This window comes from Nocardioides sp. SLBN-35 (assembly GCF_006715725.1).
Classification (GTDB): Bacteria; Actinomycetota; Actinomycetes; order Propionibacteriales; family Nocardioidaceae; genus Nocardioides.
The window spans coordinates 4049798-4163349 of sequence record NZ_VFNU01000001.1; the positions used below are offsets into that span (position 1 = coordinate 4049798).

General features: G+C 72.3%; 105 protein-coding genes and 1 riboswitch (1 of these 106 cut by a window edge). Of the genes, 37 read left to right on the plus strand and 68 right to left on the minus strand.

Annotation, left to right across the window (positions count from 1 at the left end; translation table 11 throughout):
• The first annotated feature begins 51 nt into the window (after positions 1 to 51).
• The 7 genes from FBY23_RS19565 to bioD all read left to right on the plus strand — a co-directional run bounded on the left by FBY23_RS19565 (position 52) and on the right by bioD (position 6280).
• Complete coding sequence (locus FBY23_RS19565; RefSeq protein ID WP_141799667.1) at positions 52 to 642, plus strand: biotin transporter BioY; 591 nt, start codon at positions 52 to 54, stop codon at positions 640 to 642.
• Positions 639 to 1340 (plus strand): energy-coupling factor ABC transporter ATP-binding protein, encoded by a 702-nt coding sequence (locus FBY23_RS19570; protein ID WP_141799668.1) that lies wholly within the window; start codon positions 639 to 641, stop codon positions 1338 to 1340. The genes FBY23_RS19565 and FBY23_RS19570 overlap by 4 nt, the downstream gene beginning before the upstream one ends.
• Positions 1337 to 1948 carry an energy-coupling factor transporter transmembrane protein EcfT gene (locus FBY23_RS19575; protein ID WP_141799669.1) on the plus strand — a complete coding sequence of 204 codons (612 nt, stop codon included), beginning with the start codon at positions 1337 to 1339 and terminating at the stop codon, positions 1946 to 1948. The genes FBY23_RS19570 and FBY23_RS19575 overlap by 4 nt, the downstream gene beginning before the upstream one ends.
• A gap of 107 nt (positions 1949 to 2055) precedes the next feature.
• The gene (bioB, locus tag FBY23_RS19580) at positions 2056 to 3189 is read left to right on the plus strand and encodes a biotin synthase BioB (RefSeq protein WP_141799670.1); all 1134 of its coding nucleotides are present in this window, start codon (positions 2056 to 2058) and stop codon (positions 3187 to 3189) included.
• Positions 3190 to 3192: 3 nt separating this feature from the next.
• Positions 3193 to 4488 (plus strand): adenosylmethionine--8-amino-7-oxononanoate transaminase, encoded by a 1296-nt coding sequence (locus FBY23_RS19585; protein ID WP_141799671.1) that lies wholly within the window; start codon positions 3193 to 3195, stop codon positions 4486 to 4488.
• Positions 4485 to 5624, plus strand: a complete 1140-nt coding sequence (locus FBY23_RS19590; RefSeq protein ID WP_141799672.1) for an 8-amino-7-oxononanoate synthase — start codon at positions 4485 to 4487, stop codon at positions 5622 to 5624. Before FBY23_RS19585 ends, FBY23_RS19590 begins: the two co-directional genes overlap by 4 nt.
• Positions 5621 to 6280, plus strand: a complete 660-nt coding sequence (gene bioD / locus FBY23_RS19595) for a dethiobiotin synthase (RefSeq protein WP_260806093.1) — start codon at positions 5621 to 5623, stop codon at positions 6278 to 6280. The genes FBY23_RS19590 and bioD overlap by 4 nt, the downstream gene beginning before the upstream one ends.
• A gap of 14 nt (positions 6281 to 6294) precedes the next feature.
• Here bioD and FBY23_RS19600 read toward each other — a convergent pair whose 3' ends face one another.
• From FBY23_RS19600 to FBY23_RS19620, 5 genes are all read right to left on the minus strand, one after another.
• The gene (locus FBY23_RS19600) at positions 6295 to 7719 is read right to left on the minus strand and encodes an amidase (protein ID WP_141799674.1); all 1425 of its coding nucleotides are present in this window, start codon (positions 7717 to 7719) and stop codon (positions 6295 to 6297) included.
• Positions 7720 to 7741: 22 nt separating this feature from the next.
• Entirely contained in the window at positions 7742 to 8584 is an 843-nt protein-coding gene (locus FBY23_RS19605) for a hypothetical protein (protein WP_141799675.1), read from the minus strand.
• Between the two features lie 188 nt (positions 8585 to 8772).
• Positions 8773 to 9330 (minus strand): NAD(P)H-dependent oxidoreductase, encoded by a 558-nt coding sequence (locus tag FBY23_RS19610; protein WP_141799676.1) that lies wholly within the window; start codon positions 9328 to 9330, stop codon positions 8773 to 8775.
• A 54-nt stretch (positions 9331 to 9384) separates the two neighbouring features.
• The gene (locus FBY23_RS19615; RefSeq protein WP_141799677.1) at positions 9385 to 9576 is read right to left on the minus strand and encodes a hypothetical protein; all 192 of its coding nucleotides are present in this window, start codon (positions 9574 to 9576) and stop codon (positions 9385 to 9387) included.
• Between the two features lie 60 nt (positions 9577 to 9636).
• On the minus strand, positions 9637 to 9876 hold the full coding sequence (locus FBY23_RS19620; protein WP_141799678.1) for a hypothetical protein: 240 nt from the start codon (positions 9874 to 9876) through the stop codon (positions 9637 to 9639).
• Between the two features lie 49 nt (positions 9877 to 9925).
• Between FBY23_RS19620 and FBY23_RS19625 the strand changes: the two genes are divergently transcribed.
• The gene (locus tag FBY23_RS19625) at positions 9926 to 10537 is read left to right on the plus strand and encodes a TetR/AcrR family transcriptional regulator (RefSeq protein WP_141799679.1); all 612 of its coding nucleotides are present in this window, start codon (positions 9926 to 9928) and stop codon (positions 10535 to 10537) included.
• Here the strand turns inward: FBY23_RS19625 and FBY23_RS19630 are convergent.
• The 8 genes from FBY23_RS19630 to FBY23_RS26045 form a co-directional block, all read right to left on the minus strand.
• On the minus strand, positions 10510 to 11331 hold the full coding sequence (locus FBY23_RS19630; RefSeq protein WP_141799680.1) for an SMP-30/gluconolactonase/LRE family protein: 822 nt from the start codon (positions 11329 to 11331) through the stop codon (positions 10510 to 10512). The genes FBY23_RS19625 and FBY23_RS19630 overlap by 28 nt on opposite strands.
• Positions 11332 to 11382: 51 nt before the next feature.
• Positions 11383 to 12990, minus strand: a complete 1608-nt coding sequence (gene cimA / locus FBY23_RS19635; RefSeq protein ID WP_141799681.1) for a citramalate synthase — start codon at positions 12988 to 12990, stop codon at positions 11383 to 11385.
• Positions 12991 to 13198: 208 nt separating this feature from the next.
• Positions 13199 to 14923 (minus strand): serine/threonine-protein kinase, encoded by a 1725-nt coding sequence (locus FBY23_RS19640; protein WP_141799682.1) that lies wholly within the window; start codon positions 14921 to 14923, stop codon positions 13199 to 13201.
• Between the two features lie 156 nt (positions 14924 to 15079).
• Entirely contained in the window at positions 15080 to 15496 is a 417-nt protein-coding gene (locus FBY23_RS19645) for an MmcQ/YjbR family DNA-binding protein (RefSeq protein WP_141799683.1), read from the minus strand.
• Between the two features lie 10 nt (positions 15497 to 15506).
• Complete coding sequence (locus FBY23_RS19650) at positions 15507 to 15977, minus strand: DUF3592 domain-containing protein (RefSeq protein ID WP_141799684.1); 471 nt, start codon at positions 15975 to 15977, stop codon at positions 15507 to 15509.
• A gap of 93 nt (positions 15978 to 16070) precedes the next feature.
• Complete coding sequence (locus tag FBY23_RS19655; protein ID WP_260806594.1) at positions 16071 to 17150, minus strand: branched-chain amino acid aminotransferase; 1080 nt, start codon at positions 17148 to 17150, stop codon at positions 16071 to 16073.
• 80 nt (positions 17151 to 17230) lie between these two features.
• Positions 17231 to 18328, minus strand: coding sequence for a 3-isopropylmalate dehydrogenase (locus FBY23_RS19660; protein WP_141799686.1), 1098 nt, complete (start codon positions 18326 to 18328; stop codon positions 17231 to 17233).
• Positions 18329 to 18338: 10 nt separating this feature from the next.
• Positions 18339 to 18503, minus strand: coding sequence for a hypothetical protein (locus FBY23_RS26045; protein ID WP_160158296.1), 165 nt, complete (start codon positions 18501 to 18503; stop codon positions 18339 to 18341).
• A 556-nt stretch (positions 18504 to 19059) separates the two neighbouring features.
• Here FBY23_RS26045 and FBY23_RS19665 point away from each other — a divergent pair.
• Complete coding sequence (locus FBY23_RS19665) at positions 19060 to 19629, plus strand: O-methyltransferase (RefSeq protein ID WP_141799687.1); 570 nt, start codon at positions 19060 to 19062, stop codon at positions 19627 to 19629.
• Positions 19630 to 19632: 3 nt separating this feature from the next.
• Here FBY23_RS19665 and FBY23_RS19670 read toward each other — a convergent pair whose 3' ends face one another.
• From FBY23_RS19670 to FBY23_RS19725, 12 genes are all read right to left on the minus strand, one after another.
• Positions 19633 to 20520, minus strand: a complete 888-nt coding sequence (locus FBY23_RS19670; RefSeq protein ID WP_141799688.1) for an SDR family oxidoreductase — start codon at positions 20518 to 20520, stop codon at positions 19633 to 19635.
• Positions 20521 to 21136: 616 nt separating this feature from the next.
• On the minus strand, positions 21137 to 21955 hold the full coding sequence (locus FBY23_RS19680; RefSeq protein ID WP_141799689.1) for an FHA domain-containing protein: 819 nt from the start codon (positions 21953 to 21955) through the stop codon (positions 21137 to 21139).
• The gene (locus FBY23_RS19685; RefSeq protein ID WP_141799690.1) at positions 21952 to 23241 is read right to left on the minus strand and encodes a VWA domain-containing protein; all 1290 of its coding nucleotides are present in this window, start codon (positions 23239 to 23241) and stop codon (positions 21952 to 21954) included. Before FBY23_RS19685 ends, FBY23_RS19680 begins: the two co-directional genes overlap by 4 nt.
• Positions 23234 to 24379, minus strand: coding sequence for a PP2C family serine/threonine-protein phosphatase (locus tag FBY23_RS19690; protein ID WP_141799691.1), 1146 nt, complete (start codon positions 24377 to 24379; stop codon positions 23234 to 23236). Before FBY23_RS19690 ends, FBY23_RS19685 begins: the two co-directional genes overlap by 8 nt.
• Positions 24376 to 26802 carry a serine/threonine-protein kinase gene (locus FBY23_RS19695; protein WP_141799692.1) on the minus strand — a complete coding sequence of 809 codons (2427 nt, stop codon included), beginning with the start codon at positions 26800 to 26802 and terminating at the stop codon, positions 24376 to 24378. The genes FBY23_RS19690 and FBY23_RS19695 overlap by 4 nt, the downstream gene beginning before the upstream one ends.
• Positions 26799 to 27911 carry a hypothetical protein gene (locus FBY23_RS19700; RefSeq protein WP_141801164.1) on the minus strand — a complete coding sequence of 371 codons (1113 nt, stop codon included), beginning with the start codon at positions 27909 to 27911 and terminating at the stop codon, positions 26799 to 26801. Before FBY23_RS19700 ends, FBY23_RS19695 begins: the two co-directional genes overlap by 4 nt.
• A gap of 14 nt (positions 27912 to 27925) precedes the next feature.
• Entirely contained in the window at positions 27926 to 28861 is a 936-nt protein-coding gene (locus FBY23_RS19705; RefSeq protein ID WP_141799693.1) for a glutamate ABC transporter substrate-binding protein, read from the minus strand.
• Positions 28858 to 30144 (minus strand): hypothetical protein, encoded by a 1287-nt coding sequence (locus tag FBY23_RS26050; protein WP_160158297.1) that lies wholly within the window; start codon positions 30142 to 30144, stop codon positions 28858 to 28860. The genes FBY23_RS19705 and FBY23_RS26050 overlap by 4 nt, the downstream gene beginning before the upstream one ends.
• On the minus strand, positions 30141 to 31739 hold the full coding sequence (locus tag FBY23_RS19710; RefSeq protein ID WP_186348238.1) for an AAA family ATPase: 1599 nt from the start codon (positions 31737 to 31739) through the stop codon (positions 30141 to 30143). The genes FBY23_RS26050 and FBY23_RS19710 overlap by 4 nt, the downstream gene beginning before the upstream one ends.
• Positions 31736 to 32251, minus strand: coding sequence for a hypothetical protein (locus tag FBY23_RS19715; RefSeq protein WP_141799694.1), 516 nt, complete (start codon positions 32249 to 32251; stop codon positions 31736 to 31738). Before FBY23_RS19715 ends, FBY23_RS19710 begins: the two co-directional genes overlap by 4 nt.
• Before the next feature lie 32 nt (positions 32252 to 32283).
• On the minus strand, positions 32284 to 33513 hold the full coding sequence (locus FBY23_RS19720; RefSeq protein WP_141799695.1) for a toxic anion resistance protein: 1230 nt from the start codon (positions 33511 to 33513) through the stop codon (positions 32284 to 32286).
• Between the two features lie 104 nt (positions 33514 to 33617).
• Positions 33618 to 34280 carry a YitT family protein gene (locus tag FBY23_RS19725; protein ID WP_141799696.1) on the minus strand — a complete coding sequence of 221 codons (663 nt, stop codon included), beginning with the start codon at positions 34278 to 34280 and terminating at the stop codon, positions 33618 to 33620.
• A gap of 61 nt (positions 34281 to 34341) precedes the next feature.
• Between FBY23_RS19725 and FBY23_RS19730 the strand changes: the two genes are divergently transcribed.
• On the plus strand, positions 34342 to 35799 hold the full coding sequence (locus FBY23_RS19730; RefSeq protein WP_141799697.1) for a PLP-dependent aminotransferase family protein: 1458 nt from the start codon (positions 34342 to 34344) through the stop codon (positions 35797 to 35799).
• A 175-nt stretch (positions 35800 to 35974) separates the two neighbouring features.
• Here the strand turns inward: FBY23_RS19730 and serA are convergent, their stop codons facing one another.
• The 4 genes from serA to efeU form a co-directional block, all read right to left on the minus strand.
• Entirely contained in the window at positions 35975 to 37564 is a 1590-nt protein-coding gene (gene serA, locus FBY23_RS19735) for a phosphoglycerate dehydrogenase (RefSeq protein ID WP_141799698.1), read from the minus strand.
• A 77-nt stretch (positions 37565 to 37641) separates the two neighbouring features.
• A complete protein-coding gene (gene efeB, locus FBY23_RS19740) occupies positions 37642 to 38907 on the minus strand; it encodes an iron uptake transporter deferrochelatase/peroxidase subunit (RefSeq protein WP_141801165.1) in 1266 nt (421 codons plus the stop codon).
• Positions 38904 to 40115 (minus strand): iron uptake system protein EfeO, encoded by a 1212-nt coding sequence (gene efeO / locus FBY23_RS19745; protein ID WP_141799699.1) that lies wholly within the window; start codon positions 40113 to 40115, stop codon positions 38904 to 38906. Before efeO ends, efeB begins: the two co-directional genes overlap by 4 nt.
• A gap of 2 nt (positions 40116 to 40117) precedes the next feature.
• On the minus strand, positions 40118 to 40981 hold the full coding sequence (gene efeU / locus FBY23_RS19750) for an iron uptake transporter permease EfeU (protein ID WP_141799700.1): 864 nt from the start codon (positions 40979 to 40981) through the stop codon (positions 40118 to 40120).
• A gap of 179 nt (positions 40982 to 41160) precedes the next feature.
• Between efeU and FBY23_RS19755 the strand changes: the two genes are divergently transcribed.
• On the plus strand, positions 41161 to 41613 hold the full coding sequence (locus FBY23_RS19755; RefSeq protein WP_141799701.1) for a MaoC family dehydratase: 453 nt from the start codon (positions 41161 to 41163) through the stop codon (positions 41611 to 41613).
• 4 nt (positions 41614 to 41617) lie between these two features.
• Here FBY23_RS19755 and FBY23_RS19760 read toward each other — a convergent pair whose 3' ends face one another.
• Entirely contained in the window at positions 41618 to 42262 is a 645-nt protein-coding gene (locus FBY23_RS19760) for a DsbA family oxidoreductase (RefSeq protein WP_141799702.1), read from the minus strand.
• Between the two features lie 210 nt (positions 42263 to 42472).
• Here FBY23_RS19760 and FBY23_RS19765 point away from each other — a divergent pair, with 210 nt between their 5' ends.
• The 4 genes from FBY23_RS19765 (at position 42473) to FBY23_RS19780 (ending at position 47813) form a co-directional block, all read left to right on the plus strand.
• Positions 42473 to 43408, plus strand: a complete 936-nt coding sequence (locus FBY23_RS19765) for an ABC transporter ATP-binding protein (protein ID WP_141799703.1) — start codon at positions 42473 to 42475, stop codon at positions 43406 to 43408.
• The gene (locus tag FBY23_RS19770; RefSeq protein ID WP_141799704.1) at positions 43405 to 44223 is read left to right on the plus strand and encodes an ABC transporter permease; all 819 of its coding nucleotides are present in this window, start codon (positions 43405 to 43407) and stop codon (positions 44221 to 44223) included. Before FBY23_RS19765 ends, FBY23_RS19770 begins: the two co-directional genes overlap by 4 nt.
• Positions 44224 to 44430: 207 nt before the next feature.
• A complete protein-coding gene (locus FBY23_RS19775; RefSeq protein ID WP_141799705.1) occupies positions 44431 to 47307 on the plus strand; it encodes a PKD domain-containing protein in 2877 nt (958 codons plus the stop codon).
• Positions 47308 to 47378: 71 nt separating this feature from the next.
• On the plus strand, positions 47379 to 47813 hold the full coding sequence (locus tag FBY23_RS19780) for an EamA family transporter (RefSeq protein WP_141799706.1): 435 nt from the start codon (positions 47379 to 47381) through the stop codon (positions 47811 to 47813).
• Here the strand turns inward: FBY23_RS19780 and FBY23_RS19785 are convergent, their stop codons facing one another.
• Both FBY23_RS19785 and FBY23_RS19790 read right to left on the minus strand, forming a co-directional pair.
• Positions 47814 to 48206, minus strand: coding sequence for a VOC family protein (locus tag FBY23_RS19785; RefSeq protein ID WP_141799707.1), 393 nt, complete (start codon positions 48204 to 48206; stop codon positions 47814 to 47816).
• Between the two features lie 70 nt (positions 48207 to 48276).
• Positions 48277 to 48558, minus strand: a complete 282-nt coding sequence (locus FBY23_RS19790; protein WP_260806094.1) for a helix-turn-helix domain-containing protein — start codon at positions 48556 to 48558, stop codon at positions 48277 to 48279.
• Positions 48559 to 48721: 163 nt separating this feature from the next.
• Between FBY23_RS19790 and FBY23_RS19795 the strand changes: the two genes are divergently transcribed.
• Positions 48722 to 49096, plus strand: coding sequence for a DUF6907 domain-containing protein (locus FBY23_RS19795; protein ID WP_141799709.1), 375 nt, complete (start codon positions 48722 to 48724; stop codon positions 49094 to 49096).
• 67 nt (positions 49097 to 49163) lie between these two features.
• On the opposite strand, the gene ilvC is transcribed toward FBY23_RS19795, so the two are convergent.
• The 6 genes from ilvC to FBY23_RS19825 form a co-directional block, all read right to left on the minus strand.
• Positions 49164 to 50189: a ketol-acid reductoisomerase gene (gene ilvC / locus FBY23_RS19800; RefSeq protein ID WP_141799710.1), complete on the minus strand. Its 1026-nt coding sequence runs from the start codon at positions 50187 to 50189 to the stop codon at positions 49164 to 49166.
• Positions 50190 to 50274: 85 nt separating this feature from the next.
• Positions 50275 to 50817: an acetolactate synthase small subunit gene (gene ilvN, locus FBY23_RS19805; RefSeq protein WP_141799711.1), complete on the minus strand. Its 543-nt coding sequence runs from the start codon at positions 50815 to 50817 to the stop codon at positions 50275 to 50277.
• On the minus strand, positions 50817 to 52592 hold the full coding sequence (locus tag FBY23_RS19810; protein WP_141799712.1) for an acetolactate synthase large subunit: 1776 nt from the start codon (positions 52590 to 52592) through the stop codon (positions 50817 to 50819). Before FBY23_RS19810 ends, ilvN begins: the two co-directional genes overlap by 1 nt.
• Before the next feature lie 243 nt (positions 52593 to 52835).
• Positions 52836 to 53633 (minus strand): CHAD domain-containing protein, encoded by a 798-nt coding sequence (locus FBY23_RS19815; RefSeq protein WP_160158298.1) that lies wholly within the window; start codon positions 53631 to 53633, stop codon positions 52836 to 52838.
• 55 nt (positions 53634 to 53688) lie between these two features.
• Entirely contained in the window at positions 53689 to 54006 is a 318-nt protein-coding gene (locus tag FBY23_RS19820; protein WP_141799714.1) for a hypothetical protein, read from the minus strand.
• 65 nt (positions 54007 to 54071) lie between these two features.
• Positions 54072 to 54488, minus strand: a complete 417-nt coding sequence (locus FBY23_RS19825) for a VOC family protein (protein WP_141799715.1) — start codon at positions 54486 to 54488, stop codon at positions 54072 to 54074.
• Between the two features lie 62 nt (positions 54489 to 54550).
• Here FBY23_RS19825 and FBY23_RS19830 point away from each other — a divergent pair, with 62 nt between their 5' ends.
• Positions 54551 to 55534, plus strand: a complete 984-nt coding sequence (locus FBY23_RS19830; RefSeq protein ID WP_260806595.1) for an SGNH/GDSL hydrolase family protein — start codon at positions 54551 to 54553, stop codon at positions 55532 to 55534.
• 7 nt (positions 55535 to 55541) lie between these two features.
• Here FBY23_RS19830 and FBY23_RS19835 read toward each other — a convergent pair whose 3' ends face one another.
• From FBY23_RS19835 to FBY23_RS19860, 6 genes are all read right to left on the minus strand, one after another.
• On the minus strand, positions 55542 to 56243 hold the full coding sequence (locus FBY23_RS19835) for a GNAT family N-acetyltransferase (protein ID WP_141799717.1): 702 nt from the start codon (positions 56241 to 56243) through the stop codon (positions 55542 to 55544).
• Between the two features lie 14 nt (positions 56244 to 56257).
• On the minus strand, positions 56258 to 57223 hold the full coding sequence (locus FBY23_RS19840; protein WP_141799718.1) for a hypothetical protein: 966 nt from the start codon (positions 57221 to 57223) through the stop codon (positions 56258 to 56260).
• Positions 57220 to 58185 carry a pyridoxamine 5'-phosphate oxidase family protein gene (locus FBY23_RS26745; RefSeq protein ID WP_260806095.1) on the minus strand — a complete coding sequence of 322 codons (966 nt, stop codon included), beginning with the start codon at positions 58183 to 58185 and terminating at the stop codon, positions 57220 to 57222. The genes FBY23_RS19840 and FBY23_RS26745 overlap by 4 nt, the downstream gene beginning before the upstream one ends.
• A gap of 14 nt (positions 58186 to 58199) precedes the next feature.
• The gene (gene ilvD / locus FBY23_RS19850) at positions 58200 to 60047 is read right to left on the minus strand and encodes a dihydroxy-acid dehydratase (RefSeq protein ID WP_141799719.1); all 1848 of its coding nucleotides are present in this window, start codon (positions 60045 to 60047) and stop codon (positions 58200 to 58202) included.
• Between the two features lie 140 nt (positions 60048 to 60187).
• Positions 60188 to 60637, minus strand: a complete 450-nt coding sequence (locus tag FBY23_RS19855; protein ID WP_141799720.1) for an SRPBCC family protein — start codon at positions 60635 to 60637, stop codon at positions 60188 to 60190.
• Positions 60638 to 60646: 9 nt separating this feature from the next.
• The gene (locus FBY23_RS19860; protein WP_141799721.1) at positions 60647 to 61726 is read right to left on the minus strand and encodes an exo-alpha-sialidase; all 1080 of its coding nucleotides are present in this window, start codon (positions 61724 to 61726) and stop codon (positions 60647 to 60649) included.
• A 145-nt stretch (positions 61727 to 61871) separates the two neighbouring features.
• Here FBY23_RS19860 and FBY23_RS19865 point away from each other — a divergent pair, with 145 nt between their 5' ends.
• Positions 61872 to 62177: a hypothetical protein gene (locus FBY23_RS19865; RefSeq protein WP_141799722.1), complete on the plus strand. Its 306-nt coding sequence runs from the start codon at positions 61872 to 61874 to the stop codon at positions 62175 to 62177.
• Here FBY23_RS19865 and FBY23_RS19870 read toward each other — a convergent pair.
• The gene (locus tag FBY23_RS19870; RefSeq protein WP_160158299.1) at positions 62167 to 64980 is read right to left on the minus strand and encodes an AAA family ATPase; all 2814 of its coding nucleotides are present in this window, start codon (positions 64978 to 64980) and stop codon (positions 62167 to 62169) included. The two genes, FBY23_RS19865 and FBY23_RS19870, sit on opposite strands and share 11 nt — an antisense overlap.
• A 350-nt stretch (positions 64981 to 65330) precedes the next feature.
• On the opposite strand from FBY23_RS19870, the gene FBY23_RS19875 reads away from it, so the two are divergent.
• From FBY23_RS19875 to FBY23_RS19900, 6 genes are all read left to right on the plus strand, one after another.
• The gene (locus tag FBY23_RS19875) at positions 65331 to 67232 is read left to right on the plus strand and encodes a hypothetical protein (protein WP_141799724.1); all 1902 of its coding nucleotides are present in this window, start codon (positions 65331 to 65333) and stop codon (positions 67230 to 67232) included.
• Between the two features lie 185 nt (positions 67233 to 67417).
• Positions 67418 to 69358, plus strand: coding sequence for a hypothetical protein (locus FBY23_RS19880; protein WP_141799725.1), 1941 nt, complete (start codon positions 67418 to 67420; stop codon positions 69356 to 69358).
• Between the two features lie 116 nt (positions 69359 to 69474).
• Positions 69475 to 70353, plus strand: a complete 879-nt coding sequence (locus FBY23_RS19885) for a DMT family transporter (RefSeq protein ID WP_260806096.1) — start codon at positions 69475 to 69477, stop codon at positions 70351 to 70353.
• A gap of 84 nt (positions 70354 to 70437) precedes the next feature.
• On the plus strand, positions 70438 to 70623 hold the full coding sequence (locus tag FBY23_RS19890) for a hypothetical protein (protein ID WP_141799726.1): 186 nt from the start codon (positions 70438 to 70440) through the stop codon (positions 70621 to 70623).
• Between the two features lie 41 nt (positions 70624 to 70664).
• On the plus strand, positions 70665 to 71600 hold the full coding sequence (locus tag FBY23_RS19895; protein ID WP_141799727.1) for an alpha/beta fold hydrolase: 936 nt from the start codon (positions 70665 to 70667) through the stop codon (positions 71598 to 71600).
• Positions 71597 to 72775, plus strand: a complete 1179-nt coding sequence (locus FBY23_RS19900) for a sorbosone dehydrogenase family protein (RefSeq protein ID WP_260806097.1) — start codon at positions 71597 to 71599, stop codon at positions 72773 to 72775. The genes FBY23_RS19895 and FBY23_RS19900 overlap by 4 nt, the downstream gene beginning before the upstream one ends.
• 90 nt (positions 72776 to 72865) lie before the next feature.
• On the opposite strand, the gene FBY23_RS19905 is transcribed toward FBY23_RS19900, so the two are convergent.
• The 9 genes from FBY23_RS19905 to gatC form a co-directional block, all read right to left on the minus strand.
• On the minus strand, positions 72866 to 73672 hold the full coding sequence (locus FBY23_RS19905; protein ID WP_396954500.1) for an ECF transporter S component: 807 nt from the start codon (positions 73670 to 73672) through the stop codon (positions 72866 to 72868).
• Positions 73669 to 75297 carry an ABC transporter ATP-binding protein gene (locus tag FBY23_RS19910; protein ID WP_141799728.1) on the minus strand — a complete coding sequence of 543 codons (1629 nt, stop codon included), beginning with the start codon at positions 75295 to 75297 and terminating at the stop codon, positions 73669 to 73671. The genes FBY23_RS19905 and FBY23_RS19910 overlap by 4 nt, the downstream gene beginning before the upstream one ends.
• Positions 75297 to 76403, minus strand: coding sequence for an energy-coupling factor transporter transmembrane protein EcfT (locus tag FBY23_RS19915; RefSeq protein WP_141799729.1), 1107 nt, complete (start codon positions 76401 to 76403; stop codon positions 75297 to 75299). The genes FBY23_RS19910 and FBY23_RS19915 overlap by 1 nt, the downstream gene beginning before the upstream one ends.
• A gap of 6 nt (positions 76404 to 76409) precedes the next feature.
• Positions 76410 to 77276 carry a hypothetical protein gene (locus tag FBY23_RS19920; protein WP_141799730.1) on the minus strand — a complete coding sequence of 289 codons (867 nt, stop codon included), beginning with the start codon at positions 77274 to 77276 and terminating at the stop codon, positions 76410 to 76412.
• On the minus strand, positions 77277 to 78758 hold the full coding sequence (locus tag FBY23_RS19925) for a hypothetical protein (protein ID WP_141799731.1): 1482 nt from the start codon (positions 78756 to 78758) through the stop codon (positions 77277 to 77279). It lies immediately after the preceding gene.
• A gap of 78 nt (positions 78759 to 78836) precedes the next feature.
• Positions 78837 to 78965, minus strand: a riboswitch (cobalamin riboswitch).
• Positions 78966 to 78976: 11 nt separating this feature from the next.
• Positions 78977 to 79387, minus strand: a complete 411-nt coding sequence (locus tag FBY23_RS19930; protein ID WP_160158300.1) for a type II toxin-antitoxin system VapC family toxin — start codon at positions 79385 to 79387, stop codon at positions 78977 to 78979.
• A gap of 317 nt (positions 79388 to 79704) precedes the next feature.
• Positions 79705 to 81195 (minus strand): Asp-tRNA(Asn)/Glu-tRNA(Gln) amidotransferase subunit GatB, encoded by a 1491-nt coding sequence (gene gatB / locus FBY23_RS19935; protein WP_141799733.1) that lies wholly within the window; start codon positions 81193 to 81195, stop codon positions 79705 to 79707.
• On the minus strand, positions 81195 to 82712 hold the full coding sequence (gene gatA / locus FBY23_RS19940) for an Asp-tRNA(Asn)/Glu-tRNA(Gln) amidotransferase subunit GatA (RefSeq protein WP_141799734.1): 1518 nt from the start codon (positions 82710 to 82712) through the stop codon (positions 81195 to 81197). The genes gatB and gatA overlap by 1 nt, the downstream gene beginning before the upstream one ends.
• Positions 82709 to 83008 carry an Asp-tRNA(Asn)/Glu-tRNA(Gln) amidotransferase subunit GatC gene (gatC, locus tag FBY23_RS19945; protein ID WP_141799735.1) on the minus strand — a complete coding sequence of 100 codons (300 nt, stop codon included), beginning with the start codon at positions 83006 to 83008 and terminating at the stop codon, positions 82709 to 82711. The genes gatA and gatC overlap by 4 nt, the downstream gene beginning before the upstream one ends.
• Positions 83009 to 83212: 204 nt before the next feature.
• Between gatC and FBY23_RS19950 the strand changes: the two genes are divergently transcribed.
• On the plus strand, positions 83213 to 83650 hold the full coding sequence (locus FBY23_RS19950; protein WP_141799736.1) for a hypothetical protein: 438 nt from the start codon (positions 83213 to 83215) through the stop codon (positions 83648 to 83650).
• An 81-nt stretch (positions 83651 to 83731) separates the two neighbouring features.
• Positions 83732 to 83920, plus strand: coding sequence for a hypothetical protein (locus FBY23_RS19955; RefSeq protein ID WP_141799737.1), 189 nt, complete (start codon positions 83732 to 83734; stop codon positions 83918 to 83920).
• A 9-nt stretch (positions 83921 to 83929) separates the two neighbouring features.
• On the opposite strand, the gene FBY23_RS19960 is transcribed toward FBY23_RS19955, so the two are convergent.
• Positions 83930 to 84952: a S9 family peptidase gene (locus FBY23_RS19960; RefSeq protein ID WP_260806098.1), complete on the minus strand. Its 1023-nt coding sequence runs from the start codon at positions 84950 to 84952 to the stop codon at positions 83930 to 83932.
• Positions 84953 to 85022: 70 nt separating this feature from the next.
• Between FBY23_RS19960 and FBY23_RS19965 the strand changes: the two genes are divergently transcribed.
• Together FBY23_RS19965 and FBY23_RS19970 are read left to right on the plus strand one after the other, a co-directional pair.
• Entirely contained in the window at positions 85023 to 85538 is a 516-nt protein-coding gene (locus FBY23_RS19965) for a SigE family RNA polymerase sigma factor (protein WP_141799739.1), read from the plus strand.
• On the plus strand, positions 85531 to 86694 hold the full coding sequence (locus FBY23_RS19970) for a hypothetical protein (RefSeq protein ID WP_141799740.1): 1164 nt from the start codon (positions 85531 to 85533) through the stop codon (positions 86692 to 86694). The genes FBY23_RS19965 and FBY23_RS19970 overlap by 8 nt, the downstream gene beginning before the upstream one ends.
• Here FBY23_RS19970 and ligA read toward each other — a convergent pair.
• Complete coding sequence (ligA, locus tag FBY23_RS19975; RefSeq protein WP_141799741.1) at positions 86682 to 88778, minus strand: NAD-dependent DNA ligase LigA; 2097 nt, start codon at positions 88776 to 88778, stop codon at positions 86682 to 86684. The two genes, FBY23_RS19970 and ligA, sit on opposite strands and share 13 nt — an antisense overlap.
• Before the next feature lie 191 nt (positions 88779 to 88969).
• Here ligA and FBY23_RS19980 point away from each other — a divergent pair, with 191 nt between their 5' ends.
• Together FBY23_RS19980 and FBY23_RS19985 are read left to right on the plus strand one after the other, a co-directional pair.
• On the plus strand, positions 88970 to 89575 hold the full coding sequence (locus FBY23_RS19980; protein WP_141799742.1) for a TetR/AcrR family transcriptional regulator: 606 nt from the start codon (positions 88970 to 88972) through the stop codon (positions 89573 to 89575).
• A gap of 42 nt (positions 89576 to 89617) precedes the next feature.
• The gene (locus FBY23_RS19985; RefSeq protein WP_141799743.1) at positions 89618 to 91270 is read left to right on the plus strand and encodes an MFS transporter; all 1653 of its coding nucleotides are present in this window, start codon (positions 89618 to 89620) and stop codon (positions 91268 to 91270) included.
• Between the two features lie 113 nt (positions 91271 to 91383).
• Here the strand turns inward: FBY23_RS19985 and FBY23_RS19990 are convergent, their stop codons facing one another.
• Genes FBY23_RS19990 through FBY23_RS20005 form a run of 4 tightly spaced genes read right to left on the minus strand, consistent with a single transcriptional unit; the run spans position 91384 to position 95795 of the window.
• Positions 91384 to 92451, minus strand: a complete 1068-nt coding sequence (locus FBY23_RS19990) for a hypothetical protein (protein ID WP_141799744.1) — start codon at positions 92449 to 92451, stop codon at positions 91384 to 91386.
• A gap of 4 nt (positions 92452 to 92455) precedes the next feature.
• Positions 92456 to 93487: a methionine synthase gene (locus FBY23_RS19995; protein WP_260806099.1), complete on the minus strand. Its 1032-nt coding sequence runs from the start codon at positions 93485 to 93487 to the stop codon at positions 92456 to 92458.
• On the minus strand, positions 93484 to 94599 hold the full coding sequence (mnmA, locus tag FBY23_RS20000; protein ID WP_141799746.1) for a tRNA 2-thiouridine(34) synthase MnmA: 1116 nt from the start codon (positions 94597 to 94599) through the stop codon (positions 93484 to 93486). Before mnmA ends, FBY23_RS19995 begins: the two co-directional genes overlap by 4 nt.
• Before the next feature lie 20 nt (positions 94600 to 94619).
• Positions 94620 to 95795 (minus strand): cysteine desulfurase family protein, encoded by a 1176-nt coding sequence (locus FBY23_RS20005; RefSeq protein WP_141799747.1) that lies wholly within the window; start codon positions 95793 to 95795, stop codon positions 94620 to 94622.
• A gap of 67 nt (positions 95796 to 95862) precedes the next feature.
• On the opposite strand from FBY23_RS20005, the gene FBY23_RS20010 reads away from it, so the two are divergent.
• Positions 95863 to 96939: an FAD-dependent monooxygenase gene (locus FBY23_RS20010; RefSeq protein WP_160158301.1), complete on the plus strand. Its 1077-nt coding sequence runs from the start codon at positions 95863 to 95865 to the stop codon at positions 96937 to 96939.
• On the opposite strand, the gene proB is transcribed toward FBY23_RS20010, so the two are convergent.
• From proB to FBY23_RS20045, 7 genes are all read right to left on the minus strand, one after another.
• Positions 96929 to 98044 carry a glutamate 5-kinase gene (proB, locus tag FBY23_RS20015; protein WP_174245233.1) on the minus strand — a complete coding sequence of 372 codons (1116 nt, stop codon included), beginning with the start codon at positions 98042 to 98044 and terminating at the stop codon, positions 96929 to 96931. The two genes, FBY23_RS20010 and proB, sit on opposite strands and share 11 nt — an antisense overlap.
• Entirely contained in the window at positions 98037 to 99599 is a 1563-nt protein-coding gene (gene obgE, locus FBY23_RS20020; RefSeq protein ID WP_141799749.1) for a GTPase ObgE, read from the minus strand. Before obgE ends, proB begins: the two co-directional genes overlap by 8 nt.
• Before the next feature lie 120 nt (positions 99600 to 99719).
• Complete coding sequence (gene rpmA, locus FBY23_RS20025) at positions 99720 to 99974, minus strand: 50S ribosomal protein L27 (protein WP_038680592.1); 255 nt, start codon at positions 99972 to 99974, stop codon at positions 99720 to 99722.
• Positions 99975 to 100008: 34 nt separating this feature from the next.
• On the minus strand, positions 100009 to 100311 hold the full coding sequence (gene rplU, locus FBY23_RS20030) for a 50S ribosomal protein L21 (protein ID WP_141799750.1): 303 nt from the start codon (positions 100309 to 100311) through the stop codon (positions 100009 to 100011).
• Positions 100312 to 100494: 183 nt separating this feature from the next.
• A complete protein-coding gene (locus tag FBY23_RS20035; RefSeq protein ID WP_141799751.1) occupies positions 100495 to 103401 on the minus strand; it encodes an Rne/Rng family ribonuclease in 2907 nt (968 codons plus the stop codon).
• Positions 103402 to 103713: 312 nt separating this feature from the next.
• Positions 103714 to 104433 carry a TIGR03936 family radical SAM-associated protein gene (locus FBY23_RS20040; protein WP_141799752.1) on the minus strand — a complete coding sequence of 240 codons (720 nt, stop codon included), beginning with the start codon at positions 104431 to 104433 and terminating at the stop codon, positions 103714 to 103716.
• Positions 104434 to 104456: 23 nt separating this feature from the next.
• Entirely contained in the window at positions 104457 to 105536 is a 1080-nt protein-coding gene (locus tag FBY23_RS20045) for a methyltransferase domain-containing protein (RefSeq protein ID WP_160158302.1), read from the minus strand.
• A gap of 100 nt (positions 105537 to 105636) precedes the next feature.
• Between FBY23_RS20045 and FBY23_RS20050 the strand changes: the two genes are divergently transcribed.
• The 3 genes from FBY23_RS20050 to FBY23_RS20060 are packed head-to-tail and all read left to right on the plus strand — an operon-like array spanning position 105637 to position 108588.
• Positions 105637 to 106773, plus strand: a complete 1137-nt coding sequence (locus tag FBY23_RS20050; protein ID WP_141799754.1) for a DegT/DnrJ/EryC1/StrS aminotransferase family protein — start codon at positions 105637 to 105639, stop codon at positions 106771 to 106773.
• The gene (locus tag FBY23_RS20055) at positions 106770 to 107465 is read left to right on the plus strand and encodes a UDP-N-acetylglucosamine acyltransferase (protein WP_141799755.1); all 696 of its coding nucleotides are present in this window, start codon (positions 106770 to 106772) and stop codon (positions 107463 to 107465) included. Before FBY23_RS20050 ends, FBY23_RS20055 begins: the two co-directional genes overlap by 4 nt.
• 19 nt (positions 107466 to 107484) lie before the next feature.
• The gene (locus FBY23_RS20060) at positions 107485 to 108588 is read left to right on the plus strand and encodes a DegT/DnrJ/EryC1/StrS aminotransferase family protein (protein WP_141799756.1); all 1104 of its coding nucleotides are present in this window, start codon (positions 107485 to 107487) and stop codon (positions 108586 to 108588) included.
• Positions 108589 to 108606: 18 nt separating this feature from the next.
• Here the strand turns inward: FBY23_RS20060 and FBY23_RS20065 are convergent, their stop codons facing one another.
• Positions 108607 to 110526: a hypothetical protein gene (locus FBY23_RS20065; protein ID WP_141799757.1), complete on the minus strand. Its 1920-nt coding sequence runs from the start codon at positions 110524 to 110526 to the stop codon at positions 108607 to 108609.
• Between the two features lie 303 nt (positions 110527 to 110829).
• On the opposite strand from FBY23_RS20065, the gene FBY23_RS20070 reads away from it, so the two are divergent.
• The 3 genes in view from FBY23_RS20070 to FBY23_RS20080 are tightly spaced (at most 4 nt apart) and all read left to right on the plus strand, a layout consistent with a single transcriptional unit that may run on beyond the window.
• Positions 110830 to 112089: a glycosyltransferase family 4 protein gene (locus FBY23_RS20070; RefSeq protein WP_160158303.1), complete on the plus strand. Its 1260-nt coding sequence runs from the start codon at positions 110830 to 110832 to the stop codon at positions 112087 to 112089.
• Positions 112086 to 113009 (plus strand): NAD-dependent epimerase/dehydratase family protein, encoded by a 924-nt coding sequence (locus tag FBY23_RS20075; RefSeq protein ID WP_141799759.1) that lies wholly within the window; start codon positions 112086 to 112088, stop codon positions 113007 to 113009. The genes FBY23_RS20070 and FBY23_RS20075 overlap by 4 nt, the downstream gene beginning before the upstream one ends.
• A 4-nt stretch (positions 113010 to 113013) precedes the next feature.
• On the plus strand, positions 113014 to 113552 hold the 5' end (the start) of the coding sequence (locus tag FBY23_RS20080; protein WP_141799760.1) for a DUF2142 domain-containing protein. The gene runs 1048 nt beyond the window's last position; only the first 539 of its 1587 coding nucleotides appear in the window; its start codon is at positions 113014 to 113016; its stop codon lies off the right edge, out of view.

Here is a 113552-nt window from a genome sequence, read left to right on the forward strand (position 1 = left end):
ACACCGTTCAACTGCGCGCTGCCGCGCTCCCCCGGAACCGAGAGTGACCCGATGAATCGCCGTACCCCCACCACCGACGTCGCCCTGATCGCCGGCTTCGCCGCGCTCATCGCGGTGTGTGCCATCCTGCCGGACATCAAGACCGGCATCGGCGTGCCGTACTCGCTGCAGACCTTCGGCGTGCTGCTCGCGGGCGCCGTCCTCGGGCCGGTGCGCGGATTCCTGTGCGTGGTGCTCTACCTGGTCGCCGGCCTGGTGCTGCCGATCTACTCCGGCGGCGCGTCCGGCATCTCGCACTACAGCGGCGTGACCGCCGGCTACCTCGTCGCGTTCCCGATCGCGGCCGCACTGTGCGGCTTCCTCGTCTACCGCAACCGCAACAACGCCACGCAGTTCGCGTTCGTGTTCACCTGCGGCCTGCTCAGCAGCTTCCTCGTCGTGCACACCCTCGGGCCGCTCAACCTCGCCTGGCGTGCGGACCTCAGCCTCAAGGAGGCGTTCAGCTTCGACGCCGCCTACTTCCCCGGCGACATCGCCAAGAACGTCGTGATGGCGCTGGTCGCGACCGCCGTGCACAAGGCGTTCCCCGACCTCGCCGCCCGCAGGCGCCCCGCCGAGGTCGAGGAGGCCTCCGCGGCGTGAGCCGGGTCGAGCTCGACCGGGTCGTGGTCCGGGCCGCGACGCCCGGTGGCCCGGTCCCCGAGGTCACCGTCGTGCGGGAGACCTCGCTCGACCTCACCGAGCAGCGGATCGCGCTGATCGGCCCCAACGGCTCGGGCAAGTCGACCCTCGCCCGGCTGGTCAACGGACTGGTCGAGCCCACCTCCGGCCGCGTCACCGTCGACGGGCTCGATGTCGCGAAGAAGGGCCGGGAGGTACGACGCCGGGTCGGGTTCGTGTTCACCGACCCCAGCGCCCAGCTGGTCATGCCGACCGTCGTGGAGGACGTCGCGCTGTCGTTGCGCCACCAGGTGCGCGGGCGCGAGGAGCGGGCCGTCGCCGCGCGGGCGGTGCTGGCGTCGTACGGGCTCGAGGAGCTGGCCGACCGCAGTGTGCACACCCTCTCCGGCGGACAGCGGCAGCTGCTCGCGCTGGCCGGCGTGCTCGCCACCGACCCCGCGATCCTGGTCGCCGACGAGCCGACCACGCTGCTCGACCTGCGCAACGCCCGGCTGATCGGCGACCTACTGTTCGGCCTCCCCCAGCAGCTGGTGCTCGCGACCCACGACCTCGACCTGGCGCTGCGCTGCGACCGGGCGCTGCTGGTCGAGGACGGCACCGTCGTCGCGGACGGTGCGCCCGCCGAGGTCGTCGCCCACTACCGCGCGAGCGCCGGGTGACCGCCGGCCCGCTCGGCGACTACCAGCCGGGCAGGTCCGTCTTCCACCGGCTGCCGGTCGGCGCGAAGCTGCTCGGCCTGCTGGTGCTCAGCGTGGTCGCGGTGGCGTTCCGGGGTGTCCCGACGACGGCCGGGCTGCTCGTGCTGGCGGCGCTGTGCTGCGTGGTCGCCGGCGTCCGGCTGGGCCGGGCGGTGCGCGCGCTGCGTGGCGTCGTGGTCGCGATGACCCTGCTGGCGGCGTACCAGACCTGGCAGAGGGGTGCCGAGCACGCCTTCGTCGTCGTGGGCGCCCTGGTGGCACTCCTGCTGCTCGCGACCGTGTTCACCACGACCACCTCCGTCGAGCGGATGGTCGATGCGATCACCCGCTGGCTGGGGCCGTTCCGCCGCTTCGGGGTCAACCCGGAGCTGGTCGCGCTCGCGTTCTCGCTGATGATCCGCGGCATCCCGCTCACCCTCGCCATCGCCGGCGAGACCCGCGACGCCGCGCGGGCGCGGGGACTCGAGCGGAACCCTCGCGCCTATCTCACGCCGCTCGTGATCCGCGTCGTCGCGCACGCCCGGGCCACCGGGGACGCGCTGCACGCGCGCGGCCTCGGCGACGAGTGATCTCGACCGGCCAGCTTGGTCGCCTCTCCACAAAGCCGCGGATCCCGGCTATCCTGAGCAACCTGAACACCGTTCAGTTCGGCACCCAGGACCGCACGAGGAGCACCATGACCACGAACTTCGACGAGCTCGCCACCCGCATCCTCGGCGGGGGCGCGGCCACCGAGGCCGACGCGCTCGCCGTACTCCAGGCGCCCGACAGCAACCTGATGGACGTCGTGGCCGCCGGCGGGCGGCTGCGGCGCGCGCACTTCGGCAACACGGTCAAGGTCAACTACCTGGTCAACCTCAAGTCCGGCCTGTGCCCCGAGAACTGCAACTACTGCTCGCAGGCGATGGGCTCGGAGGCGCCGATCCTCAAGTACTCCTGGCTCTCCAAGGAGGAGACCCTCAAGCAGGCCGGCGCCGGGCTGCGCGGCGGCGCGACCCGGGTCTGCATGGTGTCCTCGGGCCGCGGTCCGTCCGAGCGCGACATCGACAAGGTCGTCGAGATGACCGAGGCCCTCAAGGACGAGTACGACGGCGTCGAGGTCTGCGCCTGCCTCGGCCTGCTCAAGGACGGGCAGGCCGCGCGGCTGAAGGCGGCGGGCGTCGACGCCTACAACCACAACATCAACACCGCCGAGTCGCACCACGACAACATCGTCCAGACGCACACGTACGACGACCGCGTGGACACCATCGGCAAGGCCAAGGACGCCGGCCTGTCACCGTGCTCGGGCCTGATCGCGGGTCTCGGCGAGACCGACGAGCAGCTGGTCGAGGCGCTGTTCGCGCTGAAGGCACTGGACACCGACTCGATCCCGGTGAACTTCCTGATGCCGTTCGACGGAACGCCGTACGAGAACACCTGGGAGCTCTCCCCCCTCCGCTGCGTGAAGATCCTGGCCATGGCGCGCTTCGTGTGCCCCGACAAGGAGATCCGCATCGCCGGCGGGCGCGAGATGCACCTGCGCACCCTGCAGGCCACGGCGCTGCAGGTCGCGAACTCGATCTTCCTCGGCGACTACCTCACCTCCGAGGGCCAGGACGCCAAGGCCGACCTGGAGATGCTGCGCGACAACGGCTTCACGATCCTCGGCCTCGACGCCGACGCGTTCGACGAGCTGATCGCGGCCCACGACCGCCCGGTCGCGGCGCACGGCTGCGGCGACGCGTGCGGCGGGTGTGCGTCCGGCGGTGCCTGCGGGCCGCAGATCCGCACCCGTGGTGCGGGCACCGAGGTCCCGGCCAACGCCTGAGCGATGACCGTCTCCGAGGCCGTCGACCTGCTCGCCTTCGACCGCGAGCACCTCTGGCACCCCTACACGTCGATGACCGAGCCGACCCCGGTCCGGCTGGTCACGGCCGCCCGCGGCTGCGAGCTCGAGGTCGACGGCCGCTGGGTGGTCGACGCGATGTCGTCGTGGTGGTCGGCGATCCACGGCTACCGGCACCCCGTGCTCGACGCCGCCGTCGCCGAGCAGGCCGGTCGGTTCAGTCACGTCATGTTCGGCGGCCTCACCCACGAGCCCGCGGTGGAGCTGGGCCGGCGCCTCGTCGAGATCACCCCCGAGCCGCTGGAGCGGGTCTTCCTGGCCGACTCGGGCTCGGTGAGCGTCGAGGTCGCGATGAAGATGGTGCTGCAGTACCAGCGCGGTGCCGGCCGCACTGATCACCCCTCTGGGCGCACCCGGATGCTCACCGTCCTCGGCGGCTACCACGGCGACACCTTCGACTGCATGAGCGTCACCGACCCGGTCGGCGGGATGCACTCGCTGTGGGCGGGGCTGCTGCCGGAGCAGGTCTTCGCGCCCCGGCCGCCGTCGTACGACGCCGCTCCGGCCGCGATCGCCCACTGGGCCGACGCGGTGCGCGACCTCGCCGCCCGCCACGCGCGCGAGCTCGCCGGCATCATCGTGGAGCCGCTGCTGCAGGGTGCGGGTGGCATGTGGCCCTACCCGGTGGAGTGCCTGCGGGTGCTGCGCGAGGTCGCCGACGAGCACGGCCTGCTGCTGGTGTTCGACGAGATCGCCACCGGCTTCGGCCGCACCGGCCACCTGTTCGTCAGCGAGCTGGTGACCCCCGACGTGCTGTGCTTGGGCAAAGCGCTGACCGGCGGGTACCTCACCCTCGCCGCCGTCCTCACCACCGACGCGGTCGCCCGCGGGATCTCCGGCAGCGAGGCGGGCGTCGTCATGCACGGCCCGACGTTCATGGGCAACCCGCTGGCCTGCGCGGTCGCGAGCGCGTCGATCGACCTGCTGCTCTCCTCGGACTGGGCGGCGACGGTCACCGCGATCGGCGAGCGGCTCACGACCGGGCTCGCTCCCCTGCGCTCGCTCCCGGGCGTCGTCGACGTCCGCACGATCGGCGCCGTCGGCGTCGTCCAGCTCGACCACCCCGTCGACGTGGTCGCCGCGACCGACGCGGCGCTCGCCGCGGGCGTGTGGCTGCGACCGTTCCGCGACCTGGTGTACGCGATGCCGCCGTACGTCGCCGGACCGGACGCGATCGACCGGATCGTCAGCGGCATCGCGGAGGCGGTGAAGGCAGGATGACCCGGGACCCGAGCAGCTGGGAGAGCTGGCTCGCGGCGCAGGCCGAGGAGCGCGAGGCCGCCGGCCTCACCCGGCGCCTGCGGGCGCGGGCGGCCGACGACAGCACGATCGACCTGGCCGGCAACGACTACCTCGGCCTGGCCCGGGACCCCGACGTACGGCGGGCGGCCGCGGACGCCGCATGGACGTGGGGATCCAGCGCCAGCGCCTCGCGCCTGGTCACCGGCACCTTCGCGCTGCACGAGGAGCTGGAGCGGGAGCTCGCCGACTACCTCGGGCAGCCCGCGGCCCTGGTGTTCTCGACCGGCTACCACGCCAACCTGGCCGTCGTGGCGGCACTCGCTGACCGCACGACCCGGGTGCTCTCGGACGCCCACGTCCATGCCTCGCTCATCGACGGGGTCCGGCTCTCGCGGGCCCGGCTGAGCGTCGTACCGCACAGCGACGTCGACGCCGTCCGGGCCGGTCTGACCGCTGCAGCGGAAGCCGGAGAGCGGGCGATGGTGCTCGTCGAGTCGGTCTACTCCGTGCTCGGCGACGCGGCGCCGCTGGTCGAGCTGAGCGCCCTCTGCGAGCAGTACGACGCCCTCCTGGTCGTCGACGAGGCGCACGCCGTCGGGGTCCACGGGCCGGGGCTCGTGGCCACGCTCGGCCTCGCCGGACGCCCGCACGTCGTCGTCACCGCCACCTTGTCGAAGTCGCTCGGCGCCCAGGGCGGGGCGGTCCTCGGCTCCCCCGCGCTGCGCGAGCACCTGGTCAACCGGGCCCGGCCGTTCATCTTCGACACCGGCCTCGCCCCGGCCCCGACCGCGGGGGCGTTGGCCGCACTGCGGGCGATCCGGGCGCGCCCCGAGCTGGGCGCGACCGTGCGGACGCGGGTCTCTGCGCTCGCCGACACCCTCGGCGTCGTGGCCCCCGCCGGCGCCGTCCTGTCGGTGCCGATGTCCTCGCCACAGGCCGCCGTCGCCGCCCAGGCCGCCGCGCTCGAGTCCGGGTTGCGGGTGGGCTGCTTCCGCCCGCCGTCGGTGCCCGACGGCATCTCCCGGCTGCGGATCACCGTCACGGCCGGGGTTCCCGCGGACCGATGGGACCGCGCGGTCGCGGTCCTCGTCGAGCTCGTGAAGGAGCACCAGTGACCCGGGTCGTCGTGGTGACGGGCACCGACACCGGGGTCGGGAAGACCGTCGCCACCGCGGCCCTCGCCGCGACCACGCCCGGGCGGGTGCTCGTCGTCAAGCCGGTGCAGACCGGCGTCGGCGGCGCCGACCCGGACGTCCCCGACGTCGACACCGTGCGCACCCTCGCGGGCTGCGAGGCCGTCCAGCTGGCCGCGCTCGACGAGCCGCTGGCCCCCGACACCGCCGCGCGCCGCCAGGGCGAGAGCCTGCCGACGGTCGCCGAGCACGCCGCGCGGATCCGCGACCTCGCGGCGTCGTACGACGTCGTGATCGTCGAGGGCGCCGGCGGGCTGCTGGTCCGGCTCGACCTCGACGGGGGCACCCTGCTCGACCTCGCCGTCGCGCTCGGCGCCGAGGTGGTCGTCGTCGCCCGGGCCGGGCTCGGCACGCTCAACCACACCGAGCTCACCGTCGCGGCGCTGCGCTCGCGCGGCGTCGAGCCGGCGGGCCTGGTGATCGGCGCCTGGCCGTCCGAGCCCGGGCTCGCCGAGACGTGCAACCGCACGGACCTGCCCCGGGTGACCGGCGTACCCGTCCTCGCCGTCATCCCCGACGGCGCTGGATCCCTTGCTCCCGGCGGGTTCCGGGAGCAGGTGTCGACCTGGTTCGGCTGAGCCTCAGCACAGCCTCACCACAGGGGTGGGTGACGGTCCTTCCACGGAGCCGCGGCCTCGACCTGTGCGGCCAGCGAGAGGAGCAGCTCCTCCTCGGCGGGCCGGGCGGCGAGCATGACGCCGACCGGGAGTCCGTCGGGTGTCTGGTGCAGCGGCAGCGAGATGGCCGGCATGCCGGTGACGTTCCACGCGGAGGTCCACGGCGTGAAGCGCTTCTGCGCCTCGAAGTCGGCCGCCGGGTCGGCGTCGTCGCGGATCGCGCCGACCGGGAGCGGCGGGCTGGCGAGGGTCGGCGTGAGCACGATGTCGTACGGCGCCAGCGCGACCAGCGCGTCGGCGGCATGGCGGCGCATCGCCCCGATCGCCAGGCCGAACTCCGGGCCCGACACCGCCTCGCCACGCTCGCCCAGCCACCGGGTCAGCGGCCGGACCTGCGCCCGCTGGGCCGGCTCGAGCGGGACGGTCGACAGCGCGGTGAGCACCGCCCAGCAGGTCTCGAAGACGCCGACGGCCTCAGGCGGCAGCGGCACCTGCACGTCCTCGATCACGTGGCCGAGGGAGGCGAGCAGGCGCGACGCGTCGTCGTACGCCTGCTGGACCTCGGGGTGCACCTCGACGTCCGCGATGACCGGCCGGTCGAAGCGCGCGATCCGCAACCGGCCGGGCTCGCGCCCGGCGGCCTCGAGGAAGGTGCCGCCCGGAGCCGGCGCCCACGTGGGGTCGCCCGCGCGACGGCCCGCGAGCACGTCGAGCAGCGCGGCGGCATCCGCGACCGTGCGGGCGATCGGGCCGGAGACGGCGAGCCCGATCGGGTCGCCGTACATCGGGAAGCCGCTGACCCGGCCACGGCTGGGCTTGAGCCCGACCAGGCCGCAGCACGAGGCGGGGATGCGGATCGAGCCCCCGCCGTCGGAGCCCTGGGCGACGGGCACCAGCCCGGCGGCCACCGCCGAGGCCGCGCCACCCGAGGAGCCGCCGGCCATCCGGGTGGTGTCCCACGGCGTGACCGCCGGCGGACGGCCCTCTGGCTCGGTGTAGCAGGGCGATCCGAACTCGGGCGTGCTCGTCTTCCCGAGGCTGACCATCCCGGCGTCCTCGATCGCCAGGGCCACGCTGTCGGACACCTCAGGGACGTAGCCCGCGAACACCGGCGACCCGAAGGCGGTCGGTACGCCGCGGGTGAGGTTGAGGTCCTTGATCGCCGTCGGTACGCCGGCCAGCGGGGACGCGCCGTCCCCGACCGGTCCGACCGCGGCGACCTCCCGGGCCCGGCGCCGCGCGGCATCCGGGTCGCGGAGCACGAACGCGCCGTCGACGTACTCCTGCGGGAGTCGCGCGGCGCGTTCGAGGTAGTGCTCGGTGAGCTCGACGGGGCTGATCTCGCCGGAGCGGATCAGCGCCCCCTGCTCGAGGGCGGTCAGGTCGTGGAGTTCGGCCACGACCCGACCCTACCCATCGTGCTCAGCCCTGCTGGAAGGCCAGGACCTGGGAGGCCGGCCCGCCCAGGTAGGCGTCCTGGTCGAGGACCGCACTGTTCTTGCCGGCCGGCGACGGCAGGCCCTGGCGGGAGTTGACGACCCCGTTGAGGAGCCCGCCCACCCCGCACCCGGTGGCCGCCGGGACGGCGAAGGACCTGTCGACGACGACACCCCCACGGGCGTGGATCAGGCTGCCGGCCTCGCCGACCGGCACGAACTCGAAGGACCCGGCCTTCTCCATGGCCAGGTGCAGCACGATCGGGTTCGCATTGGAGCCGATGTAGCAGTTTGTGCCGAGCAGGGCGTTCTTGAGCCGGATCTTCACGGGCAGGGCGACCACCTCGCCGCCGTAGATCGAGGCCAGGATGTCGATCTGCGGGAGCTCGGTCGTGGCGAGCTCGACGGTCGCGGTCACGTCGGTGAGACCGGGCAGCAGCCGCTCGAGGCCGGGCACGCCGAGCAGCCCTCCGGGGACCTGCATCGGGCCGGAGGTGAAGACCTTGCCGGGCGTGCCGAAGGTCTTCTCCCCCGCGCCGACGCTCGCGATGCCGAGCGAGAGCACCGACTGCGCGGTCACGGGGACGGTGCCGTTGCCGATCACGAAGGTGCCACCCGTGACCACGGCGGTCACGCAGGACGTCGAGGCGTCGTCGGCCTCGGCCAGCATCTGCGCTGCGGGGCAGTTGCGGAAGACCTCGAACGGGTGCGGCTCGTCGGCGGCGTGGGCCACCGGGGCGGTCGGGACCAGCGCGGCGGCGGGGAGGGCGAGTGCCGCGACCAGGGCGGCGAGGCGGGCACGGGAGCGACGGCACGGGAGCAGCGTCATGTTCTCTCCTGGGAGCAGGGGGTGGGGGGATGCGACGGGGTCCGAGCCCTCCCGCCGGTCCCATCCAGCCAAAGCGTCACCAGAAGATCAACTCTTGTTGTCACACGCTGTTACTGCTAAGACGGCTCGCCAAAACGCCGCTGCCGCACGCAGAGGGCGTGCGGCAGCGGCGTCGGGCGAGGGCGGGGTCAGGCCGCGCTCACCTCGGGGGCGAACTCGACCAGGGTGCCGAGCGCGGCGAGCAGCTTGGCGCGGACCTCGGGGTCGGTGGTCGGGTCGACGTCGACGGCCGGCTGCGAGACGGTGACGTCCTCGACCACGATCGCACCGGCGATGCCGGCGGAGCGGGCGGTGTCGCCGTGGGCCCACTTGCCGCCGTACGGCGTGGGGGTGGCGCCGATGACGCCGAACGGCTTGCCGACCATGGCGCCGGCGCCGTAGGGGCGCGAGATCCAGTCGATGGCGTTGTTGAGGACGGCCGGCATGGTGCCGTTGTACTCGGGGGTGACGGCCAGGACGCGGTCGGCGGAGGCGACGCGCTCGCGCAGCGCGACGGCGGCGGCCGGCGCGGTCGCGCCGTCGAGGTCCTCGTTGTAGAACGGGACCTGGTCGAGACCCTCGACGATGTCCAGCGTGACGCCGGCGGGCGCCTCGTCGCGCAGGATCTCGGCGAGCTTGCGGTTGAGGGAGTCGGCCCGCAGGGATCCGACGAGGACGGCGACGCGGGTGCTCTGGGTGTCAGTCATGGAGGTCTAAACGGACCGTGGTCCGCTTCCATTCCCGGGGTGAGAGAAGTTTCTTCAGTCGGGTTTCCTCACCCACACGTCGACCGCCTCGCCTGCCGCCACCACTGCCGCGTGGCGATCGACCGGCAGCGCAACCAGCGGGCAGTCGTCGGTCCCCTCCTCGACGACGACCACGACGACACCCGCCGGTGCGAGCAGCCGGTTCGCCGCCGCCACCACCGGGCACACTTCGTCGTGGTGCAGCACGCCGTCGATCGCGATCCCGGTGGCACGCACCCTCGGCAGCGCTCCCACCACCTCCAGCAGCTACTCCGACGGCTCCTTCCAGTCGACACGGGCCAGGTCGCCGACCGCGGCCAGCGCGTCGACCAGGGCCAGCACCGCCTCCACGTCCCCCGCCTCGTCGATGCCGCGGTCCGCGAGCTGCTCGGCGTGCCGCTCGAGATAGGCGTCGGCGTCGGTCAGCGCGAGCCGCACCTCCGGCGCGACCCGTGGGTCGTCGGTCAGCAGGTCCACGAGCCGGTCCCAGGCGGCGAGGTCGCTCATGGCCGGATCGTAAGCGGCTGTCGGCGACCCGATCTAGGGTGGCCTCACCATGCCCAAGGACCTCCCCGTGCTGACCAGCGCGCCCGTCGTGCGCCGCGACGCCGCCCGCAACCGGGAGGCGCTGCTGCAGGCCGCAGCCGAGCTGATCGAGACCTGCGGGGTCGACGACCTCACGACCGAGGCGGTCGCGGCGCGGGCGGGCGTCGGCAAGGGCACGGTGTTCCGGCGGTTCGGGAGCCGCGAGGGGCTGATGGCCTCGCTGCTCAACCACCGCGAGGAGGAGTGGCAGGCCAGCGTGATCAGCGGTCCGCCGCCGTTGGGTCCGGGGGCGCCGCCGATGGAGCGGCTGCTGGCGTTCGGCGCGTCCCGGCTGCGCCACCACCGCGAGCAGGCCGCCCTGATCGAGGCGGCGGGGAGCACGTGGGGCGAGAACTACGCCGTGCTCGGGTTCGTGTCGCTGCACGTGCGCATGCTGCTCTCCCAGCTCGGGGTCCGAGGCGACCTCGGCTACCTCTCGACCGCCCTCGTCGCGCCACTGGCCGTGCCGGTGCTGCGCCAGCAGATCGACGCGGGCGGGATGAGCGAGGCGCAGGTGGTCGCCGGCTGGAACGACCTGGTGGCGCGGGTCGTCGCTCAGCCCAGCGACACCCGCAGCAGCTGACCGTCCCAGTCCCGGAAGGTCGGGAGCTCCGCCGGACCGGGCCAGTGCGCGGCGACGACGTAGAGGGTGTCGCCGTCGATCGCGCAGGCGAAGCCGCCGCGGTCCAGCTCGACGGTGCGCAGCACCTCGCCGCCCTCGGCGACGCGGACGCAGTGCTGGTGCGGGACGTCGGCGTACCAGACGGCGCCCTCGGCGTCGAGGCAGATGCCGTCGGGGTTGTCGGTACCGAGGTCGGCCCAGACCCGGCGGCCCGACAGTGCGCCGTCGGCGGCGATGTCGAAGGCCACCAGCTGCGAGCGGTACGAGTCCGCGACGACCAGGGTGCTCCCGTCGGCGGTGACGGCCATCCCGTTGGGGAAGGCGAGGTCGTCGGCGACCACGCCGGCCGTGCCGTCGGGCAGCACGAGCGCCACGAAGCCGGGCGCACGGTCACCAGCCGGCGGCCCGACGGCGAAGTCGAAGGCGCAGCTGTTGACGTAGGCCCGGCCGAGCCGGTCGACCACGATGTCGTTGTGGCCGTACGCCGACAGCCCGGCCAGGTCGGCGTACGGCGCCAGGGTGCCGTCAGGCTCTCGCACGAGCAGCGCGTTCGCCTGGTTGGAGACCAGGACCAGGCGCCCGTCGGGCAGGAAGTCGAAGCACAGCGGGAGCGACGTGTGCTCGACGACCACCTCCACGCAGTCGTGCTCGTCGACCGCGATGATCCGGCCGTGGGTCCAGTCGCTGAACCAGATCCGGCCGTCGTGCCACCGCGGCGACTCCACCAGGCCCAGTCCGCTCACGAGGATGTCCATGCAGGAGGGACCGGCCGGGTCCGCCGGACTCATCGCCCGCGGTCTTGGCGCTCAGTCCTGGTGGTGGCGCAGCAGCCCGTAGGTGAGGCTGTCCGCGAGCGCCTCCCACGATGCCTCGATCACGTTCGCGCCGACGCCGACGGTCACCCACGAGGACGCCCCGTCGGTGGTCTCGATGAGCACGCGGGTGATGGCGTCGGTGCCGTGCCCCTGGTCGAGGATGCGGACCTTGAAGTCGATCAGCTCGAACTTCGCGATCTCCGGGTACGCCTGCTCGATCGCCGAGCGCAGCGCCTGGTCGAGCGCGTTGACCGGGCCGTTGCCCTCCCCCGTCACGACGTAGCGCACACCGGCCGCGGTGAGCTTCACGGTCGCCTCGGACACGGCCTCCTCGCCCGGTGCGGCGTGGGTGAGCGTCTCGGTGATCACGCGCCAGCTCTCGACGTCGAAGTACGACGGCCGGTGGCCGTCCACCTCCTCGGCGAGGAGCAGCTCGAAGGACGCGTCGGCGGCCTCGAAGGTGTAGCCGCTCAGCTCGAGCTCCTTGACCCGGTTGGTCACCCGGGTGACCAGCTCGGGGTTGTCGGAGAGGTCGAAGCCGAGCTCCTTGCCCTTGAGCTCGATGGTCGCGCGGCCGGCCATGTCGGAGACGAGCAGGCGCATGTCGTTGCCGACGCCGGCCGGGTCCATGTGCTGGTAGAGGTCGGGGTCGACCTTGATCGCACTGGCGTGCAGGCCGGCCTTGTGGGCGAAGGCCGAGGCACCGACGTACGGCTGGCGCGCGGCGGGCGGCACGTTGGTCACCTCGGCGACGGCGTGCGCGATCCGGGTGGCCTCGGTGAGCAGGCCCGGCGGCAGCACCTGCTGGTCGAGCTTGAGCTCGAGGTTGGCGACGACGTTGACGAGGTCGGCGTTGCCGGTGCGCTCGCCGTAGCCGTTGATGCAGCCCTGGACGTGGGTGGCGCCCGCCTCGACGGCCGCCAGCGTGTTGGCGACGGCGAGGCCGGTGTCGTTGTGGCAGTGGATGCCGACCCGGACCTGGGTCGTCTCGAGCACGTCGTGCACGACGTCGGAGACCCAGCCCGGCAGCATGCCGCCGTTGGTGTCGCACAGGGCGACCACCTCCGCACCGGCGTCGTACGCCGTGCGCAGCACCTCGAGCGCGTAGGCCCGGTCGAGCCGGTAGCCGTCGAAGAAGTGCTCGGCGTCGAGGAACACCTGCTGGCCCTCGGCCCGCAGGTGGGAGACGGTGTCGCGGATCATCGCGAGGTTCTCCTCCAGCGTGGTCCGCAGCGCCTTCTCGACGTGGCCGACGTGCGACTTGGCGACCAGTGTGACAACGCCTGCACCACTGTCACGCAGCGCGGCGACCTGCGGGTCGTCGGCCGCGAGCAGGCCGGCGCGGCGGGTCGAGCCGAAGGCCGCGAGGCGGGCGTGCTCGAGGTCCAGCTCGAGCGCCGCCCGGCGGAAGAACTCGGTGTCCTTCGGGTTGGCGCCCGGCCAGCCACCCTCGATGTACCCGACGCCGAGCCCGTCCAGGTGCCGCGCGATGGCGAGCTTGTCGGCCACCGTGGGGTTGAGCCCCTCCTGCTGCATACCGTCGCGCAGGGTGGTGTCGTAGACGTGGAACGAGCCGTGGAGGTCGAGCTGCTGGGTCATCGGGGTTCTCTCGCTGGGTGTCACCTGGGCAAAACAAAAGCCTCCCGACAACGAGAGGCTGGCGCGTCCGACGGGGCGTCGGACGCGCTAACTAATGATCTCGAGACGGTCGCTGCGCGACCTCCTCAATCCAAGGATCGTCACGGTGATGGTGCTCACGAGGTCAGTGTGCCACGGACGCCCGGTCCGCCGGCTCGGAGTCCAAGGCTCAGAGGCCGAAGGGACCGGTGGCCCACGGGAACCATGCGACGCCGTTGCCGACGACGAGCACGCCCAGCCCGGCGGCGACCGCGAGCAGCACCGCGCAGGCGAGCAGCCACGGCACCGGCCGGCGGGCGAGCGGGTCGAGCACCCGGGAGACGGGCGAGCGGAACCGGCTGCTGCCCGGCCCCGACCACAGCGCGACACCGAGGGTCGTGCCGCCCGCCAGCAGCGTGGTCGGGACGTCGAGCGCGAGCGCGTAGCCCAGTAGCCCGGCCGCGATCCCCAGCCCGGCGCTCCACGCCACCAGCACCACGGTGCCGGTCGTGGCGCGGACAAGGTGCCACGGGCTCGTGGTGACCCAACGCAGGCCGTCGTACCACTTCACGCCGCGGACGGTACGACGGCTGGCGACCGCCGAGGCCGCCAGCGACCCGGCCCGCAGCAGCCACACGGCGAGCACGACGACGCCGGTGGCGACCCACGGAGCCGCGGCGAACCCGGCTCCGAGCGCGACCGCGCCCAGGCCCACGGCCACCCAGCGGCGCAGTCGCACGGCGAGCGGCGGCCTCGGCTGCGCGACGAACGCCTGCTCGAGATCCCACGCCTGGTCGAACTGCTCCTCCATCCGCGCCATCGCCATCGCCGCCGCCGGCGGCGGGGCCGGCGGGAGCGCCGGCGCGGTGGGACCGGCCGTGGTCGGCGGGGCGGGCGGTGCCGGCGGGGCGGGTGGCTCGACGGCGGTCGGCAGCACCTGGGTGCCGGGCGCCTCCGGCTCGGGCACCGTCGGTGGCGTGACCGGACCGGGCGCGACCGGCGCACCGGCCTGCGCGGCGAGGGCCAGTGGCAGCGTGAGGTCGTCGGGCACGGGGCCCGACGCCGTGAACAGGCCGCCCGGCACCGGCGCGGGCGACAGCTCGGGACGGGTGCTGAGCGGGCGCAGCCAGGCGAGCAGCTCCTCGAGCAGCGGACGCTCGAGCGGCTCGGGGTCGAGGGCGGCGGCCAGCACCTCGGCCAGCGGGCTCTCGATGCCGGACAGGTCGTGCTGGCCGCGGCGGGTGCGGTCCATGACAGCCATCGCCGGACCGCGTCCGTACGGCGCCCGCCCGCTCGCGGCGTACGCCACGGTCGCCGCCCACGCGTGCACGTCGGCGGCGGGGGTCGCCTCGTCGCCATACAGGATCTCGGGCGCGAGGTAGCCGGGTGTGCCGAGCAGCCAGCCGGTCTGGGTGAGCCGGACGTCGTCAGTGACGCGGGCCAGGCCGAAGTCGATGAGGATCGGGGTGCGGCCCTCCATGAGCACGTTGCCCGGCTTCACGTCGCGGTGCAGCACGCCCGCGGCGTGGACCGCGGCGAGTCCCTCGGCGAGGCAGCCGGCGAGCCAAAGCAGGTCACGGCCGGTGACCGGGCCCTCGGTGGCGACGTGCTCGTGCAAGGAGAAGCCGGGGACGTAGCGGGTGACGACATAGGGCACCTCGGCCCAGGGGTCGGCGTCGATCATCTCCGCGACCCACGGGCTGCGCACCCGGGTCAGCGAGCCGACCTCCCGCGCCAGCCGGTTGCGCGCCTCCTGGTCGCCGACGACCTGCGGGCGCAGCACCTTGAGCGCGACCCGCTGCCCGTCGGGGCCCTGGGCGAGGTGAACGATGCCCATCCCGCCCTCGCCGAGCTTGGTGAGCAGCGCGTAGCGGCCCACGCGCGTGGGCGCGCTGCTGTCCGGGCGGAGGGTCACACCCCGAGGCTACCCAGCGGCGCCGCGGTTCAGGCCCGGGCACACCGACCCGTGCTGCGTCAGGAGGAGAGGATCTCGACGACGGTCACGACGATGCGCTTGACCAGCCGACCGACGGCGAGGACCAGCCGCACCAGCAGCGGGCGCGATCGGTCGCTACGCCTCGTCACGGGCGTCCAGCTCGTCCACGAGGCGCTTGGGCGCGACGGCACGGTACGACGCGTCGACGAGCTCGGTGATCTCGGACCAGTCGACCTCCGGGCGGGCGAGGTCGATCGCCCGCCAGGGAGCCGAGCCGGCGTACATCGGCACGAAGAAGCGGTCGTCCTCGTCGAGGGCGGGCAGCTCCTCCAGCGGGACCTTCACGCTCAGCGCGCTGTCGATGCGCCGGTGCGTGCCCGGCCCCGTCCTCAGCCCGGCGCCGAAGGTCGCGAAGACCTTGCCCTTCTCCCCCGCCTTGAAGCTCGGCCGGCCGTGGCTGACGAACTCGACCGCGTCCGGCAGCACTCGGCAGATCGCCCGCAGCTCGGCGAGGCCCGGGTCGTCGTCGGAGAACATGATCGGGTGCGCCATGGGTCCAGTATCAGCCAGCCGCCGCTCGAGCCTCCTCGCGGCGGCGCCGACGCCGGGCGGGCAGCCGGACCAGGAGGACGAGCAGCGGCAGCCCCCAGAAGACGCCGGTGAGGATCACGCCCATGCCGAGCAGCGAGCTGCCGGTGTCGTCGTACCCGACGACGGCATTGCGGCCGGGGTCCTCTTCGTCGTAGGCCACGGGCAGGGTCGAGCCGACCTCCGGTGACTGGTCGGGGCCGGCGAGGCCGCGGGCGCGGTGGGTGCTGCCGTCGGGCGCCGCGAACTCCACCTCGACCTTGCGCTTGGAGGCCTTGTGCGCATCGACGAACTCGACGACGGTGCCCTCCGCGCGCTGCCCCCCGCGCACCAGGGTGTCATGCCGGTCGACGGCGACCGCGCCCCAGACGATCAGCGCGGGACCACCGATCATGAACAAGAGGACGAAGGCCACCAGGGCGATGGAGCCGAGTCGATCACGCACGGACCGACCGTGCCACCGCGCGTCCTCGACGAAACCGGACGAGTCGGGTGGGTAGGAGTGATCTCTGGCTCACTCTCACCCACCCAACCGGGGTCAGTCGACGCGGCGCATCCAGCCGAAGGTGTCCTCGGCGCGCCCGAGCTGGACGCCGACGAGCGCCTCGCGGATCCGCATGGTGAGGTCCTGGCTGGCGGGCGCCGGGGTCTCGCCACCGGCGTACTTCAGCGAGCCGACGGGGGTGACCACGGCGGCGGTGCCGCAGGCGAAGACCTCGGTGATCCGGCCGCTCGCGATGCCCTCGCGCCACTCGTCGATGCCGAACTTCCGCTCGGTGACCTGGTGGCCCATCTTGCCGGCGAGCTCGATGATCGAGGAGCGGGTGATGCCCTCGAGGATGGTGCCGGTCTCCGGGGTGACGATCGAGCCGTCGTCGAAGACGAAGTACATGTTCATCCCGCCGAGCTCCTCGACGTACTTGCCCTCCTGGGCGTCGAGGAAGACGACCTGGTCGCAGCCCTGGGCGTAGGCCTCCTGCTGCGCGACCAGCGACGAGGCGTAGTTGCCGCCGGTCTTGGCCGCGCCCATGCCGCCGCGGCCGGCTCGGGTGTACTCCTCGGTCAGCCACAGCGTGACCGGCTTGATGCCGCCCTTGAAGTAGGCGCCGGCCGGGCTCGCGATCACCATGAAGGTGACGTGCTGGGCCGGGCGGACGCCGAGGAACTGCTCCGAGGCGAACATGAACGGGCGCAGGTAGAGGCTCTTCTCGCCACCGTCGGGGTTGCCCGGGACGAACCGCTCGTCGACCTTCACCAGCTCCTCCACGGCCTGGAGGAAGTCGGGCACCTCGAGCACCGGCAGCGCCAAGCGGTGGCTGGAGCGCTTCATCCGCTCCGCGTTGGCCTCGGGGCGGAACAGCCACAGCGAGTCGTCGTCGTGGCGGTAGGCCTTCATCCCCTCGAAGGTCTCCTGCGCGTAGTGCAGGACCGCGGCCGCGGGGTCGAGCGTGATCGGGCCGTACGGCGTGATGCGGGCGTCGTACCAGCCCTGCTCCGGGGTCCACTCGACGGTGAACATGTGGTCGGAGAAGTGCACCCCGAAGCCCGGGTTGGCCAGGATCTCCGCCAGACGGGCGTCGTCGGTCGGGTTCGCAGAGAGCGTGGTGGTGATCTGCATGGTCATCAGGTTAGTCCTCGTTAACGCGGGTCGGGAGTGGGCCGTCTGCCCGCGTCCAGGGGAACTCCCCTGACGCGGGCTCAGCCGGCTACTCGCGCGGCGATCGCGTCGCCCACCTCGGGCGTACGACGCTGCTGGCCCGGCACCCGGGCCTCGAGGTCGGCGAGCACCGCGGCCTCGACCTTCGCCGCGGCGGCGGGGTGGCCGAGGTGGTCGAGCAGGAGCGCACCGGACAGGATCGCAGCCGTCGGGTCGGCGATGAGCTGACCCGCGATGTCGGGGGCCGAGCCGTGCACGGGCTCGAACATGGACGGCGCGGTACGGTCCGGGTTCACGTTGCCGGAGGCCGCGAGGCCGATGCCACCGCTGATGGCAGCGGCGAGGTCGGTGACGATGTCGCCGAACAGGTTGTCGGTGACGATGACGTCGAAGCGCTGCGGGTCGGTCGTCAGGTAGATCATCACCGCGTCGATGTGGCTGTAGTCGGTCGTGACGTCGGGGTACTCCTGCGCCACCTGCTGGAACAGGCGCCACCACACCTGGCCCGCGTGGACGAGCACGTTGGTCTTGTGGACCAAGGTGAGCTTCTTGCGGGGGCGCTTGCGGGCGCGCTCGAAGGCGTCGCGGACGACCCGCTCGACGCCGTACGCCGTGTTGACCGAGACCTCGGTGGCGACCTCGGCCGGGGTGCCGACACGCAGGGCGCCGCCGTTGCCGGTGTAGGGGCCCTCGGTGCCCTCGCGGACGACCACGAAGTCGACCTCGCCCTTGGCCAGCACCTCCTCGGACAGCGGCGAGACCGAGCCCGGGTAGATGCGCGAGGGGCGCAGGTTGACGTAGTGGTCGAGCTCGAAGCGCAGCTTGAGCAGCAGGCCGCGCTCGAGGATGCCCGGGGGCAGATTCGGGTCGTTGGGCTTGCCGCCGACCGCGCCCAGCAGCAGGGCGTCCTGGTTGCGGATCTCCTCGAGCACGCTGTCGGGCAGCACCTCGCCGGTGCGCAGGTAGCGCTCGGCACCGAGGTCGTACTGCGTCTGCGCGAACTTCAGGTCGGCCGGCGCCGCGACCTCGAGGACCTTGAGGGCCTCGGCGGTCACCTCGGGGCCGATCCCGTCACCGGGGATGACGCCGAGGGCGACCTGGCCGGTGGTGACGGGGGCTGCAGCAGAGGAGTCGGTCATGGGGAAAAACCTAGTTGTCGTCGGGGAGCCCGGCGTCACCGTCTCGCAGGTCAGTCCCCGCGGCCGGGGTGTCGAGCTGGGCCAGGTGGTAGGGGTGCTCCGGGTCGTGCTTGGCCGGTCCCCACTCGCGGGAGTCGCGGTACTGGGCGCCGGGGCGGGTCGAAGTGGTGAACATCGCTGGGTCTCCGTGAGAGCTGGTAGGTGCTGAGGACGTGCTGGACGACTGCAGTCCTGTGCCTCTCCCACCGCGGCAGGTGGGCGTCAGCTCGTGGGTCTCACGGGAGCTCGACTACGACGGGGGTGCGGATCGCGCGTTGCCGGCCGGTGGGCCCGCCGCGGTGCGGATCGGAGATGCGCCAGGACTTCTTCGGTTGGATCGAGAAGCCCGACGCGGTATCGGGAACGCCGCAGTCACCGCGGCGAGGTGGCCTCTCTCAGGCCTCGCCGCGGCGCACGATTACGAGAAGAGCGCTCCGCATGATGGGACGACTGTAGAGGAGCCGGGCGGCCGCTGTCCCGGTTTCGTCCAACATGCGGGCGGCGAGCTGCATGAATCCCCGGATGTCCGGGATCCATGCGCTTGTCAGGGGTTGCAACACCTGACCGGCGCATGAGTTCCCTGACCGGCGTGACGGAAGGTGCGGGTGTGACGACCTCGGAACGGGTCTTCGGCGCGACCACGATCCGAGATCCGCGTCCCGCCCCTTGATCGCACGGGCGAGACTCAAGGCATGAGCGCGCCCCCCGAGCTTCCTGACGTGGTCCACCGCGCGTTCGACGTGTCCCGGCGCGCGGGCTACGTGTCGTTCTGCCGCAACGAGACCGGCCGGCTGCTCGCCGCGCTGGCTGCGACCCGCGAGGGCACCATGGCCGAGTTCGGCACGGGCTGCGGTGTCGGCACCGCCTGGCTGCGCTCCGGCGTACGCAACGACAAGGCGCGGATCCTCACCGCCGAGCTCGACCCGAAGCTCGCGGCCGCGGCCATCGAGATCTTCGACGAGGACCCGCTGGTCGACGTCCTCGAGGCCGACTGGTCCACGCTGATGGACAAGGGCCCGTTCTCGCTGCTCTTCCTCGACTCGGGCGACCGGTCGGCCGTCGGGGTCGACAAGATCGCCGACCTGGTCGAGCCCGGCGGCATCGTCGTGCTCGACGACTTCTTCCCCTGCGAGATGTGGCCGCCGATCACCGGCGGCCGGGTCGACACGCTGCGCGAGGAGTGGCTCACCGACGAGCGGTTCACCACGGTCGAGGTGATGGTCGCCCCGGACGCGTCCGCGCTCATCGCGACGCGGCGCTGACCTTCAGCCGTTCGCCTTCCGCTCGTCGTTGGCGATGTTGCGGGCGCTGGTCGAGCGACCGAGCGCGCGCACCTCGGCGTCCATGCGCGGCAGCAGGTCCGGGACCAGCTTGAGGATCGGACGGTTGCCGGCCGCGGAGTTGATGACGTTGCGGTTCAGGCCGGCACCGCGGACCCAGCCCGGGCAGTAGACGTGGCGCGACCGCTTCTCGACGCCCTTCACGAACGCCTTCACGCAGGCCTCGACACCGGTGGTCCGGTTGAGCGGCACAGGCAGCTTGCTCAGCAGCTCCTGGAAGGTCGGCAGGTCGCTCTTCGCGTCCTGCACCAGCGGGGTGTCGATCCACGACATGTGCGCCGAGCCGACCGCGATCCCCTGGTGGGCCACCTCGAGGCGCAGCGCGTTGGCGAAGTGCTCGACGCCTGCCTTGCTGGCGTTGTACGCCGCCAGGCCGGGTGCCGCCGCGAAGGCGGCCAGCGACGAGACCACCAGCAGGTAGCCCTTGCTCTCCGCGAGCGCCGGCACCGCGGCCCGGGCGGTGTTGAAGACGCCGACGATGTTGATGTCGACGGTGCGCTGGAACGCGGCCGGGTCGATCGCCATCACCGAGCCGTAGCTGGCGATGCCCGCGTTGGCGAGCACAGTGTCGAGCCGCCCGAAGCGCTCCAGCGTGGTCGCGACCGCCGCCTCCATCGCCGGCAGGTCGCACACGTCGGCCACGATCCCCTCGCACCGGTCCGCACCGATCGCCGCGACCGCCTCGGCCAGCGCCGGGGCGTCGAGGTCGGTCAGGGCCAGCCGGGCCCCCTTGGCCGCCAGCGCCTTGGCGGTCTCGAGCCCGATGCCGCGGGCGCCGCCGGTGATGAGGATGACCTGGTCCCTGATCGCCATGCAGGCATGCTCGCAGAAACCGGGCTCACAGGGGACCCAGTCCCTCGGGTACGCCGAGCGGCAGGTCGAGCCCGGCCAGCACCCCGAGCAGCTGCCGCTCCTCGTAGCGGAAGTGCGACTCCATGATCGCGCCGATCCCGTCGAGGCCGCCGCGCGTGAGCTTGCGAACGCGCGGATGACGGCCGAAGGTCGAGGAGCGTTCGGCTCAGTGCCGAGCGCCAGCGAGGCACTGAGCGACGCGTCTCGAGGCCCGGTCGACAGCGCGGCAGGTCAACACGCGGCGGTGTCCGCTCGCCGGGGTCGCCGCTGCGGGCGGGCCGTCGGCGGGGTGCCCCTCACAGGCGGCTGGATTTCGACGCGCCCCGCGACCCCGCAAGCTCGGTCGCGGGGCTTGCTCAACCTTCGCTCGCGACGCCGGGCGCTCGTCCCTCGCTCCCGGCTGCTCACTCCCAGCCATCGGCGAAGAACGAGGAAGTCGACGTGATCGTCATGATCATCGCCTTCCTGGTCCGGCACCTCCATGCGTGACGCAGTCCGTCACCCGCACGCGATGCTGCGCCGAACCTACCCCACGAGGGTCTCGAGACGTCGCTGCGCGACCTCCTCGACCTCCGATTCACACCTCGCCGGGCTGCGCGCGCCGGATGACGATCCGGGTCCAGGCGCCGAGGTAGACCCGCGCGTCCGGCGCGATCTCGCGCTTCTCCCCCGCCGGCACCGGGTCCTTCGGCAGCGGGCCGACGGCCGAGCCGAGATAGGTGCCGTTGGACGAGCCGAGGTCCTCGACCCACCACCGGGTTCCGTCGGTGGTGAGCTGGCAGTGGCGCCGGCTGATGCCGTTGTCGGCGGCGAGGTCGATGTCGGGGTGGATGCCGCGGCTGCGGGAGGTGCGGCCGACGAGGATCGATGTCGTCCGGAGCGGTACGACGGTCGGCACGCCCGCGGACGGCAGCGGGTCGCTCGACTCCTGGTCGGCGTACCAGTCCGGGTCGATCCAGACCTCGGCCACCCATGCGTCGGCGAGCGGCGGGGCGATCGAGGCGTCCGGCGGGGTGGCAGCGGCGGACCTCTTGGCCTCGGCCGTGCCGGCATCGTCGGCACCGGCGGGTGAGGCGGCCGAGGCGGGAGCCCCGAGGTCGAGCACCGACGGCGTGACCGGGCGCGGCATCGAGCCGGTGGTGAAGTCGTAGCCGCAGGCCTCGCAGAACAGCGCGTTCGGCGGGTTGGCCGCCTGGCAGTTCGGGCACTCGGCCGTCGTGGGAGCGGCCGGAGCGGGCGGTGCGGCCGGGGCGGCCGGGGCGGCCGGCTCTGCGACAGCGGGCGTCGCCCCTGACCCGTCCGGGGACGGCGTACCGCCGCCCGCCGGGATCGGCAGGCCGCAGACGTCGCAGTAGTCGTCCGAGGCCGACTCGTGCCCGGACGGGCAGGTGCTCATGCCGTGGGCTCCTTGCGGATCCGCGTGGTCTTGGTCGAGGCGGTGTCGAGGGCCATCTCGTCGGCCTTCTCGACCGCCCGCTTGAGCCGGACCGTGCCCGTCTCCTCGTTGTCGACGTCGACGACCTTGCGCAGCTTGGAGGTGGCCTCGTCGTTGCCGGTCTCGGCAGCGAGCTGGACGGCGCGGCCGAGCTTGGTGGTCGCGGTCGCCTCGTCGCCGGCGGCCTTGGCCGCGAGGCCCTCCTGGATCGCCTGCGCGAGCTCGGCCTGACCGGTGTAGTGGGCGACCTGCTGGTCGATCCGGGTGGTGAGCTCGGAGTTGTTGGACCAGGTCGCCTTCACCAGGCCCTGCGCGACGACGTCGCTGCCGAGCGCGAGCTGGACCCGGGCGGCGAGCTGCTCCTGGCCGATCGCCTTGGCCGGCACCCGGACGGCGACGTGGTAGTCACGCGACTCGTCGGCCCACGCACCGGTCGGGTAGTCACCGGTGAGGGGGTTGACCGGCGTACGACGGCTGCTCAGGTCCTCGACCGTCGGCGAGACCTGGCGCACGAAGAGGACCTCGGCACCCTGCGGCGTCCACACCCGCAGCGACGCGTCGGCGACACCGCGGGCCATGGCGTTGCGCATGATCTCCTCGAACTGCGCCTTCATCTGGGCCGGGCTCGGGATGATGTCGACGGTGCCGAGCAGGGCCTGCGCGATCCGCCGGATCTCGGCGACCTGCCAGTCGGTGCCGGCACCGCGGCAGTCGGCCTGGAAGTAGCCGGTCGCGCGGTTGATCGCCTCGTCGAGGCGGCCCGGGCGCTCGCGGTTCTCGCCGTCGGTGAGCAGCAGGACGTGGCGCTGGGTGACCGCGCTGACCGAGGAGAAGAGCTGGCCGGCGAGGTCGAGCCAGGTGCTGATCGCCGTACCGCCGCTGCCGACGAAGCGGTCGATGGCCGAGGACGCCTCCTGGCGGGTGCGGGCGTCCATCTGCACCATGCCGGGGCCGCTGGAGACCTGGGGGTAGGCGAGCATCGCGCGGTCGGCGCCGGCGATCACGGCGAAGTAGGTGCCGTCGACGATCTCGGCGAGCGCGGCCTGGGCGCCCTCCTTGGCGGCGGCCATTGTCGCCGGGCCCATCGAGCCGGACGTGTCGACGATGATGATCTCGCCCGCGCTGCCCGCGCCGGACTGGCCGGCGGTGCCGGCGCCCTTGCAGGTGATCGTGACGATCGCGTTGACGTCGGTCCCGCCGTCGGGCAGGAACTCGTTCTGGTAGACGGCGGCGCTGAACTCAGCCATCGCTCGGCTCTCCTCCTGGGGTCGGCGTCTGGTCATTGTGCCCGAGGCCCGGAATCTCGACCCGGGCCAGGGCGGCGGTGATGTTGTCGTGCCCGCCGGCGCCGTTCGCGAACGCGACCAGCGCGAGGGCGAGGGCGAGCGGGTCGCTGGTGGCGGCGGCGCGGACCTGCGCGGCCAGCGCCTCCGGCTCGGAGGCGTAGTTCCACAGCCCGTCGGAGCAGGTGAGCAGCCAGCCGCTCCGGTCGACGTCGAGCGCGCCGATGGTGGGCTTCTGGTCCTCGGAGTCGCGCCCCAGCCACTTGGTGATCGCGTGCGCCTGCGGCCCGGTCTCGGCGATCTCGCGGGCCACGCCGGACGCGATCTGGGCCTGGGCGACGGAGTCGTCGACGGTGAGCTGGACGGGGGTGCCCTCGTCGGGCAGCCAGTAGGAGCGCGAGTCGCCGATGTTGGCCCAGGTGATCCGCCGGCCCTCGAGGACCGCGGTCGTGAAGGTCGCCGACGCCGGGTTGGGCGAGTCAGGGTCGGTGACGGCGACGATCGCGGTGTTGGCGGCGGCCGCGGCGTCGGTGAAGACCTTGCGTACGGCGGCGTCGCGGCTCTCCGGGGTCCCCATCCCCGCCGGCAGCGGCATCCGCAGCACCTCGCGGGCCGCCCGCGCCCCGGCCAGGGACGCGACGTCGGAGTCGATCGAGTTGGAGACGCCGTCCATCACGATCAGCACGGCGCGGGAGCCGGGCTGACCACCGGGCTGGGCGCCGGCGAGGAGCGCCATCGCGTCCTCGTTGCGGTTCTTGCCGATCGCCTTGTCGCACACGCCGGCGACCCAGGGCGCGGGCTGCTCCTGGAAGTGGTCGCGCTCGCTGGGCGCCTTGGTGCCGCACTCGAGGCAGTAGAGGTCGGGGCCGACCTCTCCCCCGCACTCGGTGCAGGGACGGCGTCCGGCCGGGGCCGGCGGGTCGGGCAGGGCCGAGGCGGGCTTGCGGGTGGGCGCGCTGATCGGGGCGTCGCCGAGCGGGTGGTCCGCGGCGGCCGCCGCGGCCGGCACGGGAGCGGCGGCAGGCGCCCCGACCTGGGCGCCGCAGTTCTCGCAGAAGCGGGCGCCCGGGGCGATCGCGGCCTGGCAGGAAGGGCAGTTCACGTGAGGCTCCAGTTCCGGACGGCGTTGGCCTGGTTGACCAGGGTGACCCGCTCCTTGAGGTCGACGGCGTCGCGCGCGAGCAGCCGCAGCGCGTTCTCGATCCCGTCACGCACACCGGCCTCGGTCGCCTCGACGGCACCGATCCGGGCGCCGGCCGGCACCTTGCCCGCCGAGATCACGGGCAGCGCCTCGTTGAGGATCCGCACCGTGAACCGCTGCCGGGTGGCCTGGTCGACGCTCGAGGAGTCGATGGTGCGCATCGCCTGGTCGAGCACGGTGATGTCCTGCGCACTGCCCGACAGCAGCACCTCGGCCCGCTGCTGGCGGCTCTCGGTGTAGCCCCGGCTGGTCGTCGGCACCAGGTCGAGTGCGGCCACGGCGCCGGCGACGTCGTGCCGACCGGCCCGGACCCGGGCCATCCCGAACGCGGCCGGCGGGACGTAGGCGGCGTCGGTCGAGGCGCACACCAGGTAGAGGCCCTCGGCCACCTCCGGCAGCCCGCCGCGCTCGCAGGCGAACGCGAGCGCCAGCTTGGGGGCGAGCTCGCCGGGAACCTGCTGGTAGACGGCGTTGAACGACGCCTTCGCCGTCTCCCAGTCGCCGGCCTGGACCGAGGCGAGGCCCTCGATCCACAGCGCCCGCCACTCCCACGGGTCGTCGGTGAGCAGCCTCTGCGCGTGGTTCCTGGCCAGCACCGGGTCGCCGAGCGCGAGCGCCGCGTGGGCCCGGGCCAGCCACACCTCGGCGGTGTCCTCGGGCGCGGACTCGAGGTCCTTGAGCCGCTGCTTGGGGTCGTCGTCGCCGATCGTGCTCAGCCAGCCGTACTGCGGGTCGGTGGTGTCGGTGCGCAGGTCGGGCAGCTGGCTCCACTCGGTGATCGGACGAGCGGTCGCGGGCGACTCGAAGAGCACGGAGGCGGCCGACGTGGTCGCCGTACCCTGCCGCTTGCGGGCCACGACCTCGCGCAGCACGCCGAGGACCTGGGTACGCATCTCGTCGACGGAGGCGAACCGGTCGGCCGGGTCGGGAGCGCAGCACTTGGCGATCAGCTGGTAGAGCGAGTCGTACTCCTGGAACAGCGGCGTCGCGTCGACCGGCGGCAGGCTGTGCAGGTAGGTGCCCTGGTAGCCGCGGAACTCCATGCACAGCACGACCAGGGTGCGGCCGATCGTGTAGATGTCGGAGGCCACCGAAGGGCCGACCTCGGCCACCTCGGGCGCCTGGTAGCCGACCGTGCCGTAGATCGCCGACTCCTCGTCGTCGATGCGCCGCACGCCGCCCAGGTCGATCAGCTTCATCGCGTCGCCGACCTGGATCATGTTGTCGGGCTTGAAGTCGCAGTAGACCAGGCCGAGGTCGTGGAGGTACTGGAACGCCGGCAGCAGCTCGAGGATGTAGGCCAGGGCCTGGTCGACCGGCAGCGGGTCGTAGGCGCCGTTGTTGGCGACCATCCGCTGCTTGAGGATCTGCTTGAGCGACTTGCCTCCGACGTACTCCATCACGATGTAGCCGGCGCCCTCGTGCGTGACGAAGTTGTAGATCTCGACGATCAGCGGGTGCTCGACCTGCGCGAGGAACTGCTGCTCGGCGATCGCCGCGGCGAGCGCGTCGGGGTCGCCGGAGTTGAGCAGGCCCTTGAGCACGACCCACCGGTTGGAGACGTTGCGGTCGCGGGCGAGGTAGATCCAGCCGAGGCCGCCGTGGGCGAGCGCGCCCGCGACCTCGTACTGCCCGGCGACGAGGTCGCCCTGCTTCAGCTTCGGCGTGAACGAGAACTGCTGGCCGCAGTTGGGGCAGAACCCCTCGCTGCGCCCGGGCTGGCCGTCGATGCTGCGACCGACGGCGTTGCCGCACTTGGCGCAGCTGCGCTTGTCCTCGGGCACCTGCGGGTTGGCCATGATCGCCTTGGCGGCGTCGACCGGCGGCGCGGGAGGCACGACGGTGAGGCCGGCGCCGATCCGGGCCGCCCGCATCCGCTGCGAGCCGGTGCGGGTACGCCGCGTGGACGTGCTGCCCGTCGCGCCGGCGCGCTTGGAGCCGATCGCCGCGGACTGGACCCGGCTGGCGGCGGTGGCGGAGGTGCCCTCGCGTCCCGAGAGGGGCTGGGACTCGGCCATCGCCGTCGCCTCGGCGACCTTCGCACCGGGAACGGCCGGGGTGCCGCAGACGTCGCAGTAGCCGTCGAGGATCGTGCCCGTGCAGCCGGGCTGCTGGCAGGTCGAGGCGGCCACGCTGGCCGGGTTGCCCGCGACGGCCGCGGCGATGGGGGCCTTGACCGTGCCGGAGTCGCCGATCGGCGAGGCGGCGGCGGGCGCCGCGGCGGGAGTCGACGTGCCGCCGTCGCCGGGCATGCCGCACACGTCGCAGTAGCCGTCGACGATGCTGCCCGTGCAGCCGGGTTGGGTGCAGGCACCTGCGCTCATGGCGTCGTCTCCTTGGTCAGCCAGGTCTGGTACGTCGTGACGAGCTGCTTCGCGACCGCCATCGGGGTCGGCCGGCGCTCGAGGAGGTCGCGGGCGGACTTCTCGCTCGCGACGAGGTCGGGGTGCTCGGCGACCGCGGACGCGCGCGCCTTGGCGACGTACGCGTCGAGCAGCGCGGCGAGCTGGGTGTGCTCCTCGAGAGCCGCGGCGTAGGCGTGCTGGGCGATCTCGAGCGCCTGCGAGACCCTGTCGAGGCGCTCGAGGTAGGGGCCGATCGCGTCGGGGGTCACCGGCACCGGGCCGAGCAGGCCGACGTCGGGGACGGCGTACCGCGGCGCGGGGTCGACGGTCGCCACACAGGTCTCGGCGAGCTTGTGCAGCGCCGCCTCACGCGCCTCCAGGTCGGCGCGCAGCTCCCGCGCGGAGATCACCTGGTCGCGGGCGTCGCGGCGCCGGGCGTTGCCGACGATCAGGTCGCGCTCGAAGGTGGTCGCCTCGACCTCGAGCGGACCGAGCATGCCGCCGGCGTCGCCGCCGCGCTCGGCCTTCGCGGTGATGCCCTCGAGCCGCGACATCAGCTCGGCCAGCCGGTTGACCGCGACGTCGCGGGTCAGCGCAGGCTCCAGCCCGACCTGGTCGCGGATCCGCTCCAGCTGCGCCCGCAGCTCGCGGATCCGCGCGGCCTGCGCGTCGGCGCCCGGCACCAGCGCCAGCCTGCTGCGCAGCTGGCCGGTCAGCGCGTCGCACAGCCGCCCGGCCTCAGGCAGCGACACCGCCAGCCCGCCGGGCAGCTCGGTCGCACCGTCGAGCCGGCCCCAGATCAGGGCCGAGATCCGCTCCCGCTCCTGCTGCAGGACCCGGCCGCCGTCCCAGGTCGCGAAGACCAGCTGGTAGCGGTCGGAGATCGCCTTCCACAGCGCCAGCGCCAGCGACATGTCGCCCGCCAGCTCTCCCCCGCGTCCCACCGCCAGGGCGGCCTGGTCGAGCTCGCCGAGCTCGGAGCGTCGTACGCGCAGCCAGGTGTCGAGCTCGCCTAGGTAGGCCTGGATCGCGGCAGGGTCCAGCGCGTCCCCGAGCCTGCCGGGGGCGGTGGGTGCCGTGGTGGTCATGGTGGTCTGCACGCTCACCGGCCGTAGACGGGTTGCGGCTGGGTGGCCTCGATGAGGAGGTACGGCTTGAGCCACTTGTCGTACGACGCCTGCCAGCTCCCGTCGGCACGCATGTCCTCGAGGACCGCGTTGATGAAGGCCACGAGGTCCGTGTCGTCGGCGTTGGTAGCGATGCCGTAGGGCTCCTTGGTGAACGCGTCCTGCTTCGGGACCGCTGCGTAGAGCTTGTCCTGGGCGACCAGTCCGGCGAGCACCGTGTCGTCGCCGGTGATCGCGTCGACCTGTCCCTGCTGGAACTTCACCAGGCAGCCGGTGTGGGTAAGAGCCGGCTCCGAGATCACGTCCGGCTCGGCGGCCTTGATGTTGTCGACGCTGGTCGTCCCGGTCGGCGCACACACCTTGAGACCGGCCAGGTCCTGCGGCCCGGCATAGCTGTCGGCGGTGTCGGGCCGCACCAGGACCTTCTGCCCGGCGCGGTAGTACTCCGCGGAGAACGCGACCGACTGCCAGCGGGCGCAGTTGATCGTCATGTTGCGCGCGACGATGTCGATCTCGTTGTTCTCGAGGAGCTCGATGCGTTGGCCCGCGTTGATCACCCGGTACTGCGGCTTCACGCCCAGCTCGGCGGCGATCTTGTTCGCGACGTCGATGTCGAAGCCCTCGATGGCGTTGGTCGACGGGTTGCGGGCGCCCAGGAGCAGGGTGTCGGCGGAGACACCGACCTTGAGCACCCCGGCCTTGCGGATCCGCTTGACGGCGTCCCCGGCGGCCTTGCTCGGGGCGTAGGAGCGCAGGTCGGCGTCGGTCGTCTCGCAGGACGCGGGGCTGGGATCGGCGGCGGGAACCGCCTTATGCGTCGGCACCTTGGTGGCGTCGTACGAGCAGCCGGCGAGAGTCATCAGCCCGAGGACCGCCGCGGTCACGCCCAGCCGGGCACGGGACTGCTTCATGAGAACTCCCTCCGTCGCTGGCCGATACCTCGGGCGACGGCCAGCGCGGCGCCGACACCGAGCAGCAGGGTCAATCCACTCAGGATCAGCGCGATGACGCGGCCGCTGCGCAGGTCGTCGATGGCCGCAGTGCTCGCTTCGTCGATGCTCTTGGCGAGAGCGGCGTCGAAGCTGTCGAACGGCGCGGTCGCACCCTTCTCCTTGTCGCCCGTGGTCGCGATGTCGACCGCGTCCGACCACCGGTTCGAGTCGTCGGCTTCCACGATCAGCGCGTGGCGCTCGGCGTACGTCCTCCAGTCGGCGAGGTCGGCGGCCGGGGCCTTCTTCTCGACCACCGCGGCCTTCTCCCCCCACTTCTTCTCGTTGTCCGCACCCGAGCCGCGCTTGATCAGCCGCAGGCTCTCGTTGGCCTTCGCGTCATTGGCGGCGGTGCGGGCCACGGCGCTGGAGACGGCATCCTGGAACTCGCCGTCGCGCAGCGAGTCGTTGGAGCTGTCCCTGATCCAGGCGCCGGCGGCCGTCACCACGGTCACGGCGGCGACGATGGCCGCCGCGATCACCAGTCCCGTGTTGAAGCGACGCCGGAAGGTCCGGGCCAGCTCACGGTTGAGCCACCACAGCCCGGCCAGCACGAGCAGCCCGAGCACGAGCAGCCAGATCGGGTGCTGACCCGACATTGCGCCGTCCGCGCGGTCGGTGTTGGCGTCGACCAGCGCGTCCAGGATCGGGATCGCCTCGTTGCGGAGCTGGTCACTGGCCGTGGTCTGGTAGCCGGCACCCACCGGGAAGCCCTGACGGTTGTTGGCGCGGGCCTGGGCGATGTAGGTCGCGTACGTGTCGACTTGCTCGTTGAGGGCCGCCAGCGCCTTGCGGTCGGCGGGTTGGGCCTCGGCCGCGTTGGCGATGTCACGGAGCACGGTGTCGATCGCGTCGTCGTACTCCTTGCGTTGGGCCGGGTCCTCGAGACCCGCGACCAGGAAGGCGTTCGTGGCGAGCGCGTCGGCGCGGAGCAGTGACGACTGGATCTCCTGGACCCGGACCAGCTGCTCGGTGTCGCCGGCCGCACGACCGTCGGACTGCCAGCCCACGAACTGCACGAGCGCGCTGACGATGCCGAAGACGATGGCCACGCTCATGCCGATCAGCTGCCAGCGGTTGAGCAACGCCGGCGTGTCGACGTACGACGACGCGGGCTGGGCCGCGGGTGCGGGTGCCGCCGCGGCCGGCGCGGGTGCGGCGGCGGGGGGCGGCGGGGCGGCCGCGGGGGTGGCGGTCTGGCTCACGACTCCTCCTCGGGGGTCTCGGCCTGGGGGTCCTTCGGCTTCCGGGCGACCGTGGCGTCGTCACCGAACGGGTCGACCGGCTCGGCGGGCGGAGCGTCCGCTGGCGCGGCCACCGCACCGTCGGTGGGCGCGGCGACGTCGTTCTCGTCGTTGGGGTCGACCACGAGGTCCTCGGGCTCGAGGGCGCGCAGCTGCTCCAGGGTGGGGGCCGCGATGTCGCGCAGACGCCAGGCGTGGCGGCCGATCGCGGCCTCCATCAGGTTACGCACGAACCGCGCGTTGCCGAACGACGGCCCGCGCTCGGTGCCGCCGAGGATCTCGCGCAGCCGCGCCAGCACCGTCTCGCCGGCGTCGTAGTCGGCGCCCTCGACCATCGACGCGAAGATCGCGACCAGCTCGTCGTCGGTGTAGTCGGAGAAGTCGATCGTGGTCCGGAACCGGCTTTCCAGGCCCGGGTTCTCGGAGATGAAGATCGCCATCGGGAGCGGGTACCCGGCGACGATGACCACGAGGTCCTCGCGCTTGTCCTCCATCTCCTTGACCAGGGTGTCGATCGCCTCCTTACCGTACTGGTCACCGGAGAGGGAGTACGCCTCGTCGATGAACAGCACGCCGCCCTCGGCCGACTTCACGACCTCGGCGGTCTTCGCGGCGGTCTGGCCGAGATAGCCGGCCACCAGCTCGGATCGGTCCACCTCGACCAGCTGGCCCTTGGTGAGCAGGCCGAGTGCGCGGTAGATGCCGGCGACCAGGCGCGCCACCGTGGTCTTGCCGGTGCCGGGGTTGCCGTTGAAGACGAGGTGGCGGGTGATCGTCGGGCTCTCCAGCCCGGCCTTCTTGCGCAGGCCCTCGACGCGGAGCACGGCGGCCTGGCGGTGGATCTCGCCCTTGACGTTGGCCAGGCCGATCAGCCCGTCGAGCTCGGTGAGCAGCTCCTCGACGCTCTTGGTGGGCTCGGGGTCCTCGGCCGGCTTCTCGACGGGCTGCTCCGGCTCCGCCGTCTGGGTCTGTACGCCGTCCGCGGACGGCACCACGGGCGCGTCGGTGGGCGCCGTCGGGGTCGCCTCGTTGAGCGCGCCGAGCTGGCGGCGCACCTGCTCGCCGACGCGGCGTACCTGGTCGAGCATCTGGTCGCCGAGCCCGGGCACCGGCTGGCGCGTGGGAAGGTCGAAGGCGCCGGGTGCACCGGCCGGCGGCGTGAGCCCGGCCGATCCCCCACCGAGCTGTGCGGTGGTGACCGTGGTGGCGGCGCCGACCGCATCGGGGCCGGGCTCGCCGAGCGCGGATCCGGCCAGCGCGACGTCGGCGAGCGCGCCGGCGTAGTCGGCCGACGCGGCGGACTTCTCCAGCAGCAGCTGGGACATCAGCGGCGTCGGGCCGGCGCGGAACCGGTTGCCCCGCTTGGCCGCGAGCATGTGCTCCTCGGCCGAGCGCTCACGCCCGGTCTGCGCGCACCAGTCGACGAAGGCGCCACGGGAGCGCTCGGAGACGGTGGCGGCGACGGCCTCGCCCTCGGCACGGGCGGCGGCCTCGTCGAGCCCGGCGGTGCGGGCCGCGGCGACGAGGGCGTCGAGGGCTTCGGTGAGCGTCGTCATGGGGTTCCCAGCGTGAGGTCGGGGCCGCCCGAGGAGGAGTGGCCGAACTTGGCGTCGAGGAAGCGGCTGTGGGCGATCAGCGCCTGCGCGTCGGCGCGGTTGGCGGCGTCGAGGATCTGGTCCATCGTGACCCCGAGCAGCTCGAGCGCCTCGATGAGGATCAGCAGCGCCGTCTTCGGCCCGTCGATCGGCCGGGTGTCGGCCCAATCACGCGGCAGCCGGAGGTAGGACTGCAGCGCCTCAGGGAGGTAGTCGGTCGCCGTCGCCACCACCGAGTAGGACTCCTCGCTGCCCAGGCCGAGCTGGCTGAGCCGCGGCAGCGTCTGGTTGATCGTGCGCGCGATCCGCTGCACCCGCGAGATGACCACCGGCGGCGCGTTGTTGTCGGTGAGCATCGCGTACACCTGGTTGAGCGCGGCACGGATGTCCTGCTCGGTCGGCGCCGGCGGTACGACGTACGCCGGCTCCTGCGCAGCACTCCGAGACCGCCGCCACCACGACTTCAGCCCCACCCGAAAACTGTCCTGTCCCCTGTGCTGTCAGCTCAGCCGATGTCCAGCGTGCCGGCCGCGTTGCGGGCGTCGTGCTGCTGGACGCGGTCGAGGTAGGCCTTCGACTTCTGCACCTCGTTCTCGAGCACGCCGATCGTGGTCGACATATTGTCGAGCGCCTTGAGCTTGAACTCGTCGATCGAGTCCATCGTCGCGTAGATGTTGGCGAACGCGGCCTGCAGCTGCTCGATGCCGATGGTCGAGGACGCGGCCTGCTCCTGGATCGCGGCGGAGTTCTCCTTGAGCATCTCCGAGGTGCGCTGGATCATCGCGGACGTAGTGGTGTTGAGCGCCGTGATCTGGTCGAGGACCAGCTTCTGGTTGCTCAGCGCCTGGGCGACGATGACCGCCGTACGCAGGGCGGAGATGGTCGTCGTGGTCGCCCGGTCGACGCCCTTGATCAGCTCGATGTTGTTCTTGATGATGATGTCGATGGCGAGGTACGCCTGGATCGACACCGCCAGCTGGGTCAGCAGGTCCTGGTGCTTCTGGCGGACGTAGAACAGGACGTCCTGCGACAGGGTCTTGGCCGTCTCGGGGTCGCTCAGCTCGAGCTCGGCGATCTTGGCCGACAGCTTCGCGTCGAGCTTCTCGGCGACGTAGATGTACTGGTTGAGCCGGCCCATCACGCCCCAGAGGTTGGTCTTCTCCAGGTTGAGCGCGACGTTGTCGCGGGTCAGCTCGTCCTGCCCGCTGCGCAGCGAGTGGAGGATGCCGTTGAGCTGGCTCTGCGAGGACTGGTACTTGCGGAAGTAGTCCTCGATCTTGTCGTTGAAGGGCAGCTTGTCCCACCACTTCTTCACGCCGGTCGCCTGACCGGGGTCGAGGTCCTCGACCGTGCGGCGCAGCTCGAGGAGCGTCTTGCCGACCGTCGAGCCCTGCGCGATGCCGCCCGACTTGAGCGCGGTGACCGGCTTGTCGAGCATCCGGTTGGACGTCTCGGCCGCCTTGCGGATGTCGGCGTCGCCCATCGTGCGCACGTTCTCGGCCTGCGCCGCGAACTCCGGGCTGCCCGCCTTGGCCGCCGCGAGCGAGGCCAGGAAGTTGTCGACCTTCGCGTCGAGCTCGGGCACCATCGCCGCCTCGACCTGCGGCGCCATCTTGGGCGCCTGGGTCTCCACGACCGGAGCCGGCGCCTCCGGTGCCGTCAGCGTGATGGCCGGCTCGGGAGGGGCGAGCGGGGCGGGCTCGGGGGCAGCGGCCTGGGAACCGTCGGTGGTCATGGCCCGAGCCTATCCAGCGAACCCTCTCCTCATGCAGGGTCAGGCGGGCAAATCAGGGTCCGGTTCAGGGATCCCACCGACTTCCCGGGCGCCGCGGCTGCGGGTCAGGAGTCCAGCTCCACCAGGAACCACGGCATCATCCACTGCGCGATCGGCCCGATGGTGAGCGCGTACGCGACCGTGCCGAGGCCGAGCGTGCCGCCGAGGACCAGGCCGATCAGGACCACGGCGACCTCGATGCAGGTGCGGACCAGCCGGATCGAGAGTCCGGTACGGCGGTGCAGGCCGGTCATCAGGCCGTCGCGGGGGCCGCGGCCCAGCTGGGCGCCGATGTAGAGGGCGGTGGCGAGGCCACACAGGACGATGCCGCCGACCATGAAGGCGATCCGGACGGCGAGGTTGTCGGGGGCGTCGAACATCGCCAGTGTGAGGTCGGCGGACAGGCCGACCACGATCGCGTTGGAGATGGTGCCGAGGCCGGGCTTCTCGCGCAGCGGGATCCACAGCACGAGGACCACGAAGCTGAACAGCACGACGGCCTGGCCCAGCGTGATCGGGACGTGGCGGATGAATCCGGAGTGCAGCACGTCCCACGGCGCCAGGCCGATGTCGCCGAGCACCATGAGGGCCAGGCTGACGCCGTAGAGGTACAGCCCGACGTACAGCTGGACGAGGCGGCGCGGCAGCCGTCCCGCGCGGAGCTGGGCGACGGGGCCGAGGTCGGCGAGCTGGACGGCGGCCCGAGGGGCAGGGGCGGCGATCGACATGACACCAGCGTGAGGGGGATTGGACTGTTCTGAAATAGCCAATCATGGGAGAGTGGCCTGTATGGAGCAGTCCACTTCGCTGTCAGCCACGCGCCTGGCCGCGCTCGTCGAGGGCTTCGACCGGTCGCCGGCGTACGTCGGACTGGCCGACGCGCTGCGCGAGCTGATCGGCGACGGCCGGATCGGCTACGGCACCCGGCTGCCGAGCGAGCGCGACCTGACCGACGCGCTCGGGGTCTCCCGGACGACGGTGACCCGGGCCTATGCGGTGCTGCGCGACTCGCAGTACGCCGAGGCGCGGCAGGGTGCGGGCACCTTCACCCGGCTGCCCGGCGGCCGCACCCGCGCACTCGACCGGGCGCTGTGGCCCAGCGACGTCGGCAACGGCGTCATCGACCTGGTCTGCGCGGCGGCGACCGCTCCCCCGGGCATCGCGGCGGTGTACGCCGACGCGGCGGCCGACCTGCCCGCGCACCTGGGCGGACACGGCTACTTCCCCGCCGGGATGCCCGACCTGCAGGCCGCCGTCGCGGCGACGTACGACGCCCGCGGACTACCGACCGCACCCGAGCAGATCATCGTCACCCCGGGTGCGCTCGCGGCGACCGCGGTGATCGGCAGCGCGCTGGCGGGCCCGCGGGACCGGGTGCTGATGGAGTCGCCGACGTACCCCAACGCCGTGCAGGCGCTGCGCACCGGCGGCGGGCGGCTGACCACGATCGCGCTGGACCCGTCCGGCTGGGACCTCGACGCCGTCACCGCGACCGTGACCCGGCACAGGCCGCGGCTGGTCCACGTGATGCCGGACTTCCACAACCCGACCGGGCTGGTGATGTCCGAGCCCGACCGGGAGCGGTACGCGCGGCTGCTCGCCGGCCATGACGCCGTCCCCGTCGTCGACGAGGCGCACCACCTGCTGGCGCTCGACGACGACGCCCACGCGGGCACGCCGTTCGCGGCGCTGGCGAAGGACGCGGTCTGCGTGGGCAGCGCGAGCAAGAGCATCTGGGGCGGCCTGCGGCTGGGCTGGATCCGCGCGCCGCACGCGCTCGTGGACCGCCTGACCCGGGCCCGGGTCGGGCTCGACCTCGGCGTACCCGTGCTCGAGCAGCTGGTGCTGACCCGACTGCTGACCGGCGACCTCGAGCCGGTGCTGCGCGGCCAGCGGGCGCGGCTGCGTGAGCAGCGCGACGCGATGGCCGGCGCGCTCGCCGAGCACCTGCCCGACTGGGAGTTCCGCACTCCGGCCGGCGGGATGGCCCTGTGGTGCCATCTGCCCGTCGCCGGCGCGACCGCGCTGTCGACCGAGGCGGAGCGGCACGGCGTACTCCTCGCGCCCGGCCCGTCGTTCGCGCCCGAGGGCGGCCTGGACCGCTACATCCGGCTGCCCTACGCGATCGCGGCGCCCCAGCTGGTCGAGGCCGTACGACGCATCGCGGACGCCTGGGCCGTGGTCACCTCGCGCCGGGTCGGTGCGGCTGCCCCGCCGGTCGGGTCCGAGCCGTTCCTGGTGGCCTGACCGCTCCGTCGAGTTGCCGCAGACTCACCGTTGAGTTGCCGCAGACTCACCGTTGAGTTGCCGCAGACTCACCGTTGAGTTGCCGCAGACTCACCGTTGAGTTGCCGCAGACTCACCGTCGAGTTCGGCAACTCGACGGTGAGGACGGGGCAACTCAATGGTGAGGACGGGCGGATCAGGCCAGGTCGACCGCGTGGATCGACGTGGCCTCGATGGCCGTCTCGATCTGCGCGAGCGCGTCGGCCGGGATGGCGGAGTCGACGGACAGCGCGACCAGCGCCTCGCCGCCCTTCGTCTCGCGAGAGACCTGCATGCCGGCGATGTTGACCAGGGCGTCGCCGAGGATCTGGCCGACCGTGCCGACCATGCCGGGCCGGTCGACGTACGTGAAGAACGCGAGATGCTCGGTGGGCTCGATGTCGACGAGGTAGCCGTTGACCTCGACCAGCCGCTCCTTCTGGGCGATGCCGACCAGGGTGCCGCTCACGGAGACCTGGGTGCCGTCGGCGAGGGTGCCGCGCAGGGTGATCAGGTTGCGGTGGTCGCCGCTCTCGCCATCCATCACCAGGCGTACGACGATGCCGCGCTCGGCCGCGAGCAGCGGCGCGTTGACGAAGGAGACCTGCTCCTCGACGACGTGGGCGAACACGCCCTTGAGTGCGGCGAGCTCGAGCACCTTGACGTCGTGCTCGGCGATCTCGCCGCGGACCTCGACGTCCAGCTGCTGGGCGACCTCGCCGGCGACGGCGGTGAAGATCTGGCCGAGCTTCTCCGTCAGCGGGATGCCGGGGCGCACGTCCTCGGCGATGACACCGCCCTGGACGTTGACCGCGTCGGGGACCAGCTCACCGGACAGGGCGAGGCGGACCGACCTGGCCACCGCGATGCCGGCCTTCTCCTGGGCCTCGTCGGTGGAGGCACCGAGGTGGGGGGTGGCGACGACGTTCTCGAGCTCGAAGAGCGGGCTGTCGGTGCAGGGCTCCTGGGTGAAGACGTCGAGCCCGGCGGCCGCGATGCGACCGGTCTTGAGGGCGTCGTACAGCGCGCCCTCGTCGACGATGCCGCCGCGCGCGGCGTTGACCAGGACCAGCGACGACTTGGCCTTCGCGAGCGCGTCGGCGTCGATCAGGCCCACGGTCTCGGCGGTCTTGGGCAGGTGGACCGACATGAAGTCGGACTCGGTCATCAAGGTGTCGAGGTCGACGAGGCGCACGCCGACCTGGGCGGCCCGGCCGGCCTGGACGTAGGGGTCGTAGGCGATCACGGTCATGCCGAACGCCGCGAGGCGCTGGGCGACCAGGACGCCGATCCGGCCGAGGCCGACGATGCCGACGGTCTTCTCGAACAGCTCGATGCCGGTGTACTTCGACCGCTTCCACTCGCCGCCCCGCAGGGAGGCGTGGGCCGGCGAGACGTGGCGGGCGGCGGCGAGCATCAGCGCGACGGCGAGCTCGGCGGCCGAGACGATATTGGAGGTCGGGGCGTTCACGACCATCACGCCTGACTGGGTCGCGGCCTTCACGTCGACGTTGTCGAGGCCGACCCCGGCCCGCGCGACGACCTTGAGCCGGGCGGCGGCGGCCAGCGCCTCGGCGTCGACCCTGGTCGCGGACCGCACCAGGATCGCGTCGGCATCGGCGATCGCCGCCAGCAGCTCGGCGCGGTCGGCCCCGTTGCAGGTGCGGATCTCGAAGTCCGGCCCCAGCGCCTCGACGGTGGCGGGGCTCAGCTCTTCGGCGATGAGTACGACGGGGCGAGCGGTCACAGCGATGTCCTTCGCGAGGTGGTGCGGGAGAAGGCGTGGCACGACGCTGTGCGACCCCGCCAGCCTACCCGCTCCGCTCAGGCGAAGAGGGCCTGTCCGACGTACTCCCCCCTGCCGGTGCCGGGAGGTACGGCGAACAGCGCCTGGCCGGTGAAGCGGAGGTACTCCATCAGCGCGTCGGACTTCGACATCGCCCGCTGTAGCGGGATGAAGTGGGTCCGCGGGTCGCGGAGGTAGGCGATGAAGAACAGGCCCGCGTCGAGGCCGCCGACGTCGTTGCTGCCGTCGACGAAGTTGTAGCCGCGGCGCAGGATCCGCACCCCGTCGTTCGTCTCGGGATGCACGACGCGGACGTGGGAGTCGACCGGGATGATCGACCCGGCACTCCCCTGCATCGAGAAGTCCGGGTCGGACATCTCCTCGCCACCGGACAGCGGCGCGCCCGTGCCCTTGGTGCGGCCGACGAACTGCTCCTGGGACTCCAGCGACTGCCGGTCCCAGACCTCGATGGTCATGTTGATCCGGCGGGTCACGAGGTACGAGCCGCCCGCCAGCCAGGCGGCCTTCGGGTCGTCGCCGGCCCCGACCCACACGTGCTCGTCGAGGGCCTCGCGCTCCTCCGCCTTGATGTTGGCGGTGCCGTCCTTGAAGCCGAACAGGTTGCGCGGCGTGGACTGGCTGGTCGAGGTGGTCGAGGTGCGGCCGAATCCGAGCTGGGACCAGCGCACGGCCGTCGTACCGAACCCGATCCGGACCAGGTTGCGGATGGCGTGCACGGCGACCTGCGGGTCGTCGGCGCAGGCCTGGATGCAGATGTCGCCGTCGCTGCGGGCCGGGTCGAGCACGTCGGCGGAGAACTTCGGCAGCTGCTCGAGCGCCTCCGGGCGGCGATCCGCGATGCCGAACCGGTCCTTGCCATCGGCGTCGACGAACAGTCCCGGGCCGAACCCGAAGGTGATCGTGAGCCGGCTCGGCGGCAGGTCCAGGGCCTCGCCGGTGTCGTCCGGTGGCGCGTTGCCCGGGCCGTCGACCGCACCGACCGGGCCGGCGGACTCGCCCGAGGTCATCCGGGCGGCGGCCTCGGTCCAGGCCTTCAGCAGCGCGATGAGCTCGTCGCGGTCCTCGGTCGTCACGTCGAGCGCGACGAAGTGCAGCCGGTCCTGGGCGGGTGTGACGATGCCCGCCTGGCGCTCGCCGTGGAAGGGGTACGACGCCGTCGGCGCCGCGACCTTCGCGGGGTCGGGTGCCGCGATCCGTCCGGCCGCGAAGGCGCCGGCCACCCCGGCGGCGGCCGCGCCACCGCCGAGGAGACCGCGCCGGCTGACGCGGGACCTGGCAGTCAGGAGGTCACCGCCGCGGTGAGCTTCGAGAGCGGCTCGGACAGCGCGTTGACGGCGTCGGTCATCTTCTTCGTGTCGGCCGGCTCCAGCGCGGTGTAGAGCACGAAGCCGTCGCCGTCGCGGTACTCGTCGAGCACCGCCTGCAGCGCGTCGAACTTCGCGGTCAGCTCTTCGGCGAGGGCCGGGTCCTTGGCCTCGAGCAGCCCCTGGACGCCCTCGTAGGCCACGCGCGCGCCGTCGACGTTGGCCTGGAAGTCCCACAGGTCGGTGTGCGACCAGGCCTCCTCCTCGCCGGTGATCTTGCCGTTCGCGACCTCCTCGAGCAGGCCGATCGAGCCGTTGGCGATCGCGTCGATCGGGTAGGTCAGCGCGTCGCTGCCGGTGGCCTGGATCCGCTTGTCGAGCTCGGTGACGTTGGCGAGCAGGTCGTCGCCGTACGTCGTGCGCTCGGCGGGCTTCAGCGCGGTGTAGCCCTTGGCGTCCTGCGGCCACAGGTCCTTCTCGATGCGGTGCCAGCCGGTCCACTTCTCACCGGCGGCGAAGTCGACGTCGGCTTCGCGCGCGTCGGTCTTGGGGTCGAGGTCGCCGAAGGACTCGGCGACGGTCTCGATCCGCTCCCAGTGCTCGCGGGCGACCGGGTAGAGCGCCCGGGCCTCGTCGTCCTTTCCGCCCTCGTAGAGCTGGACGAACTCCTTGGTCTTCTCCAGCAGCTGGGCGGACTGGTCCTGCACGTAGGCGCGGTAGTTGGCCTGCGCCTGGTCGATCAGCTCCTGGTCGGACGCGCTGACCTGCTCCTGCTCGGAGTGGGTGACGGTGAACGGGGCCCGGATGCCCTCGCCGACCATGCCCGGCTTGCAGGCGGTGAAGTAGTCGCCCTCGGGGGCGTTCACGGTGAGCTTCTTGGTCAGGTTCGGCCCGATGTTCTCGACCTCGCCGACGATGCGCAGGCCGTCGGCGCCGAGCAGGTAGAACTCGGTGACGTCGGAGCCGGTGTTGGTGACGTCGAAGCTCAGCGTGCCGGCCGGAGCCTTGGTCGCCGACAGCTCGCAGGCGTCGGCGCTCGAGCCGACGCTCAGTGTGCGGGCGTCACCGCCCTTCTTCCCGTCCTCCCCGGAGGAGGCGTTCTCGGTGCAGGCGGCGAGCATCGGCACGACGGCCAGGGCGGTCACCGAGGCAACGAGGGTCCTCGCCGCGATGGGGGTCTTACGCATCATCAGTGCTCCTGAAGCTGACGGGAGGGACGGGCCGGACGCGTGCTGCGGGTCCGGAGGAGGAAGAGTGCGCCCACGGGGACGACGTACAGCACCCAGGCGGTGGCCTCGAGCCAGGTCGTCGCGGGCGAGAAGTTGAAGACGCCCTTGAGCAGGGTGCCGTACCAGGACGACGGCGGGATCGCGTCGGAGACGTCGAAGGCCAGGTTGTGCAGGCCGGGGAGGATCCCCGCCTCCTGGAGGTCGTGCAGGCCGTAGGCCAGGACACCACCGGCGACCAGGATGAGGAAGGCGCCGGTCCAGGTGAAGAACACGGTGAGGTTGAGGCGGATCGCGCCCCGGTAGATGAGGTAGCCGAGGGCGACGGCGACCAGGATGCCGAGCATCGCGCCGACCAGGGGCTCCCAGGTCGGGGTCACCGACCCGACCGTGTCGCGGGTGCCGGCCTGGGTGGCCGCCCACAGGAAGAGCGCGGTCTCGAGGCCCTCACGGCCCACGGCGAGCATCGCGACGACGACCAGCGACCAGCGCCCGCCCTCGGCGGCCTTGTCGATCTGGCCGCGGAGCTCGGAGCCGAGCCCGCGGGCCGCGGTCGACATCCAGAAGATCATCCAGGTGACGAACGCGACGGCGACGATCGACAGGGTGCCGCCGATCGCCTCCTGTGCCTCGAAGGTCAGGCCGCGCGGGCCGAAGGTCAGGGCGGCGCCGAAGGCGAGGGCAACAGCGACGGCGATGCCGACGCCCGCCCAGATCCGCGGCAGCAACTCACGGCGCTCCGACTTGACGAGGTAGGCCACCAGGATGCTGACGACCAGCGCGGCCTCGAGGCCTTCGCGTAGTCCGATCAGGAAGTTGGCGAGCACGAACGTCGAGGGTACTCCGCATGGTTAGCCTTGCCTAATGGAGGCTGTCCTCACCTGCCGCGTCCGCGGACGTGGCGCCCCAGGACGTGAGACGACGGCGCGGCGGTGGCTGACCGTCGTACCTGTTGCGTCCTAAGGTCGAGGCACCAGGGTTCGCCGTCGACGAAGGAGTCAAGGCCATGCGCGTGTTCACGACGTTCGAGGAGCTCACCGAGGCCGCCGGGACCGATCTCGGGACCAGCGACTGGGTCACCATCGACCAGCGCCGGGTCAACCAGTTCGCCGACGCGACCGGCGACCACCAGTGGATCCACGTCGACCTGGAGCGGGCCAAGGAGGGACCGTTCGGCGGCACCATCGCCCACGGCTACCTCACCCTGTCACTCGTGCCGTGGCTCGGCAGCCAGGTGTTCACGCTGCGTACGCCGGGCGCCAAGCTCAACTACGGCGTCAACAAGGTCCGCTTCCCCGCGCCGTTGCTGGTCGGCAAGCGGATCCGGCTGCACGTGACGATGGGCGAGGTCGTCGACATCCCCAGCGGCAAGCAGCTCACCGTGCACCACACGATCGAGATCGAGGACGAGGCCAAGCCGGCCTGCGTCGCCGAGACGGTGGTCCTGCTGCTGCCGTGACAGGTCAGGCCGTGACGCGCGACTCCCACGCCTGGGCGAGCGCCTGCTCGAACAGCTCGGTCGGCTGCGCGCCGGAGATGCCGAAGCGGCCGTCGAGGACGAAGAACGGGACACCGCTCGAGCCGTACACCCGGGCCTGGGCCACGTCGGCCATCACCTCGTCGCGGTACTCGTCACTGCCGAGGACCTGCTCGACCCGCTCGGCGGGGAGCCCGGCCGCGGCGGCCGCACGACGCAGCACGTCGTGGTCGCCGAGGGACTCGCCGCGGGTGAAGTACGCCGCGAGGACCTGCTCCATCAGCTCGTGCTGGCGCCCGACCGCCGCAGCCAGGTGGAGCAGGCGGTGCGCGGTGAGCGTGCGCGCGTGCAGCGCGTCGGCGTGGGCGAACTCCAGGCCCTCCCCCGCGGCGACCTCGTCGGCGCGGGCCATCATCGCGCGGGTGCCCGCCTCGTCGGCACCGAACTTGCGGCCGAGCACCTGCACCGTGGTCTCGGTGCCGACCTCGGGCGCGAACGGGTCCAGCTCGTAGGAGCGGTAGACCACCTCGACCTCGTCACGGTGCTCGAACGAGGCGAGCGCCCGCTCCAGGCGGCGCTTGCCGATGTAGCACCACGGACACACGACGTCGGCCCAGATCTCGATACGCACGACGGGTGCAACGCGTCGTACCCCTGATTGCTTCCCAGGGCCGGCGCGGAGCGCGGACCTGGGAAAAGTCGGTGGTTGAGGTGCCGGCTGAGCTTGCGAAGCCGCCTCGAAACCCCGGCGGACCCCTAGGGGCCCCGGGGTCGAGGTCAGGGGCGGGTCAAGGGATCTGCCCGAAGCGCCGAGGGGCCGGGCGGCGACAGGCTTCGGGACATGATCACAGTCGAGTCCCTCAGCAAGTCGTACGGCAGCTTCACCGCCGTCGACGACGTGTCGTTCACCGCCGCGCCCGGCCGCGTCACCGGGTTCCTCGGGCCCAACGGCGCCGGAAAGTCCACCACCATGCGGGTGATGGTCGGCCTGACCGCGCCCGGCAGCGGTGAGGTCCGGGTCCTCGGGCGCCGCTTCGCCGAGCTGCCCGACCCGGGCCGAGAGGTCGGCGTCCTGCTGGACGCGTCGGCCCAGCACGCGGGTCGGACCGGTCGCGAGATCCTCACCATCGCCGCCCTCACCATGGGCCTGCCGCGCACCCGCGTCGACGAGATGCTCGAGCGGGTCAGCCTCACGCCGGACGAGGCCAGCCGCAGGGTCCGCAACTACTCGCTCGGCATGCGGCAGCGGCTGGGCATCGGTACGGCGCTCCTCGGCAACCCCGAGGTCCTCATCCTCGACGAGCCCGCCAACGGCCTCGACCCGGCCGGCATCCGCTGGATGCGCGACCTGCTGCGCGACTTCGCCGACCAGGGCGGCACCGTGCTGCTCTCCTCGCACCTACTGCACGAGATCGAGGTCATCGCCGACGACCTGGTCGTGATCGGCAACGGCCGGATCGTCGCCCAGGGCACCAAGGAAGAGCTGCTCGCCGGCGCCGGCACCCTGGTCCGGGCAGCCGACGGCAACGCCCTGGCCGGCGCGCTCGTCACCGCCGGGATCACCGCCCGGCCCACCTCCGGCGGCGCCGTGCTCGCCGAGGCCGACCTGACCCGTGTCGGCCAGGCCGCCTTCGCCGCCGGCATCGCCGTGACCGAGCTGCGCGCCGCCGACGGCGCCGGGCTCGAGGAGATGTTCCTGGCCCTCACCGCCGAGAGCCAGCGCGAGACCGTCACCAACCAGCAGGCCACCACCACCACGCAAGGAGCAGCGGCATGACCGCCACGACCATCGACGCCGCACCGGGCGTCGTACCGACCACCGAGCGGACGCGTCCCGTGCCGGCCCGGACCCCGTTCAGCCGGGTGCAGCGTGTCGAGCTGCGCAAGATGTTCGACACCCGCTCCGGCTTCTGGCTGATGGCGAGCATCGTGATCACCTCGGTGATCGCGACCACGCTCACCGTCATCCTCGGCGACCGCGACACCCTCGACTTCGAGGACTTCGCCGCCTCGATCGGCTCGCCGATGTCGATCATCCTGCCGATCATCGGCGTCCTCGCGGTCACCAGCGAGTGGAGTCAGCGCACCGCCCTGACGACCTTCACGCTCGTCCCGCAGCGTCGCCGCGTGCTCGCCGCCAAGGTGGTCAACACCCTGCTCATCGGCGCGGTCTCGATGCTCGTCGCCCTCGGCGTCGGCGCCCTCGGCAACCTGGTGACCTCCTTGATCACCGGCAACGACCCGATCTGGAACATCTCCGTCGCGACGTTCGCCCAGATCGTGCTCGCCAACGAGCTCGGCATGCTGCTCGGCCTCACCCTGGGCCTGCTCTTCCGCAACTCCCCCGCGGCGATCGTCGGCTACTTCGTGGCCATCCTGGTGCTGCCCGGCCTGTCCGGCGCGCTGGCCTCGGTCCAGGAGTGGTGGGCGGACAACGCCGGCTGGTTCGACCTCAACGAGACCCGCTTCCTGCTCTTCGACGGCGGCCTCACCAGCCACGACTGGGCGCAGCTCGGCGTCACGTCGGCGCTGTGGATCGTGCTCCCGCTCCTCATCGGAACCCGGCTGGTGCTGCGCTCCGAGGTGAAGTAGCGCGACCCGGCACGAAGTGGTCCCGGATTTCCGCTGACCCGGCAGAAAGTGTCTCGCAAGAAAAGACACTTTCTGCCGGGTCGGCGCGGTCTACGAGCCACTTCGCGCCGGGTCAGCGTGCAGTCAGATGCCCAACATGGGTGAGTCGCCATCAACGCGAACGTGCGAGCGTCGTGGGGTCTCGACAGACTCACTTGGGGGCCAACCGTGCGCAGTCGTCCTGTCCGCATCGTCCTGCTCGTCGCGGCCGTGGTGGCCGCCCTTCTCGGCGCCGCCGGCGCGGGACAGTCACCCGCGCAGGCACAGCCCGCGCACCAGCGGCTGATCCCGTCGGCGGTGCCGGCCACGACGCCCAACATCCTGGACGGCAGGACGCTGGCGATCGCCGAGGTCGGGAGCAGGGTCTTCGTGGGTGGCACGTTCACCCTCGCGCAGAACCCGGGCACGAGCGCGCAGCTGCCGACGCCGTACCTGTTCGCCTATGACCGCGGCACCGGCGTCATCGACCCGGTGTTCGCGCCGGCGCTCGACGGCAGCGTGACCGCGATCGTCGCGTCGCCGGACGGCAGCGCGCTCTACGTGGCGGGCACCTTCAAGCTCGCCGGTACGACGAAGGTCCGCAACGTCATCAAGGTCAGCACCGCTACGGGAGCGCTCGTGCCGGGGTTCAAGAACCCCAGTCCCAACGGCAGCATCCTCGACCTCGCCCTCGTGGGCGACCGGCTGCTGCTGGCCGGCACGTTCACGACGGTCGCGACCCTGCCCCGGGCCGGGCTGGCCTCGCTGAACGCGGCCACCGGCGACGTGGACGAGTACCTGAAGATCGCCGTCGACACCAACCACAACTGGCCCTCCGGTACGGCGAAGGCGCCGGTCGGCGTCGGAAAGCTGGCCGCCAGCCCCGACGGGAGCCGGCTGGTCGCGATCGGCAACTTCAAGCACGCCGACGGGCTCGACCGAGACCAGGTCGTGCTGATCCGGCTCGGCGCCGACAACGCGTACGTCGATCCCGACTGGAAGACGCTGCGCTACACACCCGCCTGCAGCAAGAACTCCTTCGACTCCTACGTGCGCGACGTCGACTACTCCCCCGACGGCTCCTATTTCGTGATCGCCTCCAGCGGCGCCGGCTACAACGGCACCCTGTGCGACTCCGCGGCGCGCTTCGACACCGCGGTCACCGGGCAGGACGTGCAACCCACGTGGCAGGCCGCGACCGGTCAGGACTCGCTGCTCTCGGTCGCGATCGCCGACAACGTCGTCTACGTCGGCGGGCACCAGAAGTGGATGAACGCGATCCAGAGCGGCGCCGACGAGCAGGCCGGCCAGGTGCCGCGGCCCGGGCTCGCCGCGCTCGACCCGCAGAACGGCATCCCGCTGACCTGGAACCCGGGCCGGCACCCGCGCGGCATCGGTGCCGAGGAGCTGCTGGCGACCGACAACGGCGTCTACGTCGGCAGTGACACCGAGTACATCGGCAACGGCGAGTACCGCCGGGCCCGCCTCGCCTTCTTCCCTGTGGAAGGCGGGACGGCCCCGGTCTCCCAGGCCGACCCGGTACTGCCGCGCAGCCTCTACCGGCTCTCGGGGAGCACGGTCACCACCCGCCAGTTCTCGGGCAGCTCGATCACCGCGCCGAGCACGGTCACGACCACGGGCGGGGCCAGCTGGAACAACGTGCGGGGCGCGTTCATGGTCGGCTCCAAGCTGGTCTACGGCTCGACCGACAACAAGCTGCACTACCGCACCTTCGACGGCACGGCGTTCGGGCCGGACAACGTGATCGACCCCTACAACGACCCGTACTGGAGCAGTGTGACGACCAGCGGCGGTACGCAGACCTACCGCGGCCGGGTCCCCAACGTGTACGCACAGCTGTCCAACGTGACCGGCATGGCGTACGCCGACGGCCGGCTCTACTACACCCGCAGCCTGCAGGGAAAGGTGTTCTGGCGCTGGTTCTCGCCGCAGAGCCTGATCGTCGGGGCGGCGGAGTTCACCGTCCCGTCGTCGAACTTCCCCCTGCTCCAGGACGTCCGCAACCTGGTGTACGCCGACGGTCAGCTCTGGGCCGGCATGTCGACCAACCAGCTGTGGCGCCTGCCCGTCGCGGACGGCGTCACCAGTGGCGCCTGGACCCGGGTCAGCGGCAGCGGCATCGACACCAGCCCGGTGTGGTCGAGCGGCACCATGTTCCTCGGACCGCTCGCCAACCAGGTGCCGACCGCCGCGTTCACCCCGTCCTGCTCGGGCCAGTCCTGCTCCTTCGACGGCAGCGGCTCGACCGACCCCGACGGCACGATCACCTCGTGGGCGTGGACCTTCGGCGACGGCGGCACCGCGACCGGCGCCCAGCCCAACCACGTGTACGCCGCGCCGGGCAGCTACCCGGTCACGCTGACCGTGACCGACGAGAGCGGAGGCACCGGCACCACGACGCAGTCCGTCGATATCCAGGGCGGCACCAGCCAGGTCGGGTACCGCGACTCGACCGGCAAGGTCACCAACGCGACGAGCATCGTCTCGCCGATCCCCGCGACCGCGCAGGCCGGTGACGGCCTGGTCGCCGTGGTCTCGGCGGCCACGACCGTCGTACCGACGGCGCCGGCGGGCTGGACCCAGGTCGGAGCACCGGTCGCCACCGACGCGATGACGACGGTGGTCTGGCAGCGGGTGGCCGCGGCCGACGACGCGGGGCGCAACGTCACCGTCGGCTTCGGTGCCACGGCGGTGAAGGCGACGCTGAGCGTGCTGGCCTACTCGGGCACCGACCCGGGCGGCCCCGTCGCCGCCGTCGCCGGGCTCGCCGAGTCGGCCGCGACGACCACCCACCACAGTCCGCTGGTCGCCACGCCCGGCAACTGGGTGGTGACCGTGTGGGCCGACCGCTCCTCGACGACCACGGCCTTCGCCGAGCCCGTGGGCTCGTCGATGCGGCAGCGCCTGATCGGCGCCGGCGGCGGCCACACCGACCAGCTCGTCGCCGACAGCGGCGGACCTGTGGCCGCCGGTCAGTACGGGGACCAGGTCGCGACCGCCGACGCGGCCGCGAAGGGGACCAGCGTCACGATCGCGCTGCACTGACGTCTCCCTGCGCTAACGTCATTCGTTCCGTGGGCGCGCGCCCACGGAACGAATGACGTTACGGAGCGCACATGGAGCTGACCTCGGCCTGGTGGTTCTGGGCACTGCTGTCGGCGGTCTTCGCGGCCCTGACGGCGGTCTTCGCCAAGGTGGGCGTGAAGGACATCGACTCCGACGTCGCGACCTTCGTCCGCACCGTGGTCATCCTCGTGACGCTCGGCCTGATCCTGCTGGCACTGGGCAAGTTCCACTCCCCCGGTGAGGTCGGCGCCCGGACCTGGGTGTTCCTGGTGCTCTCCGGCCTCGCCACCGGCGCGTCCTGGATCTGCTACTTCCGCGCCCTCAAGGTCGGCGACGCCTCACTCGTCGCTCCGGTCGACAAGCTGAGCGTCGTGCTCGTCGCGATCTTCGGTGCGACGCTGCTCGGCGAGCGGCTCTCGCTCCTGCAATGGGGTGGGGTCGCGCTGGTCGGCGCGGGCGCGGTGCTGCTGGTGGTCAGCGGCTGATCAGCGACTGAACAGGCAGAAGGTGTGGCCCGCCGGGTCGACGTAGACCCGCAGCGGCTCGTCGGGGTCGTCGGACTGGTCGAAGCGGACGACGGCGCCCAGCTCGAGGGCGCGCTGGTGGTTGTCCTCGAGGTCGGCGCGGTCGTCGACCTGGAAGTCCAGGTGCAGCTGCTGCGCCACCTCGGCGCTCGGCCAGGTCGTGGCGGGGAGCTCGTCGACCTGCTGGAAGGACAGTCGCTCCCCGGCGGGACCGACGATCGAGCGCCAGTCGGTGAACTCCTCGATCTCGAACCCCTCGGGATAGGACCAACCGAGGAGGCGGCGGTAGAACTCAGCCAGCGTGGGGACGTCGGTGGTGTCGAGGACGGTGCTGCGCAGTCGTGGGTAGCCCATGGAGCCACCGTGCCACGGGACTCCGACACCGACACCGACACCGACACCGACACCGATGGTCCGGCCAGGTTCAGCGGGCGTCGGTCAGGTCCGGGTCGAAGTCGGGAAGCAGTCCGGCCAGGGGTACGTCGAGGACCTGGCTCAGCGAGACCAGGGTCAGCAGCTGCGGGTTCATCGGCGTACCGGGCCGGGACTCGCCCTTCTCGTACTTCTGGTAGGTGAAGCCGGCGATCCCGGCGAGATGGGCGACCCGTTCCTGGCTGAAGCCGCTCGCCATCCGCGCCCGCTGGAGGTTGAGGCCGAGCTCGCGCGCATAGGCCTGCCAGCTGATGTCCGCGCGCCTGCTCGCCACGCCCACCATCATCCCCGTATGGCCACCTCGCAGCGACCATACTGATATGGCATTCACGTCGCCCCGAGGGCTGTGGAGAAGGGATCGGCCGACGGCGCGTTGCGTCGGACGCGAGCCCTAGGCTCCATCGCGACGAGGGCAGGAGATCTTGGGAGTGAGGCGCATGATGGCAGCCGACGACCCCACGGGGACGCCCGGGGCGGACCCACCGCGGCCGTCCTGGCTGACCGGCCCCTGCCCAGGGTGGTGCACCCGGCAGCACGCCGAGGACGACCATCCCGAGGACCGCTACCACCAGAGCCAGCCGACGTTGGCCGCCGCGATCGCCGGGACGGGCGACGCCGTACCCGTGACCGCGTCCCTACTGCCGGCCACCCTCGCCGCGCGCGCCGGCCGGTACGCCGACGACGACCTCACCTGGCTCGTCGTCGAGCCGCTCGAGGGCCGGCCCTACCTGGTGATCACCGCCGCGTCGGCCCGTGGGCTCGTCCACGTCCTCCAGGAGCAGCTGCGCGGCCTCGACGCCGAGGCGGGCTGAGCCGCGAGGGCACCGGACGCGGAACGCCCCCGGATCCGAGTGGATCCGGGGGCGTTAGGCACGTGGGTCAGCGCGCGGCCGAGCCCTCGGTGTAGTCGTCGTCGGTGTGCGCCCACGAGAAGTGCGAGCGCAGGGTGCGGCCGACGGCCTCGATCGGGTGCTGGGCACCCTTCTCGCGCAGCGCCGTGAACTCCGGCGCGCCGGCGTCCTGGTCGGCGATGAAGCGCTCGGCGAACGCGCCGCTCTGGATGTCGGCGAGGACGGCCTGCATGTTCTCCTTGACCCGGGGGTCGATGACGCGCGGGCCCGAGACGTAGTCGCCGTACTCGGCGGTGTCGGAGACCGACCAGCGCTGCTTGGCGATGCCGCCCTCCCACATCAGGTCGACGATGAGCTTGAGCTCGTGGAGGACCTCGAAGTAGGCGATCTCGCCCTGGTAGCCGGCCTCGGTGAGGGTCTCGTAGCCGTACTGGATCAGCTGCGAGACACCACCGCACAGGACCGACTGCTCACCGAACAGGTCGGTCTCGGTCTCCTCGGTGAAGGTGGTCTTGATGACGCCGGCGCGGGTGCCGCCGATGCCCTTCGCGTAGGACTTCGCGAGGTCCCAGGCCTTGCCCGAGGCGTCCTGCTCGACGGCGATGATGTCCGGGATGCCGCGGCCGGCGACGTACTCGCGGCGCACGGTGTGGCCCGGGGCCTTCGGGGCGACCAGGATGACGTCGACGCCGGCCGGGGGCTGGATGTAGCCGAAGCGGATGTTGAAGCCGTGGCCGAAGACCAGGGTGTCGCCCTCGGCGAGCGCCGGCGCGATGTCGTCGGCGTACAGGTGGCGCTGCACCTGGTCGGGGGCGAGGATGACGATGACGTCGGCCTCCTCCGCGGCCTCGCGCGGGGTGAGGACACGCAGGCCCTCCTCCTCGGCCTTGGCGCGGCTCTTCGAGCCCTCCTTGAGGCCGACGCGGACGTCGACACCGGAGTCGCGCAGGTTCAGCGCGTGCGCGTGGCCCTGGCTGCCGTAACCGATGACGGCGACGTGCTTGCCCTGGATGAGGGACAGGTCGGCGTCGTCGTCGTAGTAGATCTCAGCCACGTCGGGCTTCTCCTTGCTGGTTGGGGTGGTGATGGGGTTGGTCTGCTGGTTCCCGGGGTTTCGAGACGGTCGCTGCGCGACCTCCTCAACCTCCGGATGCGGCAGGCGGCACCGGTACGGCGACGGGCTTGCTGCGCTCCGAGATGGAGCGCGGCCCGCGGCCGATGGCCACCATGCCGGACTGCACGAGCTCGCGGATCCCGAAGGGCTCCAGCACGCGCAGGAAGTCGGCGATCTTGCCGTCGTTCCCGACGATCTGCATGGTGATCGCGTCCGAGGCGACGTCGATGACCTTCGCCCGGAACAGCTGGACGACGTCGAGGACCTCACCGCGGGTCTCCGCCGTGGCGGCGACCTTGACGAGCACCAGCTCGCGGTTGACCGACGCGGTCGGGTCGAGCTCGACGATCTTGATGACCTCGACCAGCTTATTGAGCTGCTTGGTGACCTGCTCGAGCGGCGAGGACTCGACGTTGACCACGATCGTCATCCGCGAGATCTCGTCGTGCTCGGTCGGGCCGACCGCGAGCGACTCGATGTTGAAGCCGCGGCGGCTGAACAGCGCGGAGATCCGCGCCAGCACGCCGGGCTTGTCCTCGACGAGGACGGACAGGGTGTGCTTGGCCATCAGAGATCGTCCTCATCGAACTGGGGCGCGAGGTCGCGCGCGTACTTGATGTCGTCGTTGCTGGTGCCGGCGGCGACCATCGGCCACACCATGGCGTCACGGTGGACCCGGAAGTCGACGACCACGGGCACGTCGTTGATCTCCATCGCCTTCGCGATGGTCGCGTCGACGTCGTCGGGCGACTCGCAGGCCAGGCCCACGCAGCCGTAGGCGTCGGCCAGCTTCACGAAGTCGGGGATCCGCTTGGAGTGCAGGTCGGTGTTGGAGTAGCGCGAGTTGTAGAACAGCGTCTGCCACTGGCGCACCATGCCGAGCGACTCGTTGTTGATGACCGCGACCTTGATCGGGATGTTGTTGATCGCGCAGGTGGCGAGCTCCTGGTTGGTCATCTGGAAGCAGCCATCGCCGTCGACCGACCACACGGTCTGGTCGGGCATCGCGACCTTCGCGCCCATCGCGGCCGGCACGGAGAAGCCCATGGTGCCGAGGCCGCCGGAGTTGATCCAGGTGTTGGGGCGCTCGTAGCCGACGAAGTGGGCGGCCCACATCTGGTGCTGGCCGACGCCCGCGGTGTAGATCGTGTCGGGGCCCGAGATGGCACCGAGCCGCTCGAGGACGTACTGCGGCGCGAGGCCGCCGTCAGCCGGGCGGTCGTAGCCGAGCGGGTACTTCTTCTTCACGCCGGCGCAGAACGCGACCCAGCCCTCGTAGTCGCCGGTGTTGCCGGCCTCCTGCTCGGTGCGCAGGGTGGTGATCAGGTCGACCAGGACCTCGCGGACGTCGCCCACGATCGGGACGTCGGCGTAGCGGTTCTTGCCGATCTCGGCCGGGTCGATGTCGGCGTGGATCACCTTGGCGCCGGGCGCGAACGAGTCGAGGTTGCCGGTGACTCGGTCGTCGAAGCGGGCGCCGAGGCTGATGATCAGGTCGCTCTTCTGCAGCGCCGCGACGGCCGCCACGGTGCCGTGCATGCCGGGCATACCGAGGTGCTGCGGGTGACTGTCGGGGAACGCGCCGCGCGCCATCAGCGTGGTGACCACCGGAATCCCGGTGAGCTCGGCGAGGGCGAGCAGCTCCTTGGAGGCGCCGGAGCGGATGGTGCCGCCGCCGACGTACAGGACCGGCTTGCGGGCCTCGAGCATGAGGCGCGCGGCCTCGCGGATCTGCTTGGCGTGCGGGCGGGTCACCGGGCGGTAGCCGGGCAGGTTGAGCTCGGTCGGCCACTGGAAGGTGGTGCTGGACTGCAGCGCCGACTTGGTGACGTCGACCAGGACCGGGCCCGGGCGGCCGGTGGAAGCGATGTGGAAGGCCTCGGCGATCTTGGTCGGGATCTCCGCGGGGTCGGTCACCAGGAAGCTGTGCTTGGTGATCGGCATCGTGATGCCGCGGATGTCAGCCTCCTGGAAGGCGTCCGTGCCGATCAGCGAGGCGCCGACCTGGCCGGTGATCGCGACCATCGGCAGGGAGTCCATGTGGGCGTCGGCGAGCGGTGTGACCAGGTTGGTCGCACCGGGTCCGGACGTCGCCATACACACGCCGACCCGGCCGGACGCGGCGGCGTACCCCTGCGCGGCGTGGCCCGCACCCTGCTCGTGGCGCACGAGGATGTGGCGGATGCTGCTGTCCATCAGCGGGTCGTAGGCCGGGAGGATCGCGCCGCCCGGAATGCCGAAGATGTCGGTGACACCGGCCGCCTCGAGGGACCGGACCAGGCTCTGCGCGCCGGTGATGCCGTCTGCCTTGGGATTGGCGCCCGAGCCCTGCTGCTCACTCATCCGAGTCGTTCCTTGTCTGCTGTGGTGGGCTGAACTGCTGGTCGTAACTCAACAAAAAACCCCTCGGTTGCTGGGCAACGAGGGGTGGACGCGCTGGCGATTGACTGACGGATTGTCCTGGTCAGGATCAGCCGGCGCGTCCGGTGCGTACGAGAAGCAGGTCATGCATGGAATCACCGTAGCCGCCGCACGTCGTGCCGTCGAACCAGTGTCCCACACGTCTCAGATGGCAAGACAGCAGTCTCAGGATTCGTCCGTCGCGCCGTCGAGCGAACGGAGCACGGCGAGGTCCCCCGGCAGGCCCTCGAGGGCGCGGCTGGCCCCCGCCTCGACCTGGGCGACCACGACCGCCGGCGCACCGGCCGACCACAGGTACCGGGCGAGCAGGAGGGCGTCGCGGTGGTCGCCGAGGCGGCCCTGGACGTCCTTGCCCGCGCGGGCGAGATCGGCGGCACCGACCGCCTCGGCGACGTGGCGCAGCCGGCGCGCGGCCTTGCGGACGTCGTGGGAGGCCTCCCCCACGGCCGCGCGGTCCAGCACCCGCTCCAGCTCGCGGCGCAGCACCCTCGCCCTCACCCGGTCGGCGCGACGCCGGGCACGGTCGGTCACCGGAACCTCCTCGCCCCACGTCGCGAGGAGGTGGTCCAGCGCCACCGCGTCCGGCGACCCGTGCCACGCGACGAGGACCGCGTGCGCACCGTCGTGCGCGGCGAGGAGCGGCTCCACCAGGGTCGGCTCGAGATCGGTCCGCCCGAGCGCCGCGAGGACCCGCCGGCAGTCCTCGGCCCGGACCTCCAGATCGCGTCCGGCCCCCAGCAGGGTGCCGTACGACGCCAGGTGGCCGCGCAGCTCCCGCGCCGGCCGCCTCTCGACGTACCGCTCGAACCCGGCCAGCACGTTGCGCAACCGGCGAACCGACGTGCGCAGCCGGTGGACGGCGTCGGGTGCGTCGGCCAACGCCGGCTCCCGCCCGTCACGGATGTCGGCGACCAGGTCGCAGATCACCGTCGAGAGCAGGTCGCCTGCCGAGGTGTCCGCCACGCCTCCCATTCTGGCGGACACCCCGTCCGGGCGTCAGGAGCGCCGCAGGCCCAGCTCAGCGCAGCGAGCCCAGCAGCAGCCGGATCCCGACCGGCATCGGCTTGCCCCAGTCGCCGTCGAGGGCGGTCACCGGGATGTTGTCGCTGGCCAGCGCCGTGGTGTCGGCGTTCGGCCGGGTCTCTGTCGCCGGCGCACCCGCCGAGAGGAGGTAGGTGCCGCCCGTGGCCGGCACGTCGCCCGCGTAGGTCAGGCCGAGGTCGCTGCTGCGGCCGACGTCGGCTTTGACCGCGCGGCCGAGGCGCTCGCCCGGACCGACGAACGGGAAGTTCACGTTGAGCACCAGGTCGTCGGCCAGCAGGTCGCGGCGCACCACGCCGCCCAGCAGCTCGACCGTGAACTCAGCCGCCTGCGTCGGCTCCCCTGTTGAGTTGTGGCTGCTCAGGGCAGCACCACCTCCCCCACGGGTCCGGGGTTGTAGGCGACTTCCCACCGGTAGCCGTCGGGGTCGGCGAAGTAGCCGGAGTAGCCGCCCCAGTCGCGCTCCCGGGCGGGGTGCACCTCGGGCGCGCCGGCCGCCCGCGCCGCCTCGAGCACCTCGTCGACGCCCTCGGGCGTCGGCATGTTGTGGGAGATCGTGATCGGGGCGACGCCCGGCCCGCGCATGGTCGCCCCCACCTCGGCCTCGAAGTGGCTGCGTCCCCAGAAGGACAGGACGAGCAGCTGGCCCGCCTTGAACATGAGCACCTCGCCGGGCACGTCGAGCTCGGGCACCCAGCCCAGGCCGTCGCGGTAGAAGCGCCGGGTGGCGTCGAGGTCGTCGGCCGCGAGGGTGATGAAGCTGATCCGCTGGTCCATGCCTCCACCCAAGCACCGGCCCCCGACAGTGACCGCGGTCACCTCCACTCGTTGTGGAGAACATGCTCCCGCGTCGTACCACCACCCTGCGCGTCCTGCTCGGGTCCCTGGCCCTGGCGGTCCCGGTCCTCGCCGTCGCGGCGCCCGCGCCCACGCTGGCAGCGGACCAGCCCGCCTACGACGAGTACGTCGCGCTGGGCGACTCGTGGTCGGCCGATGTCGTCCTCCTCGACAAGGACGGGCTGCCGGACGCGACGTACGCGCCGATCGACTGCGCCCAGTCGCACCGCAACTACCCCAAGCTGGTGGGCCGGCAGCTCGGCGTCACGACGTTCCGCGACGCGACCTGCGGCTCCGCGACGACCGACGACTTCACGCAGCCGCAGAAGCTGCCGCTCGGCGGCGTGAACCCACCCCAGTTCGACCGCCTCACGCCCACCACGGACCTGGTCACGGTCGGCATCGGCGGCAACGACGCAGGGGTCGCGAGCGCGGCGATGTCGTGCATCTCGCTCTCGCCGATCGGCCTCCCGGCACCCACGCTGCCCTTGCCCGGGGTGCTGCCCCTCGTCGACCTCTCGCAGCCGCCGCTGGGGGCCTGCAAGGAGCGGTTCACCGCCGGCGGGGTCGACCAGCTCGCGGCCGCGATCGAGGCGTCCGAGGACAAGGTGGTCGGCGCGCTCGAGGAGATCCACCGCCGCTCGCCCGAGGCCCGGGTGCTGCTGGTCAACTACCTCGACGCGATCCCGCAGCGCGGCTGCTGGCCGGTCGTGCCGATCACGAACCCCGACATGGCCTACCTGCACGACACCTTCGCCAAGCTCAACGCGATGCTCGTGCGGGCCGCCGGCCGCGGCGGCGCGGAGCTGGTCGACACGCACCCGCTCAGCACCGGGCACCACGTGTGCACCGGCCCGCTGACCCGGTACGTCGAGGGGCTCGGCGTGATCTCGCTCAACGGCCTCGCCGTCGCCGTACCCGCGCACCCGAACTCCGCCGGCGCGCGGGCCCAGGCGCAGTCCGTGCTGCAGGTGCTCGGACGCTAGGCCCTGCCTAGCGCGCGACGGAGAGCGCAGTGCGCTGCCGGCCCGCGTCGTCGAAGTTCGCCGGGTCGAGCCACTGCTCGTGGGCCGCGCACACCGCAGGCCACTCGTCGTCGGTGACCGAGAACCAGTCAGTGTCGCGGTTGCGTCCCTGGGTGACCATGTGGTTGCGGAAGCGACCCTCCTCGACGAAGCCCAGGCGGAGTGCGGCCTTCCGCGACGGCTCGTTGAGGCTGTCGCACTTCCACTCGAAGCGCCGGTAGCCGAGGTCGAAGGCGTTGCGCATCAGCAGGTGGATCGCCTCGGTGGCGGCACGGGTGCGCTGCAGCGCGCGGCCGAAGAGGACGCCGGCGACCTCGACCTGGCCGTGGCCGGTCTCGATGCGCATGTACGACGCGATGCCGGCCGCCGTACCGGCGGCCTCGCCCTCCAGCGGGACGAGCGCGAAGGTCACCATGGCGGGGTCGTCGAGGTGGGCGGCGAGATGCATCCACAGCTCGGGCAGGGTGCGCGGCCTCGGGATCGGCCGGTAGGTCCACAGGTCGGCGTCGTCGTCGCCACAGGTCGCCGCGAAGAGCTCGGCGTAGCGGGCCGAGCCCAGCGGTTCGACCGCGACATAGCGGCCGTGCAGCAGGACCGGCTCGGGCCACGGCCGCGGCTCCCAGCCCGGGATCGGGGCACCGAGCCCCTGGCCGTGCGCGTTGGTCTCCATCGACACCCTCTCGCTCACTGGTAGGAAACGAAGCGGACCCGGGGCCGGATCCGGTGGACCGCCTTGGCGCCCATCAGGTTGAAGTCCTCGTCGTAGAACAGCTTGAAGCCCATTGCGAAGATGTCGGGCCGGGCGACGGTGCGGTAGGTGGCGAGCTTCTGGCCGCGGTTGCCGAACCCATCGACGTGCTGGAGAAGCTGGAGTCCGTCGCGGGGCTTGACCCGGCCGATGTGGCGCACCATCGACGTGCGGAACTGGTGGACGACGAACAGCTTCTCGGGCAGGTCGTGCTCGACGACCAGCCTCGAGAGCCACGCGGTGGTGCGGTTGACCTCGCCGGCGCCGACGCTGCCGATGACCCGGGCGGGACGCTGGCCGCGGCGGACCCGCCACTCGGGGTCGATGGCCAGGCTGACGTGGGGCTGCTCGAGCGCCCACTCCCAGCGCTTCGCGACCTCGAGGAAGTCGGTGCGGCCGGTCTGGAGGTCGAGCACGAGGAGGGCGCCGAGGTCGCGGGCCGCGTCGACGTACGCCCGGACGGCGGACCTGCGGATGTCGTGGCTGAAGTCGCGGTCCTTGCCGGGGTGGCCGTCGGCGACGCTGACGATCAGCTCGAACACCGGGCGCACCGGTCGGCCCGGGCGCGCGAACGGGGCGGCGGCGCGCTGCAGGCGGCGGAAGGCCTTCCTCGGCGAGGTCTCCCCCAGCACGCCGAGGGAGCCGGTGCCGGGCGTGCCGTAGTAGGCGACGAGCATCCCGCGGTCCGGCAGGACCCGCTCGCTCTGCCAGCGCGGGGTGCCGGCGGGCAGGGTCGGCGGTGCGGGAGGGACGGGCGCGGGGGTCTCGGGGGTTCCGGGTACGGCGACCGGCTCGGGCCGGCGTACGGCACCGCGGTCGGTGTGCCCGGGGTCGGTGAACGCGGCGAGCAGCAGGGCCAGGCCGAGGATGACGACCGCGGCGATGCGGTGCGGGCCGGTCACCAGCGCGAGCGCAGGGTCGCGTCGGTCGCGGAGGTCTCCGGGTCGGCGGCGTCGCGGACGAAGACGGCGGTGATGGTGCCGCCGCGCTCGTCGTGGGCGTCGCGAAGCTCCCGCCAGGCGGCGAGGTTGGGGTGCCCGACCTCGGTGCAGGCACTGGCCGGCGCGAGGGTGGTGATCGCCTCGTCCAGCTGCTGGCGGCTGACCTCGAGGGTCGCGGTCGCGCCGTCGTGCTTGAGCACGGTCGCCAGGATCACCGCCGGCAGACCGTGCTGGGCGCCCGGCGCGTTGACGTGGGAGATCTCGCCGTCGTGGGCGAGCGCCCAGGAGTACGGCGCGGTCCAGCCGTCGATCTGGCTGGCGAGCCGCTCCCGGATCCGGCCGAGGCCGGCGAGCGTCGACCACTCGTCGAGCGGGTCGAAGTCGAAGGCGGGCAGCCCGTCGATGCTGGTGCGGTTCTTGCGGCGCCGGTAGTCGGCCGAGCCGTCGATCCCCTTGCGCTCGAAGTAGGGCGCCAGCAGGTCGCGCTCCCCGGCGTACTCCATCAGCGGGACCGTCCAGCCGCACGAGTCGGAGATCCGCTCGATGTCGACCACGACCACGGCCCGCGCACCGGGCAGGTCGGCGAACCGGGCCGCGAGCCCGGCGTACTCCTCGTCGTAGACCGTGACGACCCGGCCGCGGCCGTGGAAGCGCACGATGTTGGGGGCGCCCTCGAAGGCGCAGAACATCACCGTGATCCGGCCGTTCTCACGCAGGTGCGCGATCGTCTCGCTGCCGCTGCCGGTGCCGTCGAGCCAGGCGAAGGTGGCCTCGTCGACCATGCCGAAGGTGCCCGGGATGCCGCGCGGCGACAGGTTCAGGTGGCCGTCGCCGGCGAGCGGCGCGGTGGCGACGAAGAACACCTGCTGCGCGTCGACGAACTCCCGGAGCCGACCCTCGACCCTGGCGTGGACCTTGCCCAATGCTCAGCCCGCGATCATTCGGGGACGCGGCGGTACGCGCCGTCGGAGGCCGCGGTCGCCATCGACGCGTAGGCCCGCAGCGCGGCAGAGACCGGGCGCTGGCGGTCGAGGGGCGTGTACGGCTTGTCGCGCTTCTCCTGCAGCACCCGGCGCTCGGCGAGCGTGTGCTCGTCGACGTCGAGGTGGATGCTGCGGTTGGGGATGTCGATCGAGATCGGGTCACCGTCCTCGATCAGCGCGATCAGGCCGCCGCCGGCCGCCTCGGGCGAGATGTGCCCGATGGACAGGCCGCTGGTGCCGCCGGAGAACCGGCCGTCGGTGATGAGGGCGCACTTCTGGCCCAGGCCGCGGCCCTTGAGGAAGGCCGTCGGGTAGAGCATCTCCTGCATGCCGGGGCCGCCCTTGGGCCCCTCGTAGCGGATGACCACGACATGGCCTTCCTCCACCTTCTTCCCGAGGATGCCCTCCACCGCGGCGTCCTGGGACTCGAAGACGATCGCGGTGCCGTGGAAGGTCAGCGACTCCTCGGGGACGCCGGCCGACTTCACGACGCAGCCGTCGACCGCGATGTTGCCGGTGAGGATAGCCAGGCCACCGTCGGCGGTGTAGGCGTGGTCGAAGTCGCGGATGCAGCCCTCGGCCGCATCGGTGTCGAGGGTGCCCCAGCGGTTCTCGGTCGAGAACGGCTCCGTCGTCCGGACGCCGCCGGGGGCAGCCTGGAACAGCTCCAGCGCCTCGGGCGAAGGGCTCGCGCCGCGGATGTCCCACGCGCCGAGCCACTCGTCGAGGTTCGGGGAGTGGACCGAGTGGACGCCTTCCTTGAGCGCGCCGCCGCGGCGCAGCTCGCCGAGGAGCGCGGGGATGCCGCCGGCGCGGTGGACATCCTCCATGTGGAACTTCGGGGAGTTCGGCGCGACCTTGCTGAGGCACGGGACGCGACGCGAGATCGCGTCGATGTCGTGGACGTCGAAGTCGAGCTCGGCCTCGCGGGCCGCAGCCAGCAGGTGGAGCACGGTGTTGGTCGAACCGCCCATCGCGACGTCGAGGGCCACGGCGTTCTCGAACGCATCGCGGCTGGCGATGTTGCGCGGCAGGACCGACTCGTCGTCGTCCTCGTAGTAGCGGCGGCACAGGTCCATGACGACCCGCCCGGCCTCCTCGAACAGCGCGCGGCGCTTGGCGTGGGTGGCCAACGTCGAGCCGTTGCCCGGCAGGGACAGGCCGATCGCCTCGGTCAGGCAGTTCATCGAGTTGGCGGTGAACATGCCCGAGCACGAGCCGCAGGTCGGGCAGGCCGAGCGCTCGATGGTGTCGAGCTGGTCGTCGGAGACGGCCTCGTTGGCCGAGGCCACCATCGCGTCGACCAGGTCGAGCTTGCTGTGGACGATGCCCTCGATGGCCGTGGTCTTGCCGGCCTCCATGGGGCCGCCGGACACGAACACGACCGGGATGTTGAGCCGCAGCGCGGCCAGCAGCATGCCGGGGGTGATCTTGTCGCAGTTGGAGATGCACACGATCGCGTCGGCGCAGTGGGCCTGGACCATGTACTCGACCGCGTCGGCGATCAGCTCGCGGCTGGGCAGGGAGTAGAGCATGCCGCCGTGGCCCATCGCGATGCCGTCGTCGACCGCGATCGTGTTGAACTCCTTCGCGACGCCGCCGGCCGCTACGACCGACTCCGCGACGATCTTGCCGAGGTCACGCAGGTGGACGTGACCGGGGACGAACTCGGTGAACGAGTTCGCGATGGCGATGATCGGCTTGCCGAAGTCCGAGTCCGTCATGCCGGTGGCGCGCCAGAGGGCGCGCGCGCCGGCCATGTTGCGGCCCGAGGTGGACGTCGCGGAACGAAGGGTGGGCATGCGCCAAGGCTACGCCTGTGGGCCAGCCGCCAGTTTCACCGGTCGACCGGTGAAACTGGCGGGGTTGGACGACGAAACTGGCGCTTGGACGAGGAAGCTTCCTCGTCCAGGCGGGAGTTTCACCGGTCGACCGGTGAAACTCATTTCTCCTCGGCCGCTGCCTTCAGCGAGGCCAGCCCCCGCCGGAAGTCCTTGGCGATCGCCTTGTCGAAGAACAGCTTCCCCATCACCGCGAACGCGAGGTTGCGCTGGCCGCTCATCGTCCAGGCCACCCGGGTGTCCGTGCCGGCAGGTGTGAGGTCGAAGGTGACGACGTTCTGGGCCTTGAACGGCTTGAGGAACTCGAGGTCGACGACCACCTGGGTCGGGGTGATCGAGGTGAAGGTCATCCGGCCCTCGCCTGCCTGCTTGTTGCCGGACCAGGCGTACGTCGCCCCCACGCCGGCGCCGCCGTACGTCCGCTTGAGGTCGGGGTCGAGGCCCTCCCACGGGGACCACTTGATCCACTCGTGGAAGTCATCGACGAGGGCGTGGACGGTCGCGGCCGGGGCAGCGACCGTCGTCTCGTGGGTCTGCGAGAAGGCAGGCATGGCGCGAGCCTAGGAGACCCCGGCCTTGACCGACATGACGTCGGGCAGGTCGGCCGCGACCTGGCGCCAGGTCTCGCCGTCGTCGGCCGAGGCCCAGACCGAGCCGTTGCGGGCGCCGAAGTAGAGGCCGGCGGGGTCGTGGGAGTCGGCGCAGAGGGCGTCGCGCATGACGCCGACGTAGAAGGCGTCCGGCAGACCGGTGCCGTACGGCGTCCAGGACTCCCCCGCGTCGTCGGAGCGCCACACGCGCGCCTTGGCGTCGGGCGGGTAGCGGCGGTCGCCGCCGCCGAGCGGGAACACCCAGATCGTGTCGGGGCGATGCGGGTGGACGACGATCGGGAAACCGAAGTCGCTGGGCAGGTCGTCGCCGATCGAGGTCCAGGAGCCGCCCTCGTCGTCGGAGCGGTAGACGCCGCCGTGGTTCTGGGCGTAGAGCCGCTCGGGGCGCGAGGGATGGCGGGTGACCTTGTGGACGCACTGCCCGAACTCGGGATAGCGCTGGTCCTCGGGGAGGAAGTCGGCGCGGATGCCCTTGTTGCGCGGCTCCCACGAGGCGCCGCCGTCGGTGGTGCGGTAGACGCCACCGGTGGAGATGGCGACCGTCATGGACGCCGGGTCGCTGGGGTGCGGAAGGACGGTGTGGAAGGCCTGGCCGCCGAAGCCCGCACCCCACTGCTCGCGGTGCGGGTGGTTCCACAGCCCCTCCTCGAGCGCGAAGCTGGCACCGCCGTCGCGCGAGGTGAACACCGCACCGGGCTCGGTGCCGGCGTGCAGGACGCCGTCGCCGACGCCGGGGACGACCTGCCAGATCCGCTCGACCGTCGCGCCGGCCCCCTCGGGGAACCGGATCGCGCCGTTGGGGGTCTCCTGCCAGGTCTCGCCGAGGTCGTCGGACCAGCGCAGCTGGGGGCCCAGCCAGCTCGAGGACGCGCCGGCGAAGAGCCTCGGGGTGGACATGCGGGTGTCGACCAGGCAGGAGTAGACCTCCTCCATGTCGTGGTGGGGACCGGTGAAGTCCCACTCGACCCGGTCCTCCGACCGGCCGACCCAGAGCCCCTTGCGGGTGCCCACCATCAGGATCGTCGTCATCGCTCCTCCTCGTGGCTGTTCGCTGACCGCTCCTCCCCACTGTGACCCCGACCACCGACAGAAGTCATCGCTGCCGGCGGTCATTTCCTTGAGTCCGTACCCGCCACGGATGTAGCGCCCGGCACCCGGCGGCGACCCTGGAGCCATGACGACGCTGCTGGCCACCCTGGTCCTCGTGCCCGACCGCAGCGACGAGGTGCTGACCCGGCTGCGCAACGAGGTGGCGCCGTGGCTGCGGCGGCTGCCGGGGTTCGTGACCAGTCGCTGGCTGCTGGCCGCCGACCACGACCGGTGCACGGTCGTGGTGGAGCTGGCCGACGCGGGCGCCGTACCCGATCTCGAGGCGGCGCTCGAGCCCGGCACCCACGGCACCGCGCGGTCGTGGTGGTGCGAACGGCTGGAGGCGGTCGAGGACCTCGGGCTGGCCACCCGGCCGAGCATCACGCTGTAGGCGCCTCCAGATGCGCCGCGAGCTCGCTGCGATCGGCGCACCCGGTGCGCTGCAGCAGCCGGGCGACGTGGGTCTCCACGGTCCGCACCGAGAGGTAGAGCCGGTCGGCGATCTGCTTGTTCTGCAGACCTTCGGCCACCAGCCCCAGCACGTCGTGCTCGCGCGCGGTCACGCCGAGGCGCTGCAGGTGGGTCGGGACCCGCTGGGCGCCCGCCGCCTTCCTCGGTACGGCGAACCCGGCCTCCCGCATCGCGACCCGGCATCCGGATGCGGCCTCGGTGAGGCCGTAGCCGACCAGCCCGTCGAGGCAGTGCCGGAACCACGGCTCGGGCGTGCCCCAGCCGTCGCGGGCCGCCGCGGTCGCGACCAGCAGCCGGGCGTGCAGCTCGGGCCACGGCTCGCGGCCGGGCAGGCCCCACTCCGCGTCGGCGAAGACCCGCTCGGCCTCGGCGCTCGCACCGGCACGACCGAGGGCGATCGCCTCGGCGTACCTCAGCGCGAAGGCGTTGTGGGGGCTGTTGGCCTGCGGGCCGGTGCGCACCTCCTCGCGCGCGGCCGCACCACCGTCGTCGCCGACGGCCGTCTCCAGCAGCGCCCAGAACCCGCGCAGGGAGAAGGGCATGCTCGGCGTGCGGCGGTGGTACTCCATCGCCGTCGCCAGCTGGGCCCGCGCCTCGTCGTACCGACCGTGTCCGAGGGCGACGAACGACCGGATGTGCCCGGGGATCCCGACCAGTCTCAGCGCCTCGTCCATCGGCATCGTGCCGGCCGTCGCGACGTCGGCCTCCATCGCGTCGGTGCGGCCGGCGAGACCGTGGGTCGCCGCGCGCAGGAGGTACGCCGTCGGCAGCTCGGGCAGCCGGAGCCGGTCCATCATCGTGATCGCGTTGTCGACGGCGGCCATCGCGTCGTCGAGGTCGAGGTAGCGGATCCGCACCAGGTTGAGGTCGATCTCGATCCGCGCGGCCACTGCGATGGCGCCGACGTCGAGCGCGACCCGGCGGGCGGCCGTCAGACGGTCCTCCGTCGGGCGGCGGGCGGCCAGGTCGAGGCCGCCGAGGGCGGCGAGCAGCCGGCAGCGCCACAGCGGCAGGTCCTCGGCCTCGGCGAGCCGGTAGCCGGCCTCGAAGGCCTCCTCGCCGGCGACGTGGTCGCGCGCCCGGGTCGCCCGGCCGAGCACCTCCCACGCCTCGCACGCGATCTCCGGTCGGTCCTCCCCCACAGCGGCCAGCGCGGCGGAGGCCCGCTCGGCGGCCGCGAGATCGTCCTCCCGGCCGAGCGCGAGCCGGGCCGCGAGGACGTGCGCCTGCACCGGGTCGTGCCCCGCGGCGGCGTCCAGCATCGCCTCGGCCTCGTCCCACCGGCCGCCGGCGAGCAGCGCCCGCGCCAACCGGAGTCGTACGGCGGCCAGCCGGCCGGGATCGTCGGCGAGCTCCTCGGTCAGCCGCTCCCCGGCCTCCAGTGCCCGGGGTACGTCGCCCGCGAGCGCGTGCACCTCGACCTCGGCCTCCCGCGCCCGGCTCTCGAGCTCGCTGCCCGGCGTACAGCGCTCCAAGGCGCGGCCGATCGCCTCCCGGGCGCTGACCAGGGCGCCGCGGTCGATCGCGTCCCGCGCGGTCGCCAGCCACAGCTCGACGGCGCGGGCGTCGTCGCCGGCGGCCTCGAACAGCTCGGCGAGCTGGTGGTGGTCGTCGGCCGAGTCGGTCGAGCGGCCGGCCAGCGCGGCGGCGAGCACGCCGGCGAGGCGGGCTCGCTCGGGGGCGAGCAGCCCGGAGAGCACGGCCTCGCGGGTGAGCGCGTGCCGGAAGACGAACCGGTCGGGCGGCACGGCCACGACGAGCCGCTGGTCGCGCAGCTCGCGCAGGGCGCCGGCGACGTCGGTGTCCGAGAGCCCGAGGGCCTCGGACACCAGCCTCCAGTCGAACTCGGGGCCGAGCATCGCGGCGGCCGTCGCGACCTCGCGGGCCCCCGGCCCGACCTCGGCGAGCCGGCCCTCGACCGAGCGCGCGAACGGCCGCGGGACCAGCACCGGAAGCGGTCCCTCGAGGAGCCCGGCGTCACTCAGGTCGGCGAGCATCTCCTCGACGAAGAGCGGGTATCCGGCGCTGTACTTCTGCAGCCACGCCACGACCTCGCCGGACGGCTCGGCGTCCAGGCAGGCCCGCGCCATCGCGGCGATGTCGTCGTCGGCCATCGGGAGCAGGTCGACCGTCTCGGCGGAGCGCCGCCGCTCCAGCGCGCTGACCAGCTCGTTGGCGACCGGCGACTCGTGCAGCCGGCTGGTGGCCAGCACCAGGAGCGGCACCTCACCGGTGTTGTCGCCGAGGTACTCCACGAGCGCCAGAGTCTCGGGGTCCGCCCAGTGCAGGTCCTCGATGACGAGCACCATGCCCGGCGCCGGGACCGTCCGGGCCAGCCGCAACAGCCCCTCGCCGAGCAGCATCACCGAGGAGACGCCGTCCGGCGCGACCGGGCCGAGCTGGGGCGCGAGCCGCGCGAGCGTGGGCAGGTACGGCGCCAGCAGCCGGTCGTCCGGGACCTCATGGGTGCGCAGCCAGCCGAGCAGGGCCTCGCTGAGCGGGCGGAGCGGGGTCGGCGTACCCGAGGGGACGGCGCGACCGGACAGCACCTCGAGCCCTCGGTCGGCGGCCTCCGCCGCCACCGCGGTCGCGAGGCGGGACTTCCCGATCCCGGGGTCGCCGCGCAGCACCCAGAGCCCGCCCCGGCCCTGCCCGAGCGCCTCGAGGGCACCGCGCAGGCGCGCGCGCTCGAGGGTCCGCGAGACGAGCACCGGGGAGCGCACGTCGGCATCGTAGGCGGCGGCGCCGCTCGTGAGCCTGCGAACGCGTGCAACACGGCGGCGGGTTGAGGAGCGATCGGCTCGGCCCGAGCCTGCGAGGGGCGGGCGACTCGTCTCGAAACCTCTTGCCAGGTCTTGGCTCCGTGTTGGCTCCGTGGTGCGGGGCGTTGGTTGCGTGGTGCGCGCGGATGTGGCGGGACCCCCGCCGGGACGAACGTAGGTGTCACCGGGCCGCACCGGATCTCCGCTGAAAGAAGTTCTCGGAAATCTGCAAGGTCCTGCCGGCGGGCTGCTCCTACTCCCGTCGAACACCCCCCCCCCCCCCCCCCCCCCCCTCCGCGAAAGGCAGCACCATGCGTACCCAGCTTCTCGGACTCACCACCGCAGCACTCGCCGTCGGCACCCTGACCCTCGGTCTCGCCACCCCGGCCGATGCCGACGCGTGGAAGACCTCGACGAAGGTCCCCTTCCCCAACGGGGCGATGACCGACGTCGACGTGGTGTCGACCGGCGACGGCGACGCCGTCGCGGCCGCCATCATCGACGGCGCGGTCCACGCCTACACGGCCACCGATGGCGTCTGGTCCGGGCATGCCGTCGTCCGCAGCGACGTCGACGCGACGAAGCTCGTCCTGGCCAGCAACGGCCAGGGCGCCGCTGCCGTCGGCTGGGTCGAGAACGTCGGCGGCGTCGATCGCCTGCGGGTCAGCCGACAGGTCGGTCCGGCGAGCTGGACCGGGCTGAACCTGATGACGCCGTCCGGCACCGAAGTCGTCGGGCAGCCGCAGCTCGGGGTCGCCGGCGACGGACTGGTCATTGCGGCCGCGACGGTCGACGGCGAGAACATCGACAACAAGCTGCTCGTGACGGAGTGGCCGCAAGGTGCCGGCCCGGGAGCACCGAAGACGCTCTCCGAGAGCGATGCCTGGAACCCTGCCCTGGACGTGAACTCCAAGGGTGAGGCGCTGATCGCCTACAACTACACCGGCCTGATCAACGACGTGATGACGGTGAGCCGCCGTACGCCCGGTCAGGGCTGGAACCTCGGCGACAGCACCTCCAACTCCGGCAACATCGCCTCGGCTGCCGACGTCGCGATCAGCGAGAACGGCAAGGGCCAGGTCATCTACTCGGTGGTGTCCAACGCCTACTACCGGGCCGAGACCAGCCCGGTCCTCGCCGACGGTACGGCGCTGCCCGGTCATCTCGTCTCCCTCGACGAGGACTTCGCATCGGAGCCGAGCGTCGACATCGACGACGAGGGGAAGGCACTGTTCGCCTACGTCGTTACGAAGGACGGCACGAAGTCGATCCGCTACGCCAGCGCGGCTGACGGCGCCTACCCGGGCACCCCGGCGACGCTCACCGGAACTCTCCCTGACGCCCAGCGGCCGATCGCCCTCGCCGGCGAGGGCGGCCTGCGCGCCATCCAGCACAGCGGCAACAGCCGAGTGGTGACGCACTACCGCACGTCCCAGGTCCAGCCGTTCGCACCGGTCAGCACCGAGCAGGGCTACCTGCCGGACACCGCCGCCGACGTCGACGCGGGAGGCAACCTGGTCACGATCGGCCTCAAGCCGCTCGAGGGCGCGTTCGCCCGCTTCCTCGACGCCGGCAGTCCGGCGGTCACGCTCAGCCAGCCCGGTGCCGCCACCACGATGTCCACGTCGATTCCGTTGGCGTGGTCGGTCACCGACTCCCTCTCCGGCCTGCAGCCCGGGACCGACATCTACGCGACCGCGGCCGCCTGGAACCAGGCGCAGCACGGCGCTCCGGCGGTCGTGATCGACAACGCCCCGGGCACCTCGGCCGCCTTCCCGGCCGTTCTCGGCACCAGCTACTGCTTCCAGGCCCGGGCCACCGACACCTCCGGCAACGCGACGACCACGCCGAAGCGCTGCACCACGGTCCCGCTCGACGACACCGCCCTGAGCGGCAAGAAGTGGAAGCGGATCGCCAAGGCCGGCGCGTTCAACAACACCGCCACCGTCACCCAGAAGAAGGGCCGCAAGCTCACCCTCTCCGGCGTCCAGGCGCGCCACCTCTCGCTCCTGCTCACCAAGGCGAAGAAGGGCGGCAAGGTCAAGGTCCTCTGGAACGGCCACCTGGTCAAGAAGGTCAGCCTCAAGGGCACCGGCCAGGTCACCGTCCCGGTCCTCGACCTCGGCAGCGTCCAGGCCGGCACCCTCAAGATCAAGGTCGTCAGCAAGAACGGCCGCAAGGTCACCCTCGACGGCATCGTCGTCGCCAAGTAGCTCCACCTTCCGCCCCGAGGGGCGACGAACCGCCGGTCCGTGGGGGGCCGGCGGTTCGTGTCATCTCCGGCGACGACAGTCCCGCCCGAGAACTCGCCGGAAAACCTGCAAGGTCTCGCCCGCCGCCTGCTCCTACTCCCAACGCACCACGAACCGGGCCCGCCCGCCACTCACAGGAGAAGACCATGAACACCACGAAGAGCACCTCGATCCGCACGCGGATCCTCGGCCTGACGACCGCGGCCATCGCCGTCGGCACCCTCGGCCTCACCGGAAGCCCCGCCCAGGCAGTGGGCGGCATCGACAGCGGCAACATCAGCAACTTCGGCGACGTTCCGAGCTCGGTCGACGTCGTGGCCTTCGGCTCCGGTGACGCGCTCGCCGCGTGGACCCGGCCGGTCGTCGGCGGCACCAAGGTGTACGCCGCCGTCGCCAACGACGGTGTCTGGGGCCCGCCGAAGCAGGTGACGGCCGCACCGGTCACCGACGCCCACGACGCCCACGCCGTCGCCAACGACAACGGCGACCTCGCCGTCGTGTGGAACCAGACGACCGGCGGCGAACAGAAGGTGCGCGCGTCGCGCTACCTCCCCAATGGCACCTGGGACGGCTCCACGCTGCTCAGCGCGAGCACCGACATCACGACGATCGACTCCATCGACGCCGGGATGGACGCGACCGGACGCGTGCACGCCGCCTTCGACACCGAGCACAGCGGCGCGGACCGGATCCAGACCTCGGTGTGGGCCAAGGGCGGCACCCCTGTCGTCGACAACTTCGGCTACCACACCTTCGACCCGTCGCTCGACGTGAACCCGGCGGGTGACGTCCTGCTGTCGTACTACGACAACGAGAGCGGCGAGGACACGATCATGGTCACCCGGCGCAACGCAGCGGTGGGCTGGCTCGGCCCGAAGCCGATCGTCTGGCTCGGCGACACCCAGAACGAGACCGAGGCGGAGCTGGCCGACGACGGGAGCGGAGCCGTGATGTTCGGCGGCATCGAGGCCGCCAAGACCCGGGCCCTGGTGGTCCGGGTCAGCCCCAACGGCACGCTCGGCAACGTCGAGCTGGTCTCCCCGACCGGCGTCGGCACGTCGTACCGCGACCTGGCGGTCAGCCCGAACGGCACCCTGCAGGCCACCTGGACCGCCTTCGAGAACGGGAACACCTACGTGATCCGCGCCGCCGTGGCCAAGCCCGGCCAGGGCTTCGGCACCGCCGCCATCGCCGAGCCCAAGACGATCACCAGCCAGGCACACGTGAGCCTGGTCTCCGACGGTGCCGACCAGGTCGTCGTCCACAACGACGCCGACCAGCTCACGGTGCGCCACCACACCAACCCGGTGCTCCCGTGGGGCCAGTACGACGCCGGCGCCGCCAACGGCTCGTTCGCCGCCGACATGGACCGCGAGGGCAACGCTGTCGCCGTCGGAATCGTCTCGAACGGCTTCAACTCCTACGTCCAGGCCGACTTCCTCGACGTCGCCGGCCCCATCGCCACGATCACCGCCCCCGGCGGACCGGTCAGCGCGCCGGGCTTCGACGTCGCCTGGAACGTCACCGACTCCCTCTCGGGTGTCAAGAGCACCGACGTCATGGTCCGCTCCGCGGCCTGGAACACCGGCTTCGGAGCCCAGCAGGTGATCGCCAACAACGTCACCACCACCTCCCAGCCCTTCGCCGGCGCCTTCGGCAGCACCTACTGCTTCCAGGCCCAGGGCACCGACAAGGCGGGCAACCTCGGCTTCCGCTCCACCGAGCGCTGCACCACCGTCCCGCTCGACGACACCGCCCTGAGCGGCAAGAAGTGGAAGCGCATCGCCAAGGCCGGCGCCTTCAACAACACCGCCACCATCACCAAGAAGAAGAACCGCAAGCTGACGCTCGCCGGCGTCCAGGCCCGTCACGTCGACCTGATCGTCGCGAAGGCCAAGAAGGGCGGCAAGGTCAAGGTCTACTGGAACGGCACCGTCGTCAAGACCATCAACCTCAAGGGCAAGGCCGGCCAGGTCACCGTCCCGGTCCTCGACCTCGGCAGCGTCCAGACCGGCACTCTCAAGATCAAGGTCGTCAGCAAGGACGGCCGCAAGGTCACCGTCGACGGCATCGTCGCCGCCAAGTAGTCCAGGTAGTCCAGACAGTCCAGGCAGTCCACCACGCCCCGAGGGGGCGACGAACCGCCGGCCCGTGGGGGGCCGGCGGTTCGTCGCTTTCCACCGAGACGTCCTACCTTCTGCGGGTGACCACACCCCGCCACGGCCCGCCCCTCGGGGTGGCGATCGGGCTGGTCCTGCTCGGGATCGGCTCGGTCCAGCTCGGTGCCGGCTTCGCGAAGCTGCTCTTCGACGACATCGCTCCCAACGGCGTGGTGTGGCTGCGGCTGGCGACCAGCTCGCTGGTGCTGATGCTGTGGGCGCGGCCCCGGCTGCGTGGTCGCAGCCGCGAGGACTGGCTGGTCGCGGCGCGGTACGGCGCCTGCCTCGGCGCGATGAACTGGGGCATCTACCAGTCGTTCTCGCGGATCCCGATCGGCGTCGCGGTCACCATCGAGTTCATCGGCCCGCTGGTCCTCGCGGCGGTCGGCTTCCGGCGTCCCCGCGACCTGGGCTGGGTGGTCCTGGCCGGGCTCGGGGTGCTGCTGCTGGGCTTCGAGCGCGGGCACCTCGACCCCCTCGGCATCCTGTACGCCGTCCTCGCCGGGGCGGCGTGGTCCGGCTACATCCTCTCCAGTGCGGCCACCGGCCGGCGGTGGGAGGGCATCGACGGGCTGGCGCTCGCCAGCCTGGTCGCCGTGGCCCTGCTGACCCCGCTGCTGCTGACCGTGGACACCGCCGACCTGGCCGACCAGCGGGTGCTGCTGCTCGGCGCCGCCGTCGGCCTGCTCAGCTCGGTGGTGCCCTACAGCGCCGAGCTGGCGGCGCTGCGGACCCTGCCCGCGGCGACGTTCGGGGTGCTGATGAGCCTCGAGCCGGCGGCCGCGGCTCTGGCCGGCCTGGCCGTCGTCGGCGAGTCGTTGGCACCCGTCCAGTGGGCGGCGATCGGCTGTGTGGTGGTCGCCAGCGTGGGCGCCACGCGGGCGACCCGGGCCGAGGTTCACCCAGATGTCACTCCGACGTGACCTGGGGCGCCCACGCCGGTCGTAGTGTCGGTACTCCGCCCTCCCCCATCCGGAGCCGACACCCCCATGTCACTGCCTGAGTCCGTGTCCCGTCTCGCCCACACCTGGTCCGTCGCACTCCAGCAGCGGGCCCGCCGCAACGCCATGATCGCGCTCACCGCGTGCACCCAGCGCCGCGCCGAGCGCGAGGACGTCGAGGCCTTCCTCGCCGCCCGAGCAGACGCCCGTCGTACCCCTGTGATCGAGGGCACCGTCTCGCTGCACGCCTGACGTTCACTCCCCACGGCCCGGGGTCCGGCAGAATCGACGCCATGTCGACCTCCGCTCCCCGGCCCGGACAGCGCGTCCGGTCCGCGTCGATCGCCTTCCGCGACATCCTGTCCGACGACGGGACCCATGTCCGTGCCTGGACGAACGACCCCGACGGCGAGATCGACGGGCCCACCGTCGTGCTCTGCAACGGACTGGGCACGAACCCGTACCTGTGGCCGTGGCTGCTCGAGCCCGACTGCGGCGTACGCGTGGTGTCGTGGAACCACCGCGGCGTCGGCGGCTCGGAGCGCCCGGCCGACCCGAAGCACGTCGAGATCGAGCACTTCGTGCAGGACGGCCTGTCCGTCATGGACCACTTCGGCATCGACAGCGCGGTCCTGATGGGCTGGTCGATGGGCGTCAACACCGCCTTCGAGATGACCTACCGCCATCCCGAGCGGGTGCGCGGCATCTTCGCGATGTGCGGCGTCCCGGGCGACACCTTCGCCACCATGCTCGGCCCGCTGCACCTGCCGCGGCTGGTCGCCCGCGCGGTCACCGTCAACGCCTGCCGCGTGGCGCAGTACGCCGGCCGGGCGGTCAACCCGCTGGTCCGGCACCTCCCGATCAACGCGAGCACGGTCCGGCTGCTCGGCCGGACCGGGTTCATGTTCCCGGTCGCCGACCCCGAGGCGGCCGCGATCGGCCTGCAGGAGTTCGCAACGACCCCGGTCGACTGGTACGCCCACCTGGCGATCAGCACCTCGAAGCACCCGCGGGTGCGGCTGAGCCAGATCACCGTGCCGACGATGTTCGTCTCGGCGACCTGGGACATCCTGGCCGGCGCCCGCGACATGGCCAGCGCCTCCCGACGACTCAGCGAGACCGGCAAGGACAGCACCTACGTCGAGCTGCGCGGCTCCCACTTCGTCCAGCTCGAGCAGCCCGAGCGGGTCCACGGCCTGCTGCTGGAGTTCCTGGAGCAGCTGTCGTGAGGCGCCGCTCCCGCGCCGCGGCCGGGCTCGCCGTACTCGCCCTCGTCGCGGCCGGCTGCGGCCAGGGCGGCAACGTGAGCGAGGTCGAGGTGATGGGCACCGCGACCGCAGCACCCACCGGCTCGGTCATCGACGGCAAGGTCATCTTCACGATCGACGGCGTCCCGGACGTCGTCGCCACCGTCGCCAGCGGGCTGGCGACGCCGTGGGGCATCGACTTCCTGCCTGACGGCCGCGCCGTGGTCACCGAGCGCGACAGCGGCCGGGTCCTGGTCATCACCCCACCACAGGTCGGCGGCAACGGCGCGACCACGAAGGAGGAGGGCAAGGTCGTCGAGGTCGGCACCATCCCCGAGACGGCGCCCGGCGGCGAGGCCGGCCTGCTCGGCGTGGCCGTCTCCCCCGCCTTCGCCTCCGACGGGCTCGTCTACTTCTACGTCTGCACCGACGACGACAACCGGGTCGTGCGCGCGAAGCTGACCGGTGACCGGCTGGGTGCGGTCGAGCCGGTCCTGACCGGTATCCCCAACGGGCGCATCCACGACGGCGGCCGGATCGCGTTCGGCCCCGACGGCTACCTGTACGTCGCCACCGGCGAGACCGGCGACGACCAGCTCGCCCGCGACAAGTCGTCGTACGCCGGCAAGATCCTGCGGATCAGCGCCGACGGCGTGCCCGCTCCCGGCAACCCGTTCGGCGACGCGGTGTGGTCGTGGGGCCACCGCAACGTCCAGGGCCTCGCCTGGGACGACAAGGGCCTGCTGTGGGCCTCCGAGTTCGGCCAGGACAAGGCCGACGAGCTCAACCGGATCGTGCCCGGCGAGGACTACGGCTGGCCGGTCGTCGAAGGCACCGGCGGACCCGCGAAGTACACCCAGCCGCTGCTGACCTGGTCCCCCGACGAGGCCTCCCCCTCCGGGCTCGCCTATGCCGGCGGCTACCTGTGGATGGCCGCGCTGAACGGTGAGCGGCTGTGGCGGATCAAGGTCGCCGACGGCCAGGTGAGCGACCCGGCGGCGTACTTCGCCGGGGAGAAGGGCGCGCCCGGCGAGTACGGCCGGCTGCGGACCGTGGCCCGGGCCCCCGACGGGCGGCTGTGGCTGAGCACGAGCAACAAGGACGGCCGCGGCACCCCCGGCGACCAGGACGACCGGATCCTGCTCATCGAGCCCTGAGCGCCTCCCCCAAACCGTTCGATCGAACGGTTCGAGCGGCTTGTTGTAGCACCAGATCCCCCGAACCGTTCGATCGAACGGTTCGGGGGGCTACGGAGCCTCGATGCGCGCCTTGCGAGCCGCGCGCCGCAGGGTGACCAGCACGGCCGGCCCGAGCAGCACGATCGCGAGCGCGTTGGTGACCGCGCGACCGGTGTCCCAGCCGCCGGTCGAGGTCAGCAGTGTGTAGACCACGAAGTGGTGCAGGTTCTCGAGCACGCCCGCGCCCGGGACGTAGGAGATCTCGGTCGAGTCCTGGCCCGGCACCTGGATGCCGGCCATGAACGGCCAGCCCTGCAGGTTCATCAGCAGGCCGTACAGATAGGCCGAGACGATGCCGTACGCCGCCAGCAGGGCGATCTCGGCGCGCCCGCGGACCCGGCGCGGGAGCAGTCCGGCCCCCATCCCGACCCACGCTGCGACGAGCATCTGGAACGGCAGCCACGGGCCGACGCCGGCGGTCATCAGGGCCGAGGCGAACAGCGAGGTGCAGCCGAGCACGAACCCGAACCCGGCGCCGAACACCCGGCCGCCGAGGATCAGCAGGAAGAAGACCAGCTCCAGGCCCGCCGTACCGGCGCTGACCAGGCGGAGCACGGCGTTGACTGCGCTGAGGACACCGAGGACGGCGAGCACCCGGGCGTCCATCCCGCCCTCGCTCATCTCGGCGAGGACGACGCCGAGGATCACGGGCAGCAGGAGCAGGAAGAGGAACGGCGGGTCGACCCGTTCGGTGTCGGCCGGTACGTCGAGCAGGAGCGGCCAGGCCAGCATGAGCAGCCCGATGACCGAGGTGATCGCCAGCACGACGCCCGAGCGCAGCTGCAGGGGTACGGCGGTCGCGCGGGTCACGCTCACCGGGAGACCTCGGTCGCCATGCTCGCCGCGACGTCGTCGACCCGCAGCCAGCCGGCACCGAGCACCTTGGTGACCTGGGGCGCGAAGGCGGGCGACTCCGAGACGGTCGGGACCACGGGTCCCGCCGAGACGACCTCGCCCTCGGCGAGGACCACGAGGTCGTCGGCGACCTGCGCGACGAACTCGACGTCGTGGGTGGCGACCAGCACCGCCCGCGCGGCGCCGGGCTCGGCGGCGAGCTCGCGGAGCAGGCCGGCGAGGGCACGCTTGGCCGGGTAGTCCAGCCCGCGGGTCGGCTCGTCGAGCAGCAGCACCGGCGGGCGCGAGGTCAGCACGATCGCCACCGCCAGCGCGAGCCGCTGTCCCTCGGAGAGGTCGCGGGGGTGCCGGTCGGGGTCGATGCCGGGCGCGAGCCGGTCCAGGAGGGCGCGGCAGGTGCCGGGCTCCGCGCGGGCGGACCGGTCTGCCGCGGCGCACTCCTCGGCGACGGTCTCGAGGTAGAGCAGGTCGGCGGGGCTCTGCGGCACCAGGCCGGTCGTCGCCCGGCGCTCCTCCGGCCTGAGCGTGGCGGGGTCGACGCCGCCGACCCGGACCGTGCCCGACGCCGCGCCGTGGCGGCCCTGGAGCGCCCAGAGCAGGGTCGACTTCCCGGCGCCGTTGCGGCCCATGAGGGCGGTGACCGTCCCGGGCTGCAGGGCCAGGTCGACCTCGCGCAGGACCGGGGTCCGGCCGTGGGCGAGCACCAGGCGTCGTACGTCGACGACGGGCTCGCCGCTGCCGGGCCGCGCGCGGTGCGGCGGCTCGCCCAGTCGTTCCTTCAGCGCGGGAGCGCGGCGGCGGGCGTCGCGCACGGTGAGCGGGAGCGGCTGCCAGCCGGCGAGCCGGCCGAGCTCGACCAGCGGCGGCGCGATCGGGGCGTCCTGGAGCACGTCCGCGGGGTCGCCGACCTCGACGCGTCCCCCGCGGTGGAGGAGGCAGAGCCGGTCGGCGAAGGGCACGACACGCTCGAGGCGGTGCTCGGCGACCAGCACCGAGACGCCGAGGTCGTGGACCAGGCGGGTCAGCGTGGCGAGCACGTCCTCGGCCGCGGTCGGGTCCAGCGCCGAGGTGGGCTCGTCGAGCACCAGCAGCCGCGGGTGGGTCGTGAGCACGGCACCGATCGCGACGCGCTGCTGCTGGCCGCCGGACAGGGTGCGCAGGTCGCGGTGGCGCAGGTCAGCGATGCCGAGCAGGTCGAGGGTCTCCTCGACCCGGCGGCGCATCGTCGGCGCGGGCAGCCCCAGTTGCTCCATCCCGAACGCCAGCTCCTCCTCCACCGTGTCGGTGACGAACCAGGCGGCGGGGTTCTGGCCGACGTACCCGATCGCGTGCGCGCGCTCGCGGGCCGGCTGCTCGGCGATGCTGGCACCGTCGAGGAGGACGTCGCCGGTGAGCGTGCCGCCGGTGTAGGACGGCACCAGGCCGGCCACAACGCCCAACAGCGTCGACTTGCCGACCCCCGTCGGACCGGCCAGGACGACCAGCTCGCCGTCGGCGATGGTGAGGTCGATCCCGTCGAGCACGGTGGTCGCGGCCGCCGGCTCCGGGTCGTCGTAGGTCAGGGTGATCCTGCGCAGCTCGAGCATCAGACGAGCGCCTCCTCACGGCGTTGGGCCGTGACCGGCAGTGGCGCCACCCAGACCGGCAGGACCGCGACCAGCGCGGCGACCAGGGCGAGCAGCGAGATGCCGGGACGAACCAGGACGCCGGGGTGCGCGACCTGGGTCTCCCAGCGCTGCAGCGCCCACATGCCCGTACCCGCGGCGATCCCGGCCCCGGCCACGAGGAGCTCGGGGAGCCGCCAGCGGTCGGGGCGGTAGCGGGTGCGCTGCACGCGCCGGCCGGCCAGCACGAAGCCGCCGAGGGCGAGCAGCATCCCGAGCACCAGCATCGGTAGTGCCAGCACCCGGGGCGCGGTGCTGTCGAGGAGCGCGTAGACGCCGACGCAGACGCCGATCAGGCCGGTGATGATGAGCGCGCCGGTGCTGCGCCGCTGCTGGGCGGTGAGCTCGCCGGTGCGGCCGTAGCCGCGCGCGTCCATCCCGGCCGCGAGCGCGAGCGAACGGTCGAAGGCGTCCTCCAGGATCGGGACCAGCAGCCGTCGTACGCCGCGGATCCGGCGGAACCGCCCTTCCGGTCCCCCACGCAGCTGCTGCGCCGCCCGCACCCGGCGCGCGCTGTCGGCCAGCTGCGGGACGACGCTGATCGCGACCGTCATCGCCGTACCGATCTCGTAGAGGGCCGGCGGTAGCGACTTCATCAGCCGCTTCGGGTTGGCCAGCGCGTTGGCGGCGCCGACCGCGATGAGCAGGGTCGCCAGGCGCAGTCCCTCGTAGGTCGCCGCGAGCAGCTCCTCGCGGGTGAACGGCCCGAGCAGCGAGATGCCCGCCGCCCAGTCCGGCAACGGGATGCTTGGCAACGTGAACAGGACGTGGCCCGGCACATCACCGCCGAGCAGCACCCGGAACAGGATCCGCACCGCGACCACGATCACCCCGAGCCAGACGTAGAGCCGGAACGAGCGCGCCCACGGCTGGTCGGAGCGGCAGCTGAGGACGACCAGCGTGATCACGCCGAGCAGGACGAGCAGCAGCCACGGGTTGGTCGTGCAGGAGGCGGCCACGGCGAGCCCCACTGCCCAGACCCACCACGCGACGGGGTGGAGATCCCGCGCCAGCCGCCCTGCACCCATGACCGCTCAGGCCTTGAGTCGGCGGACCAGGGGTACGGCGCCCGCCGCCCCCAGCACCACCACGACCAGCCCGATCCCCAACCATGCCGGGAACCCGCCGCCGTCCTTGCTGTCGGTGTCCGCGGACGTTGCCTCGGGACCGTCGGTGATCTCGTCGATCGACGGCAGCCCGGTGGTCGTTGTCTGGCTCGGCTCCGGCGGCGCGGCCGAGGTGGTCGCCTCGGTCGGCGTCGCCGTGGCGCTCGTGGTGTCCGTCGCGCTCGGGGTGGCGCTAGCAGTCGGGGTCGCCGAGGTCGTGCTGGCCGACGGCGTGGCGCTCGGCTTGGGCGTGGCCTTCTTGGTGGGCTTCGGCGTCGCTGCCTTGGTCGGGCTCGTCGTGGGCGTCGGCTTCGCCTCCTGGACCCGCGGGGTCGGTGCGACGTCGGGCGGTGCGGCGCGACCGCTGCCCTGGTGCCACGCGAAGGCGACGTACCCGCCGTCGGGGACCTTGAGACCGCCGACACCGATGCTGGCGTACGTCCACGTGCCGGTCCGCCCGTCGGACCACCACAGACTCCAGTAGGCGTCGGTCTGCGTGCAGTCGCCGTCAGAGGGCTTGCCGTTGACCTTGCAGACGAAGCCGTTCATGCCGGCTGCCTGGCTGTACTCGATCGTGTAGCCGGCATCCGCGAAGTTGTTGGCGGCGGTTCCGCCGCCATTCGCGTCGCAGCCGGCGCTAATCCCCGCCCCCAGCTCATTGGAGTCGACGACGACCGTGACCCCCGTCGAGCTGTCACAGGCAGCGGCACTAGCGGGGGTCTGGGGAAGCAGCACGACGGTGGCCGCGGCGAGGAGCGCCGCGACCACCGTGCGCAGGGCCCGGTGGAGGGTCATTCAGACGACCCGGGTCTTGGCCTTGCCCTTGCGGTCGGGGAACTGACCGACCACCTTGACCTTGGCCTTGCCCTTCTTCTTCACCTTGATCTTGACCTTCGCGACACCCTGGGCGTTGGCGACGCCGGTGGCGGACTTCTTGCCGATCTTGACCGTCACGCTCTCGCCCGAGGCCAGACCCTTGACCTTGATCGTGGCCTTCTTCTTGGCCTTGAGCTTGGTCGCGACCTTGACCTTGAGCTTCTTGGCGTCGAGCGCCTTGAGCGTCACCGGGGTGCTGCCGCCGAGGTAGCTCAGCGTGACCTGGTGGTCGGCGGTGCCGGCCGGGACCGCGAAGGTGGCCGAGGCGGGCGCCGCCAACCTCTGCGGAGCATTGAGGCCGGTCACGCAAACCTGCTGGCCCGGCCGGGCGCCCTGGAGCGGGACGGTGGCGGTGGTGCCGGCATCGACGAAGGTCGGCAGGCCCGGCTGGGCCGGTGCGAGGTATTTCAGGCCGGCGAGGGCCTGCGCGCTGGCGAGCTGCCACTGACCGGCGATCGGTCCGGGGGCGATCTCGCCGGCGTCGACGGCCTCCTTCATCGAGGCGTCGGAGTAGGCGAGCGCGCCGTGCTCGGCGTCGATCCCGCGAGCACCGCAGCCGGGCAGGGCGACCACCTGGTGGCGCGCGATCCACGCTGCGGACTTGGCGGCCGCGGCGGTCTCGCCCGCAACACCCAGCGCCCAACCGGCCACACCGGTGGTATTGCTGTTGTCGGGTGTGTAGTACGGGTCGGACTTGTCACCGCTGTCACCCAGGCCGCCGTCGGCCGCCTGCTTGGTCTTGAGGTAGGCGACAGCCTTGCTCACCGACGCCGTGGTCGACGGCGTCGAGTCGACGGCGCGCAGCGCGATCACGCTGTAGGCCGTGTAGTCCACGTCCGGAAACGCGCAGTCGAAGGACCAGAAGCCCCCGGCGCACTGGCTCGCGGTGAGTGCGCTCGCCGCCTTGGACGCCTCGGCGCTGCCCAGCGCGTCTAGGGCAAGAACCGCCCAGACCTGGCTGTAGACGCTCCCGCCGTCGATCTCGCCGGTCTCGTCATCGACAGCGTTCTTGGTCGACTGCGCGAGGTCGAGCCCACCGGCGTTGGAGGCGTCCCCGCCAGCGGCGACGAAGAAGTACGCGGCCTTCGCCTTTCGGCCGTCGCTGTTCGCCCACGCGGCGACACCGTCGTCGACGCCCTCGCGCAGGGTGGTGAGCCGAGCAGGCGTGTCGGTGCCGGTCGCCAGCAGGCTGAGCGCGTAGTCGATGGTGGCACCGACATCGCCGCCGACGAGGCCGCCGGTGACCTGGGAGTCGAGCCAGGTGGCAGCGACCTCTGCCTCGACATTGGCCGCGGCCGCGTGCGCGGCCGGAGCCGGCGCGACCGCCATCAGGCCGCCCGCGACGACGGCACCGCCGGCGACGGCCGCAACCGCCCGGCGTACGAACATGGAGGTGGACATGTGGTGCCTTCCCGCTGCAGCCGACGGGCGGGCCCAGGAAGTCCTGTGCCGCTGACCCGCTGCTCTCCGCGACAGCGTTGTGTCAGGACGCGCCATGACGGGTGCTCCGGCTCACCGCTCCCCCGACTGATCTCGCGGGGCGGTCCACGGTTGCGGGTCAGCGCCGGGATTCGACCGGCTTCCCCCACCACGGGCGTGTTCTTGTGTGTCGCCCGAGTCTAGACCTCGACGCCGGGGTCCTCGTCATCGGGAAGGACGGCGAGACCGAGGTCGCGGGCAGCGGATCGCAGCCGGCCGTCGAAGCTCGCGACCGCCGCGCCCGACTGCTGGGCCGTCAGGAGGACGCAGCAGTCGGGGATCCGCTGCCCGGTCGCCACCCGTAGCTCAGCCAACCGCATCGAGGCGTCCGCCGGGAACGAGGGCTCCACGACTCCCATCGCTGTGAGGGCACCCACGAACTCCTCGAGCTGCCCGGCCCTGGTGGGGCTGATCAGGATCTCGGCCCGGTTCACGGGCCCGATCACGAATGGCCTGTCGGCGTGAGTCTCCGGCAAGGCGGCTGCTGCCGCATGGTGAGCGTCGCGGACATCGAGTGCCGCGATCAGGACACTCGCGGCGAGTGCGATCACTCGGGCCAGCCCTCACGCACCTCGTCGAGATAGCCGGGGCCGAACAGGCCGGTGAACGAACCAGCGAACTTTCGGATCGCTGCCCTGCGCTTCTCCGTTCGTCCTCCAGCTCGATCTCGATCGTGTGGAAACCGATCTCGACGAGATGGGCAAGGAGTCGGGCGGGACGGTCACGATCCTCGGGCCACCTCCGCGCAGCAGCCTCGAGTGCAGCCGCGACCGCATCGGTCTCGGTGATCGCGTGGCGCGGGCGGACGGTGGGCATGCGCCAAGTGTGACACCGGGAGCCCGGTGTCACACTTGGCGCACAACCGTCCTCAGGCGAGCTTCTCGAGGATCAGCTCACGCACCCGGGCGGCGTCGGCCTGACCGCGGGTCGCCTTCATGACCGCGCCGATGACCGCACCGGCCGCGGCATGGTTGCCGCCCCGGATCTTCTCGGCGATGTCGGGCTGGGCGGCCAGCGCCTCGTCGATGGCGGCGATCAGCGGGCCGTCGTCGGAGACGAGCGCGAGGCCGCGCTTCTCGATGACCTCCGCGGCGGTGCCCTCACCGGCGATCAGGCCGTCGAAGACCTGACGGGCCAGCTTGTCGTTGATCGTCTTGGCGTCGACCAGCGCCTGCACCTCGGCGACCTGCTTCGGCGTGACGCCGACCTCGGCCAGCTCGACGCCGGCGTCGTTGGCGCGGCGCAGCAGCTCGGCGACCCACCACTTGCGTGCCGACTGAGGGGCGGTGCCCTCGGCGACGGTCGCCTCGATAAGGGGCAGGGCGCCGGCGGCCCACACGTCGCGCATCTCGAGGTCGGAGAACCCGTACTCCTCCTGCAGCCGGGCCCGCTTCTGGGTCGGGTTCTCGGGCAGCGTGCCACGCAGCTCCTCGACCCACTCGCGCGACGGCGCCACGGGCACCAGGTCGGGCTCGGGGAAGTAGCGGTAGTCCTCGGCGTCGGACTTCTCGCGACCCGACGACGTCGTACCGGTGTCCTCGTGGAAGTGCCGCGTCTCCTGCAGTACGGCGCCCCCGGCGTCGAGGATGCCGGCGTGCCGCGACATCTCGAAGCGGACCGCACGCTCGACCGAGCGCAACGAGTTGACGTTCTTCGTCTCCGAGCGCGTCCCCAGCTTGTCGGCACCCTTCAGCGCGAGCGAGAGGTTCACGTCGGCGCGGATCGAGCCCTGGTCCATCCGGGCGTCGGAGACGCCGAGGGCCAGGATCAGGTCGCGGAGCTGGCCGACGTACGCGCGGGCCACGGCCGGCGCCTTCTCGGCCGGCACCAGGATCGGGCGGGTGACGATCTCGATGAGGGGGATGCCGGCGCGGTTGTAGTCGACCAGCGAGTAGTCCGCACCGTGGATCCGGCCGGTGGCGCCACCGACGTGGGTGGACTTGCCGGTGTCCTCCTCCATGTGGGCGCGCTCGATCTCGACCCGGTAGGTCTCGCCCTCGACCTCGACGTCGAGCCAGCCGTCGAAGGCGATCGGCTCGTCGTACTGGGAGGTCTGGAAGTTCTTCGGCATGTCCGGGTAGAAGTAGTTCTTCCGCGCGAACCGGCACCACTCGGCGATCGAGCAGTTCAGGGCCAGGCCGATCCGGATCGCCGACTCGACGGCCTTGGCGTTGACGACCGGCATCGCGCCGGGCAGGCCCAGGCAGGTCGGGCAGACCTGGGTGTTGGGCTCGCCGCCGAAGACCGCGGGGCAGCCGCAGAACATCTTCGTGTTGGTGTTGAGCTCGACGTGCACCTCGAGGCCGAGGGCGGGGTCGTACTTCGCGATGACCTCGTCGAAGGGGACCAGGGTCTCCATCAGAGCGCTCCGTTCTGCGCGAGGATCGGACCGCCCCAGCGGGAGGTCAGGGCCGCCTCGACGGCGGCGCCGACGCGGTAGAGCCGGTCGTCGGCGAGCGCCGGCGCCAGCACCTGGAAGCCGACCGGCAGGCCGTCCTCGTCGGCGAGGCCGGCGGGCACCGAGATGCCGGGTACGCCGGCCAGGTTGGCCGGGATCGTGGCGAGGTCCTGCAGGTACATCGCCAGCGGGTCGTCGAGCTTGTCGCCCAGCGGGAAGGCCGTGGTCGGCGAGGTCGGCGAGACCAGCACGTCGACGTTCTCGAAGGCGGCCGCGAAGTCGCGCGAGATGAGCGTGCGGACCTTCTGCGCCTGGCCGTAGTAGGCGTCGTAGTAGCCGCTGGACAGCGCGTAGGTGCCGATCATGATCCGGCGCTTGACCTCGTCGCCGAAGCCGGCGTCGCGGGTCGCCTTCATGACCGCCTCGGCGCTCGGGTCGCCGTCGGGGACGACGCGCAGGCCGTAGCGCATGGCGTCGAACTTGGCGAGGTTGGAGGAGCACTCGGCCGGGAGGATGAGGTAGTAGGTCGCCATCGCGTGCACGAAGGTCGGGCAGGACACCTCGGTGACCTCGGCGCCCAGCTCCTTGAGCAGGTCGACGGTCTCGGCGAAGCGCTGCATGACGCCGGGCTGCCAGCCGTCGCCGGCCAGCTCCTTGATCACGCCGACGCGCAGGCCGGCGAGGTCGCCCGTCGCGCCGGCGCGCGCCGCCTCGACGTACGAACCGACGGGGACGTCGACCGACGTCGAGTCGAGCGGGTCGTGTCCGCCGATCAGCTCGTGCAGCAGCGCCGAGTCGAGCACGGTCCGGGTGACCGGGCCGACCTGGTCGAGGCTGTTGGCGAGGGCGACCAGGCCGTAGCGCGAGACGCCGCCGTAGGTCGGCTTCACGCCGACGGTGCCGGTGACGGCGCCGGGTTGGCGGATCGAGCCGCCGGTGTCGGTGCCGAGGGCCAGCGGGGCCTCGAAGGCCGCCACGGCCGCGGCCGAGCCGCCGCCGGAGCCGCCCGGGATCCGGGTCTGGTCCCACGGGTTGCGGGTGGGTCCGTACGCCGAGTGCTCGGTCGAGGAGCCCATGGCGAACTCGTCCATGTTGGTCTTGCCGAGGATCGGCAGGCCGGCCTCCTTGATGCGGCGCACCACGGTGGCGTCGTACGGCGGCACCCAGCCCTCGAGGATCTTCGAGCCGCAGGTGGTGGGCAGGCCCTGCGTGGCCAGCACGTCCTTGACCGCGATCGGGACACCGTCGAGCAGGTGCCGGGTCTCCCCCGCGGCGCGGCGGGCGTCGGACTCGGCGGCCTGGGCCAGTGCGCCTTCGGCGTCGACGTGGAGGAAGGCGTGCACGCCGGACTCGGCGCTGCCGTCGACGGCGGCGATCCGGTCGAGGTGGGCCTGGGTGACCTCGACGGAGGTCGTCTCGCCGGCGGCCAGCGCGTCGGCCAGCTCGGCCGCGGTCTTGTGGATCAGCTCGTCGCTCACTGCTCGTCCCCCAGGATCCGCGGGACCCGGAACCGCTGCTCCTCGACCGCCGGCGCGCCGGACAGCGCCTGCTCGGCGCTCAGGCTCGGGCGGACGACGTCCTCACGGAAGACGTTGGTGAGCGGGATCGGGTGGGAGGTCGGCGGCACGTCGTCGCCGGCCACTCCGCTGATGGACGCGACCGCCTCGAGGATCACGTTGAGCTGGGGCGCCAGGTGGTCCAGCTCGGCGTCGTCGAGGTCGATCCGGGCGAGGTCGGCCAGGTGGGCCACCTCGTCGCGGGTGAGTTGAGACATGCCGGCGATTCTAGGGCCCGGGCCAGGGGTGCTTGCCCGGCTGGGGTGCCCTCGGCGCGTGGATCGCAAGGCGCCGGAGGGAGGCGGGCCGCGGCCCGTCGACCGACGGCAACGCAGCGAGGCGCGTGCCGAGGGTGCCCCAGGTGGGCAATGACCCCGGGGCCGTGCCCGTCTGGTGCTGAGGGCAGCCCTAGAATCCGCCGGGTGCACGCCCTCGCCGCCACCTCGCGCCGCCTCCCGCAGCGTGTGGTCGTGGCCGGTGCTCCGGGCGAGGCGCTGAGCGCCTTCCTGCAGCGCCTCGCGACCGTGCTCGACGTACCCCTCGTCCCGCTCGCCGACCTGTCCGGGCCGGGCGAGGTGGCCCGGCTCGCGGCCTTCGACGGCTGGGTGACGACGGCCGACGAGGCGTGGCAGCGCCCTCTGGTCCTCGAGCGCACCGAGGTGCTGGTCCGGGTCGACCTGGCGTCCGCCACCTTCGCCGGGAAGGTACGCCGCACGCTGCGCCGGATCCGCTCCGACGTACGCGAGCGCGAGCCCGACCTCGGCTGGGTCGACCGCGCGCCGGCCATCCACCCGCGCCTGGCCGTCGTCCGGCTCCCGGACCCCGACTCCGCGGAGACCTGGCTGCGCTCGCTCGGCTGACGCCCGGCCCAGACCAAGGGACGGGGCGGACCGGGTCCTTCGGCCCTGCTCTGCCGCGCACTCCCGGATCATGCTCGAGGCATGTCCACCTCAGATCACGTCCGAGTCCTCGTCCGTCAGGAGCTGCTGAGGCTCGCGGCACTCGAGGAGGAGCTCGCCGCCCGCGAGGCGACCGCCGTCCCCTACTGGATGCCGTGTCCCGCCAGCGTCCACGGCCGCCGCACGGCCGCCCTCGCGCTGCGCGCCGACGCCGAGCTGTACCTCGCCTAGGACGCGGCCCTAGGACAGGTGACGCGCGAGGAACCGCCCGGTCCGCTGCATCGACAGCTCGAACCGCGGCCCGAAGGCGTGCTCCTCGCCCGGGTAGGTGCGCAGTGTCACGTCCACCCCGGCCTGCTCCAGCAGCCGGGCCGTGGTCCGGCTCCACCGGATCGGGCAGGAGTCGTCGGAGGTGCCGTGGTGGATCAGGACCGGCTCGGTGATGTCGGCGAAGTAGGTCCGGGCGCTGATCCCCTGCCAGAACGCGGGCTGCGCCGACGGCTCGCCGTACGTGCGCAGGATCCGGCGTGCCACGCTCCTCCGCCCCGGGTTCGGCCGGATCCACCGCTCGAAGTTGTCGACCGCGTCCGAGCTGACCGGCGCGAAGACGACCGCGGCGTCGACCAGGCCGGGCTGCGCGACGAGCGCGTTGTAGACGACCCCGCCGCCCATCGAGCGCCCCACCAGCGCGACCCGGCCGTCGTCGATCGGTCCGTCCCAGGCCCGCAGCGCCAGCACCGCGTTGATGACGTCCTCGGTGTAGCCCAGGCGCATGTCGAGGCCGTCGCTCGGGTCCGGGTCGGAGCCGGCGTGGCCGCGGTAGTCGACGTGCAGCGCGACGTAGCCGTGCTCGCCGAACCAGGCCCGCTCCCGGGTCATCCCCTGCCCGTTCACATAGACCGCGGGGTCGATGTACCCGTGCGCGAGCACCACCGCCGGGAACGGTCCCGGCCCCTCCGGCACCGCGAGCCGTCCTGACACGGTGAGGTCGCCGCTGCGCCAGGTGACGGCGTACTGCCGGTGCCGGGGCGTGCGCGCGACCTCCTCGCCCAGCCGCAGCCCGCGCCCGTCGAACGTCTTGCGGGCGAGGGCCGGCAACGACACCGGGTGCGGTACGGCGGCCGGCACCGACGGCGATGCCGGCGTCGTCGGACTGCTCGCGGCCGGCGGCGTCGGCGCGCCCGCGGGCTCCTCCGGGCCGCTGCAGGCGGCGCCGAGCAGCGCGAGGAGGACGACCGGGACGGTGCGACCGAGCAGCCTCACCCCGCCAGTGTGCCAGCCAACCTTTCCGGCACCCCGCGGCATCTGTGAGGGTGACGACGAGAGGAAGCCGATGCCGCGAAGACTCACCGACGACGAGTTCGCCGAGCTGATGCACGGGTGCTGGGCCGGGCTGTACCGGACGGCGTACCTGCTCGTCGGCGACCACGCCGAGGCCGAGGACCTGGTGCAGACCGCGCTCGCCAAGACCTACGCGAGCTGGCACCGGGTGGAGAGCCTGGAGGCCGCCGGCGGCTACGCCCGCACCACCTTGGTCAACACCGCGGCCTCGTGGTTCCGCAAGAAGGGCTGGCGCAACGAGCGACCGACCGCGCAGCTGCCGGACAACCCCGGCCCCGAGGTCGACGCCACCGAGCGCCCCGACCTGATGACCGCCCTCGCCGGGCTCCCGCCAGGACAGCGGGCGGTCGTCGTGCTCCGGTTCTACGAGGACCGGAGCGTCGCCCAGGTCGCCCATGCCCTCGGCGTCAGCGAGGGAACCGTCAAGAGCCAGACCTCTCAGGCGCTCGCGAAGCTGCGCACCAGCCTCGGCGACGCCGTGATCCCCCAGGGAGCCGACCATGACTGAGCGCCTCGCCGCCCTGCTGCACGAGGAGGCCGAGTCCCTCGCCGTGCCGCCGCTGCCCGCCGACGATGTCGTACGACGCGGGCGCGGCCTGCGCACCCGCCGCCGGGTCCGCCTCGGCGCGGCCGCCGTGGCCGTCGCCGCGGTCGCCGCCACCGCGACCCTCGCCGGAACCCAGCTGGGCGATCGCGACCGTCCGGCGGGGCGCGACCTCGCGGCCGCCGTACCGGCGACGGACACCGACTGGGCCGTGGCCCAGGGCTCGACCGTCCACCTCGGCACCGGCGCCACCGCCCAGGTGCCCGGCCAGGTCAAGGCGATGTACTACACCTCCGCCGGGATGCTGGTGCGGATCGGGAGGTCGGCCGCCACCGACGCCCCTGACTCGGCGTACTGGTTGGTCGCCCCTGACGGCACCACCTCCGACTTCGACCTGCACCTCGGCGACCGCAAGCCGGGCACCGACCCGACGCTCCCCTACCTGGCCTATGCCGCGCCCGGCGACGACGCCCGCCACTGGAAGGTCGTGCTGCGCGACGTCCGCACCGGCGAGGTCGCCACCACCGTCCCGGTCGAGGGCACGTTCACCTGGGGCGGCTGGAACGCCCCGCCGGTGGCCCTGTCGGGCGACCACGTGTACGTCGGCGTCGACGGCACCCTGCTCGACGTGCGGTGGCGCACCGGCGAGGTCCGGACGACCACGATCCCGACCCACATGCCCGAGACCGCGGGCGGGCGCGACGTCGTGATGGGCGAGGACGGCAAGACCGTCACCATCATCGACGCCGCCACCGGCGAGGTCCTGCAGTCCCTCCCCTACGACCCCACCGACGACGACCCCGCCGCCACCGTCTGGCCCCGGCTCTCCCCCGACGGCTCCCACGCGCTCCTGACCCCGACGCTGATGTGCCAGGCCGACACGGGCAGCTGCCGGTTCGAGGACCCGCGGGCCACCGTGATCGACCTGCCCGGCGGCCGGCGCAGCGTCGTCCGACTCGGGAACGCGGACTACGGCTGGACCGCGACCGGCCGGCTGCTGCAGGTCGACGGCACGTCGGTGCAGTCCTGCGACCCCGACACCGGCACGTGCGAGCCGACGCCGGTCACCCTCGACCCGGGCGCGAACCTCAAGGTCAGCGGGAACGCCTACGAGTCCTGAGCGGGCGGTCCCTCGGCCAGCAGCCGCTTGAACCCGTCCTCGTCGAGGATCGGTACGCCGAGCTGCTCGGCCTTCTCCGCCTTGGAGCCGGCGTTCTCGCCGATCACCACGAAGTCCGTCTTCTTCGACACCGATCCGGCGGCCTTGCCCCCACGGGACAGGATCGCCTCCTTGGCCGAGTCGCGCGAGAAGTCGACCAGCGATCCCGTGACCACCACGGTCAGCCCCTCGAGGGTGCGCTCCACCGACTCGTCGCGCTCGTCGGCCATCGAGACGCCGGCGGCCGTCCACTTGTCGACGATCGCGACGTGCCACGGCACCTCGAACCACTCGATGACCGCGCGGGCGATCGTCGGACCGACGCCCTCGGCGGCGGCGAGCTCCTCCTCGCTGGCTGCCCGGATCGCCTCCATCGAGCCGAACTCCTGGGCCAGCGCCCGCGACGCGCTGGGGCCGGTGTGCCGGATCGAGAGGGCCACGATGACCCGCCACAGCGCGACGTCCTTGCGCGAGTCGAGGTTGGCGAGCAGCTTCTCGCCGTTCGCGGACAGCTGGGGGCCGTCCTCGTCCTTCTTCGGCGCGCGGGTGAACAGCTCGGTGGCCCGGAGCTTGTCGGCATCGAGGTCGAAGACATCGCCCTCGTTGGTGATCACGCCCGCGTCGAGCAGCGCGACCGCGGCCTCGTAGCCGAGCCCCTCGATGTCGAAGGCGCTGCGGCCCGCGACGAAGAAGACCCGCTCGCGCACCTGGCCCGGGCACAGCTCGTGGTTGGGGCAGCGCCGGTCCTTGTCGCCCTCCTTCTGCTCGACCAGCTCGGTGCCGCACGCCGGGCAGGTCGTGGGCGCGACCCAGGGCTGCAGCCCCTCGGGCCGCAGGGGAAGCACCGGGCCGACGATCTCGGGGATCACATCGCCGGCCTTGCGCAGGATCACGGTGTCGCCGGGGCGCACGTCCTTGCGCTCGACCTCGTGGAAGTTGTGCAGCGTGGCGTTCTCGACCGTGGAGCCGGCGACCTTGGTGGGCTCCATGACGCCGTACGGCGTGACCCGGCCCGTGCGGCCGACGTTGACCGCGATGTCGAGCAGCTTGGTGTTGACCTCCTCGGGCGGGTACTTGAAGGCGATCGCCCACCGCGGCGCGCGGCTCGTCGAGCCCAGCCGGCGCTGCAGGGCGACGTCGTCGACCTTCACTACGACCCCGTCGATCTCGTAGGGCACGATCGTGTGCCGGTTCTCGCCGGCGTTCGCGATGTAGCCCTCGACGTCGGCGAGGCTCGGCAGCACCCGCACCTGCTCGGAGATCGGCAGGCCCCAGGCGGCCAGCGCCTCGTAGGCCTGCGACTGGGCCCGCGGCTCGAAGCCCTCACGGGCGCCGATGCCGTGGCAGACCATCCCGAGCGCGCGGGACGCGGTGACCCGCGGGTCCTTCTGGCGCAGCGAGCCCGCGGCCGCGTTGCGCGGGTTGGCGAACGCGGGCCGGCCGGCCTCGGTCATCGAGACGTTGAGCGCCTCGAAGGCCGCGACGGGCAGGAACACCTCGCCGCGCACCTCGACCAGCGCCGGCACCGGGAACTCGTCGGTGCCGGTCAGCCGGTGGGGTACGGCGGCGATCGTCTTCACGTTGGGCGTCACGTCCTCGCCGGTACGCCCGTCGCCCCGGGTCAGGGCCCGGACCAGGCGACCCTGCTCGTAGAGCAGGTTGATCGCCAGGCCGTCGACCTTGAGCTCGCACAGCAGCGCCGGGTCGGTGACGCCGTCCCGGCCGAGCCGGGCGTGCCAGGCGCCTAGCTCCTCGAAGGAGAAGGCGTTGTCGAGGCTCTCCATCCGCTGCAGGTGGTCGACCGCGGTGAAGTCGGTCGCCACCGCACCGCCGACCTTCTGGGTCGGCGAGTCCGGGGTGCGCAGCTCGGGGAACTCCTCCTCGAGCGCCTCGAGCCGGCGCAGCCGCTGGTCGAAGTCCGCGTCGGACAGGGTCGGGGCGTCGAGGACGTAGTAGCGGTAGCGCGCGTCCTCGATCTCCTCGCTGATCGTGGCGTGCTCGTCGCGGGCAGCGGCGGGTACGACGGGGAGCTCGGCCTCGGTCATGGGGACATCTTGCCGCGCCCCACCGACGTTCCGGGCTCCGGGCGGCCGATGTCGGTGGTCTCCGGCAGTCTCGGTCCCGGCGAGTCCACCGTGTGCGAGATGACACCGGGAATTCGCTTGACAGAACGAAACCGTTCCGTACTATCTATTGAAACGGAACCGTTCCGTTCCATCCGAATCCGGAGGTCACCGTGTCACCCCGCAAGCCGACTGTCCCCGAAGCGCCGACGCGCCCCCGGGTCGAGGGCGATCGCGAGCAGGAGATCCTCGACGCGACGCTCGCCGTACTCGTCGACGTCGGTTACGACCGGCTCACCATGGACGCCGTCGCGACCCAGGCCAAGGCCTCCAAGGCGACCCTCTACCGCAAGTGGGACGGCAAGGCGGCGCTCGTGATCGACGCCCTCATGTCGGAGAAGACCCCGCTCGCGGCGCCGCAGGACACCGGCAGCCTCCGCGGCGACCTGCTCGCCATGTTCTGCGGGCACGGCGGCCTCACCGACGAGCACCAGACCGCCCTCCTCGGCAGCGTCGTCACGGCCATCGGCCGCGACCCGGCGTTCGCCGCGGCGTTCCGCGAGCGGTTCATCGCCCCCAAGGTGGCCGTCGGCCGCGAGATCTACGAGCGGGCCCGACTGCGGGGCGAGCTGCGCGACGACATCGACCTCGACATCCTCACCGCCGCTCTGCCGGGCATCGTCCTGCACCGCGGCTTCCTCCTCGGGGACCCCCCGACGCCCGACCTGATCGCCCGCGTGGTCGACCAGGTCATCCTCCCGGCCGCCACCCGCGGCTGACCGAAGCAACGCCCACTCCCACCACGACACGAAGGAAACAACATGTCCGACGTCGAGTCTCTCGACCCTCCGGAGACGACCTCTTCCGCAGCCGTCGAGAGCAAGCACCGGTCCCACCCCGGGCTCGCGCTCGTGCTGATCCTCACAGCGCAGCTGATGGTGGTGCTCGACTCCACCATCGCCAACATCGCCCTGCCCTACATCGGCGGCGACCTCTCCATCTCCCAGGCCAACCTGACCTGGATCGTGACCGGCTACGCACTCGCCTTCGGCGGGCTGCTGCTCCTCGGCGGACGCCTCGGTGACCTCTACGGGCGTCGCCGGCTGTTCATGACCGGCCTCACGGTGTTCTCGATCGCCTCCCTGCTCGGTGGTCTCGCGGCCAACGAGGCCATGCTCCTCGCGTCGCGCGCACTGCAGGGCGTCGGTGCCGCGATGGCCGCACCGGCCGCACTGGCTCTGATCACCACGACCTTCGCGGCCGGACCGGCCCGCAACAAGGCGATGGCCGCCTATGCGACCATGTCCGGCGTCGGTGCGGCGATCGGCCTGATCCTCGGCGGCTGGCTGACCGGCCTCGACTCCTTCCTCGGACTCGACGTCGAGGGCTGGCGGATGACCTTCCTGATCAACGTCCCGATCGGCCTGGTCGCGGCGTTCCTCGCTCCGCGCGTCCTGGCGGAGTCGGAGTCGCACCCGGGTGAGATGGACGTCCCCGGCGCCATCACCGGCACCCTCGGCCTGCTCGGCATCGTCTTCGGCCTCTCGCGTGCCGGCGAGGAGGCCTACGGCTGGGACCACGTCCAGACGATCACGTCCCTGGTCGCCGGTGTCGCCCTCCTGGTCGCGTTCGCGGTCATCGAGTCGCGGGTCAAGCACCCGCTGCTTCCGGTGCGCATCTTCGCCAGCCGGACCCGCGCCACGAGCTTCGTGGCGATGATGATCGCCCCGGCCGCGATGTTCGCGATGTTCTACTTCCTGAGCCTGTTCATCCAGCAGATCATGGGCTTCAGCCCGCTCGAGGCCGGCTTCGCGTTCCTGCCGTTCTCCTTCGGCATCGTGGTCGGCGCCGGCCTGGCGTCCAACCTCGTCGCCCGGGTCGACGCACGCTTCCTCGCCGGCACCGGCACCCTGCTCGCCGCGACCGCGCTGTTCATGTTCTCCCGCATCCCGATCGACGAGTCCCCGAAGTCCGTGCTCACCGCCCTGACCGACGGCGGTGCCGACATCAACTACTGGACGCACGTCTTCCCGTTCATCGTCCTGATGGCGGTCGGCATGGGCATGGTGTTCGTGCCGATGACCCTCACCGCGGTGCACCACGTCCGCGCCGAGGACTCCGGCATCGGCTCCGGCGTCCTCAACACGATGCAGCAGGTCGGCGGCGCCCTCGGCCTGGCGACGCTGAGCACGGTCGCGCTGCACTTCACCAACAACCAGGCCAGCGCGGTCGCCAAGCCGATGGCGGAGGCGATCGTGGCCGGTGGGGGCGACCCCAACGCGGTGGTTCCCGGCACCGACTTGACCTTCCTCGAGTCCGCCATCTTCGGCTCGAGCTTCCCGGAGGGCGCCACGCACGCCTTCCTGGTCGCCTCGATGCTGATGCTCGCGGCGTCCGCGGTGATCTGGGCGTTCCTCAACGTCAAGCACACCGAGCTGGCGACCGACGCGCCCGAGGGCGTCCACGTCGGCTGATCCCGACGCTCCTACTCCCCCTAACCGTTCGATCGAACGGTTAGGGGGAGTTTCGGAGCGACAAATCCCCCTATCCGTTCGATCGAACGGTTAGGGGGATTGTCGTCACAGGCTCAGGACGCGGGTACCCCGGCGGCGAACTCCTTGGTCGTCGTCAGCGTGAAGGCGGCGAACCCGTCGGCCAGCGCCAGGTAGTCCTGCCCCACCCGGCCGTCGCGGGTACGCTGCCCGATCGGCCCGTCCACGCTCGGCGCCCGGACCGTCACCAGCGCGACCGCGTCCGCCGTGTGCCGGATCGCGATGGCCACGCCCTGCTGCCAGCCGCGCACGACGTCCCGCTTCGTCACGCAGTGCCACTCCGGGCCGCAGGTCGGGACCGACGGGCTGTCCTTCGGTACCAGCACCACGCTCGTGGTGTGGTCCCTGGCGACCAGCTCGATGCCGACCCCGCCGTCACCGTACGCCGTCGTGTCGACCGGACGCCGCTGCGGAACGTCACGGACCCCCTCCTCGACCATCCACTGCGCGACGACCTCGGGCGTGGTCGGGACCGGGTCGCCGAGGGTGTCGTCCTTCGGCCACTTCGGCAGGTCGGCGTCGACCATCGCCCGGGTGGTGGTCGCGGAGAACCGGTCGTCGGTCAGCAGCCGGACCAGGTCGCCCTCGACGCTGAGGGGCAGGTCCTGCTCGCGCGGGTCGCCGGTGAGCTGCTCGCCGGCGTAGGTGACGCTGCGCTCCTCGCCGGCAGCCGTGCGGAAGGTGAGTGTGAGGATCCCGGGGTCCTCCTCGGGCTCCTCCTCCTGCCAGGACAGGTGGAAGCGGCCGCCGTGACCGTCCCAGTCGGCGCAGTCGTAGTACTCGCTGCACTCCTCGAGATCGCGGGTCCCGGCCGCGTCGACACCGACGTGGAGGTAGTGCGAGTCGCCCTTCTCCCCCGGCGGCCGGAACCGGATCTCGACGCCGAGCGGGTCGGGGACGTCGTAGGAGGGGTTGACGTTGAAGGACGTCGGGTGGAGGTCGAGCACGTCGACGGCCACGGCCGCGATCGCCCTCTTGGTCGCCGGGGCGGGGTCGTCGTCGGGCCCCGAGATCCAGCGGACGAGCGCGACGACCCCTGAGATCACGCCGAGCACGACCAGCCCGGCGGCGAGGTTCTTGAGCAGGTAGCCCCGAGTGCTCACCCGGTCAGCCTGACACGGACCTCGCCACGTTCCGGGCCAGCTCGAGGGCGTGGCGAGCCTCGGCCCGGGTGCTGCCGGCGAGCCCGCAGGACGGCGAGACCGCCAGTGAGCCGCCGACCTTCTCGGGGTCGAGGCCGAGCAGGTCGAGCCAACGCAGCACCCGCTCCACCAGCACCTTGTCGCCCGGCAGCGGGCCGGTCGCAGGCACGACGCCGAGCACGATCGTGTCGCCCGCCTCCAGCGCCTCCGCGGCCGCGTCGTGGCCGTCGGCGTCGAGCAGGTCGAGGTCGACCATCACGCCGTGGGCACCGGCGCCACGGAGCAGCCCGATCGGCACGTCCGGCGCGCAGCAGTGCACCCACGGTGTCGCGCCGGCAGCGCTCGCCGCGGTGAGTACCCAATCGAGCGCCTCGCTGGCCTCGGGCGGGTGGACGGTCCGGTGCTTGCCGAACCCCGACGCCGTCGGTACGCCGGCCGCCAGCACCGCCGGAAGCGCCGGCTCGTCGAGCTGGAGGACCAGCTCGGTGGCCTCCGGCAGGCGGCGGCGTACGTCGGCCAGGTGGTCGGTCACCGCGACCGCGAGCGCCTGCGCGAGCTCGCGGCGAGCACCGTGGTCGGCGAGCAGCTTGTCGCCGCGGGGCCGCTCGACGGTGGCGGCAAGCGTCCACGGCCCGGTGACCTGGACCTTGAACGGCCCGGCGTGGCCCGCGGCGCGCTCCTCGAGGGTGTCGAGGTCCTGGGCGAGCAGGCTGCGGGCCCGGCGCTGGTCGAGCGGCGCGGCGCCGGAGGTGCCGGTGAGCCGCCAGCCCTCGGGCTGCAGGTCGGCGTCGAGCTCGGTGACCAGGCCCAGGGTGCGCCCGGTCATCGCGGCGCCGGCGCCGCGGCCGGGCACCTCGGGCACGAACGCCAGTCCGTGCGCATCGCCCGCGAGCTCGCCGAGCACGACGGACAGGGCCTCGTCGTAGTCGCGCTGGGTGTCGCCGGGGAAGGAGCCGACGCCGGTGCCCCTCACACCGGCACTCGCACGGGCACTCACACCGTCACCCGCCGGGTGGCGGTGATGGTGGCGGACCCGACGACCCGGGTGCCGTCGTACACGACCACGGCCTGGCCGGGCGCGATGCCCTCGGCGTGCTCGATCAGGTCGACGCGCAGGGAATCGGCGCCGACGTGGACGACCGCCCGGTGCTCGGCGCCGTGGGCGCGCAGCTGGACGCTCACCTCGGAGCCGTCGAGGACGGTGCCGGCAGCGAGTGGGCGTCCGCACCAGCGCACCCGGTCACCCTCGACCCGGTCGACGGCGAGCCGCTCACGGGGGCCGACCGTCACGGTGCCGGAGACCGGCTCGATGTCGAGGACGTAGCGCGGCCGGCCGTCGGGCGCGGGGTGCCCCAGGCGCAGGCCCTTGCGCTGGCCGATGGTGAAGCCGTAGGTGCCGGTGTGCTCGCCGAGCACCGCGCCGGTGAGGTCGTCGACGATCTCGCCGCCCTGGTTGGGTGCACGGTCACCGAGCTTCTCGCGCAGCCAGCCGGTGTTGTCACCGTCGGCGACGAAGCAGATGTCGTGGCTGTCGGGCTTGTCTGCGACCAGCAGCCCGCGCGCGGCGGCCTCGGCGCGCACCTGCGGCTTCGGTGTGTCTCCGAGCGGGAACAGCGAGTGCCGCAGCTGCTGCTCGTCGAGCACGCCGAGCACGTAGGACTGGTCCTTGGCCCCGTCGACGGCGCGGTGCAGCTCGATCTCGCCACCCGCCGACGCGCGGACCGAGGCGTAGTGCCCGGTCGCGACCGCGTCGAAGCCCAGCGCCAGCGCCTTGTCGAGCACCGCGGCGAACTTGATCTTCTCGTTGCAGCGCAGGCACGGGTTGGGCGTCTGCCCGGCCGCGTAGGTGTCCATGAAGTCCTCGACCACGTCGGTGTGGAAGCGGTCGGACAGGTCCCAGACGTAGAACGGGATCCCGATCACGTCGGCCGCGCGGCGGGCGTCGTTGGCGTCCTCGATGGTGCAGCAGCCGCGGGCGCCGGTGCGGTAGGACTTCGGGTTGCGCGAGAGGGCCAGGTGGATGCCCGTCACCTCGTGCCCGGCCTCGGCGGCGCGGGCGGCGGCGACGGCGGAGTCCACTCCCCCGGACATGGCGGCGACGACCTTCATCCCGTGCTCACCTCCGGCGCTCAGGCGCGGGCCGCACGGGCCCGCTCGACGACGGCCCCGATCGCGCCGGCGACCGCCTCGACGTCGGAGGCGCTGCTGGTGTGGCCCAGGCTGAACCGCAGCGAGCTGCGCGCCTCGTCGCTGGTGCGCCCCATGGCGAGCAGGACGTGCGAGGGCTGGGGTACGCCGGCCGAGCAGGCCGAGCCGGTCGAGCACTCGATGCCGCGGGCGTCGAGCAGCATGAGCAGCGAGTCGCCCTCGCAGCCGGGGAAGCTGAGGTGGGCGTTGCCGGGCAGCCGGCCGACCGGGTCGCCGTTGAGGACAGCGTCCGGCACGGCCCGTCGTACGGCGTCGACGAGGTCGTCACGCAGGCCGGTCAGCCGGGCGGCGTGCTCGCTCTGCTGCTTGACCGCGAGCTCGACCGCGGCCGCGAACCCCGCGATCGCGGGGACGTCGAGCGTGCCGCTGCGCACGTCACGCTCCTGCCCGCCGCCGTGGACCAGAGCGGCCAGCTCGACCTCGCGTCGTACGACGAGCGCACCGACGCCCTGCGGCCCGCCGACCTTGTGCCCCGACAGGGACAGCGCATCGACGCCCGAGGCGGCGAAGTCGACCGGAGTGGCGCCGACCGCCTGCACGGCGTCGGTGTGCACGGGGATGCCGTGGGGCCGGGCGACGGCGACCACCTCGCCGACCGGCTGGAGGGTGCCGACCTCGTTGTTGGCCCACATCACGGTGACCAGCGCGACCGACTCCGGCTCGCGCTCCACCGCGGCCCGCAGCGCGTCGACCTCGAGCCGGCCGTCGTGGTCGACGGGCAGCAGCTCGACGTCGGCGCCCTCGTGCTCCTCGAGCCAGGCGAGCGCGTCCAGCACCGCGTGGTGCTCGACCGCGGTCGCCAGGATCCGGGTGCGGCGCGGGTCGGCGTCGCGGCGCGACCAGTACAGGCCCTTGACCGCGAGGTTGTCGGCCTCCGTGCCGCCGGACGTGAACACCACCTCGCCCGGCCGGCAGCCCAGGGCCTGTGCGACGGTCTCGCGTGACTCCTCGACCACCCGGCGGGCGCGGCGGCCCGAGGCGTGCAACGAGCTGGCGTTGCCGACCTCGCGCAGGTGGGCGGTCATCGCCTCCACCGCGACGTCGGTCATCGGCGTCGTCGCGGCGTGGTCGAGGTAGACCGTCCGGGAGTCGTTCATGGCGCCTCCAAGGTTACGGCGCCCCCGGGAGCGGCGACCAACTGCCACGCGTCGCTACCGTGGCCACGTGCCCGAGGAACCTGAGCTGGTGATCGCCGGGGCCGGGATCGCCGGCCTGGCCCTCGCGGCGGGACTCACCCACGCCGGCACCCCGTGGCGCTACCGGCTGCTCGACGAGCGGCCCGCCCTCGGCAGCACCGGCGGCGCGATCTCGCTCTGGCCGGCCGCGCTCGACGCGCTCGACCGGATCGGCGTCGGGACCGCCGTCCGCGCGGCGGGGCACCCCGTCGGGCCCGGGACGGTCCGCACGCGCGCCGGACGGACCATCCGGTCGTTGGACCTGCCGCTGCTCGCCGTACGTCGTGGGGTGCTGGTCGAGGTCCTGCACGCCGCGACGGCTCCCGGCAGCGTCACGTTCGGGTGCGCGGTCACCGGCTACCGGCGGACCGGCAGCGGGGTGTGGGTCGAGACCTCCGGCGGACCGATCGACGCGGCCGCGCTGGTCGGCGCCGACGGCTTCCGGTCGCTGGTGGCGCGGACCCTGCAGCCCGGCCTGGGCGAGACGTACGCCGGCTTCCCGGCCTGGCGCGGCCTGACCAGCGCACCGGGGCTGACGCCCGTGCAGGTCTGGGGCGAGCGCCAGGAGCTCGGCGTGGTGCCGCTGGGCGACGACCTGGCCTACTGGTTCGCGACGGTCCGCGAGCCCGAGGGCGGCACGGCGCCCGACGAGCTCGCCCATGTCGCTCGGGCGTTCCGGGGCTGGCCGGACCCCGTGGCGCGGGTGCTGGCCGGCACGGACCCCGCGACCGTGAGCCGCAACGACGTGCTGGACCGCGGCCGGCTGCGGCACTGGACCGACGGCCCGGTCGTGGTGCTGGGCGACGCCGCCCACCCGATGCGCCCACACCTGGGACAGGGCGGTGGGCAGGCGCTGGTCGACGCTGCGCTGCTGGCGGCGCTGCTCGCCGTGCCAGGGACGCCTGCGACTGCGTTCACGGCCTTCGAGCGACAGCGGCGCCGCCCCGCCGAGCGGGCGGTGCGGGCATCGCGCGCCGCCAGCCGGGTCGTCGACGCGCCCGCGGTCGTGCACCGCCTCTCGGCGCTGGTGCCCGACGGATGGGTGCTGCGGGCGCTCAGAGGATGACGAGGTCGTCGCGGTGGATGACCTCGCGCTCGTACGCCGCCCCGAGCTCGCGCTTGAGATCCTTCGACGAGCGACCGAGCAGGTCGGGGACCTCGGCCGCGTCGAAGTTGACCAGGCCCCGGGCCACGACACCGCCGTCGGGGTCGAGCAGGTCGACCGGGTCGCCCGCGCTGAAGTCGCCCTGCACACCGGTGACACCGGCGGCCAGCAGGGACGCGCGCCGCTCGACCACGGCGCGCACCGCGCCGGCGTCCAGGACCAGTGCACCCTTGGCCTCGGTGGCGTGCCGTAGCCAGAGCAGCCGCGTGGGCCGGCGCTTGCCGGTGGGGTGGAACAGGGTTCCGACCGACTTGCCCGCCAGCGCCTCGCCCGCCCGGTCGGCGGAGGTGAGGACGACCGGGATCCCCGAGCCGGTCGCGATCGCGGCGGCGTCGACCTTGGTCACCATGCCGCCGGTGCCGACACCGGCGGCGCCGACCGAGCCCACCACGACATCGGCGAGGTCGGCGTCGGTGCGCACGTCGGGGATCAACCGCGCGCCGGGGCGCGACGGAGGGCCGTCGTACAGGCCGTCGACGTCCGAGAGCAGCACCAGCAGGTCGGCGTGGACCAGGTGCGCGACCAGCGCGGCCAGCCGGTCGTTGTCGCCGAAGCGGATCTCGGTGGTCGCGACCGTGTCGTTCTCGTTGACGATCGGGATCACGCCGAGCTCGAGCAGCTGCGCGAACGTCTGGTGCGCGTTGCGGTAGTGGGAGCGCCGGGTGACGTCGTCGAGGGTGAGCAGCACCTGCCCGGCGATCAGGCCGTGGCGGGCGAGCTCCTCGGTGTAGCGGTGCACGAGCAGGCCCTGGCCCACGCTGGCCGCGGCCTGCTGGGCCGCGAGCCCGCGCGGCCGCTTGCGCAGGCCGAGCGGCGCGAGGCCCGCGGCGATCGCGCCCGAGGACACCAGGACGACCTCGGCGCCGCGCGCCCGGGCGGCGGCGAGGACGTCGACGAGCGCGCTCATCCGCTCGGGGGCGATGCCCCCGGCTGCGGTGGTCAGGGACGACGAGCCGACCTTGACCACGATCCGGCGCGCCTGCGTCACCAGGGCGCGCTCACTCACCGGGGTCGTCCTCCAGCCAGTCGTCGTCGAAGCTCGGCGCAGGCTTGGCGTCGGGGTCCTCCTCGGAGCCGATCTCGAACGAGCTCGGGCCGTAGACCCCGGGCTGGTCGAGGCGGCGCGCCACGTCGGCGCGGGTCTCGCCCTCGGCCCGCTCGTCCATGTGCTCCTGGATCTCGCGGCGGCGTGCCGCGGCGGGCCGCGCCTCGTGGAAGCGGTCGTCCTCACCACGACGCGACAGGTTCTCGGCGCCCGCGTCGATGCCGGGCTTGAAGTCGAAGACCACCGCGTTCTCGGTCGGGCCGATGAGGACGGCGTCGCCCTCCACCGCACCCAGCTGGACCAGCCGGGTCTCGACGCCGAGGCGGTTGAGCCGGTCGGCGAGGTAGCCGACGGCCTCGTCGTTGCTGAAGTCGGTCTGGCGCACCCAGCGCTCCGGCTTCGCACCCCGCACCCGCCAGCCGGCACCGGTGCGCTTCACGGTGAAGCCGTCGTCGTCGACCGCCTTGGGCCGTACGACGATCCGTGCCGGGATCTCGGTCGCCTTGGCCTGGCGGGCCGCCAGCACGATCTCGGCCATCGCGTAGATCAGCTCGCGGGTGCCCTCGCCGGACACCGCCGAGATCTCGAAGACCCGAAGGCCGCGCTCGCGCAGCTCCTCGACCACCAGCTCGGCGATGCCGCGGCCGTCGGGGACGTCGACCTTGTTGAGCGCGACGAGGCGCGGCCGGTCCTCCAGGCCGCCGTACCGGCGCAGCTCGTCCTCGATCACGTCGAGGTCGTCGAGCGGGTTGCGGCCCGGCTCCAGGGTCGCCGTGTCGAGGACGTGCACGATCGCGGCACAGCGCTCGATGTGGCGCAGGAAGTCGTGGCCCAGGCCGCGCCCCTCGGCCGCGCCCTCGATCAGGCCGGGTACGTCGGCGACCGTGAACACGGTCTCGCCGGCGGTGACCACGCCGAGGTTGGGCACGAGCGTCGTGAACGGGTAGTCGGCGATCTTGGGCCGGGCCCGCGAGATGGCGGCGATCAGACTGGACTTGCCGGCGCTGGGGTAGCCCACCAAGCCGACGTCGGCGACGACCTTGAGCTCGAGGACGACCTCGAGCTCGTCGCCCGGCTCACCGAGCAGCGCGAAGCCGGGCGCCTTGCGCGTCTTGGACGCCAGCGCGGCGTTGCCGAGGCCACCACGTCCGCCCTGGGCGACGACCAGCTCCGCGCCGGGTGTCACCAGGTCGGCGACGACCTCGCCGTTGCGCTGCTTGACGACGGTGCCCGCAGGTACGGCGAGGACCAGGTCGGCGCCGTGCGAGCCGTTGCGGCGGTCGCCGGCACCGTGGCCGCCGTGCTCGGCCTTGCGGCGCGGGCTGTGGTGGTAGTCGAGCAGCGTCGTCACGTCGGGGTCGACGCGCAGGATGACCGAGCCACCCGGACCGCCGTTGCCACCGTCGGGGCCGCCGAGCGGCTTGAACTTCTCGCGGTGGACCGACGCGACGCCGTTGCCGCCGCGACCGGCGGACACGGACAGGACCACGCGGTCGACGAAGGTGGGGACGGCCATGGGTTACATCTTTTCAACTCGGTGGCTGAGGTGCGAGCTTGCGAGCCTCGAAGCCAAAATGGTCGAAGGGCGCCCCGAACCGGGACGCCCTTCGAATCCGCAGGTCAAGCGAGCGTCAGCTCACTCACCCGGGACGATGTTGACGACCTTGCGGCCGCGCTTCTTGCCGAACTCCACCGCACCGGGGATCAGCGCGAACAGGGTGTCGTCGCCGCCACGGCCGACGCCGGAGCCCGGGTGGAAGTGGGTGCCGCGCTGGCGGACGATGATCTCGCCGGCGTTGACGACCTGGCCGCCGAAGCGCTTCACGCCGAGGCGCTGGGCGTTCGAGTCGCGGCCGTTCTTGGTGGACGCCGCGCCCTTCTTGTGTGCCATGTTTCAGTCCTTGGGGTGTCGTGCTGACCGGGGGTCAGAGCTTGATGTCGGTGACCTTGACCTGGGTGTACTTCTGGCGGTGACCCTGGCGCTTCTTGTAGCCGGTCTTGTTCTTGTACTTCTGGATGATGATCTTCGGGCCCTTGGTGGCACCGAGGACCTCGACCGTCACGGCCGCCTTGTCGAGGCCCGTGGCCGTCACCTTGTCGCCGTCGACGGCGAGCACGACCGGAAGGGTCAGGGTGTCGCCGACGGGCGTGGAGACCTTGTCGATCTCGATGACGTCGCCGACAGCGACCTTCTCCTGCTTCGCGCCTGCGCGCACGATCGCGTACACCACCGGGCTCCTTCTGGTTCAACGTCTGGGTCTACGGCACACTGCGGATCCCACGCCGCGACGTACGTCGCACGATGCCGGGTGCCAGCAGAACGGAACGCCTCGGCGGCGCACCGACGAACAATGTTACGCAGCCGGGCCGGAATCCGCCAAAACGGGGCGTCCGGACCGGCTGCGTGGTGACTAGCGCTTGCGTGAGCCGCCCTTGCGCTTGATCGGGACGTGCTCGACGTGCGGCTCCTCGTGGGCGCCCTCGGAGGCCTCGTCGGTCCCCACGTCGGTCCCTGCGTCGGGCGTCGCGTCGGGTGTCGCGTCGGGTGCGGGCTCCGCGGCCTCGGCCGGCGGGCCGGCGGGGCGGGTGGCCGCGCGGCGGCGGGTCCGGGTCACCACGGTCGTGGTGGCCACGGGGACCGGCTCGGGCTCCGGCTCGGGCTCCGGCTCGGGCTCCGGCGCCTCGACGACGGCCTCGACACTCTCCACGACCTCGACGGACGTCTCCTCGACGGGTGCCTCCTCGACGGCAGCCTCCTCGACGACCGGCTCGACCGGCTCGACGTCCGGCTGCTCGTTGTCATGGTCGTGGTCGGCCGGCTTGGCCATCGCGGCGATGTCCTTGGGTGACGGCACCGCCTTGGGCGCCTCGGCGGGCGTCTCGGCCTGGTTGTCGCCCTGGCCGCCGCCCTTGCCCTTGCGACGGCGGTTGCCGCGGCGGGACTCGTCCTGCTCGCCTCCCCCGCGCTTGGGCTCGACCGGGAGGTCGTGGACCACGATGCCGCGGCCCTGGCAGTGCGAGCAGGTCTCGCTGAACGCCTCGAGCAGGCCGGTGCCGATCCGCTTGCGGGTCATCTGGACCAGGCCGAGCGAGGTGACCTCGGCGACCTGGTGGCGGGTCCGGTCGCGGCCCAGGCACTCGACGAGGCGGCGCAGCACGAGGTCGCGGTTCGACTCGAGCACCATGTCGATGAAGTCGACGACGATGATGCCGCCGATGTCGCGCAGCCGGAGCTGGCGGACGATCTCCTCGGCGGCCTCGAGGTTGTTCTTGGTGACCGTCTCCTCCAGGTTGCCGCCCGACCCGGTGAACTTGCCGGTGTTGACGTCGACGACGGTCATCGCCTCGGTGCGGTCGATGATCAGCGAGCCGCCCGAGGGCAGCCAGACCTTGCGGTCGAGGCCCTTGGAGATCTGCTCGTCGATGCGGTACGTCGAGAACAGGTCCGGGACGCCGTCGCCGGACTCGTGGCGCTCGAGACGCTCGGTGAGGTCGGGAGCCACCTGGTCGACGTACTCCTTGACGGTCGTCCAGGCGTCGTCGCCCTGGACGACGAGCTTGGCGAAGTCCTCGGTGAACAGGTCGCGGACCACCTTGAGGGTGAGGTCCGGCTCGCCGTACAGCAGCTGTGGGGCGTTGCCCTTCGCGACCTTGCCCTCGATGTCCTCCCAGCGCGCCTTGAGCCGCTCGACGTCGCGGGTCAGCTCCTCCTCCGAGGCGCCCTCGGCCGCGGTGCGCACGATCACGCCGGCGGTGTCGGGGACGATCTCCTTGAGGAGGGTCTTGAGGCGCGAGCGCTCGGTGTCGGGCAGCTTGCGGGAGATGCCGGAGGTGGTGCCGTCCGGGACGTAGACCAGGAAGCGGCCGGCGAGGCTGACCTGGCTGGTGAGCCGGGCGCCCTTGTGGCCGATCGGGTCCTTGCTCACCTGGACCAGCACGGTCTGGCCGGACTGCAGGACCGACTCGATCTTGCGCGGCTCGCCGTCCTTGTGGCCCAGCGCGCTCCAGTTGACCTCGCCGGCGTACAGCACGGCGTTGCGGCCCTTGCCGATGTCGATGAACGCGGCCTCCATGGAGGGCAGCACGTTCTGGACGCGGCCGAGGTAGACGTTGCCGATGAGCGATGTCTGCGACTCGCGGGCGACGTAGTGCTCGACGAGGACCTTGTCCTCGAGCACCGCGATCTGGGTGAGGTCCTTGCGCTGGCGCACCGCCATCACGCGCTCCACGGACTCGCGTCGGGCCAGGAACTCGGCCTCGCTCACGATCGGCGCCCGGCGGCGGCCGGCCTCGCGGCCCTCGCGGCGGCGCTGCTTCTTGGCCTCGAGGCGGGTCGAGCCCGACACGGCCGTGATCTCGTCCTCGGCGGAACGGGGCTTGCGGACCCGGGTGACGGTGTTCTCGGGGTCGTCGCCCTCGTTGTCGCCGCCGCCCTCGCCGGCGCGGCGGCGCCGGCGGCGCCGGCGCGACGAGGAGGACCCGCCGCTCGCGGCGCCCTCCTCGGACTCCTCGCCCTCGGCGCTCTCGCCCTCGGCGGACTCGCCGTCCTTGGCCTGGTCGGTGCTCTCGGCGCTCTCGGCGTCGTCACCCTCGGCGGACCCGCCGTCCTCGCCCTCGGCGCTCGCGGCCGGCTTGCGGCGGCGACGGCCACCCCGGCGACGGCGCCGGCGGGCGGCGCCGCTCCCGGTGCCGTTCTCGTCGCCCTCGCTGTCGTCGTCCTCGTCGGTCGACTCCTCGCCGGACTCCTCGCCCGACTCCTCGGCAGCCGCCTCCTCGGCAGCCGGCTCCTCGACGGCCTCAGGCTCGACGGCCTCAGGCTCGACGGTCTCAGGATCGACGGTCTCAGGCTCGGCAGCCGGCTCCTCGGCGGCCGGCTCCTCGGCGGCCGGCTCCTCCTGCGCAGGCTCCGCGGCGACCTCCGGCGCGACGGCCACCTCCCCCACGGGGGCGACGGGCGCCTGGAAGAGCACGGCGGTGGCCAGGGCCCCGGCGGCCTCGGGAGCGGTCTCCTCGACCTCGGCGGTCAGCTCGAGCTGCTCGGAGGTGGGCGCGGCCTTGGCCTTCGCCCGGCTCGCGGTCGTCTTCTTGGCCGCGGTGGTCTTCTTCGCAGCCGTCTTCTTGGCCGCGGTGGTCTTCTTCGCAGCCGTCTTCTTGGCCGCGGTGGTCTTCTTCGCGGCGGTCTTCTTCGCGGTGGTCTTCTTGGCCGCCGCCTTCTTGGCCGGCTTCGCGGCCTTCTCAGGCTTCTCCGCCTTCGCCACCTTCTCGGCGGGGGCCTCGGCCGGGATCTCGGTCGGTGTGTCAGTGGGCGCGTCGGTCATTGCGCTACTCCTCCACCCGGGTGCTGCGCACCCGGGGTGTCATCGGCGCTCGCACGGGCGGCGCCACAAGCCTGCGTGGGACGACACCCTCCGCGGTCGTGCGTCGCCGGAGACGGGGCCGCTCGCCTGCCGCGGTCGCCGTGTGCGTCGCGTCGGGCGGTGGTCCGTCTCCACCGTGCCGGGCGGTCAGTCACCTGCCGTCCGGCGAGAACGTCGTCGATCTCTCCGCTCGCTGTCCTGTGGGACGCGCGCGGGTGGAAATCTGTGGCGAGTATCGCACACGGCCCGCCCGTGGCGGGCATCACTGGCCCGTCAGCGGGTCGCGAGCGGGTCGCCGATCGCCCCGGTGGACCGCTCCAGGACACCCTGCGCCACACGCGTGAGCAGGCCGGTCGCGGCGACGTCGAGGCCGCTGACCTCGCGCAGGCCGGTGAGCACGTCGTCGGGCCGTACGGCGGGCACGGTGTGCTCGAGCAGCAGGTCCAGGTCGCCCTCGGGCGTCACCAGGAGCCGCACCACCGCCGCACGGCAGTCGAAGGCGCGCAGGCCCTTCTTGGTCATCCGCTCCACGGTGACCGACTCCGTCGCCAAGAACGCCTCGACCGCCGCCCGAGTCCGCTCGGCCTCGGCTCCCCCGAGGTCGATCAGCCAGTGACTGGCGGTCAGCAGGTCCGCGAGCGAGCCGGCCGTGGTCGCCGCCGCGTCCACGGCCACCACCACGTCGAGACCGTCGGGCAGGACGGCGTCCAGCGCCGCCCCCACCGCGCCCGGCTCCCGCTCCTCGGACAGGCCCAGCTCGACGTACTCCGACTCGCTGGCCGCCCCGGTCGGCGAGGCGCCGGCGTACGAGATGCGCGGGTGCGGGTGGAACCCCGAGGAGTACGCCATCGGGATCCCCGCCCGCACGACGGCGCGCTCGATGGCGCGGCTCACGTCGCGGTGGCTGGTGAAGCGCAGCCGGCCGCGCTTGGCGTACCGGATCCGGATCCGCTGGACCGGCGGTGCCTGTTGTTCGGGAAGCTGTCGAGCCACCGGGCGAGGTTACCGACCCCGGATCAGTTCGACGATCTGAGAGCCCGCACCCGACGCAGCGTGCCCCGCCGGATCCGCGTCGCGACGGGCACCTCGGCCTGCTTGAGCCGGTGGGTCAGCTGCTTGTTGCTGTTGCGCAGCTGCTTCAGCTGCGCCCGCAGCTCAGACACCTCGGCGCGGAGCCGGTACTCCTCCTCCAGCCAGTCCGGCAGGTCCGAGGCGAGCTGCGGCTCGGCGGCCTCCGCGGCGGCCGAGTCCCCCGTGCGGGAGGCCCGGCGCAGGACGGCGTGGAACTCCACGCTGCCCTTCACCTCGTCGATGCGCTCGACGTACCAGGGCGCCAGGCCCAGCTCACGCCATTCCTGCACCTGTTCCAAGAGGGACTGCGGGGTGAACGTCCACACGTGGCAGTCGATGTACTCGCCGGCCCTGCCCAGGTCGACGTGGGCGAGCGTCGTGGACAGCTCGTGCATGCGGGCGTCGCGGCCGGGCGGGCGGGCACCGCGCCACAGCCTGCGGCTGTCGACGCTCACGGTGGTGCGGAAGAAGTCGTAGATCGCACGCGTACCGGGCCGGGTCGCCTGCTGCTCGTGCGCCTCGAGCGCCTGGCCGGTGGTCGTCGGGGGACGGTGCCGGTCGAAGCAGTAGCGCCGGTCGGGTACGGCGAGGACCAGCCGGGCGTCGTCACTCGTGATCTCGCCGATCTGCTGCAGCCACCCGATGACGTCGGGCACGTGCTCGATCACGTGGGAGGCGATCACCCAGTCGAACGGGGCGCCGGCGGCGGTCGCCTCGGGAAGAGCCCGGAACTGCCCGTCGGCGTAGAGCGGGAAGTCGATGGTGGGGATCAGCTCGAGGACGACGTTCGGGTCCTCCGCATAGTGCGCGCGGGTGCGCTCGGTGTCGAAGACATCGACGAACCTGACGTCGTGGGACTCGGGATCCGCGATGCTGGAGTCCAGCGGCCCGATCTCCAGTCCACGGCCCTGGGTGAAGTCGAAGTAGGCGAGGAACTGCGCACGGCGCTTCGCCATCGCCTCGCGTTGCGCCTCCGGCCCCGCATCCCGCTTCGTCCGCGGTCGGGAGCCGTTCTCGATCGACATGTCCGGGAGCATAGGCCAGGCGTGCCGCCCCGCCGCCACCGAAAGTGCTCACATCCACTAGGTTTGGGTGCCGAGCTCACGCAACCTGGAGGCAGAACACATGATCCCCACTCGGAGCGTCGCGCTGGGCGCGCCCACCCTCGGCGAGGAGGAGATCGACGCGCTGCGCGAGGTCTTCGCCAGTGGCTGGGTCTCCGGGGCCGGTCCGACGTGCGTCGCCTTCGAGAAGGAGTTCGCCGTCTCCGCCGGCACGGCGCACGCGCTGGCCACCTCGAACTGCGGATCGGCGCTCCACCTCGCCCTCCAGGTCCTGGGCGCCGGGCCCGGTGACGAGGTCATCGTCGCGGACTACACCTTCCCCGCCACGGGCCACGCCGTCGTCTGGACCGGCGCGAAGCCGGTGTTCGCCGACGTCCGCTCCGACATCGGCACGCTCGACCCGGACGCCGCTGCGGCCCTCGTGACCGAGCGCACCGTCGGCATCGTCGCGGTCGACCTCGTGGGCCAGCCGGCCGACTTCGACGAGCTGCGGGCCGTCGCGGATCGACACGGACTCTGGCTCGTCGAGGACGCCGCCTGCAGCGCAGGTGCGTCCTACAAGGGCCGACCGGCCGGATCCCTCGCGGACCTGGCCGCCTTCAGCTTCCACGGCCGCAAGGGGATCACCAGCGGCGAGGGCGGGGCCCTCGTCGGGGACGACACGACCCGGATGGACCTGGCCCGCAAGCTGCACACCTACGGGATCGCCCCGGCGGTGACGCGCGAGGGCAGCAACCAGCTCGCGGTGCCGTCCTTCGACATGGCCGGCTACAACTACCGGCTCTCCGACGTCCAGGCCGCCATCATGCGGGTCCAGCTGAAGCGCCTGCCCGACCTGGTCGCGGCCCGGACCCGCGCTGCCGAGCTCTACGCCGACCTGCTCGGCGACATCGACGAGCTGACGCTTCCCGTCGCTCTGGCCGACCGCACCCACCCCTGGCAGTCCTACCTGGTCACCGCGGGCGACGGCGTCGACCGCGACGCGCTGGTCATGGGCCTGCGCGAGCGCGGCGTCGGCAGCAACTTCGGCACCTACGCGAGCCACCTGCAGCCGGTCTACGGCTCGCAGGAGGCCTGCCCCGTCTCGGCCCGCCTGTTCCGCCAGCAGTTCGCCCTGCCGATGCACGCCAACCTCACCACCGATGACGTCGAGTACGTCGCCGCGCAGGTCCGATCCGTCCTGGGGGACGCACGATGAGCAACCGCATCCATCCCACGGCGGTCCTCGGCCCGGAGGTCGAGCTCGGCGACAACAACGTCATCGGCCCGTTCACGGTGATCCAGGGACCTGTGGTCATCGGCGACGACAACTTCATCGCCAGCCACGTGTCGATCGGCGGCGCTGCCGAGGTCCACGGCCACATCTACGGACCGAGCTGGGACGAGGCGCTGGGCGAGGGCGGCATCACCATCGGTGACCGCAACATCCTCAAGGAGTTCGTCACGGTCAACACGGGCTGGCAGGACCGGACGATCATCGGCAACGACACCATGCTGATGGGCAAGGCCCACCTCGGGCACGACGCCCACGTCGGCGACCGGGTGACGATCTCCTGCGCAGTGCTGGTCGGCGGCCACACCGTCATCGAGGACGACGCGACCGTCGGCCTGGGCGCCGCACTGCACCAGCGCCTGACCATCGGCGCCGCGTCGATGACCGGCATGCAGGCCGCCGTGACGCGCGACGTGCCTCCCTTCACGATCGCCATGGGCGCCCCGGCCCGACCGACCCGGCTCAACATGTTCCGCCTCGACAAGCTGGGCGTCGGGCCCGCCAACCACGAGCCGCTCGCCGCGATCGTGCTCGGCGAGGAGACCGACCTCGACCTCATCGACGCCGAGCTCCGCGGCCCCGTCCGCGCCTGGCTCGACCGGCGCGAGCGCGCCTGACCTGCAAGGAGGAGATCAGATGCCCGACAGCTTCATCCCCCCGGCCAAGCCGATCATCGGCGACGAGGAGCGCGAGGCGGTCGACCGCGTGCTCCGCTCCGGGATGATCGCCCAGGGACCGGAGGTCGCTGCGTTCGAGGCCGAGTTCAGCGAGCAGGTCACGCCCGGACACACCTGTGTCGCGGTCAACTCCGGTACCTCCGGCCTGCACCTCGGGCTCCTCGCCGCCGGCATCGGCCCGGGCGACGAGGTGATCGTCCCGTCCTTCACGTTCGCGGCGACCGCCAACGCCGTGGCGCTGACCGGGGCCACTCCTGTGTTCGCCGACATCGAGCCCGACCACTTCTGCCTGGCCGCCGACGCCGTCCGCGCCGCCGTCACCGAGCGGACCGCCGCGATCATGCCGGTCCACCTGTACGGCCACCCTGCCGACATGGACGCCCTCGGTGCGGTCGCGGCCGAGCACGGCCTGCGCCTGTTCGAGGACGCCGCGCAGGCCCACCTCGCGACGTGGCGCGATCGCGCCGTCGGCACCTTCGGCGACTTCGCGATGTTCAGCCTCTACCCCACCAAGAACATGACCTCGGGCGAGGGCGGCATGGTCGCGGTCGCGAGCGACGACCTGGCCCGCCAGGTCCGGCTACTGCGCAACCAGGGCATGGAACGCCAGTACGCCAACGAGGTCGTCGGCTTCAACGCCCGGATGACCGACCTGCACGCCTCGATCGGCCGGGTCCAGCTCGGCAAGGTCGGCGCCTGGACGGCGACCCGACGGGCGAACGCGGCGTACTTCGACGCACACCTCGAGGGTGTCACCGTGCCGCCGGTCGCCGAGCACGCCACCCACGTCTACCACCAGTACACGATCCGCGTGGACGGCGCCGAACGCGACCGCATCGTCGCCGCGCTGAAGGACGAGCACCAGGTCGGGACGGGCGTGTACTACCCGATCCCCAACCACCGCCTCGCCTCGCTCGAGAAGTTCGCCCCGGGCCTCGACCTCCCGGTGACCGAGAGCGCCGCCCGCGAGGTCATCTCGTTGCCGGTGCACCCCTCGCTGAGCCAGGCCGACCTCGAGCGGATCGTCGTCGCCGTCAACGCCACCGCCCGAGCCGGCGCCTGACACCGGGCCCGGGCGCCCTCAGCTCGATGCCGTGCGACTCGGGGTGAGGGCGTAGACGAACAGGTCGACGCCACCCCACGTCATCCGGCGACCGATCCGGTCGGCGCACGGACTGTCGATGCGCACCGCCGTGATCAGGCGGTCGACATCGAACCTGCTGTCGGCGAGCCAGCATGCATCGGTCCGCACCTGGATCAGGTCGTTCTGCACCTCGATCACCGTCGGGTCGGCGCCGGGCTGCCCGTCGAAGGAGAACAGCACATAGCTGGCTCCTCGGTTCCAGATGTCCTCGTACCGGTCGGCCGGGTCGACCTCGGCCCAACCCCGCTCGACGGGTCCGGTGACCTGGTAGCCGCCGAGCACCGGCACGCCGTTGGCGACGAGGAGGGCGTTGGTGGCCATCGCATCCGACACGACCCGGCTGTCCTCGGCCAGGCTGTGCGCGCGCAGTGCCCTGGCCCGGTCGGCCGCGGGACTGGTCCGCAGGTCGCCGAGACCGAAGGTGATCGGGTTCACGGTGACTCCGGCGAGGACGACGACCAGGCTCGTCACGGCGACCGGCAGCCAGCTGGCGGGACGCCAGGTGAGGAGTGCGGCGACCGCGCCCGTGACCACCGCCGCGGTCGTCGACTGCCAGGTCGGCATGCCCTCGACCACGGCCGGCAGACGACCTGAGGCGTATCCGGTCAGCACCGCCACGACGACGCCGACCAGCAGGGCGCGGCGCAGCTCGGGCGACATCCGGGACGTCGCGCCCTCGCTGCGGGCGCGTGCCCAGCCCGAGAGCACCAGGCACATGAGCAGCGCGCACGGGAACCCGATGGTCTGCGCCACCCGCGCCGGCGGCAGCGAGCTCAGCCCGGGCACGTGCTCGCCGAGCTCGCCCCAGGTCAGGGTGACCCAGGACAGCTCGAGCAGGATGAACAGGCCGAGCGTGACCTGCGCGGCGCGCTCACGGGTGGCTGTGTGGGCCCACGCCAGCGGCCACAGGAGCGCCGCGACCACCCCGCAGATCAGGTAGGCGCTGCTGATCTCGCTCTGGTTGAGCCCACCCCCGACGACATGACCCTCGAGGTCGAAGAGGCCGGGTGCTCCGAAGAGCTGGAACGGCTCCAGTGCCGCACCGCTGCTGCGCCGCAGGCCCGGATAGACCGTGTTCAGCTCCGCGTGGAGCGCGGTCCAGTTCTCCCAGAACGTCCCCGCCACCAAGAAGAGACCCACGGCGGCGCCCGCACCGATCACGGTCAGTGCCACCCTGCGTTCGCCCTTCCTGCACACGAGGTAGGTGCCGGTGGCGAGCACCAGCGGAACCCCGATCGTCAGCGACCAGGGCACGTAGTAGGTCAGCAGTCGCGGCAGGAACAGGCCCGCCGCAGCGGCGAGTCCGAGGCCACGCCACCAGTGACCACGCTGTGCACGCTCGGCCGCGAGGACCAGGAGATAGCAGCCCGCCGCGGCGATCCCGAGCACCCGGATCGGCATGAACGACCACCACACGGCGGCGGGTGCCGCCATGCACAGGGCGACGGCGAGCCACGACATCGGACGGTTCGCGCCGAACCGGCGCAGCAGCGGCGGCAGGGCGAGGGCGAGCAGCAGCCAGGACCAGCCCCGGAATGCCGCGAACAGCATGGAGTCCGGGAGCCACGCCCCCAAGCGCAGGAGGTTGCCCTCGAGGAACAGCACCGACTCGATCGGGCTGCCGGACGACATCTGGTAGATGAGGTCCGGGCCGTTCGACAGCGGCGAGTGCATCGTCGAGCCGTTGGCCAGGGTCGACAGCTCCAGCGGGGCTGCGGTCAACCACTCGTCGCTGCGCACCGGCAGCGACGCGCCCCACTGGCCGCCCGTCACGGAGCCACTCCGGCTCAGGAGCCCGAGGGAGGACGTCGTCACCCCCGACACGACGAGAGCGAGATATCCGAGCCACGGCAGCACGACCTCGAGGCGATCCGCGATGGTTCCGCGGATGCGCCAGCCCGTCCCTGCTGCCGGATTCCCAGGCCGGGACGGCGTCTGCTCCTGCTCGTCCGGCGCGGAAACGGCAGGCGATGACGTCATCGCTGGAGTCCTCCTTGACCTGGCCGGTCGACCGCGGCCAAACGGAGGCCAACCCTACCGGTCGGGCCCGCGTGGCGATTGCCGCCCTGCTGCGGTCGGCGGCTAGTATCGGGCGCTGGCCTTGCGGGCGTGAGGCAGGACCGTCCACAGGCGCCCAGCACCGAACGGAGTCTGCAGAGCGTGCGCATCGTCGTCGTCAACAACTTCTTCCCGCCGCGTGCCGGCGGCAGCGCTCACCTGAGCGATGCACTCGCGCGGGGATACGTCGAGCGTGGCCACGAGGTCCTGGTCGTCACCGCCGCCTACAAGGACGCCCCGGCCGAGGAGCAGCGGGACGGCTTCCGGATCGTCCGCCTGCCCGCCTTCACGCTGCCGGAGAGCCGGCTCGCCGTGGCGTTCGACATCTCGTTCGCCACCCGTCCGGGTCTGCGCCGCCGCCTCCAGCGCCTCCTCGACGACTTCGAGCCGGACGTGATCCACCAGCACGGCCAGTTCATGGACCTCACCTGGGCGACCGGAGCCTACGCGCGCCGGCGGGGAATCCCGACGTTGCTCAGCGTGCACACGCGGCTCGAGAACCCTGCCGCGAAGTACCGCCACGCGTTCCGGTTCCTCGACGCGGCCCTGGTGGCACCCCGGCTGCGCAGGTACAAGCCGTCGATCGTCGTCATGGACTCCTACATGGACGACTACATCCGGGCCCGCTACCGCCGTGGCTACCGCGACCTCGTCCCGATCCCGGTCGGCGTCGACCCCAACTGGGTCCGCTCGGGTGACGCGGCCCGAGGCCGTGAGCTCGCCGGCGCCGAGCCCGGCCAGCCCTTCATCGTGTCGATCGGACACGTGATCCCGGTCCGTGACCGCGTCGCCATGGTCGAGGCCCTCCCGGCCGTCCTCGCCCGGCACCCCGAGGCGCTGCTGGTCGTCGTCGGTCGGGTCTACTACGACCAGTTCCAGCGCCGCGCCGAGGAGCTCGGCGTGTCCCACGCCGTCCGCAGCCTCGGCGCGGTCCCCAAGGCCGACATCCCGGACCTGCTCGCGGCTGCGGACGTGGAGAGCCACGAGCAGGGACTGGGCCTCGGCACCGCCACCCTCGAGGCCATGGCCGCTGGCGTTCCCGTCGCCGCGTGGGGACGGATCGACAACTTCCCCGGCATCCCGATGGCCGACGGCCAGGAGATCTACATGTGTGCCCCCGGCGACGTCGCCGGCCTGGCCACCCGGATCAACCACGCGCTGGACGACCCGGCGGCGACGGCCGCCGTCGGCGAGCGCGCTCGCCAGATCATCGACGAGCACTTCGCGATCGACCGCGTGCTGGACCGGCACGTGGAGGTCCTCGCCGCCATGTGCGGCGCGCCGGCGCCGTCGACCGACCGCGCCACTCCGGCATCCCCGACCGACCACCCCGTCGACACCACCCACAGGAGCGAGAGTTGACCACCAAGGAGACCGTCTTCTTCACCGGCGGAGCCGGCTTCATCGGGATGCACGTCGTCCCGATGCTGCTCGAGAGCGGCTACAAGGTACGGATCTTCGACAACATGTTCCGAGGTGACCGTGACGCGGTCGCCGCCCTCGGACCCGACGTCGAGCTGATCGACCAGGACATCCGCTACGGCGGCGCCGTCCACGCCGCCATGAAGGGCTGCACCAAGGTCATCCACGCCGCCGCCCTGGCCATCAACAAGTCCCTCTCCGACCCGTACGAGTCGATGGACGTCAACATGATGGGCAACTTCAACGTGTTCGCCGCGGCCGCGGACCACGGCGTCAAGCGCGTCGTCTACTGCTCGTCGGCGTCGGTCTACGGCGACCCCGAGAAGCTGCCGATGCACGAGGACGACGTGCTCAACCCGCAGACGCCGTACTGCATCTCGAAGCGGGCCGGCGAGGACCTCCTCGGCTTCTTCCAGCGCGAGCGCGGCCTGTCGTGGGTCGCACTGCGCTTCTTCAACGTCTACGGCCCGGGCCAGAAGACGCAGGCCTACTACACGTCGGTGATCAACCACTTCGTCAACCGGGTCCGCAACGGCGAGCCGCCGATCATCGACGGCAAGGGCGAGCAGTCGATGGACTTCATCCACGTGCACGACATCGCGCGCGCCGTGGCTCTGGCGCTCGACAGCGAGAAGGACAACGTGCCCGTCAACGTCGGCACCGGCATCGACACCTCGATCAAGGAGCTCGCCGAGATCCTGATCGAGGCCGTGGGCTCCGACGTCGAGCCGATCTTCAACCCGCGCGACGTTCTGGTGAGCCGGCGGGCGGCCGATGTCCAGCGCGCCAAGGAGGTCCTCGGCTTCGAGGCGAGCATCGAGGTCCGCAAGGGCATGACCGAGCTCGTCCGGGCCGACTAGGACCGTGCCGCGTCCTGGATGGGGTCGGTTCCGGACTCCGCGCCCCCACGCCGACCGGAAGCGGCCGGCTCTGTCCACGTGGGTCGCGTTCGGGGCCATCGCCTGTCTGCTGGGCATCTGGTCCCTCGCCACTCCCCTGTGGTCGACACCCGATGCTCCGTCGCACGAGATGGCGGCCTACGCCATCGGGCACGGCGACCTGACCCCGGAGTTCTCCTCGGACGAGGCCTTCGGGGTCAACACGAACGCCGTCGTCCACGTCCCCAAGGGGATCGTGCGCAGTGCCCAGTCGGCGGTGTGCTACTTCTTCCATCCTGAGACGCCGGCGAGCTGCATACGGGCCGTCGGCGACTCGGAGAAGCAGGTCAGGTACCTGACGTCGGCGGGTCGCAGCTTCCCGGTCTACTACGGGCTGACCGGGATCGCCTCGAACTTCGGCGACAACCTGCAGTCGCTCTACCTGCAGCGTGCCGCCGCCATCGGCCTGTGCGCGTGGATGCTCGCGTGGGCCGTGGCGGGATGCCTCTCCCTGCGTCGGCCTGC

Excerpts from the sequence above, each read along its gene's own strand:
- FBY23_RS19910 (WP_141799728.1), bottom strand. The coding sequence starts at position 75,297 with ATGCTCGAGCTGCGCAGGATCACCCTGACCTACGACGACCCGGAGCCG.
- FBY23_RS20005 (WP_141799747.1), bottom strand. The coding sequence starts at position 95,795 with ATGAACGACTCCCGGACGGTCTACCTCGACCACGCCGCGACGACGCCG.
- FBY23_RS19725 (WP_141799696.1), bottom strand. The coding sequence starts at position 34,280 with ATGTCGATCGCCGCCCCTGCCCCTCGGGCCGCCGTCCAGCTCGCCGAC.
- FBY23_RS19605 (WP_141799675.1), bottom strand. The coding sequence starts at position 8,584 with ATGACGCTGCTCCCGTGCCGTCGCTCCCGTGCCCGCCTCGCCGCCCTG.
- FBY23_RS19665 (WP_141799687.1), top strand. The coding sequence starts at position 19,060 with ATGAGCGCGCCCCCCGAGCTTCCTGACGTGGTCCACCGCGCGTTCGAC.
- FBY23_RS19710 (WP_186348238.1), bottom strand. The coding sequence starts at position 31,739 with ATGACGACGCTCACCGAAGCCCTCGACGCCCTCGTCGCCGCGGCCCGC.
- FBY23_RS19670 (WP_141799688.1), bottom strand. The coding sequence starts at position 20,520 with ATGGCGATCAGGGACCAGGTCATCCTCATCACCGGCGGCGCCCGCGGC.
- FBY23_RS19685 (WP_141799690.1), bottom strand. The coding sequence starts at position 23,241 with ATGGCTGAGTTCAGCGCCGCCGTCTACCAGAACGAGTTCCTGCCCGAC.
- FBY23_RS19590 (WP_141799672.1), top strand. The coding sequence starts at position 4,485 with ATGACCCGGGACCCGAGCAGCTGGGAGAGCTGGCTCGCGGCGCAGGCC.
- FBY23_RS19985 (WP_141799743.1), top strand. The coding sequence starts at position 89,618 with ATGTCCGACGTCGAGTCTCTCGACCCTCCGGAGACGACCTCTTCCGCA.
- FBY23_RS19855 (WP_141799720.1), bottom strand. The coding sequence starts at position 60,637 with ATGCCTGCCTTCTCGCAGACCCACGAGACGACGGTCGCTGCCCCGGCC.
- FBY23_RS19695 (WP_141799692.1), bottom strand. The coding sequence starts at position 26,802 with ATGAGCGCAGGTGCCTGCACCCAACCCGGCTGCACGGGCAGCATCGTC.
- ilvD (WP_141799719.1), bottom strand. The coding sequence starts at position 60,047 with ATGCCCACCCTTCGTTCCGCGACGTCCACCTCGGGCCGCAACATGGCC.
- ilvN (WP_141799711.1), bottom strand. The coding sequence starts at position 50,817 with ATGGCCAAGCACACCCTGTCCGTCCTCGTCGAGGACAAGCCCGGCGTG.
- FBY23_RS19965 (WP_141799739.1), top strand. The coding sequence starts at position 85,023 with ATGCCGCGAAGACTCACCGACGACGAGTTCGCCGAGCTGATGCACGGG.
- FBY23_RS20045 (WP_160158302.1), bottom strand. The coding sequence starts at position 105,536 with ATGTCGATCGAGAACGGCTCCCGACCGCGGACGAAGCGGGATGCGGGG.
- FBY23_RS19680 (WP_141799689.1), bottom strand. The coding sequence starts at position 21,955 with ATGAGCACCTGCCCGTCCGGGCACGAGTCGGCCTCGGACGACTACTGC.
- FBY23_RS20035 (WP_141799751.1), bottom strand. The coding sequence starts at position 103,401 with ATGACCGACGCGCCCACTGACACACCGACCGAGATCCCGGCCGAGGCC.
- FBY23_RS19970 (WP_141799740.1), top strand. The coding sequence starts at position 85,531 with ATGACTGAGCGCCTCGCCGCCCTGCTGCACGAGGAGGCCGAGTCCCTC.
- FBY23_RS19860 (WP_141799721.1), bottom strand. The coding sequence starts at position 61,726 with ATGACGACGATCCTGATGGTGGGCACCCGCAAGGGGCTCTGGGTCGGC.
- FBY23_RS19955 (WP_141799737.1), top strand. The coding sequence starts at position 83,732 with ATGTCCACCTCAGATCACGTCCGAGTCCTCGTCCGTCAGGAGCTGCTG.
- FBY23_RS19880 (WP_141799725.1), top strand. The coding sequence starts at position 67,418 with ATGAACACCACGAAGAGCACCTCGATCCGCACGCGGATCCTCGGCCTG.
- FBY23_RS19770 (WP_141799704.1), top strand. The coding sequence starts at position 43,405 with ATGACCGCCACGACCATCGACGCCGCACCGGGCGTCGTACCGACCACC.
- efeO (WP_141799699.1), bottom strand. The coding sequence starts at position 40,115 with ATGCGTAAGACCCCCATCGCGGCGAGGACCCTCGTTGCCTCGGTGACC.
- FBY23_RS19835 (WP_141799717.1), bottom strand. The coding sequence starts at position 56,243 with ATGGAGACCAACGCGCACGGCCAGGGGCTCGGTGCCCCGATCCCGGGC.
- FBY23_RS19925 (WP_141799731.1), bottom strand. The coding sequence starts at position 78,758 with ATGTCCACCTCCATGTTCGTACGCCGGGCGGTTGCGGCCGTCGCCGGC.
- rpmA (WP_038680592.1), bottom strand. The coding sequence starts at position 99,974 with ATGGCACACAAGAAGGGCGCGGCGTCCACCAAGAACGGCCGCGACTCG.
- FBY23_RS19755 (WP_141799701.1), top strand. The coding sequence starts at position 41,161 with ATGCGCGTGTTCACGACGTTCGAGGAGCTCACCGAGGCCGCCGGGACC.
- FBY23_RS20060 (WP_141799756.1), top strand. The coding sequence starts at position 107,485 with ATGCCCGACAGCTTCATCCCCCCGGCCAAGCCGATCATCGGCGACGAG.
- FBY23_RS19785 (WP_141799707.1), bottom strand. The coding sequence starts at position 48,206 with ATGGGCTACCCACGACTGCGCAGCACCGTCCTCGACACCACCGACGTC.
- bioB (WP_141799670.1), top strand. The coding sequence starts at position 2,056 with ATGACCACGAACTTCGACGAGCTCGCCACCCGCATCCTCGGCGGGGGC.
- FBY23_RS19780 (WP_141799706.1), top strand. The coding sequence starts at position 47,379 with ATGGAGCTGACCTCGGCCTGGTGGTTCTGGGCACTGCTGTCGGCGGTC.
- FBY23_RS19730 (WP_141799697.1), top strand. The coding sequence starts at position 34,342 with ATGGAGCAGTCCACTTCGCTGTCAGCCACGCGCCTGGCCGCGCTCGTC.
- FBY23_RS19630 (WP_141799680.1), bottom strand. The coding sequence starts at position 11,331 with ATGGACATCCTCGTGAGCGGACTGGGCCTGGTGGAGTCGCCGCGGTGG.
- gatC (WP_141799735.1), bottom strand. The coding sequence starts at position 83,008 with ATGTCTCAACTCACCCGCGACGAGGTGGCCCACCTGGCCGACCTCGCC.
- FBY23_RS19915 (WP_141799729.1), bottom strand. The coding sequence starts at position 76,403 with ATGGGTGCAGGGCGGCTGGCGCGGGATCTCCACCCCGTCGCGTGGTGG.
- gatB (WP_141799733.1), bottom strand. The coding sequence starts at position 81,195 with ATGGAGACCCTGGTCCCCTTCGACGAGGTCATCGCGAAGTACGACCCC.
- FBY23_RS19655 (WP_260806594.1), bottom strand. The coding sequence starts at position 17,150 with ATGCAGATCACCACCACGCTCTCTGCGAACCCGACCGACGACGCCCGT.
- FBY23_RS19585 (WP_141799671.1), top strand. The coding sequence starts at position 3,193 with ATGACCGTCTCCGAGGCCGTCGACCTGCTCGCCTTCGACCGCGAGCAC.
- FBY23_RS19700 (WP_141801164.1), bottom strand. The coding sequence starts at position 27,911 with ATGACCACCACGGCACCCACCGCCCCCGGCAGGCTCGGGGACGCGCTG.
- FBY23_RS20055 (WP_141799755.1), top strand. The coding sequence starts at position 106,770 with ATGAGCAACCGCATCCATCCCACGGCGGTCCTCGGCCCGGAGGTCGAG.
- FBY23_RS19610 (WP_141799676.1), bottom strand. The coding sequence starts at position 9,330 with ATGACTGACACCCAGAGCACCCGCGTCGCCGTCCTCGTCGGATCCCTG.
- mnmA (WP_141799746.1), bottom strand. The coding sequence starts at position 94,599 with ATGAAGGTCGTCGCCGCCATGTCCGGGGGAGTGGACTCCGCCGTCGCC.
- FBY23_RS19895 (WP_141799727.1), top strand. The coding sequence starts at position 70,665 with ATGTCGACCTCCGCTCCCCGGCCCGGACAGCGCGTCCGGTCCGCGTCG.
- FBY23_RS19825 (WP_141799715.1), bottom strand. The coding sequence starts at position 54,488 with ATGGACCAGCGGATCAGCTTCATCACCCTCGCGGCCGACGACCTCGAC.
- FBY23_RS19765 (WP_141799703.1), top strand. The coding sequence starts at position 42,473 with ATGATCACAGTCGAGTCCCTCAGCAAGTCGTACGGCAGCTTCACCGCC.
- obgE (WP_141799749.1), bottom strand. The coding sequence starts at position 99,599 with ATGGCCGTCCCCACCTTCGTCGACCGCGTGGTCCTGTCCGTGTCCGCC.
- FBY23_RS19565 (WP_141799667.1), top strand. The coding sequence starts at position 52 with ATGAATCGCCGTACCCCCACCACCGACGTCGCCCTGATCGCCGGCTTC.
- FBY23_RS19645 (WP_141799683.1), bottom strand. The coding sequence starts at position 15,496 with ATGGCGCACCCGATCATGTTCTCCGACGACGACCCGGGCCTCGCCGAG.
- FBY23_RS26045 (WP_160158296.1), bottom strand. The coding sequence starts at position 18,503 with ATGTTCACCACTTCGACCCGCCCCGGCGCCCAGTACCGCGACTCCCGC.
- cimA (WP_141799681.1), bottom strand. The coding sequence starts at position 12,990 with ATGACCCAGCAGCTCGACCTCCACGGCTCGTTCCACGTCTACGACACC.
- FBY23_RS19625 (WP_141799679.1), top strand. The coding sequence starts at position 9,926 with ATGCCCAAGGACCTCCCCGTGCTGACCAGCGCGCCCGTCGTGCGCCGC.
- FBY23_RS19620 (WP_141799678.1), bottom strand. The coding sequence starts at position 9,876 with ATGAGCGACCTCGCCGCCTGGGACCGGCTCGTGGACCTGCTGACCGAC.
- FBY23_RS19920 (WP_141799730.1), bottom strand. The coding sequence starts at position 77,276 with ATGACCCTCCACCGGGCCCTGCGCACGGTGGTCGCGGCGCTCCTCGCC.
- FBY23_RS19830 (WP_260806595.1), top strand. The coding sequence starts at position 54,551 with ATGCTCCCGCGTCGTACCACCACCCTGCGCGTCCTGCTCGGGTCCCTG.
- FBY23_RS19660 (WP_141799686.1), bottom strand. The coding sequence starts at position 18,328 with ATGACCGACTCCTCTGCTGCAGCCCCCGTCACCACCGGCCAGGTCGCC.
- FBY23_RS20050 (WP_141799754.1), top strand. The coding sequence starts at position 105,637 with ATGATCCCCACTCGGAGCGTCGCGCTGGGCGCGCCCACCCTCGGCGAG.
- FBY23_RS19705 (WP_141799693.1), bottom strand. The coding sequence starts at position 28,861 with ATGAAGCAGTCCCGTGCCCGGCTGGGCGTGACCGCGGCGGTCCTCGGG.
- FBY23_RS19875 (WP_141799724.1), top strand. The coding sequence starts at position 65,331 with ATGCGTACCCAGCTTCTCGGACTCACCACCGCAGCACTCGCCGTCGGC.
- FBY23_RS19810 (WP_141799712.1), bottom strand. The coding sequence starts at position 52,592 with ATGAGTGAGCAGCAGGGCTCGGGCGCCAATCCCAAGGCAGACGGCATC.
- FBY23_RS19720 (WP_141799695.1), bottom strand. The coding sequence starts at position 33,513 with ATGACCACCGACGGTTCCCAGGCCGCTGCCCCCGAGCCCGCCCCGCTC.
- ligA (WP_141799741.1), bottom strand. The coding sequence starts at position 88,778 with ATGACCGAGGCCGAGCTCCCCGTCGTACCCGCCGCTGCCCGCGACGAG.
- FBY23_RS19865 (WP_141799722.1), top strand. The coding sequence starts at position 61,872 with ATGACGACGCTGCTGGCCACCCTGGTCCTCGTGCCCGACCGCAGCGAC.
- FBY23_RS19795 (WP_141799709.1), top strand. The coding sequence starts at position 48,722 with ATGATGGCAGCCGACGACCCCACGGGGACGCCCGGGGCGGACCCACCG.